Source organism: Sulfobacillus harzensis (assembly GCF_012933365.1).
GTDB lineage: Bacteria > Bacillota > Sulfobacillia > Sulfobacillales > Sulfobacillaceae > Sulfobacillus_B > Sulfobacillus_B harzensis.
Window position 1 is genome coordinate 1 of record NZ_JABBVZ010000001.1, and the last position, 111825, is coordinate 111825.

Consider the following 111825-nt stretch of genomic DNA (forward strand, 5'->3'; position numbering starts at 1 on the left):
CCGACTTGAGCAGGGCCGACTTGAGCGGGGCCGACTTGAGCGTGGCCGACTTGCGCGGGGCCAACTTGAGCGGGGCCGACTTGCGCGGGGCCAACTTGCGCGGGGCCGACTTGAGCGGGGCCGACTTGAGCGTGGCCGACTTGCGCGGGGCCAACTTGAGCGGGGCCGACTTAGGAATGACAAGCATCCTTCAATTAGGTCCTATTGGATCGAGAAAGGATTATCTCATTGTTAAGCGTTTTGAAGATCGCACAAACGAGGTGATGACCGGATGCTTTCGCGGTACATTAGACGAGTTTGAAAAGGCTGTTGAGGTGTCGCATAAGGAACATCCTGAGTCGTTGAGAGAGTATAGATCCGCTATTAGGTTTTGTCGTGAGATTTGGGAGGAGGACCATAACTGTTCTGGATAATGTGTGTAGATGTGATATAATATTGATATGTTACACACATATTCACCTAAACAATTTGGCCAACTCATTGGCAAATCGGTCGCGACGTTACAACGCTGGGACCGGGAGGGCATTTTAACGGCGCATCGATCTCCAACGAATCGGCGGTATTACACGCATGACCAGTATCTGGCGTACATCGGGGTGGTCGCGAAGCCCGCAGGACGTGTGGTGCTGTATGCACGGGTCTCGACCCGTAATCAACGTCCCGATTTACTCAACCAAGTCGCCGCGTTAGAGCAATATTGTCAGCAACACGGAATTATCCCGAGTGACACGATTCAAGACATTGGAAGCGGATTAAACTATCACCGAAAGGGCTTCAATCAACTGTTTGAGGACATAGAAGTCGGGAAAGTGCGCCAAGTCATCGTCGCGCATAAAGATCGACTGGTCCGGTTCGGATTCGAGTGGTTCGCCGAGTTTTGTGCCCGGCACGGGACCGAACTGGTGGTCATGAACCAAGAAACGCTGTCTCCAGAACAAGAAATGGTGAACGATTTGTTATCGATTGTCCATGTCTTTAGCGCCCGGCTGTATGGCTTACGGTCTTATCGAAAGGAGTTGAAGCATGCTCTTAGCGAAAAAGATCCGCATTAACGTCTCTCGCCAAGATGCGAACACGTTGGACTTTATGCAAGCCAAATGCCGTGCTCTCTATAACTGGCATCTGAGCCAACTGAAAGCGGGGGCGCAGTGGTCGCTGTATGACGCGAAGAAGACCCTGCAACAGAGTCGCGCCGTGGACCCCGAGATCAATGCGGTCTATGGAAAACTGTTGCAAGAAGTCTTCTTCCGTCTTGACGACGCCATGAAAGCCTTCTTCCGTCGTGTGAAAGCGGGTGAGACCCCGGGATTTCCGCGTTATCACAGTCGCCACAAATTCTTCACGCTCAAATATCCTGGGATGTATATCCGCATTGAAGGGAAGACCCTCACTCTTCCAACGGGTGGGCGCGGATCATCGAAACCGTTTCCGGATATTCGGGCCATACTCACCGAAACGGTTCCAATACCATTTCGGGAAGTCGCGATTACGAAAGATACGGAAGGCGCCTACTACGCCACGTTTCTCAGGGACGTCAGCGAATCACCGAAGACCGCGGATGATGGAAGCGCCATAGCCTATGACTTAGGGATTAAAACCCTAGCGACGGGGTATAGCACGACCGGACGCTTTGTGCATATTGGGGGCTTTACCACCTACCGGTGGTACAATAAGCAACTCGATCACATTCGGTCCTTGCGGAGCCGATGTCGAAAGGGTTCCCGGCGTTATCGCTACTTGACGCAAGTGTACCACCGGGTGTCGGAGAAGAAACGGCGCAAGCAACGCGATTTCTTGCACAAAGCCTCGACTTTCCTGACACGACAGGCTGAAAGAGCTATCGTGCTCGGCGATCTGTCTCAACAACAGATGGTGCAGAAATCGCGGAAAGCAACAAAACGAACCAAGGGGCTACATCGAAGCGTGCAAAACGAGTGGGGTTTATTCCAATTCGTCGCAATGATTCGTTACAAGGCACAACGCACCGGCAAAGACCTGCACATCATTAGCGAACGGTACACGTCCAAGGATTGTTCAGGCTGTGGCTACCGTCAAGACATGCCGTTGTGGAAACGGACGTATCAGTGTCCACAGTGCGGGTTAGTGATGGATCGGGACGAAAACTCAGCACGCAACATCCTCGCCCGGTTCCTTGCCCGGCTAGGGCCATATTCTGCGCAGATGCAGAACGATGTGCTGAGCGTGAGCTCAGGAATTTGAACATGGTTACCCATGTTTAGAAAGGCAGGAACCCCTATGCGCGAACTAACAAGCGTGACCGGGCTTCCGATTGCTGATGGGGAGGCTTGGAATGCGCTAGTGGACCGCCTGCACACCGTGGAACCGACGCGGGTGTGGGTCCCGTTGACCCCGACAGCCCGCGCTATCGTGGCTGGCCGCACGGCGCAACTCCGCAAGATTCTCCAAGGAAGTGATGCCGATGCCCCGGGGACGCCCGAGTAAACTGACGCCCGAACGCCAGAAGAAGCTGGTCGATGCCATTCGCGCGGGCAATTATTACGAGACCGCCTGTACCTATGCGGGGATTGATTACACGACGTTTCGCCTGTGGATGCAAAAGGGGGAAGCGCGGGAAGCGAAGAAGTATTCCGATTTTTTCGAGGCCATTACGCGCGCGGAAGCGGAAGCCGAGTCGCGGGCCGTGGCGCTCTGGCAAAAGGCCATGCCCGAGGACTGGCGGGCGGCGCAAATGTTCCTCGAACGCCGTCATCCGGATCGGTGGGGCAAGCAAGACAAGCTCAAGACGGAGGTCAGCGGCACCGTCAATTGGGTGGCACTCGCGCAGGCCGCGCAGACGGATGACGAATAAAGAGGCACAGGCGGTCCTTCAGCGGGCACAACGCGATCCCGTCTGGTGGGTGCGCCATATTCTGGGGGCCGATCCGTGGGCCAAGCAGGTGACCATTCTGGAGAGCGTGCGGGACCATCAACGCACGGCAGTACGAAGCGGCCACGGTCTGGGCAAGACGGCCGTGGCCGCCATGACCGCGCTCTGGTGGCTGTTTAGCCATCCCGATAGCATTGTCATTACGACCGCGCCGACGTGGCCGCAGGTGGAGAACCTGCTCTGGCGCGAGATTCGCCAACTCCACACGAACGCGCGCGTACCGTTAGGCGGCAAGCCGCTCAAGACCAGCCTCGAACTCAGCGATAAATGGTACGCGCTGGGCCTGTCCACGAACGAACCCGAACGCTTCCAAGGGTTTCACGCGGAACATTTGTTGCTGATTGTGGACGAGGCCAGCGGTGTCGACCAAGGGATCTTTAATGCGTCGGAGGGATTTCTCACGGGGCCGCATGCGCGGGCGCTGTTGATCGGCAACCCGACGCAGGTGCGGGGCGAGTTCTATGAGGCGTTCAAGAGTCCACTCTATGCCAAGATTCAAATCAGCGGCTTCGATAGTCCGAATGTCACCGAAGGGCCGAATACGCGCCCGTATTTGACGTCGCCCGAATGGATCGACGACAAGCGCATCAAATGGGGCGAAGGCACGCCGCTGTGGCAATCCCGCGTGGTGGGCGAATTCCCGGACCAAGGCGAAGATATGGTCTTCCCGCTGTCGTGGATTGAGCACGCTCAACACCGCTCACCGGTGCGGGAGGGCGCCATCCACTTCGGTGTGGACGTGGCCCGCTTCGGCACGGACGCGAGTGTGTTGGCGGTGCGCCAGGGCCCGGACATCGTGCATCTGGAACAGCATCACCAGTGGGATACGACCGCTGTGGCTGGTTGGATCGCGCAAGCCGCCAAGCAGTGGCATCCGCAAAGCATTCGCGTGGACGCCGATGGCTTGGGCGCGGGGGTATACGACCTCCTCAAGGCCCAAGGCTTACCCGTCGTAGAAATCCATAGTGGGACGGCGGCGAAAGATCCCGAGCAGTTCCTCAATCGCCGCGCCGAGTGGTACTGGGGCCTGCGGGAGCGGTTGGATCCGCAACTCGCGGCGCAGCCGATGGCGTTGCCGACGGACGAGGACCTGCTCGCGCAACTCACCAGTTTGCATTACAAATTCACCGCGCGGGGCCAAGTGCAGATCGAAAGCAAAGATGACCTGCGCAAACAAGGGTTGCCGTCCCCGGACTGCGCCGACGCGGTGTGTTACGCCATGGCGGAGACGCAGGGCCGGAGCGTGGTGATTGGCGCGGCATCGACGACGCAGGTGCCGCAATGGGTCCAAGGTCTCCAAAGCGCGGCGCAAATGGCCGTGGTCGCCGGGCACGGCCAGTTGCCGATGCCGGTGACCGTCAAGCCCCAGAAGAAAGTCGCTGCGTTGGATTGTCCGCAGTGCGGCATGGCGCTGACGCGCCACAACAGCCGGGGCCAATGGTGGTGCCCGGATCATGGATGGCAAGAAAGGAGTTAACGAGACGATGAGGATGAACGCGACACGATATACGCGCCAAGGGGAGCACGAGGTCAACCCGGTATACAACACGCCGGAGGGCACACCGCCAATGAGCAAGCCGGAACTATTAGAGGCGGCGAAAGATGCGGTGTTGTTCGATGTCACGAAGACAGACGCATTCAAGGCCCTTCCCGCGTCGCCCTTTCCCGCGATTCAATCCCTCGGTATCTTCTGTCCGCTGTGCGGGCATGACCAATGGATCCGGGTTCCCATCCCGGCGCTGGTGCAGTACGCCGTCTGCGTCTGCGAAGGCACGCAAGCCGAACCGCAATATACGGCGCAGGCCGCCATTATGGGCCACGGGCGCCAGGGGGCGTGGCACTTGGTGCCTGCGGGCACCCATGTCGTCGTGGAGGAGGCTTAGCTCATGATCACGATTATCGACGCGAGCCTGCACGGCTCAACCTTGTTTATCGCCGCCCAAGATGACGCGGGCCGTGTGAGCCGCTATGCCGTCGATTGGACGACCGCTGCGAGCCAAGGCCAAGAGGCGGTGACGAGCGCCATCACGAGCGCCGGGGCGACGCCGAGTCAAAGCGTGCCTGCGTGGGTGCAACAGTTGGTTGGGCGAACGGTGAGCGTGTCATGACGCCGGTAGCGACGCCGATAGCGGCCACGGTGTTGCTGGAGGCCGCCGCCGTGTTGATTCCCGGTTTGGATACCGTCTCGGTCACAGGCTTTTCGCTAGACTGGACACCCGAGCGCGTGCAGTGGATGTGGAGCGCCGACGATGGCACCACCGATAGTCAGACGATGACGGATCCCGCCCGCGTGGCGCAGTGGGATCGCTTTGTGCGCACGCTCTGCGTGTTGCCGGACGTGCCGATGGATCATATCACGCTCGGGGTACTGGAGTCCGTCAGCTGGGTCAGGGTCGTCTGGACGCCGCCGTTGAACCCGCAATGGCAGAGACGGGATGAGATCCTCGCGGCCGTCGCCCAGTTGCGGGACTAGGGCAAGCGCCCGCGCCAGTTGGTGTAGGTACGGAGGATGCAAAAATAGCGCAGATATGTTACAAGATACCACTGACATTTTACCGCTATGGAGGGGGATGGGATAGTTGGCGAACATTGACACTGCCCTGACCCGCTCGGAACAGGACCGCCCCCATCGGAGGCGGTCCGTTATTGTTGGTCCGGACTGGCGTTTTTCACCGCCGGGCAGCCGTTGGGGCGCGTTTACCATATCTTTCCAGCAACTCCGGGCCGTGGCGAAGAAGTCCCCAACCGTGGCGGCCATCTTGCAACTGCGCATCCAGCAACTCCAACTCTTTGCCCGCATGCCCCGGCACAAAGGGGATCGCGGGTTTGAAATCGTCAACAAAAACCGCCCAGGCAATCCGTCGGCGCAGGATCAACGCGTGGCGGAGGAAGTCCGCGAGTTCTTTTTGAACACCGGCTGGCGGCCGGACTGGCAACGCCCGGACTTCGCGAATTGGGTGGCGGCGATTGCGCGGGATCGCTATATCCTGGATGCGGCCTCCACGGAACTGGTGTACAACCGCATCGGCACCCTGCAAGAGTTCTGGCCGGTGGATGGCGGCACCATTGAGATCCAATGGAGCGATCGCTACATTCCCACGACGCGCTACGGGCGCCAATTGGATCAGCCCGTGGCCTACGTGCAAACGGTCGATGGGCAGGTCGAGACGGAATACGCGCCGGACGAGCTGGCTTATTGGGTGGCGAATCCGATGACGGATGTCAGCCAAGGGGGCTACGGCCTCTCCGAGTTGGAATCCTGCATTGACATTGTGGCGGCGGAAATCCTTGCCATCCAATACAACAGCAATTATTTCGACCACGGGAGCGTGCCGCCGGGCATTCTCGCCGTGATTGGCAACTTTTCCGAAGAAACGCTCCAAGAACTCAACGTCATGTGGGAGACGGACGTCAAAGGGGTTGTCGGGCAGCATAAACCGGTCGCCTTGGCGATGGACGACGGCAAGTCCGTCCAATGGATTCCGATGAAGCAGTCGAACCGCGAGATGGAGATGGGCGACTTTCTCGACAAGCTGCGGACCGGCATCTGCTCGGTCTTTAGCGTCGATCCGGTGGAGATCGGCCAGCGCATGGCATCGAATACAGGCGGCATCAGCAATTCGGACAATACCGAGGCCAAGATTGACCTGTCGCGGGATCGGGGCCTGTTACCCGCCGTGGATTGGCTGGAGCGGAACATCAACCGCTCCATCATGCCGCATATCGCGCCTGGCTATGAGTTCCGCTTCGTGGGCATCAACGCCGAAGATGAACAGCAGAAGGTCGCCTACCTCAACAGCCAACTCCAAGCGGGCGGCATTACGCTCCGCGAGTGGCGGAAGGCCATGGGGTTGGCCGAAGTGCCGCCCGGCGCGGAAGACGGCGCGTGGTTGGATGCGCCGTTGAATCCGCCGGCGTTGCAAGTGTGGATGCAGGAACGCGGCATGAGCGGCCCGGCAGACCTGACGCAGATGAGTGAAGCGCAACGCGGCGCGCTCGCCCAAGGGCCGACGGATCCCACCCCCCAGGAGGTGGCCAAAGCATGGCGCTGGCAGTGGAGTCAGGGCGCGTAGGTCGTTTTCCGCCGTTTACGCCGCCGACCGAGGGACCGTGGGATCTGCCCGCGATGCAGACGCTGGAAGACACGGCGGCGCAATGGGCCTATGCGGCGGCGGACCACGCGCTCACCGATCAGTGGGCGTGGGTGCAACAATATTGGGGCGGCGCGACGTTGCCGCCGATGCCGCCGCCCCGCTGGCAGTGGAGTCCCTGGGCGCTGGCGCTCTTGCTGGTGCTGGGGCCGCGTCTCGTCACCGGCGGGGTGCCGACGGCGACGGTGATGTCCTGGGTGGAAGCCCAACCCGCAGCGACGATCCCGCGCCGGGGTCCGGATGGCACTGCGTGGGGGAAAACCCGTCGCCAACACCTCGAACGCACGGTCGCGGATGTGCACGCGCGGCTGCAGGCGTGGGCGCAGGACGTCACCGACACCGTGACGACCGTGATCACCGGGGCCAAGCGCGCCGGGCTCACACTCACGAAACTCCGCGAAGGATTAGCCCACCATTTCACCGACTGGGGCCAAGACCTCCAGCGACTGGTGCAAACGGAACTGAGTGCCGCCCGCACGGATGCTATTTTGGAGACCGCGACCGAGGCCTGGGCGCTGGTGCGGACGCACCCCAACGCCTGTGCCAGCTGCCATGCGGCGTTTGACGGCAAGACCTTTCGCATTTTGAAGCAAGCCCCGGACCATCCGGCCAAACACGCCGAGACCGCCTTGTGGCCCGGCAAATGGACGCTCAACTGGGATAAGAAACCCGCTGAGCAGTGGCCCGCAGTCCCGCAGCACCCGCGATGCCGCTGTCGGGTTGTGCCGCAAAAGACGAAACCCCAAGGAGATGCCTAACGCATGCCGAGTAAAGCCCCCTTAGAACTCCGCGAATGGTTGCGGCAAGATCAGCAACAGCAAGACCGCCAATGGATCGACTCTCAAAAACGGCAAGACACACAAATGGAAAAGATGGCCACGGCGATTCGCCAGTACGGCGTCTTGATTGATGCGCTGCGCGATGTGATCGGCGTGAGTGATGCCGACTGGGAAGCGGCGGTCAACCGGGCGATAGACCGCGTGCAGTTCACGCAGAAGGAGTGAGGCGCGGTGAGTGTGCTAGGGTTCTCCATCCGCAAAGGCTATCTCACCACGGCGTATGGCGAAGGGCGGGCCCCGAAGAAAACCCCCGATGCCGGGAAAGCCCGGCACCAACTCGCCAGCATCAGCGGTGACACCACCGAAGAAAGTCTCCCGACCATTCGGCTCAACGGGTTCACGCCCAACGTGGCCTGGGCCTTGTTGCGGCGGGCCGGGTATATTCTCCGCATTACGGAGGGACAGGCCATGCTCCCTGGGCAGACGACCATCCGCGTGTCGTCGGAGGGGGTCATTACCCTCCAAGGCCCTAAAGCTGCGACGTATGCGGAATGGTTCAACGCCCAGCTCAAGAACATGGTGGACTGGGCCGGGCAAATCGACGGCAAGCAAGAGGTCAGCAGTATTCGGTCGCATGGCGGCCACTTTAGTTAGGTAGGAGGAAGGATATGCCGACGAGTGATCGCACCCAACGCCGCCTCTCGAAAGAGGCCATCGCCAAGTTGCGCGATGTCATTGAGATCCTGGACGACGACATCACCCATGAGGACGACGAAATCCGCCGGGAGACAAAGAAGGCGTACTCGGCCACGGAGCGCCACGCGGTCAAGCGCGACAAGCATGACCGCTACGGTGATGAGGTCTATGCGGTCCCCAAACTGGACTCGTATCCCTTGACCCAGGACAAGAAGCCCAGCGAAGAGCGCGTCCGGGCGGCGTGGGACTACATCCATGTCGCCAAGAACCGCGAGAAGTTGGGCGAGAAAACCGCCGCCAAAGCCACCGCTCGTATTCGTGCGTTCGCGAAGAAGCACTTCCCCGACATGCACCTCGAAGAGACGACGCACAAGAGCCTCGCGGTGGATGAGGTCTACGTGTTCCCGCTGGAAAGCATCTGGCCGTTAACGGAGAACCGCCAACCCTCCGCCGAACGCGTACAAAAGGCGTGGCAGGAACTCCACTCGGCCCGCATTGAGCATGTCTTGCCCGATGCCGCAATGGCTACGGCTGAACAGCGCATTGCGCTCTTTGCCGCCCAGCACGATCTGCCGCTCCAAACGCGGCGGATGCCTCGGACGGTGGTGCTGTAATGCAGGTCGCCGTCCGCACGATTCGCGTGGTCCGCACGGAGGCCACAGAAAAGGAGTGGGACGCGCTACGCCAACTGGTGGCGGAGGGGCTGACGGTCGTGGAGACGATCACCCCCGCGATGGCCCACGTGGCGGAGTCGTTGGGCTTGCAGGTGCGGGATAATCCGGCGCCCGCACCCGAATCGGCGCCAGCGCCCAAACGTCGGCGCACCAAAGCCGCGTCCCCCGCAGAGGAGGGATAACCGACGGATCCCTTTCACTTCAGCGCCCAGATTGTGAAAGCCGAGGCCCACGACGATGGTACGTACACGTTGGAGGGCCTCGCATCGTTGCCCGGGGAAGATCTCCAAGGCGAAGAGGTGGTGCCCACCGGCTTGGACATTGATTACTTTCTCGGAAAGAGGCTGCCCAAAGGCGCGGGCGGCTATATCAATTACGACCACGATCCCACCCAGATCGTCGGCTATCCCGAGGAAGGGAAAATCGGGCCGCAAGGCTTTTGGATCAAGTGGCGCACGCTAGACACGCCCTTTGTCCATAAAATCATGGAGCAGATGCGGGCGCTCAAAAAGGCGAACTGGCCGCGTCGCTACGGCATGTCCATTGAAGGCGTGGTGCATGAGCGCGATCCCGAGAACCCCCACATTATCCGCCGCGCGTTTATCAAGAACGTGGCACTGACCCCTACCCCGGTCCATCCGGGCACGTTTGTGGACTTCGCCAAGAGCCTGACCACCGCCTCCGAAGTGGGCTTTGACCCGACCTACGGGCGCGCGGCGGCCTTGCGCGGCTGGGTGACGGATGTCGTCGCCATTCAGAAAGGCCTCGTCACGGTGCGTGGCAATCCCTATTTCACCGCGACGGGGCGCTTTCGGCCCGACCAAGACGTGGCGTACTTCCGCGAGGTGTGGGGCCAAGACGCGGCGAGTGCGTTGGACCTGGGGCACTTCGCGGTGAGTCGGCAGGCGGCGTTGCAGAAAGCGCTCGCCGATCAACGGCGGTGGGATGGCTGGCGGCGGCATCTCGTCCGTCAGCGCCGTCGCGATCCCACCGATCCGCATGTGACGGCCGCAGGACAGATTCGGGGCGGCGACCACGCGGTCGCGGCTCATTTTTTGTCCTGTGAAGGACGCACCCGTGCTGAGACGGTGCGGATTGTGCGCGCATTACATGGCTCGCCGGTGGTTCAGCCGGTCCGCCAGAAAGGAGCCCATCATCATGGGTAAGAAAGTGCGAAACGTGTACGACGCGATTGTCGCCGACGCGCTCCAGAAGAGCGTGGTGACCGCGCCGTCCGATCCGAATGGCGGTGCCCGATTGCCCGAGCGGCAGAGCCGCCAACCGCGCAACAAAGACCGCGATGGCGAGAACTACATGGCCATCTTCGACCGGGAAGCGCAGGAATCCGACGACCAGTTGGACGACTGGATGCGCTACACCCAAGCGGTCACCGAGTCGCCGGAGGACTTCGTCAACGATGACGACGACACTCCCGAAGACCCCGATGAGGCCGACGAGGACAGCCGCGGCAACGCCGAATACGATCCGTATTCCGACGATGATGCGGACGATGCGGCGGCAGACCTGACCGACGAGGAATACACCCACGTCAAGGCCCACAAGCGTCGCCGGGTGCGCAAATCCCAGGGCGACCACGACGCCGAGTTCGACGCCTTGTCGGACGATGCGGAGGACGAGGACGATCCCGAGGACAACCTCGAAGAGGACGACGCCGCCGAGCGCCGCGCCAAGAACGTGGCCAAGGCCACCAAGACGCGAAAATCCGTTAAGAAGAGTCGGTCCGACGATGACGATGACTTGGATGAGGACGATGACGATCCCGACCACAACATGGAGGACGAGGACGAGGACGACACGCACGTCGCGGAAAACAAAGCCGAGCGCAAGCGCCTCGAAAAGTCCCGCCGCCGCAGCATGAAGAAGGCGCTGGGCCGCGACGCCCTCGGCATCGTGGACGGCAACGCCTTCGCCAAGGCCTTGGCGGACGCGGTGTGGGATCTCCGCGATGACGTCGTGGCCGAAGTCCGCGCCACCAACCTCAAACTCCACAAGGAAAACCAGGCGCTCGCCCAGCGCGTGCGCGCCGTGGAAGGGCGACTGCACAAAGCGCTCCAAGGCGAGTTGCAGCAAGTCACCAAGAGCCTCGCCAGCGGCTTGGTCAGCATGCAACAGCCTGCGGCCCTGGCCGACGATCCGGCCCAGCCGATTCGCAAGGGCTACGGCGCCCCGGTGGCCACGCGGCCCAAGTATAGTGCGGGCTGGAACCCCGAGCGTGCGCTGGATGCCATGGAAAAGGCGTGGCGCGAGGATCCCGAGAGTGGCATCAAGGACACCGACCTGACCCTCGTGGAAGGCAACCGATCACCCAACGGGCTCAGCGCGGGCGCGATTCGCTTCTTGCGCGCCAACCGCTTGCTGTAATCGGAAAGGAGCCAGTGTATGAACGCAGAACAAATCGCCAACGCCCAGGCGTTGTCCAAATCCCTCCGGATGGACAGCGGCGGCCTGATGATGGGCGACTACGTGACGGGCGGCCTCACCAACGAGACCTTCAACCGCCTGCAAAAGGCCTTGGTCGCGTCCCCGTCCACCCCCGGTGGCCCCGGTGACGGATCGAGCTTAATTCCGCAGTCCTTGGCCCGCACGTTGAAAAACGTCACCTTCAAACTGAACAAGGTCAAGCTCTGGCGCGCCATCGCGAAGCAAGACGCCTACGCGATGGAAGAAGAGTACGACCAGATCACCCAATACGGTGTGCGCGGCGGCATCTTCACCTCCGCCATGGCCACGCCGCAAGGGAACGACTCCACATTCGACCGCTTGCAGGTCCGCATGACCTACATGGCCACCGCCTACGCGACCGACATTGCCATCATGGCGACAGAAGTGATTGGCGGATCGGCCGAAGCGTTGCAGATCAATGACGCGACCCGCTACCTCTTGGGCGGCGTGGAGCGCCAGCTGTTTTACGCGGACTCCACGCTGATTCCGAGTGCGTTTAATGGCGTCAAGAGCATTATCAAGGGCTTCGCGCAGTCGAAGGGCTTCACCAATGTGATCATCAACGCCCAGGCCTCGGGCATTTCCGTGGACCACTTGGAAAATGCGCTCCAGGCCATTCAGGACAACTCCGGGGACCCCGAGAACGGTCTCTATGCCGCCTATATGGCGCCGCGCGTGCAATCGTACTTCACCAAGACGTACGCGCCGGCCCAGCGCACCGAGATCAATCAGACGCAGTTGATTCGCGATGGGCGGTTGTGGGTCGGCACCCCGGTGGACGGCTACAACTCCACCTATGGGCCGCTGGGCATGGTGAACGATATCTTCCTGAACCACGACGTGCCCGTTTCGAACCCGATTCAGGGCGCGCCCGCGACCCCGACCGGTGTCAGCGCCGCTCTGAACACGACGAGCAGTGAAGACCCCAACATCGGCACCTCGATGTGGCAGACGCCGGACAGCGCGCAGGATTACGGAGTGGGCTACAACGGCGGTCCCGTGACGTATGCCATCGAGGCCGTAAACGCCGCTGGGCCTTCGCTCTTGTCCGGGGCGACCACCACGGTCACCGTGGGCGCGGGCGAGAGTGTGACGGTAACCTGGGCCCGCGTCACGAGCCAACCGAGCGCAAACTATTACCAGATCTACCGATCGATGAACGGGGGGGCATGGCAGCCGGTCGCCCGCGTGGCGGACAGCGGCGGATCGAGCCTGACCCAAAGCTGGACGGACGAGAACATCACCGTGGCGGGCGCGTATGATGTGTTCATCATCAACCACGACGCCGAAGAGGGCTTGGTGTTCAAGCAACTGTTGCCGTTCTTCAAGTGGCCGTTGCCGATTCCCACCCTGGCCCGGTACTTCGCGGTGGCCCTGTTGGGCGCCCCGCTGATCTACGTGCCCTCACGGTGCGCCGTGATTGAGAATATCCAGGTGCCCGGCGGCATTGCAGCTCCGGTTCAGTTGTCGTAGCGGCGGGAACCGCCATGAACTGGACCGTCCAGAATGTCTCGCAAGATAGCGTGACGGTCACCGATACCCCGATTCCCGTCAGTTGGACGCCGGGCCAAGTGCAAACGGTGCCCCTGACCTACTTCCTGCATAGCGCCCAACTCAGCCAAGCCGTGCAAAACCAGCAACTCTGCGTCGTGAACTATGGAGCGTTCGCCCCGTTGCCGCCGTTTGCGCCCTTGACCTATACGGTCCTCGGCACGCCAGGCGCGACGGGGCTGACCCCCGTGACGCTGACGCAGAATGGCGCATCACCGCCCGTGACCTTGGGGCCGTACACGGTGGGCACCGTGTTGCTCAACGTGACGGCCTTGGGGGCGAGCGGCGACAGCCTCGCGTTGGGCTTTGAGGCGTGGGACGGGACGGTGTATTATCCCGCCCAGTCCGTCATCGCCGCAGTCAGCTCGGTCGGACCCGTGAGTGCGGCCTTTAATCCGCCCGCGTTGGCGGGGCGCTTTGTGTGGACGGTCTCGGGATCGGTGAGCGTGACCGCGTTGTATCAGTTGTTGCCCGATTAGGAGGATGCGCGATGCGCGTGATTCAACGGCTCATGGGCGTCGAGAATCCGATTACGGATCTCAAAGTCTATGAGCACACCCTGCATTTTCGGAATGGCGTGGCCGTCGTGGAGTCCTTGACGGAGCGCGAAATCAATCGGTTGCGGACATTTGGCTTCCGGGTCGAGCGGGATGCGACGAGTAAGAAAGCGGCAGCGAAGGTGCCAGCGGGCCCTCAACCGGCGGCGGCAACCGCCTCGGCCCGAGAGCCCGTGCCCGAGACCGCCGCCGAGGCGCAGTCGGTGCCTCCACAAACGGAGGCGGCGCCAGTCGCCGAACCTGCGTCGGCCCCGTCGCCCGCGAAGCCCAAGCGCCCGGCCTCGAAGAAGGAGGCATAACATGCCGCAAAAGTATGTGCGTCCGCCCTATGGGCAACGCCTCTCCACGTTCTTGCTGGGCCTGCGCCCGGGCCAAGACAAGTCTCTCGTCATGGATGCGCGGGTGCCGCGCGGCGGCATCAACAGCCGCGACTTGTTTGGCGCCGAAGGCACAGGCACGACCGATGCGACGGTCGGCACGACCACCGCGATTAGCCACAACTTGGGTGTCGTGCCCAAAACCAGTGAGATCATGATCACGCCCACCAGCGATGGCGTGGTCTATCTGGACACCGCGAACCCGCCGACGGCGACCACATTCAATGTGCTCGGATCGGCGGCGAGTCTGACCTTCGCGTGGCAAATCGTCACCTCGTTGGACCACCCGAGCCAGGAGATGGTCTAAATGGGCCAACAGTTCAGCGGCGGCCAGATTTCCGAGGTCATCAAGCAGCAAATGCGGTGGGTGCCGCGGAGCCGGGACGTCAATGGCGGCGGCCCGCAAGGCGGCGCGTTGGTGATGCCCGTCTATGGACAGGATGTCGTGTGGGATGCGCTGGCCATTACGGATACGGCGGCGCATCCCGGCATGACCGCGCAAGCGGGTGTCAAGAACCCGTCCGGTGGCTGGTTCGACCCGGTGTACGCCGTGTATAAGACGCTCCTGGTCGTCTCCACGCTGAACGAAGCCGTCAGCATCCAGCCGACCTGGAGTCTGGACGGCGAGACCTACTATCCCTTCGGCACGGCGACGAGCGTGGATGCCTATAGCGGTAGCGGCAATCCGGCCACAGCCCTGGTGGCGCTGTCCACCCCGAGTCAGTACCTCCCCTATGTGAATGCGATTGCCACCTGTAGTACTGCCCCGACGAGCGGCACGCTGACGGGGACCATCGCCCGCTTGGGCTAAGGAGGAATTTCCATGAGCAATCCGGTTGTGCTGCCCTCGTTTGGCGGCGACAAGAGTGTGGGATCGGTGGCGACCGCCTATCCGTTTCAACCGGGGGTCGATCTGACCAACGTCTTGGGCGCCAGCGATGGCGTGGCCAGCACGGAACTGGTCAAAATCGGCACCTTTTCGGTGACGGGCACCGCCAGCGGATCGGCCGATGATGCGATTACCTTCGCGCACGCGTTCCCGAATGCCACCGATGCGGTCTTGCTGACTTTCACCGCCCTCGGCGGCGCCACCATTAACGGCGCGGCCTATGCGGCGAGTGTGAGTGCCACGGGCTTTACGGCCACCGTGGACATTACCACGGCCGGGACCGGCGACATTACGGGTGTCTACGTCGCCTTCGGCCACTAAGGATAGGGGGGATCGGGCATGAGCCTGTTACAGACGTACTCGTCCTACCAGCCGACCTATCGGCACGATCAACAGTTCGTCCATGGCAACCCGATCCCCACGCTTTGTCCTCCGGCGTTGGTGCTGGACCGCTATCTCGCGGGGTTGCCCCTCAGTGCCAGCATTGGCGGGGAGAACCTGGCGGATATCGTGCAACAGAAGATCGATGCCAGTGTGGGTGAGTTTGAGCAACGGTTGAACATGTTTTTGGTGCCGCGCGTGATTATCGCGTGTGCGATGAACTATACGCCCCAGATCATCGAATCGGTCAGCGGGGAGAACGCCAACGGGTATGGGGTGACCAACAATCCCGCGCAACCGGGCGTGGACTACGACATGTTGGAAGTGCCGTATGACTACACGTCGCGGCGCTTTGAGCGCTGGTCACTCATCAAGGCTCGTCATCGGCCCATTCTTGAAATTCACAATATCGTCTTTGCGCTGCCGCCGAACTTCGGCATCTTGATTGTACCGAAGCCGTGGATCACCGGCGATCCCAACAGCGGGATTGTCCGGATTGTTCCGGTGGAAGGCGCGATGGCCGTGACCAGTCCGGGCGCCGGCATGTGGCTCCCCTTCTTCACCATGGGGCAGATGAACCATGTGCCGCAGTTTACGCAGATGACGTATACGAGCGGCATTTTGCCGATTCCGGATGACATGGTGGATGCGCTCGCCATGCTGGCGGCGGCGAAGACGTTGCAGGTCTATAACCGGGCGTATTATCCCGGGGTCCAGTCGTTTACGCACACCGTCGACGGCTTCAATCAGACCGTGCAACTGCGCGCCAAAGGACCGTTCGCGCAAGACATTGCCGACCTCACGGCGCAGGCGATGAACTATATCGCGATGTATCGCGAGGGCCATAACGGCATTCGCATGGAAAGTTTGGGACGGTAGCCATGCAATACAATCCGGTGGCGCCGGTGCCGTGGCTGTTTGAGGGCCTCTGGCAAGATCAGGCGCAAGGCGGTCAAGCCTATCGGCTCACCGTCTACAAAATGTCGCCGTGTCCGTGTGGCGCAGAACCGGGCAGTTCGCCCAATAGTGCGTGTCAAGCCTGTGGGGGGACCGGCATTCTCTATCCGAGCGCCGCCCGCTCGGTGTTGGGCATCGTGACGAATGTGACGCTGCAAACGGATCTGGTGGCGATGGGCCTCGCCGAGCCGGGCGACCTGCAGGTCTCGACACGTCCCGGGCAACTCCATCTGGATCCCTTTGATCTCTGTTTCGTGCCCTGGTCCATGGGTATCCCTATGACCGGGGAGTTGGTGATGCGCGGAACCGGCCCGACGGACCAACTCAACTACCGGGCGGCCATGGTCGAAGCCGCGTGGACGGTCGATCCGACGACAGGCCAAATCACGCCGTATACGGTGCTGAATGACTTCACGGTCCGTGGGCGTACGGTGACCTGGGTCGGTCGGCAACCGCCGGCCGGGACGCAGTACACTATCCGCTACAGTGGCGATTTCGAGTGGGTGGTCTACAAACCGCCCGATCAGCGCGTGGCCTTTGGCGTGGATCTCGGCGAACGCGCCGTCTTGCGCAAGCGCTACATTCTCCTCAAAAATGCGCCGCCGCTGTCCCTCTTGGAGGGCTAAGTCATGCTCACCTTAGAAGTGACGGGCTTCGACGCCCTGCACACCTTCGTACAGGCGCTCCAAGCCCCGTTTCCGCCAGAAGCGCATGCCGAAGCCGGGGGCGCGGTGCAACAGGTGTGGCAAGCCGCTGCGACCGGCACGGTGCTGCCGCCCATGACACAACCCGTCAACAAGCCGGACTTGGCGCAGAGCGTGCAGGTCACCCTGGACGGCGATGGGGCGACGGTCAGCGCGGACGCGAGCCTGATGCCCAATGGAACTGCGGCGAGAGACATGAAGCCAAGCCTCCTCCATGGCCCCCATTCCCGCATGGGCAAGCACGGTCGCTACAACATCATCCCGATGCATCATGATGCCGCGAGCCTTCCGGCGCATATTGTGAGCCAATTGGAGAACGGGACACCGATCACGTCACTGGAGGGAATCCGCTCCAAGATTCTCAACGGAGGTGCACCCGTCCTCGCGTACCCCGCGGCCAGCGGGCCGTTTCAGGTGGTGAGCCATTACACCTGGCAGACGGGCCTGTACACGGGGATGCGCCTCGGGAGGCACCCGGATTATCCGATGGGTCCGGTGACGTTTCGCACGGTCTCCGAGCGGTCCGATCCGGGCAGCTGGTGGTATCCGGCCAAGCCGGGGCAACCGCTGGTCGCCGCCGTGAGCCAAGCCAGCGTGCCGCTGGTGACGGCGATTTACACGCAATGGTGGGAGGCGCGACTCCATGCCCATTGACATCAGCGAGTGGACTCTGCTGGCGGTGATCCAGAACGGGATTCAGCAGGTGCAGCAGAATGCGGCGACCCTGATTCCCGCCATTTTCCCGCAGATGCCCAGCCCCATCCAGCAACAGATCATCACGGCGCTCACGAGCGGGGGGCTGAAAAGCGTGTCGGTGCAACTGGCGTATCTGCCCAACGCGCAACCGCAACTCCCCGGCGTGTGGCTCTATCAGGTGCCGGGTGGGGAAACGCGCGACCTCGACGTGATCGGGAGCACCTACACCTATGATGTCTCCGATAGCGGGCTCGACACCGATCAGGGCATTGGGAGCCAGAAGAGCTGGCAGGTCACCGTGGGGAGCATCAACGTCACCGACCTGCTCGTGCTCGTGGGTCTCGTCAAGTGGAGCCTCATCGGGGCCCGTGCGAGTCTCGGGGCCGATCCCAACCGCTACATTAAGCAGCAACTCAGTTGGTCCGGCTGGAGTCCCATGGCGAACAGTGCCGGGGACGTGATTTTCCCGTATCAGCAGACGCTCACCTTCACCATCACCACCATTGAAAGCGCCGCGAGCACCAATACCGATCTCATTACGGGCTGGACGGCCGCCACGCTCACTGCATCGGATTAAGGAGGACCCATGGCTAAGAAACCGGCCGCTCCCGAGGGGGAGAGGCCCCTGTTGCATGTGCGCGATTGGCTGAGCCAGCAGATCGATCTGCCCGCCGAAGCCGTCGCTGGTTTTTTGCACCACGTGGCGGCCGATGCGTGGGACACCGCCGACCACTGGCGCCAGCGCTGGGAGGCCTGGCTGCATCACCCGGTAGGCCAATAAAGGAGGAGCGCCATGTCCACCAATTTTAACGGGCAAGTGCTGACCCAACCGCAAGCCCGCACGCAGTTTAATGATAGTGCACTGATTCCGGCCAATCCGGCCCAACCCGCGCCGCACACGCTGGTCCTCATTGGCCCCGCCAACCAAGGCCCCAATGAGCTGGTGACGATCGCCTCGGTGAGCGACATTCAGACGAATTTGGGCATTGACAGCGATTTAGCCAATGCCGCCGCACTCGCCTTGAATCCCTCGCCTGTCACCGGCGGCGCGAATCCCTTGAAAGTGTGGAACGTGAATCCCACCACGCAAGGCACGATCAACCTCACGGACCCATCCGGCAACACCCCGGAGATTGTGCTGACCACCACGCGCTGGGGCCAAGCGGCCAATTACATCAAAGCCGCCGTCAGTGCGGGATCGACGGCCGGATATACCGTCACCATCGCTGACGACTATTCGGGGGGCAGCGTTCAGTTGGCGAATCTGGCGCTGAATGTGCTGTCCGTCTGGTATTCGGGCTCAGGCACGAGTCCGACGGTCACGGCCACCGACAGCGCGGTGACGCTAACGGCGACGAGTACCGATACGGGAGGCACCATTGATCTCACCAGCAATTTGACGGTGAACCAATTGGCGAGCCAAATCAATGCGCTGTCCGGCTGGAACGCGACGGTGCTGGATCCCAATCCGCAAGACGTTGCCGCGGGGCTGTTGGACAACGTGAGCGCGGTCGCCGTAGGCACCACGAGCACCACGGCCACCACGCTGACGGCCAACATCACGGCGGTCGTGCGCGCCTTGAACGGCCCGGCGCAGACCTGGGTGACGGCCGTCCGCCAAGCGGATGCCACCACCTTGGCCACGCCCGGCACCTACACCTATGCGACCGGCGGATCGACCGGGACGGCCACGACCACCAATTGGCAGGCCGCCTATACGGCGTTGCAAGGGGAAACCGATGTGCTCTGGGTGGTGCCCGTGACGAGCGAGTCGACCATCTGGGCCATGAACCAAGCGCATTGCCAACTCATGGACAGCGAGGGCTATGGCCGCTCCGGCGTCGTGGGCGGTGCCAGCGGCACGACGATCAGCCAAGCGCAGACGAATGCCGCGGGACTGGCCTCCCAGTACACCAGCTATCTGGTGAATGGGCTCCAGGGCATCAATCTGCAACAACAGAGCGTGACCTTCCCGCCCTATATTGTCGCCGCGCAAATCGCGGGCCTCATGGCGGGGCAGCCTCTCAACGCGTCACCGACGCTGAAGTCGCTCAATGCTACGGGGTTGGAACAAGCGTTTGCATCGAGTGCCATTGACACCTTGATTCAGGCCGGATGCCTCGTGCTGAAAGTCTACAACGGCCAGTTCGTGGTCGCGAAAGGCCAGACCACAGCGGCTCTGAACCCCAACGCCACAGTCAATCAAGTGCAGATGCAAGCGGTCAACGAAGTCTTCGTGCTGGAATACGGCCTGAACAGCGTGTTGTCGGCCTTTGTCGGCCAGCCCATCACGGCGACGACCGCCGCCGCGGTGAAGGTGGCGGTCTACACCTTTCTGACCCAGCAGGCCGCAGCCCCCTTGCAACTCATTCAAGCCGCGCCCGCATTGCAAGACATTCAAGTGACCATTTCCGGCACGGTCATTTCGGTCGCCGCCCCGGCCAGTCCGACGGTCGTGGCCGACTTTGTGCTGACCACCCTGTCCGCGTCCGTCGATACGGCGCAGGCCGCCTAAGGAGGGCATAACGGATGGCACTCGGGAATCAAAACCTGCTCTCAGGTAACTATGGCGAGATTAAGATCAACGGCAAAGTCATTCTGGGCTTCAAAGCCTGGACCTTGAACTATGGCGTCAATCTCAGCCAAGAGGGGCAATTCGGCACCGGCACCCCGATTCTGGTGCCGGGCCTGAACTCGGTGACCGTCACGGTCTCCAAATTGATGCTGTATGGCTCCTCGTTGGAAGCCGCAGGCATTGAACCCACCAAAACCCTGAACGATATCGCGACGCTCCCCCCCTTTACCACCGACCTCTACGAGACGTTGGAGGGCGGCGTGGTCAAGACCGCGATTAACTGCCTCTTTGACAGCTCCTCGGTGAATGCCAGCGCCAACGCGGCGTTCTTGGAGACGGTGACGCTCATGGGGACGGACGTCGCGTCGAACGCGTACTAAGAAAGCGAGGACCCATGGATCGGATTGATGCCAGTCAAAAACACGTGTTTACCCTCCCCGAGGGCAGCTGGACCTTGAAGCGCCTCGGGATGCTGGATGAACAGCGCGTCGCGGGCCAGGCCACCCTCATGTTAGGCTGTCCCTTTGACGAAGCGCCGCTCCGCTCCCGCGAAATCGCGTGGATGTGGGCGACGATCACCGTGGCGACGGTGGACGAACCCAAGAATTGGGATTGGAACGCCCAGCCGGACACCACGGTCTTGGAAACGCTCTACACCCAATACATCGAATGGGACCGCTCCTTTCGTCGCCCAGTGGATGGAGACGCGGGAGTCACACGCGGAGACGCTGGGGCGGAGCCTCCTCTTTTGGTATCGCCAGCAGTACCAGATTCCGCGGAATGACCCCCGCTTGAATCTGACGCAGGAAGAACTCTGGGAAGAGTGGCGGGCGTGGCAAATCTTCCACACCCCGCCGCCCGAGCCACCCTCCGTGGAAGACGCGTGGCTCGAAGCCGTCGCCGCTGGCCAGTATGCGCCCGACGACTACACGGCCCGGGCCGCGTTTATCGCGCAGTGGAAAGCGGACCATCCCGACGAACCCGAGGATGACTGGGAACCCGTGGACGCGCCGCCGCCGCGGCCCCTGGGAGGTGAGGACCCTGGATCACGAAATTCGCATTAAACCCGCACTCGACGAGGCGGATCTCACGAAATTCGAGAGCCATCTCACCCTCATTGAACAGCACATGAGCCGCATCGTCGGGCCTGTCCAGCAAGATTACCGTCCCGAGTGGGGGTGGGAGCGGGAGCGTCTGACGAGCATTGCCCAGACGGGCCTAGGAGGTTAACCATGGAGGAGCCCCATCCGATTAAAATTAAGCCGACCCTCGTCGGCACCGACCTCGACACGTTCAACAGAAAGCTCGGCGTCGCGGAAGCGCACATGAAGCGCATCATGAACTACGCTAGCAAAATCACCATTCCCGGCGTGAGCGGCGGCGCCGGAGGCGGTGGTGTCGCCCCGGGTGTGCCGGGGGCCGGGGGCGGCGGGACGAATGCCTCGCAGACGGCCTCCCAGTACGCCCAACAGGCGATGCCCCCGCGCGCACGCCGCGTGCATAGGGGTCGCTTCGGGGGCGCGAACGCCACCATGAACTCCGGGCAGTTTCTGACGAATTTCCAATCGGTGATTGAGCCGATTTTGCCGCAGTTGGATCAGATGATGATGCCGGGCGGCGGGGGGAAGTCGGCGGTGTCGAAGGCGATTCAACAGCACTTGGCGCGGCTGAGCGCCGTGGTCCAAAGTGGCGCGCCCGGATCGCAAGCGGAAAGCTTCGCCATCGCCCGCATGAGCCAAGCGACGGGCATCGCGCCCGAGGCGGTGCAAAGCGCCGTCGCGGGCTATCGCGCCTATCAACAGGGGCACGGTGGCACTGGACCGCTCACCCGTGAGGTCAGCCGGGCCTATTTCTCCGCGCAGCAAGCGGCGACCCGCGCGTCGGGTGGCGGGGGCGCGGGCGGCGTGACCAATGTGGTCAAGCGCTTAGCCACCGCCGCCGGTGCCGGCGAAATGGCCGGGCTCTTGGGGGGCGGCCTCACGGCGACCGGCATTGGGGCCGCGGCGCTCGGCGTCGGCTTTGTCGCCAGTCAGGTGAAGCAGGGATGGAGCACGTACCACACGCAAGGGACCGCCTTCTCGGCGCTCTCCAAGACGATCGGCGACCTCGGAGAATCGTTTAACACCTTGCGCAACCGGGTCGATGCCACCAGCGTCGGATTTGCGGAAAGCCTCCCGACCATTACCGCCGCGACGCAAGCGTTGGCCCCGTATGTCGGCAATGTGGGCACGGGCGGCCTCACCCGCTATATGACTGCATCCCAAGGGATGGCGTACAGCATGGGCCTGAATCCGGTCTCCACCGCGCAATCCTTCGGCCAAGCCGCGCAAATGGGCATCCTCGGCACCAATAGCACCAGTGGGCAACTGACGGCCAATCAATTCGCGGCGTTGATTGGGAACGCGGTGAGCGCCGGGAGCATGCAGGGACGCCAAGGGCAAGTACTGTCGGCGATGCTGAGCGTCAGCCAACAGTTGGCCGCACAGTTGGGGCAAGCGCCGAACGCGACGCTCTTGGCGGGGATCATGACCTCCCTCAACAAGAGCGGCAATGCCGTCTTGCAAGGCACGATGGGCGCGCAGGTGCTGTCGTCGATTAACCAAGGCATTCAGTCCCCAGGCCTCGGCCCAGCCGGGGCGCTCGCCACGTATCAAGCCTTGAATCCCACCGGGGCGCTGGGCTATTTCCAGGAGCAATACCTCCAATCGCAAGGCATTAATGGCCGCAACCCGATCACGGGCCAATCGAATTTCTCGGCCATCATGCAGTATTTCCAAAAGATGCTGCCAGGTGGCCGTGTCACCGGTACGACCAAGAATGGGATCTGGATGCCCTCGGAGCAGTCGGCGGCGGTGGGCGCATTGATGGGCCAGGACCTGCACCTGACGCAATCGCAAGCGCTCAACGTCCTGAAAGCCATGCAAGGACGATCCGTCAGCCAAGAGAACGCCACCCAAGCCTTGGCGAACCAACTGGGACCCGGCGCGTTGAATGCCATTATCAAGAAAGGCGGCATCTATGAGCTCGGGGCGATTGCCAATGCGACGGGCGTGGGCGGGAAAAATGGCCTGAACGCCGTCGCGCATCAGATCGTCCATACCTTGCATGGGCATGTGTCGCGCCAATATTACACGGAACTGCACCAATACCAGCAACTGGGCCGCATCCACCCGCGCAATCTGGCGGACGCCCACAGCATTCAGCATCAACGGGCGTTGGATTTGGCCCAGATGAAAACGACGCTGGGGCACAGCCTGCAGACAGGGCCGAAACTCGGCACCTCCCTGGATAACCTGAACAGCACTATCGCGAAAGCGGAAAAGAACTGGGCGAGCATCGCCCGCAACCTCACACCGATTCGCGAACAGTTGTCGAAACTGAATGGGTATCTGAGTGGCGGCTTAGCGCGGACGCTCGGGGGCGCGGGGCACACACCGCCGACGCCCGGGCAGATCATGAATCTGTTCAATACCGGGGGCACGGGCGCCACCATGGCCTACCGCGTCCCCGGCTTGCCGTCAGCCTCCAGCGGCGGGAGTCTCGGCGCGACGCTGGCGAGCTTTGTGCAGGGCAACAACCAGCAGACATACCTCTCGGCACTCATGACGCTCATGCGCAACGGGGGCGGTGCATCGAGTGGGAGTGGCGGCGGTGTCATCCCCGCAGGATATATCACCGGCGGGAGCGCCCCCACGAACTTGCGGCCGTATGTCAGTGCGGCGCAAGCCGCCATGCGGCAGGCCCGGGCGGCACACGCCAACCTGACCCCCGGCGTGAGCGCCTACAATCGCCAAATCTCTAACATTCTGGGGACGATGCCGAACCGAAACCCGCACCTAACGCCCGCGCTCATTGATGCCGTGATGACCCAGCAGGATGCCTCCGGCAATCCGTATGCTTATAACCTCGATAGCAACGGCACGATGGATGCGGGCCTCATGCAGATTAATAGTAGCAACTGGGCCAAGTACGGGCTCACCAGCAATCCCTATAATGTGACGGCCAACCTGACGGCGGGGATTCAGATGCTGAATCAGTTGCTCAACCAGTCCGGCGGCAACATTTATTCCGCCGCCTATCATTATGCGGGATCGGGGCCGCTGGCGACCCAAGAAGCGAACCAACTGATGAGTATTCTCGCCAAAATCGAGAAGAACACGCGGAGCAATCCGTATTACGCCGCCAATCAAGGCATGGCTTAAAGCGTCTCCTGAATCCAGTTCACCACGGCGGTCGGCGCGAGGTACGGCGACGCAACGCCGACGGAGATCCCATTCATCGTCCAGGCGGCGCGCCAGGGCGCGTCCACGTCGCAACTGTTCCAGATTCTCGGATCGTCCGGCTATGCCACGAATCCGCAATACGGGCAACAGTTGACGGACCTCCTGAGCCAGATCCGAGGGCTGCTCGCCAAAGTCGAGAAGAATACGCGGTCGAACGGCTTTCCCGTCGGTGTGGGGGCTTAAACGCGCTTGACCGCCGGCGTCGGCGGCAGATCCCGCTGGCAATGCGGGCACACGGTCGCGCCGTGCCGCACCACTTCTTGGCAGTAGGGGCACGGAAATCCCTGCCGCAGGGCCTCGGCCCGGGCTGCTTCAGACGTCGGCCCCACGAGCGCCATGATGAGGACACCCACCCAGCCGAGAAAGAGTCCCAGCACGATGCCGAGGGGTTGACGCCCTTTCTTATAGCCGATCCATGCGGCGACAAAAAACGCGACGACCCATAAGAGCAACACAATCACAATCACAATCCATCATCCTTTCATTCCGCGTGCGAGGATCGACCGTCCCACGCCCAGGCATGCGCGAGCCACGTGGTGAGCCACGCGTGCCATTGCGCGTTGTCGGGCACCGTGAGTACCAACGGCGGCAGATCAGCAGTATGCATCAAGACGCCATTGGGATGCCCATGGAGGGCCAGAATCCCCTCCCAGCGGCACCAGACGGTCCCCTGCGGCCCGAGCCACTGCCATTGGTCGCCCAGGCACCGCAACTGCCCTGAGCCTTGGTCGGTGAGCCGCCCGGACGGACTGTACCACAGCGTGGCGATCGCCTCGTACCAGCACCCATCCGGTTGCGCAGGCAACGGGATCGGCAGCGGCGGCGGGGCGTGGTCGCTAAAACGGCCCTGCGACCGCCAGAGGCGCGGACGCTGGGTGGCGCGCCAGATAAGAAACGCCAGTCCGAACACGATCAGCCAAATCACGGCGCGGGGGCCGTAAACGGGTCATCCATTTGGCAATAGGGACACCGGCGGGCGTTCTCCGCGATGCGCATGCGGCGGTACTCACACAGTCGTGAGCGGCCGAGCGGCAATGCCAGCATGACCAGTGTGGAAACGAGACCGAAGAAGAGGGCTCCCATGACGGCACCGAACATGGCATGCCGCTGCCGAATGGCGATCTGTGTATTGAGCACCACACTCAAGATGAGACTGCTGAACCAGAGTAGGGCCCACACGGCGTGGCCTCCTTAATTTTCTGACTTTCTGACGATATGCTACCACACCAGCGGACCGTTCGCGAAGCCGCTGAGGCCAATTCGAGGTGAGTCATGGCCATCGTCAAACAGTACCGGGTGCAGGTCGATGTCCAGGCCTGGACTCCCCAAGGCAAATACTACCATCAGGACTTGATGGGCGACCTGAAAACCATCCAAACCTCGAAAACGACGAGTCAGCCTTATGGGACGTTCACGCTGACCTTCACCCTGCGCGAAGACCAAGGCGGCTCGTGGGCCGACAAACTGGTCTATCGCACCTACGTGGAAATCCGCGCGGGGATCGGTTCGGGCAAGCCCCCCATTCTCATGCGCGGCTTCGTGGATGCGCCGGGCCAGCAAATGCAAATGCCGGGATATCCCGCCGGGCCCCAGCGGGAGGTCACGGTGAGCGGGCGCGATATGGGCGCGATTCTGGCGGACTGGCAAATTTTGTATTTGTGGGGCATCGATCCCATGGCGACCTTCTTCGCCGCCAACATCCCCGGAGGGAGCGATGCCCTCATCGCGCAACTGGGACTCAACGTGGCGCAGACGAATCCCAATAAGTTGCTCAGTGCGTTCATTGAGAAGTTGGTCAATGGCCCCACGACCAGCGCCAGCAATCCGGCCCAGGGGGCGGTGACGGGCCTCCGGCAGGTGATTCCGGCGGTGCCGTACTTCATTCCGAAACTGACGATTCCGGACGCGTATCAGATTAATTTCCTCTCCCTGCAACCCTGGCAGGGGGCCTACAGCAATTTTCTCGACTATTTTGCGTCGCCGCCGTGGGGCGAAGACTTCGTGCTGGATGAAGAAGACGGCCCGTGGATCGTGGTGCGGCAAACACCCTATAAGAACTACGAGACGGGCCAATACCCGCTCCGGTACAACGGGACCCCTGAGGAACTGGGCTTCTTCCCAGACATCATCGTGGATGCCGGGGATGTCACCGCGCATGACATCACGATTAACGGGGCCAACCAGTTGTACACGTACTACTCGACGACGCCGGACCTCTCGAGCGTGACGGCGCAGAGTTACGCGCAATTTTTCTATGTGTACCAAGGAAGCAGCACGCAAGCGCAAATCATCACGCCCAGCCAAGCGCAAGCGGACCAAGGCAACGCGAACGATCACGTGTTTGCCGCGACGGGGGGCAGCAGTGCCACGGGGGCACCCCTCCAAACCAATCCCGCGCAGGCGAGCCAACCCGGGAGCAATCCGTATTTCGATCCCCGGGCGAAATACATCGGGATTCGGCCGTTGCAGTTGACGACGCCGTGGGTGTCCACGTTGCAAGCGACGTTTGGCCCGGATGCCCAGAAACAGGTGGCGGATTTGAACACCTGGCTGGTCAATGTGTTCGCGGCGAATGACCGCTTTAGCTCGGGCACCATCACCTGCCACGGGTTTCCGGCGGCGAAAGTGGGACGGTATGTGGTGGTGTCTCCCGGCACCATTACCAGCGATCCGAACCCCTGGGAAGCGTATATACAAAGCGTCTCGCACGAAATCGACCTCTATTCCAACAACGCCACCTGGACGATGGATCTAGGTGTTATCCGAGGGAGGGTGCGATCATGATCGATCACGCCTTAGCGAAGGCACAAATGCCCAACCCCTATCGGAAACAGCCGGGAGCAGTCTTGCTGTGGGGCAAAGTGTCGGCGCGGCATCCGGCCGAAGGCACGGTGGACGTGGTGCTGGACCATGGCAGCATCTTGCCGCATGTACCCGTCGTGCCGCAGTTAGTGGGCACGCTAACCGGATCGAGCTATCTGCCGAAAACCGATCCGGTGCAACCCCAACAAACGCCCCAAGGCCCGTATGGTTTGCCGACGCCGAATCCCGATCCCACGGCCAATGACCTCTATGCCGTGGTGGCATGGCTCGAAGGCTCAGGACGGCAACCCCTCGTGGTGGGCTTCCTGCCGCCCACGACCCCGCCACCGGCATGGCTCCCGCAACAGCCCGGCTGGGCCGTGCGCCGCCATGAGTCAGGCCAATGGGAAGCGATTGACCCGGACGGCAACCTCACGCTGGGCTGGCCGGACGGCTCGACGCTCACCGTCACCACCGGTAGTGGCCCGGCGGTGCCTCCGACGGACATCAACCCCGCCTGGCCCCCGGCCAACGGCTCGGACGTGCAAGTCCACCTGCAGCTCGCCGGGGGCGCCACGATTGACGTGGTGGGCAATACGATCACACTGAACGGCGGGACAGCGGGGATAGCCCGGGTGGGCGACAGCGTACAGGTGGATGTCAATGGCACGACCTACACGGGCAGTATTATCAGCGGCTCGGACACCGTGAAATCCGGCTAACGAGGAGGGATCGCCCATGGCCTATGTGCCGCCCCATGCGCAAGCGGGCAAACTCTGTTGGCTGAACGTGTGGCCCGGACCGCCGACGGAAGATGGCGCGACGGCTCCGGGGCATCACACCATCTACTTCCCGCTGAATCCCGATTATCAGCAGACCCGGGCCATTCGCACGACGGCCACACAGACCATCCGAGACACCTATATCGACGACTTTGGCCTCGGGGTCGGGCAGTTGACGCTCACCGGGCATACCGGCTGGGCGCGGGGCGCGGGGAGTTACAACGGCGTGCCCATTGACGGCTGGGACGCCTATCGCGTCCTCTGGTACGACATCATCGAGTATTACTTTGCGCTCCAGAGTGAACACGCGAGCCAACCGCCGAATGTGACGATGTTTTTCTCCAACGACGTGGACGAGATTTTCTTGCAAGTGGTGCCGACGGCCCAACCGAACCCGCTGACCCTGCTCCGCTCGAAGTCGAAGCCGTATCTCTATCAATTTGCGACGTCCTTTTGGGTGATGAAGGACCTCAATCACCCCGGCGCGGTGTCGCCGATTGCGGACCCGATTGACCCGCTGATTAACGTCAGTCCCGGCATGGCGCTCTCGCAATCAACCGTGCCCGTGGTCAACGTGAGTCCCAGCCCGGTGAGCAAATCCCTCCCCGGGCGCTCACTGAAATATGTGGTAAAAGCGGGGGACACGCTGTCGGGCATCGCCGTGCAGTTTGGCGCCCGCGACTTGATCGCGGCCGAGGACGCGATTGCCCAAGCGAGCCATGTGGCGAACAAAAATCTCATTTTCGTCGGCCAAGTGCTGACCATTCCGCAGCCGTTACCGTAGGAGGGGATGCCATGCTCGCGCATCCGACACCCGCACAAGCCTTTCCGACCCGCGCCCAGCGCCAAGCGGTGTACTTTGCTGCGCATCCCGTGTGGCAGCAGTGGCGCACGACGGGCGGCGTCTTGTGGAACGCGGTGAGCACCTTAGACAGTCCCGGCCTCGTGTTGGCGCGGCAGATTCACAAAGCGGCCGCCTGGGTATTGGACACCGCCTTCAGCCAAGCGCCCGCAGACGTCGGCCTGTGGCTGGTGCTGGGGCCGGTGGTCCGCGCCTCGTGGCACCAATGGCGCATCGTAGCCACGCAACCCGTGACCGCGACCCCGACGCAGACGCTCCAACTGAGTCCCGCCGCGCAAGGGGCGTTGCAGGCGTTGCGCCAGTGGGACCCGGTGTTGAATCAACGCGCCCCGGCCTCGCCCGAAGCCGCGTTGCTGGCGGTCTGCCAAGGCCTGGCGGTGGTGCCCACGCAGAATCCGACGGCCACGACCGCGCCGAGTGTGCGGTTGCACACGCTGACGGATCAGGACACGCTCTTGACGCTGGCGAGTCAGTATCTCGGCAATCCCGAACTCTGGCCGACGATTCGGGCGTTGAACCATCTGCGCTCGCCCTATATTTCCCCGCGCTTGTGGGACCAATATGGTCCCCCGGTCGCGGCGTTTGAATTGACCACGGCGACGAGCGCACAGCCGTTTGTCGCGGCACCGGTCGTGAATGCGGGGGCGACGACGGTGACCCTCCCGGGCGTGCCCGGCCCGTTGGCCCAATCGGGGACCGTGGTGGTGCTGGAACAGTGGACGAGCACGGGACGCCAGCAAGAAGCCCATCCGATCCAGAGCTACAACCCCGACACCTTTGTCGCGACGTTAACGGAGGCGGTCACGGCCAGTTACGGCGTGGGGGCGCTGATGAGCCTGAACCTCAACCCGGCGCAGTTGACGACGCAGGTGCTCGCGCCCGGCCAAAGCATCCAGATTCCGCTGTCGGGGCAACCCACGTCGGCGCAGTTGACGGACCCGCAAGACCCGATGGGGACCGACATCTACGTGGATGAGCAGGGCTTCTTGGCGCGGACCGACACCGGGGATCTGATGACGGCGACGGGCATCCAGAATCTCGCCGGGGCGTTGCGCCGCCGCCTGGACAGTGCGCTGGGCACGGTGCCCTTGCATCCGACGACCTATGGGAGCGGCCTGCCGAGTGTGGTGGGGCAACCGATGCTGGGCACGCACATCATCACCGGCTATGTGCGCACGGCGCTCTTGCAAGACCCCCGCGTGACGAGTGTGCCCACCGTGACGGTCCAACAACACGGCACTGCGTGGATCATCGTGGCGCAGTGCCAAGTCCGGAGTATGCCGTCGCCCATTCCGGTGACGACCACCTTTATCCAAGCGGCCTAGGAGAGCCCACGATGCCCATAGGACTCTACTTTACAGTGAACAAAAGCTGGGTCAAGGAGTACACGCGACATACCAAAACTGGGCGTCTCGTGGTGGTTCGCCGATATTGGCGTGATGACCGACCTTCCCTGGGTCATGGCACGTGGGAGTCAATCGGATTGCCGTCATGGCGTCGGATCTTGGAGGTATGGCATCCCCTCAATGTGCCATTGTGGGAAGAGGACTATTCGTATGATTCCTTGGTGCGGTTCTGGCAGGCACACCGCGCGTTGAAGTGGCATGTCAACAACGTTGGGGTCGCGTTTCAAGATGTGCTGGGCGACGATGTGACCCTTGACGATGAGTTTATGAAGCATCTTCTGGATCGGCGTCGGTGGGATCCCAAGGACAACCGTTGGCGATACCTCGCATGGTTGCCCTTTGCCCTGAAACGGCCGGTAGAAATTTGGCGTCAGCCCGTCTCCCACGAGCAAAAGAGGGGTCGGCTTTACATTGGCTATTTTCAGGACAAACGGCACGGAGATCACCCGCGGACCTTTCTGGTAACAGCCCGTGTTCGTAATGGGGTATTGGTGGCGTGGAACGCACAAGAACGGAAGTTGCGGGAAATCGACAAACGTCGGCAGGGGGATTTGCTCTACAATGAATACTTTCGCCACACGTTTGAGGGAGGCAGGAACCCGCGGCCCTAGTCATCCGGCCTGCCATACCTACGACAGCGTTGCAGACTAGGTGCCCTATCGTAAGCGCATCCCGCGATTCATCGCCATCGTGCGACTGACGGGAGGTTAGGCGTTTCGTGGCACGATCACACGCCGAGCCCCTTGCACTACCAGTATACCACCTTGAACGCTCTCAACCGAGGGCGTTTTTCATGAGGAGGGACGCGCATGGCCGCATTTACCCCGTGGACCGCGCATGGCGTCACGGCGCAGATTATCCAGACCACCCAAGCTGAGAACGTGGGCCTCACCGACTTTACCATCGGGAGCGTACTCCGCTCCGGCATTGCGGAACCGATAGCCATTAGTGCGCAGGATTTGGCCGAACAGATTGTGGCGGCGTCCGACCAGAACATGCAAGTCACGCTCCAAAAGGCCCTGAATCTCACGCCGCAATCCGCCGTGGCCGCCTATGGCGAAGTGACCTTTGCCGTCCCGGTGGCGCCGACTAGTAGCGTGACGCTCCCGAGCGGCTTCACCGTGGCGATTCCCAACAGCACGATTCAGTACACGCTCGGGGCGACGACCATTTGGAGCGCGGGCACCACGAGCCTGAATGCCGTCGTGACGTGCAACCAAAGCGGATCGGTGGGGAATGCCCCTGCGAATACCATCACCCAAATCGTGTCGGCCATCCCGAGCGGCTTGTCGGGCCTCACGGTGACGAACCCCCTGGCGTTCACCACGGGGTCTAACGCGCAGACGCCCTTGGAGGCGACGGCAGAAGTCCCGGCGGCGCTCGCGGCGCTGAAAGCGGCGACGACCGATGCTATTGCGGCCAAAGCCCTGGGGGCCACGGTGCAAAACAGCTCCGGGTATGTGGTGGAGGCCGTGGGCGCGGCGGTGAGTACCAGTGGCGGCTATGTGACGTCCCCCAGTGCCGCACCGGTGCTGACGGCGGTGAGTCCCACGACGGCCACGAATCTGGCCGCAGGCACCTACACCGTGGGGTATACGTGGACGACGGCGGCCGGCGAAACGCCGCTCAGTCCCACGGCCACCGTGACGTTGACCGCAGGGCAGGCCATTCAAGTGGGGGCCTTGACGTTGCCCAATGTCGGCCAGACACCGCCCAGTCCCAATGCGACGGGCATCAACTACTACCTCTCGACGGCGGCCGGCTCCAGTAGTGTGGCCTACGATGCCAACGGTACGGGCGCGGAAACCACCCTCACGGCATTACCCGCGAGTGGCGCGGCGAGTCCGCCGACCGTGAACACCGCCTTCAGCGTGACGCCGGGTTATGCGACCTGCTGGATCGCGAACGACCTGCAAACGGCGCCGTCCGCGACCCTCATCAGCCACGCGCAGCAGTCTGTGGACGGCTACACGGACACGAACGGCAACGCGGTGCCAGGAGCCAAAGCGGCGGGGATTGTGACGACGGTGGTGGCCGCGCAGTTGCAGACGCAGAACTTTGCCGTCAGTATCCTCACGCAACCCGGCTATACATTGGCGATGGTCCAGGATTCGGTCACGCAGGCGATCACGGACTATATGGATGGGCTCGATATCTACAACGGCCAGAATGCCAACGCCGCGAGCATCAACGCGAATGCCATCATCCTGGCGATTACCAGCATTCCCGGCGTGGGCGATTGTCAGTTGACCACCCCGAGCGGGAACGTCGCGGGGATTCTCGGCACGCAGTTCATCGTGGGCACCATCACCGTGTCGCAGATGAGTTAGGGGGGGCGTATGGAACGGCAAGATGGCAAGACGTGGAGGAACTGGCTCCAGCACGACCTCGCAGGGTATTTGAACCGCGATCCCCAAGCGATTCCCGCCATCACGCTCACGCCGCCGAGCGGATCGCCGGGCTTGGTCATGGTGCGGGATCACACCTTGGTCGTGCCCGGCACGGGCCTCTTTGACCTCACGCAGTACGGCATGCAGGCCCTCTGCACGGCGCTGATTGCCCAAGGCTGGGGCGCGGAACTCAGCCCCGGCATTCCGGCGGACTTGGCGGCTACCGCGCTGGTAGACACGGGGTATAGCGCGTTGAGTCCCGTGCCGTTGCAAAACGTCGCGGAGTATCCGGCCCTGGCGATTCCGGGCTCGGTGCTCTGGCAGGTGGTCAGACCCCTCAGCGAGACCTGGGAGTCGATGAAAAGCGACCTCACGAGTCTTCTCCTCGGCATCTTGGAAGGGCCGTGGCTGGACAATTTGGGCACCTATTTGCAAGTCCCGCGGATCGGCGGCGAGCCGGACAGCCTCTATCAAACGCGCTTGTACGGCCTCGCCATTACGGGATCGCCCAACGGGGTCGCGATGGAAGCGTTTCTGGCCGCGTTGGGCTATAGCGTAGCCGTGACCGACACCACGCCGGGCCAATTCACGGCGACCGTCCAATGGCCGACGCAGCCGCCACAAGGCTTCGTGTATGACCAGTCCCAGATCCAAGGCATGATCGACACCCTCAAAGCCGTGGGCGTGATTGCCACAGTGGTCTTCGCCTCGCAGTTGAGCGACACCCTCATGATGAGCGACAGCGTGACGGTCACGGCCACCCCACTGACGGCGCAAGTGTGGGGCGGGACGCTCCCGGATGGCACGGGGGCGGTGCAGGGCTTTACGTGGAATGAGGCGGTGTGGCAATAACGCGCCCCGCGGCGCAACGAAAGGACGGCTAATCGATGGCCCAACTCTATGTGAACCCGACGTTGCTGGGCCTCGGCCCCAGTCAGACGAGTTTTGTGGCCGCCGTGCAGGATGCGAACAATCATGTGGCGGTTGGCATGACCAAGTTTGTGCAGTCGCCCGGAGGACTCTTGCTCCCCGAACTCACCGATGACGCTGGCTACGTGCTGAGTAAGCAAGTCGGACGCAATACCGCCGTGCAAGCGGGGGCCCTCGCGTTTGCCGCGAGTGCCGCATCGGGCAGTACGCAAACGGCTTCCATCAGTCTTCCAAGCATTCTGCAAAAAGATGCACTCTATTTGGTGAGCATTATGAATCCGACGGGCACCCCGCAAGGTCTGACCGCGACGGTCGGCACGAGTGGTAGTGTCGGAAGTTATCTCGCGGCATCGACGACGTATTACTATGCGGTCTCCGCCGTGGGACCGTGGGGCGAAACACTGATTTCCGCCACCCAAGAAGCGACCGAAGGATCGACAGCCTATCCCATTAGCCTCAGTTGGACGAGCCAAGGCGGGGCGACCTCCTACAACGTATACAAAGGGACCACGAGTAGCGTGGATTTGCTCGCGTCGGACATCACGAGTACCAGTTATACGGATAGCGGCAATACGGCCACCTCCAGCACAGCCCCTCCGACCAGCAGTACCCAAGGTCCAGGCACCAGTGTTACGATAACGTTCCAAGATGCCCAAACCTTTGGGACGAGCACGAGCTATTTTGCCGACGTCACGAGTGTGGATGTCGCCGAAGGCACCACCCAAGCCTATCTCGTGCAAGGCTGGCTGATGGGCGACGGGGCGAGTCACATCCAAGTCAGTTTGGATAATGGCGCGAGCGACCAAGCAGGCACCGTGTGGTTCGAGGTGACGCAGGTATGATCCTGACAGGAATACGCCCTGCGGCCATTCAGTCACCTCCTCACGATATCTATAGCATCAAAACCGGAGCGCACGGTATCGCCACTTTCGGGCATACCCTCAATGGATGGGATAACAGTGGGATTGCGGTCACATCTGAGGGGTTTGCGCTACCAGGAAACAGTAGTTACGCATGGCGCGATGATGGACGCATCCTGCGCAGGATACAATGGCAGATGCAATCTAGTGTACTCGGGGACGTTTTCTTCGGATGCAATAACACCGGGGCGGGCATGATGTTTCGTCTGGATACACGCGGGGAGTCCTTTTGGTCCGGGTTTGCACACACAGACAGTTGGAGCGCATGGAATGCACCCGGGACGGGGTTCGTCGCCTTATCCAATACCTGGTATACCATCACCCTCGATCTCACCACAGCCATTGCGAGAGTGGTAGTTATTGGCGAGTCGGGGGGGGGTTACTTTGGCGTCGTCCTACACGCCCCAAGGCACAGCGTTGGGCTTGCAAGGCGATCAGGGTGGCGGCGTGAGCTACGTCCGCCATTTAACCGTGTTCGTCTAGTCCCGGCGGCGGTGATCGCATGATCATCTCGATGCCGCGCAGTCTCCCGACAAATACCTACAGTGGGCAAGTCCTGGTGGATCGTCCCATAGCATACTATCCGTGCCAAGATACCGCAGGGGCCGTTTTAATCGATGTTACGGGCCATGGCTATGACCTTCAAACCTATGGCGGCGTCACAGTCAACCAGTCGGGACCGCATGGATTCCGAAGCGTTGCGTTTGATGGCAGTACGGGTTACGCCCAAGCCGTCCGGACACCCCAACCCGCATGGATAGCACACGGCAGTATGACGCTCGAACTGTGGGGACTGATCACGAATGATTTATCGCATTACGGATTTCTCGCAGGGATTCGACAAAGCAACTCGGGAGAATTCTATATGCTGCAACTCGAAAATACCAACACCTTAGAAACGCGGTTTACGAATTCGAGTGGAACGCACCAAGACTTTGATGGGCAATCCGACATTCCGACATGGGCATCCCATCGATGGCACCACGGCGCACTTGTGTACGATGCCCCAGCTCAAACCTTGACATTTTTTTCCGACGGCCACATCGTGGCGCAATGCAGTGCGACCGGAGGGATTACCGTGACGCCGATGCCGTTCTGGGTGGGGGCACAAGGGGGAGCGGGTGATAATCCTTTTGAAGGGAACTTGGCGCATATCGCCCTCTATGATTACGCCCTCTCGCCCCGACAGGTTTTGCGCCACGTTAACACCGCACGACTTCATACGATCCGTTAGGAGGCTCCCATGCCCAATCTTTTAGTGCCCGACAGCCTGCGGCTCACGGGCCGCGTCCGCATTGTCACGCGCTCCCCGGATGGACGCATGCTGCGGGATAGCGGGTGGATCGCGAATCAGATTTGCAACGGCGGCGCGGCGGCGGTGGTCGCGTGGCTGACCTCCACCCCCAACCGGGGGGCCTCGTCCCAAGCCGTGCCCTATCCCGCGTATATGGAATTGGGCGATGGCACCGGCACCCCGGCGGCGACGGATACCGACCTCTTCAGCCCCAACGTCGCCACCCAAATCCACGTCACGCAGGCGGGGCCCGCCCCCGGGAATCCCCTCGTGGCCCAGTGGGTCGGCGTGTGGGGACCGAGCTACGGGCCGTATAACGCGAGTGAGGCGGGATTACTGAGCGCTGATGGGACCTTGTGGAGTCATATTCTTGCCACGATTGACCTCACCACCACGGCGTCCACGGTGGTCACGTGGCAGTGGGTCCTAAGCGTTTGATCGGAGGCGATCCATGAGCGATCTCTATCTCGTCAGCCCGAATAATCCGGCGAAGGCGCAAGACTTGAACCAAGTCGTCGCGGCCCTGACTGGAGCCAATGACACCCCCTTTATCGCGTATCAGCCCATTGCCAATCCGGGCGCCCCGACCGCGACCGTCAGCAGCGCCACCGGCGTGCTCGATGGGGCCTATGCCTACCTTGTCGTGTTTCGCACGGGCTACGTGGATGGTTTCGACACCATCCACTACAGCGGCAACCAGACGGCGGCCGGGACGGCCTCCACGACCGTCAATCCGGCGGACAACGCCGTGGACCTGACCAACATCCCCCTCGGCCCCACGGGTGTCGTGGCGCGGGATCTGTATCGCACCCAAGCGGGCGGCTCGACGTTTTACTACCTTGACACCATTGAGGACAACGTGACCACGGACTACACCGACAACACGCCGGATAGCGGTCTCGGCACCACGACCGCCCCCACCGTGAACACCACGGGCAGTCCGCCCCAATTGCCCGTGTACCCCGCCGTGCCCGGCTATACCGCGCCCGTGGGGAGTCTGGTGGCCGTGCAAGCGGGCAGTGGCGATCCCGCCGTGATCTATCGGTCCACGGGGTCCGGGTGGATCCAGATCCCAGACCTCGCCACGGCCAACACGTTTACAGCCCAGCAGACCATGCTGGATGTGGCGGTCTCGGGCCTCCCCGGAGCCACGACGCCTTCCCGCTATGTCGGCGGGACCAGCGGCGGAGCGCCCACGAGCGGCACCTTCCAAGCCGGGGATTTCGTCGTCGATGCGGCGAGTCAAACGCTCTGGCTCTGCACCACGGCGGGGTCGCCGGGGACGTGGGTGAAAGCCTCCCCGTCCGCTGCGACGGCGACCGCAGCAGGCATTGTCGAAACCGCCCAAACCGTCAGCGGCACCCCCGCCGTGCCGGTCATCGTGGCACGTCCCGCCGAAACGGAACTCACGACGACCAGCGCGACGACGATCTTCAGCGTGACCCCCGCGGCCACGGGCGGCTTCTTCTGCTATCTCTATGCCCGCGTCGGGACGGCGGCGACGACCGTGACCGCCACCCTGACGTATACCAGCAATAGCGGGGCGCAGACCTACTACGTCTGGAATGCGCAAGACCTCCCCGTGGGCGATAACGCCGCCGTGCCGTTTTTCTTTCAGGCGGTGAGTGGGGATGCGATTACGTTAACGGTTACCGCGGGCACCGCGAATCAAGTGTACATTGACGCGCGGCTGCTGGCGGTATAGGGGGGTAGGACGATGGCTAACCTAATTTTACCTGGTAACGCACAACCTGCTCAGGTCTTGAGCGGCACCACGTTCTCCGCCAACACGAACTACGACACGGCGGGCACCATGCCCAACAACGGGAGCCCCACCCTCCAACCCGGCCAAGCGATCACGCCGGGATACTACAGCGGCGGCCAAGCCGCCCTCCCCGGCAGCGGGAGCCAGTCCTGGACCACGCCCGGCACCTACACCTGGACGGTGCCGAGTGGGGTGACACGGGCACTGGCCGTCCTCATCGGGGGAGGGGGTGGCGGAGCAGGTGGCGGGGAAAACGCTAACGGCGGTGGAGGCGGCGGCGGCGGCTCCACTATTGTCTGGCTCGGCTTGACACCAGGCGAAACCGTGAGTATCACTGTCGGAGCTGGCGGCTTGGGAGGACAGTCTCTGCAGTCGGGAAACTCTGGGGGCAACAGCACGATCACCGTGGGCGGAACGACCTATACGGCCTATGGCGGCAGCGGTGCTGTGGTCAATAATGGTCTAGGCGCTAGCGGCGGCCCGGCTGCAAGCGCACCCACGAGTTACGGCGTGTCTGCTGTTCTAGTGTCGTACGCCGGCGGTAACGGGAGTGTGCCTCTCAGTAATGCAGGCGGAGGAGGGGGTGCAGGAGCCGGGGCAACCGGCCCTGGGGAGTCGGCAAGCACAACCTCCACAGGAGGAACCGGATCAGCCAGTTTTGGATATTGGCCTGGCGGTGGCAATGGAGGTGCGGGTGGCACGAGTGGATCGAGTGGGAGTAACGGAAAAAGCCATGGCGGTGGGGGAGGCGGATCAGACAACAACGCCAGCGGCTATTACGGCGGAAACGGTGCCCCTGGGGCGGTGTATATCTTTTGGTAGACAAAAAGCCGGTCCGAACGTCTCTCAGTCCAACTGCGATAGTCGGTATCTGGCATCACGAACAGTCGGATTCGCCTGCAGGACCTGCGTGAATAGCGTTTTGGCGGTCGTCTTGTCACCAACCTCTTGCGCAAGCACCCCGAGCATGTATAACGCTTTCCAAGTCCCGATTTCGGGATCAAAGTTTGCGGGTCCGCGGTACCGCTGTCCCGTCTCATACGCTCGTAAAAAGACCTCTCGGAGCGCATGGGGATCATACGGAGGTGATTCGTAGGTCAGCAGCCCATAACGAAACCATCCGTCGGGATGATCCGGGGCAAGGTGCATCAGTCGCGCTATGGCTTCCCGAGCATCGTCCCTATGATTCAGGGCCAAGTGAATCTCAGATAAGGCGAGGCAAATCATCGGAAAAAGAGGCGAGTCCGGTTGCTTCTTCTCCAAGGCGTAGGCCTGTTCAAGATACGGGATAGCCTCGTTATATTTGGCGTTGCCCCCCAGTTCACGACCTAAGTGAAACAAAATCGACGGATTGGATGGATCGACAGTGACGGCCTTTCTCAAAATACGAAGATTGCGGTCGCGTTTGGCTTGAACATTGGTGACCTCAGGGTTATAGCCATCATGAAACAAGCGGATCTGGACGACGCGCCACTTTAATTCCGTTTGGTTGACGTGAGATTTGGGAACGACCTGTTCATGGACCGGCAGCTGCCATTCAAAATCGGCAGTCTTAAACATCCGGGCGACCAGCGCCGGGCTGATGGTGTCGCCGAGGTGATTCATTTGCAGCACTTTCACCAAGCTGGGCTTGTGATTCAAAAGACCGGCCACCGTACGGACGGACTCCGTATCTTCTGGATAGAGGATTTCGTCGGAGTCCACATGGATCACCCACTCCGCTGTGACGAGAAATTGGGAATAATTGCGAGCCGCTGCAAAGTCGTCAACCCACGAGAAATGGTGAACCCGCAAACCCATGGACTCCACCATGGAAACGGTGTCGTCTCGCGAACCCGTATCGACTACCACAATCTCGTCGACCGCCTGCTGCAATGGCGCGAGGCACTGACGAATCGTGCGACTACTGTCACGCGTCAACACAACGGCCGCAATCGTCGCAGATGGAACAGCCAAGACATCAAGAACGTGCTGATCGGCGGCCCCTATGGGGACTGAGCGACAGTCGTGTAACGCCTGATCTATCCATGAGGCAAAGGGATCGAGTAAGTTAGCCCGTTGAAAACACAATTCCGCCATATGCCCACGCCGGAGTCCAATCAGGGACTGTCCCAAAAAGACCCATGCCTGAGCGTCCAGGCGGTCCTGATGTAGGCGTTCGAGGGAGGCGCGCCTCGCTTCCTCCCAGCGCCGATGCCGGAGTAAGTCAGCGATTTGTTCGTTTGTGCTCATGCCCGTATTGTAGCATGGGAATGTTCCTAGGAGGTCCCAGCCAATGTACTATTTCCTGTACCAAGCCACATCCGGCCAAATTCTAGCTGCGAACACAACGGGGTTTACGCCAGGTACCGGCGAGGCAGTCTTGGGACCGCTCAGTCCTGCCGACCCCAATGCAGTCATCGCGTACCAGTACCCGCAATGGTTCCTCATCCAGGGAGATCCGCCTGCGCTGGTCATGCAGCCGTATTGGATCCTGGAGGCCACCAGCGGAACGAACAACCAATACACGCTGACCGCGACGCTGAATAACCCGCCCAGCACGCCGCCGACTAGCGCGACGCTGACGGTCCTCGGGAGCACGTATACCGCGATGGTGAGCAACAACACCGCGACGTGGACCATTGACGTGCATCCGAGCTGCGTCCACTTTCCTGTGGCCGCGACCGTCGCCGCGACCGGCACCGTGAGCGGATCAGCCACCTTCGGCGGCACGCAAACGCCGTCCGTGGCGCTCCAATGCGTGCCGCTGACGGGTGGGACGGTGCCGACCGTGACGCCGACAGGACCGGGCAGTAGTGAATTCCTTCAGTCGTTCTATGCCAGCGGGATCAGCGCGGCCCACCAGCCCGGTGATATTGCCACGGCGGACGCGATTGCGTTCGACACGCTCTTCGGGACCGCAGGGATTCTCGCCGTGCTCATCAAGGCGGGCACGTGGACGCCCACCAGCGCCCAGCAAGCCGCGATCACCTGGATTCAAAACAACATCAACACCAACCTGCCCGTGACGCTGGCGGGATCGCTCGACAGCAGTGGCAATCCCATCCAGCCTGTGGCCCAATATGCGCAAGACCTCGCCACAGCGGCGCAAGCATTTCAATCGTTCGCCACCGACATGGCGTCCATACCCGGCCTCGCCTAGTGCAAGACCATAGGAGACCGTTATGCCTTACCAACTCACGGATATCCGTGGTCCGGGGGATGTTCTGCTCATGCTCTCCCCGAAACATGAACCCCTCTGGGACCGCATTCTCGACGACGGCATCGCGATCAGCACCGTCAACCCGTTTACGCATAGTGCCGTGGTGGTGGAACAGCACGGCCAACTCGTCATCGTCGAAGCCCTGTTTCGGGTGACGGTCAGTCCGCTTGACAAGTACAGCACGAATGGCTGGCTGTATCACGTGGATCTGACGCCCGCCCAGCACCAGGCGCTCAGCCAGGCGGCGCTCAGCAAAGTCGGCCAGCTCTACGGGGCGAGCATGGTCTGGCAGGACTTCCTGCGGGATGACTTGCATCTCGATATCCATCCCCGGTTGGATCCGCGCCATCTCGATTGTTCGGGGTTCGTGGCCTGGTGCTTTGCGACCGCGGGGGTGCGTCTGACGTATGCTCCCGCGCCGAGCCCTGCGGACTTGAGTTACAGCCCGCTCCTCCTCGGCCCGCGCCCGTGGGACCGATCCACATCCTAAGCTGCCGCCCCTGGGCGGGTAGGAGGTTTCACTATGCCCGAACCGCAGACTGATCATGACCGACTCGTCCAACTGGAAACCCGCGTCGCCGACTACCGCGACACCCTGACGCGCGTTGATGACCGCACCGCCGCCCATGCCGAACGGCTCGGCACCCTCGATGCCCAAGTCGCGGCGTTGCAAGCGAGCCACACGCGCCTCGAACACGTCATTCAACAGCGCATGGATGGCCTCGAACAGAAGGTGGATGGTCAGCAGGCCCGCACGGAAACGCGCCTCGCCACCTTGGACGACAAACTGGATACGCGACTCGAATCGCTTCAAGGCCATGTGGACGAGGGATTTGCCACCATGCGGCGGGATGTAGCCGACGCCATGGACAAGAAGGAAGCCGCGTTGCCCCGCTGGGCGCAGGTCGGTCTCTATATCCTCTCCGTGGGCGTGGGGATTCTCGTCGGCATTATTACCGCGCTGGGACGGAGCCATCCATGAGGGCTCGCCTCCAACGCTTGAACCGCGGCTTTGTGCAATGGATGGCGACCACATCCGGCCGCAGTCTGACCTTCTGGCTCTTTGTCGGATGGTATTTGAGTTGGATCGCATGGAACACGGTCGCGCCGGGGCCGTGGCGCTTTGATCCCTATCCGTATGCGTTTTTATTGTTTCTCAGCAATACGATCCAACTCTGGTATTTACCCATCATTACCATGCAGAGCGACACCTTTAATGCGCTCTTGCGGCAGTTGTTGGAACAGCTCACGCAAAACGAACAGGTCCAGACCTCGGTTTTGCATGAGGTGCAAGTCCAAAACGAGGCGCTGACGGACGGACTCACCGTCATTCGCGAGGTGGTACGTGAGCACTTTGCCGTCAGCCAACGGGCGACGGCCACCCTCGAACGGGTGGAAGCGATCCTGGCCCGGATCGAGGCGAAGACCACCGAAATCGACGCCGAAGTCGATGCCTTGACGGAACGGGAGGGCATGGGGCATGGCGACTGAGATTCCTGCGCACATGCTCTCCTTGACGGTGCATGTGCCCGAGTGGGTGCCGACCCACGCCCGACGTACCGAATCCGCGACGTTTGCCCACAATCGCCAACGCTTGCTCGACGACGGCTACGGATACTGCTGGGGCTGTTGGCTCGGCGGCATCAAGAACACGACCGATTTGCAACTCCATCATGGCGTCGTGGAATGGGCGACCAACAACGAAGCGAATCCCGCCGCCGCGCTGCGCGTGGCGCAATGGCTCGACTTTTACGGCTATGCGAAAGCGATGGGCGACACGCCCTGGACCGACGCGGATGATATACGGGGCCTCGTGTTCCTGTGCGCCGATTGCCACACAGGGCAACCGGGCATTCAGCATAAGCGCAACGAACGCTGGCTCTCCGGGGGGATTCACTATGCGCCCTTTCCCATTTGGCTCGCCGACCGCATTGCCGCCGGACGCGAAGAAACCGCCGCCCCGGTGTGACCTCTGCACCACCCCTATGCGCTGGCAAGCCGGGGGCTGGTTCTGCCCGCAATGCGGCTGGCATCCCTGTTGAGGCGATCCCACCTGAGCCTTCCGGGGGAGGGCCGCAGTCTCACCGCCGCAAGGCGGCTTTTTGTTGTCCGAAAGGAGTTATCCCATCATGCCGCACTACACCTTGCCTTTGCGTGCCCATCAACCCAATCCCTTTGAACGGCGCTTTGCCGATGTCCACTCCGTGCGCTCCCGTGACGCATTGCCTGCATCCGTGAACCTGGCCGCCGACCTCGGGCCGGTCCGGAATCAAAACGTGCCCGGCCTCGGCGAGTGCTCAGCGGAATCCGGCGCGGGGATCATGGACTGGCTCATGCGGCATGACCGTCATGAAGCCTTCTTCGGCTCCTCGCTCGGCTTGTATGAGATCGAACGGGCCCTCGTGGATCAGCTCACACAAGACGCCGGGGCGCGCTTGCGCCAAACCCAGTACGCCATGCAGACGGTAGGCGTCTGGGCCAACGCGCTCGATCCCGATGTACGGCAAGACTTCGTGGTGCAACCGACCCCGGCGATGCTCGCGAGCGCCGCGCAACACCGTATCCGCGAGGGCCTGTGGTGCCCGACGCTGGATGAAATTCTGAACGCGCTGGCGCACCCGCAAACCCCCACGGTCGTGCAGGTCGGCATCGTCGTGTATCCGAGCTTTGAAGCGCCGGAGACCATGCGCACCGCGCTCGTGCCGTTGCCCGAGCCGGGGATGCACCCCCTCGGCGGCCACGCTGTCATCGCCTTTGGTTACTCGATGCACGATGAACACCTCTACATTCGCAACTCCTGGGGGCCGTGTTATGAGGCGACCATCGGAGACAGTAGCCACGCGAACTTCGCGCTACCGTTTGCCTACTTCGATACCCCGCGCACGTTTCTTTCCGCCCGGGCCTACTACCTTTAGGAGGTCGCTATGGTATCCGTCACGATTCCTGCCGGAACGAAAGCGGTTGATCTGAGTTCGACGGGCCACCCCCTGAGCTGGTACGAAGCGCTGCTCCTGAGTGGGGTGGAGGCCGTCTTTCTGGACAGCCTCTCGCCCGGGGTCGCAACCGACATCGCCAACGCCCTCGCGGCGGGGCTCACCGTCAACCTCTTCCAAGGCTACTACACCCCGGCCTGGGCCATCCCGAGTGAAGCCACCACGCGCGCCCAACAAATTGTGCGTCTGGCCCAACAGGGGGGCCTGCCCGCCAAGGCCACGCCGCCAGTCGTGCTGTGGCTGGATTTGGAGGCGTGCGGCAACGTTCCCGCGTCCGCCATCTTTCCCTGGGTCACCAACTGGGGCCAAGTCGTCCAAAGCGGGGGCTATGACGCAGGCGTCTATGTCGGCGCGGGACAACCACTGACCGGCCGGCAACTCTATGACATCCCCACCATCACGCACTACTGGCGCTCGGCATCGAAAGTTCCCGACGTGGCGACGCGGGGTTATCAAATCCTCCAAGGTGCGTGGAACCAATCATTTGAAGGCGTTCCGGTCGATTACGACACCATCCAAGCGGACCGCCTCGGGAGCTTGCCCGTCGGCGTCGCGCTGTCGGCGGGTCCCACAAATGCTGTCGTGGCGCAACTCCAGCAGCAGGTGACGCAGTTGGCCCAGCAACTCCAAAACGTCCAGAGTGCTCAGAGCCAAGTCCAACACGCCCTCACGACGCTACAACAGCAACTCGCCACCACCCAGCAAGACGTGGCGGCGCTGCAAGCCATGGTTACCGCTATCAAACACGTGTTTGCCAACTAAGGAGGTATCCTCTTGACCTGGGGAACGCTCGCCGCTGACGCGGCGAAAACCGTGCTGCCGTTTGCGGCAACGGCCCTGACCGGGCTGATTGCGAAAGGGTGGCAGTATCTCATTCACCTCGAACGCGATCTCAAGGTAACCAATGACGCGCAAGCCAATGCGCTGATTCAACAGGGCCTTGACTGGGCCACGACGGAGGCCAAGACGGTGGTTGAAGACGCCGTGAACATGGTCAACCAGACGCTCGTCAATGACGCTAAAGCGAAAGGCACCTGGGACGCAAACATGGCCGTCCAAGCCTTCCAGTCCGCGTTGACGGCGGCGGAAACCAACTTGTCGGCGCAGGCGAAGGCGGTTCTCGCGCAACAGTACCCCAACCTGGCGCAGTACCTGGGGCTGCTGATCGACGCGTTTGTGCCGTTGGCGCCGACCAAGACCACAGCCAAGGCAACCGCCGCCGCAACGTCGCCTGCGGCGTCCTAACGAACACGCCCCTCATCTGCGGATGGGGGGCTTTTGGTGTCTCCGCAAAGTTTTCTCGCGAGGGGACTATTTTGTTGCCGGATAGATGGTAATTAGGTTGCATTGATTGAACAAACTTTGTGGTTTTCTATGGTAAGAGGTGGACAACGACCACGTCATTCGCCATGCGGTGGAAAAATTTTTCCACGCGCCGCCGCAACAAACTGGAGTGCCCACGCCCGAGGTGCCGCCCGTGCCGCTGGATCTCTAGGATCCCGTGCGGAGGCCATCCCGCTTAGGATTGCTTCCGCGCAGCTTGCCGCATGCGATCCGGGGTCCAGTGCGCCAAACTCCGTTGGCTGACTTCCAACCGATGCTGCCCCGGGGTCTGCGGTCGTGCCGCCACATCGCCGCGCTGGATCGCCTTATGCAAGCCGGGAACGGTGACGCCTTTGACGATCGCGGCCTCCGACACCGGGAGCCACGTGTCGGTGAACGGATCCTGCAAATCCTCCGTGCCATCGGTCCCGAGCGCGCCCTGCGCAATGCCTAGGCGATACGCCAGGTCCATGAGCGCCTGAAAGACCGGATGCGCCCAGACGGGCGGCGTAATCAGGCCGCCGGTGGGAGCCAGCAACGGGTTCTCCGCGCTGGTTACGCGGCGCGAGACGGTGGCATAATCGGCCTTCGCGCGCCACGCGGCGACGATGGTCTCCCAAAAGGCTTGCAACGCCGCATCCATGGGTTCGTCCCACGTCAGCATCGCGCCGGATAGGGTATGATAATACATGCGGACACCTCCTGAAACGGAGTATAAACCATGTGGTTTATTATGTCAACCCAGCGGGGAGGTAGCCCCGCTGGTCGCTAGCCGGAGAAGATTTCCGGGATCCCGGCCACTTCTCCGTAAATGGCGATTTGACGGTAGCGTTCGCGAATCGCATCCACGAAGGCCAACCAGTCCGGCACCTGCCGCCAACTGTTGAGGGCGATAGTGTAACGGGTCGAGCGGTCGGTATAGGTGACATCCCCCTCGGCCCACTGGCCTTCGACGGTGCCTTCCTGCGTAATGCCCCCGAACCGCGTCAGCGCTTCGCGGAGCAACCAACGCGCATCGGCGGCCGTGAAAGGCTGGCCCTCATTGTCGGCCACGGGCACCAGAATGGTGGTCTTAATCATGCACTCACCTCCTTTCCAAGACAAGTATAAACCAAACTCGGATAGTTGTCCATTATATGGTTTATATTGTGAGGACAGAAATTCGATATAATAGGAAGGAAATCGTCTCGCATCCCCTCTCGTTGTATGCACCCATTCGATCTCTCCGGACGAGGTCATTGTTTCGCATACCAACGAAAGCGAGTATCTGAACTTCGTGGAAAACAAGAAGAACGAGGCACTTCGGGATCGGATGATTTTGGTGCGGGTGCCCTACAACCTAAGAGTGAGCGATGAGATGCAAATTTATCAGAAGCTCATCGGTGAGTCCGGTTTGAAAGATGTGCATTTGGCGCCCCACACCCTCAGAGTGGCCAGTATGTTTGCTGTCCTGTCGCGCTTGAAGGAGTCCAAGAAACAGGGCATGTCGTTGATTAAGAAGATGCGGCTGCTCGACGGCGAGGCTGTGGAGGGCTATACGTCAAAGGACATCCGGGAGTTGCGCGAGGAATTCCCGATGGAGGGGATGGATGGGATCTCGCCGCGCTATGTGATTAACCGGCTCTCGTCAGCTCTGGTTCGGCCTGGTGTGTCTTGCATCAACCCTCTTGACGCGTTGAAGACCTTGAAGGACGGGTTGGAACAGCACACGGGCCTTTCCGACGACGAGCGCGAGCGGCTGCTCAACCTGATTTACGAGACCCGCAAGGAATTTGACGAGATGGCCAAAATTGAGGTGCAAAAAGCCTTTGTCTACTCCTTTGAGGAATCAGCTCAGGCCCTCTTGAACAACTATCTCGACAACGCCGAGGCCTACGTCAACAAGACTAAATTGACCGACCCCATCACGGATGAGGAGATGGAACCTGACGAGAAGCTCATGCGCTCTATTGAGGAGCAAATTGGCATCACCGAAAACGCCAAGCGCGCCTTCCGTGAAGAGATTCTTATTCGCATCTCCACCTTAGCCCGCCATGGACGCAAGTTCGACTATCAGTCGCACAGTGGGCTCAAACAGGCGATTGAGACTAAACTCTTCAATGATCTGAAAAATGTGGTCAAAGTGACCACCTCCACCCGCACGCCCGACCAAGAGCAGCTGCGCAAGCTCAACGACGTCGCCGCTCGCCTCATCGACCATGATGGGTACTGTCCGGAATGCAGCCAAGCGATATTGCAGTATGTCGGAACGTTGTTAAGCCGCTAAGGCGGCGAGAGAGCCTCGGGGAACGATCGTCCCCGGGGCTCTTGTCTTACATCATCGGGGACGGCCCAGTGTCTTTCGGTGCCAGATCGGATATCATAGAAGAATCATGGTTAAAGGGTCGGTGAGCATGCGGTATTTGGCACAGTTTTCGGAGGCTCCGCGAACGGCAAAAGAGGCGTTCTGGGACGATGCGCTCAACACCGAACGTTGGCTGCAGTTAGAGGGCAAGCGAGTTGCCAAGCGCAGTCTCTTGCTGAAGGCGCGTTCGATGCGGGCGCTTCGCCCATGGCTCCCGTTTCAATCCCAACCGCTGGCCATCGACGCTTGGCTTGATCCGATGGAAATTTCTGTGACTTGGAGTTATTTGGTGCGCTTTCTCGCCGAATTGGGTCCGGAGCGAGTCTGGATCCCGGCTGGAGAGGATGCCTGGGTCGGCTGGATGGGTCATCAACTGGTGGTTCGCGCCTCGCGCGAGTCGTGGTTGTGGGCGCTCGTGGAGGATGTTTGGGATCCGGCCAGTTGGAGCAGCGAAGAGGACCTGGAATGGTGGGCCGAAGGCCGGATTCAGCATGCGCGGCGACTGTCGTGGGGCGTGTCTGAGGAGCGATCCTGGCTAACGGGGTGGGAAGAGTGGACCCTTACCGTACCCGAGAACAAAACTAGTAAGGAACTTACCGCGCTCTGGACGGCGCTGGCGGAACGCCTGGGCGCCCGTCCGGTACGGGTTAAGTGGCGGCAAGAGCGCGTCCCGGAGACGGAACGGCTCTTGGGTCTGCCCGCCCGCTTCGCCTCGACTGAGCTTGCCATTCAGGGCACCGACGCGCACTGGCTGGATAGATTGAGAGAAACACCCGAACCGCTGCATATTCGCGCGAGCGCTCTCTGGTCGGTGCCCAATTGGTCACCGGGCTGGGCGACTGCGGTAACTTTGCGCCGGGTGCAGCGCGGAAGCCGGTTGGAGGCGACCTACATGCCGGTGACGCCTCTCAGCACTGCGAATTGGCGCACACTGCAACGCGAACGGCGTCAGATTCCCATTTTGCAGATCCGACCATTGGCGCTCCCATGGGCTTCTAGCGATCCCTGGCAGTCGCTCCGCGAGGAGGCACGCAGTCATCATCATCGCGAGCGATTGACCCACTTTTTGACGGAGTATCCCTGGCCGTTGGCTGACACGGCATCACCGCGACGCCTGCGCTTGGGGCCACAATGGTCGATTTGGCGTTGGGGATCGCAGAGCGGTATTTGGGTGTTCCGCTCCCGCGCCGGGTTGGAAATCCAGGTGGAATGGCCGACCCAGGCCCATCCAGGCCATATTGGGGTATCAGCCTTAGGATCGCCGCCCATTGCGATGAGCGAGTGGATTGGGAAAAGTCGATTCAACCGTTTGGCCCAGGACAATCGATATTGGGCTCAATGGCTAGTGGCGGTTTTGATGCCCGCATTGGTGCGATATCAAGAGGAGGCGGGACTTGAGCCGCACTAGCTGCTGTGCTCGGCGCGTAGCCCGTCCAATAAGGTCCGCATCAAGGAAATTTCCTTGGCGAGACGGCCACGCGTAGAAGGCACTTCGAGAAGCTCCTGTTGGGTGGAGGCGCTCAGCGGAACGTGGGCTGCTATCCAATACGACAGCAGGGGAGCCGTTCTCGGGAGGTTGGCCGGGGGACCGCTGAGGTTAAGCATGGCCCACAGTTCGGACGCTAGCGCCCAAGCTTCTTCCCGAAGCAACGGCGGAATGGACTCCTCCACATCATTGGCGTAGCGAAACTGCCCAATGAGACTATTTCCCTGATGTCGATACGACAGCACCTGGGCCCGTTGGATGCCCGCGACAGTGATTTGCCAGCCTTCGGGCGACTCTTCCATCTCCAGCACGCGGCCGGTGGTGGCAACGGTCGAGGGTTCACGGTCGGGGCGCATCAAGGCGAAAACCAAACTATGGTCTTGCGCTGCTGCCAGTCGTGCGGACGCGCCGGCGGCACGGGGGCGTACCGGCATTTGCGTGATGATGCCGGGAAACACAACCTGTGGAACCGGTAACAGCGGCATGGAGAACGTATCGCGTGTTGGCATCCCGATTGACCCCCTTAAGATATTGTATCATGGAACAGGAAATATAGGCCTGGCTTATTCTAGCCCTGGTGGGCGAGAGGGGAATGTCGGAATGTACGGATTGTCTGACGAACAGCAATTATTCCGGGAGACAGTACGGCGGCTGGCTCAGGAGCGGGTCTTGCCGCGGGCGGCAGATATTGATCGGACGGGCGAGTTTCCATGGGATATCGCCGAGTTGTTTTCCGAATACGGGCTGATTGGGGTGGGCATGCCCGAAGATTTGGGCGGCGGGGGCGCCGATCTGTTGACGTTTTGTCTGGCGGTCGAAGAAGTGGCCCGCGTGTGCGCCACCTCAAGCCTCATTATTGCCGCTCAGCATTTAGGGGCAATGCCCATCTTGGTGGCGGGAAGTCCGGAGCAAAAGCAGCGGTTCATCCCCGACATTGCGAGCGGCAAAAAGCTGTCAGCGTTCGCCCTGACGGAGCCGGAAGCCGGATCTGATGCGGGGGGAACCAAGACCCGGGCCATAAAAGACGGGAGCAAGTACCGCATTTCCGGCACCAAAGTGTTCATCACAAATGGGGGGCTGGCCAAGTCGGTGGTAGTGTTTGCGTCCACGGATCCGAGCCAAGGGGTGCGAGGCATTTCAGCCTTTGTGGTGGATGGCGAGTCCAGCGGCCTGTCCGTGGGGCGCATTGAGGAGAAGATGGGGATTCGCGGCTCCCAGACGGCGCAGCTCAATTTTGATGACGTGGTGGTTCCTCAAGAGAATCTCTTGGGAGGCGAGGGTGAAGGATTCAAAATTGCCATGCGCACCCTCGACCGCACCCGTCCCGGCATTGCCGCTCAGGCCTTAGGAATTGCGCAAGGGGCACTGGATGTGACCATCGAGCATTTGAAACAACGCCGCCAGTTTGGTCGTCCCCTCATTGAGCAGGAAGCCATTCAGTTTATGTTGGCTGATATGGAGACGCAAATCGAGGCCAGTCGCCACCTGCTCTACAAAGCGGCAACGGTTGTCGAAACGGCGGGCTTTGAGGCGGTTTCCTCGCCGGAGGTGACGCGTTATTCGGCCATGGCGAAGCTGATGTGCTCCGATACCGCCATGCGGGTGACCACGGATGCGGTGCAGCTCTTTGGGGGATACGGCTACGTTCGGGATTATCCGGTCGAGCGCATGATGCGCGACGCGAAAATTACACAAATTTATGAGGGGACCAACCAGATCCAGCGGTTGGTGATTTTTCGCAATTTGTTGCAAAAGGAGAACATCTAAGCATGGAGCGCTACGCCATCCGAGAGTTGGCCCACCATATTGGAGAAACCGTGGAATTGAACGGCTGGTTGACCCATCTTCGGTCCTCGGGCAAGATTCACTTCCTCATTTTGCGTGACGGAACCGGTGAGGTGCAGTTGGTCCTCAAAGAGGGGGGCAATGGATTTCAACTCCGTGGAATTGAGCGGCTGGCTGACCTCGAGCAGGAGAGTGCATTGCGCGTGGAGGGACGGGTGCGCGAGGATCGGCGCGCGCCCTCGGGGGTAGAAATTGACGGCGTCGTGGTGGAACGGACGGCGCCGAGTCCCGAATATCCTATCCAACCTAAAGAACACGGGGTCGACTTTTTGATGGAGCACCGCCATTTATGGGTGCGCAGCTCGCGCCAAGCCGCCATCTTGCGGATTCGGGCGCGCATCATCCACGCCTTGCGCAACTTTTTGGACGAGCATGGCTTCATCGTGGCCGATCCGCCCATTATTACTCCGGCAGCAGCCGAAGGAACCACCACCTTGTTTGGCATTGACTACTTTGGCGACCCCGCCTATCTGTCGCAATCCGGCCAACTGTACATGGAGGCGCTGGCCATGGCCCTAGGCCGCGTTTACTCCTTTGGCCCCACGTTTCGAGCGGAAAAGTCCAAAACTCGGCGCCATCTGACCGAATTCTGGATGCTGGAGCCGGAGATGGCGTTTTGCGAATTTGAGGAAAGTCTCGAGTGGCAGGAACAGTTGTTGTCGGCCGTGGTGCAAGATGTTCTGGTTCATTCGGCAGGGGACTTGCGACTGCTGGAACGGGACATTGCCAGCTTAGCACGGGTTCGCGCTCCCTTCCCGCGCATCACCTATGACCAGGCCCTGGAGCGGCTAAGAGAGGTCGGACTCGGTCTCGAGTGGGGTGAAGACTTGGGGGCCCCGCATGAGACAGCCCTGGCCGCAATGTTTGACAAGCCGGTTTTTTTAACACACTTTCCGGCCAAGATTAAGGCCTTTTATATGCAGCCGGACCGTCAGCGGCCGGAGGTGGTGCTGGCCGCCGATTTACTGGCGCCGGAGGGCTACGGAGAGATCATTGGCGGGAGCCAGCGTATTCACGATCTCGACTTACTGCTCCAACGTCTCAAGGAAAACGACATGGATCCGGCGGCTTATAGCTGGTATCTTGATTTACGACGATACGGATCAGTTCCCCATAGTGGTTTTGGGATGGGACTAGAGCGGGTCGTGGCCTGGATTTGCGGGCTCGAGCATGTACGAGAGACCATTCCGTTTGCGCGTACATTGAATCGGGTGTGGCCTTAATGGCTGACCAAGCCAGAGGATGAAGGAGGGAGCGGCGTGGAGTCTGGGGCGTCCATGACCATCGGGGAATATCTGGCCCGATCGCGTCAGGCCCGTGATTTAACTGTGAAGGAGATTAGCCAGGATCTGCACATCCGCGAGGAGTATCTTGAAGCCCTGGAGCAGGATAACTGGGACAAGCTGCCGGGCGAGGTATACGGCCAAGGCTTTCTCCGGAGCTATGCCAAGTACTTGGACCTGGACGCGGAGCAACTGGTGCAATACCGAAAGCGTCTACATGAGAAGTTGGCACAAGCTTCGGGGACGGAGGAGCCGCCCCGCCGCCAAGACCCGCTTCCGAGTCGGCGGCGAACCCGGGTGGCGTCCCCTCCTAGCTCGCCGCAGCGGGTTGGGCGTTCGCGGCCCGAGGTCTCATCGGGACCGATGGAGTCTGGCCGGACGGTGGCGGGCGTGGCGCTGGTCTTAGTGTTGTTGTTCGTGGCGGGCTTTTTTCTGATGAATCGGCACGGGGGACATCCCGTTGCCGTAACCGGACATGCCGCCACGGGATCCAAGACCCCGGCCCGCGGCAAGGGCAAGACCCGGGGCAAGACCAAGACTCCGGCAAAGAGCAATGCCGGGGGCACTAAGAAACAGCACCCGCATGCCAAGACGTCCTCCACAGCGCCTCAGCCGGTCGTTCAGATGACAGCCCATAATGTCGCACAGGGGACGGCGAGCTACCAGGTGTCGGCCTCTCCGGTGACGGTGTCTTTGAGCTTTCAGGGCAAGACGTGGGTTGAAGTATGGCAGAACGGGGCCACGCAAAACCCGTACGGCACCATTTACTATGCTGGCCAAACCCTTAGCGTCACCGGGAGTTCCAGCGTCGCCGTGAAGCTCGGTACGCGCGCTGTCCTGGTCAAGGTGGACAACCAGAGCGTTCCATTGCCGGACGCGCCGACCTATCCGGTAACGCTCACCTTTAGCCATTCTTCATGAGTCGTCGACAACCGGGTCATACTAGTGAGGTCACACGAAGGAGGGACCTTCACTGGTGCGGATGACCCGGTTTCTTTTAGTATTTGGCGCCGTGGGTGGGGCAGCGGTCTATGGCACGCCGGTTCTGGCGAAAACCTCCACTCCTGATCCGTCCACGCCGCCGTCTGTCAGTGCCCGAGCGGCTATTTTGGTGGATGCCCGCACGGGCGCCATTCTCTACGAAAAAAACGCCTTTATGCAGTTAGACCCAGCCTCCACCACGAAGATGATGACTGCGTTGTTGGTGATTGAACATGGTGGGCTTAACCGGGTGGTCACAGTGTCTAAGCGAGCCGACTATACCCCGGGCTCCTCGCTGCACATTCAGAAAGATGAGCAATATACGCGGCTCGACTTGTTGAAAGGGCTCCTGCTCCGTTCAGGCAATGACGCGTCCGTGGCGCTGGCCGAAAGCGAAGCGGGAAGTGTCGAGAAGTTTGTCGCCGAGATGAATGTGAAGGCCCAGCAAATCGGCGCCTTTAACACCGCCTACGAAAATCCCAATGGGTTGACCAAACCCGGTCACTATAGCTCGGCCTACGACTTGGCCCTCATCGCCCGGACGGCGCTTCGCTACCCGCTTTTTCGGGAGATTGTCAAAAGTTCCGAGGCGCAGGTCACAGAGTTGAAGCGCCACCGCTCCCGGACGATTCACAGCACCAACCAGTTGCTGTATGGGTTCCCAGGGGGCGATGGAGTCAAGACCGGGACCACGGACGCAGCGGGCAAATGTCTGGTGGGCTCGGCCACCCGCGATGGTCGCCAACTAATTGCCGTAGTGCTGAATAGTGGCAACCGCTATGGCGATGCCTCGCGGCTTTTAAACTATGGATTTCGGGAATGGTCGTTGGTTGAGGCGGTGCCTGCCAACAAGCGGCTCGCGGAAGCGGAGGTCCGGAGAGGACAGATTCAGACGGTCGGTCTGGAGACTCGGCGTCCGGTGTGGGTGGATGTCCCGGTGGGGGGAACCTACCAAGTGTATCTGGCCGCGCCCCGGGTGTTGTCCGCGCCCGTGGATCGAAAAAAGGCGGCCGGATTTGCCAGCGTGGAGGTGGCGGGGCAGCCGCCAGCCCGCCAGGCGCTCTACCCGCGCCGTACCATCAAGGCTGCGTCCGCTCCGCGTCGGCTGTGGCGACACCTCTTTGGCCGTCGTCACCCGCGATAGTTGGGGGTGCCGTACGTCAAGAGCTTCTTCATGGTCACCAAGGTATACCCTTTTTGGCGCAAGTCCTGAATGATGGTGGGCAAAGCCAAATCCGTCTGTTTGCAGGTATCCGAGGCATGAAGCAGCACGATGTCTCCCGGATGGATTCGTGTCACTACGCGCCGGATGATGGTGCTGACGCCGGGATTCATCCAGTCTAAGGAGTCCGTGCCCCAGGTGACGGTGGTGTAGCCCACCGCTTTGGCGGCGGCGATGGTGCGCGGGCTAAAGTCACCATTAGGCGGGCGGACGAAGGTGGGGCGATGGCCCGTGATTTGCTCGATGGCCTGGTTGGCTTTCATAATGTTTTCTTGAACACCGCTGTTGCTGAGCCCGGTATAGTTCACGTGCGCCCACCCGTGGGACTCGACTTCGTAGCCTTTGTCAGCCATTTCCTTGACGAGCGCGGCATTTTGCTTCGCCCAGGGACCAGAGACAAAGAATGTCGCCGGGACGTGGTCCTTCTCCAGGATGGCAAATACCTTTTGCGGCATTTTTGTCCCCCAGGAGATATCGAAGGTGAGCGCTGCGACTTTCTGATTAGTGACCACATCGCGGAGCGAATACCGATCTTGCGGGGCCACCGATGCCGTGACAGGCATGTTGGGTCCCGGGTTGGAGATGACAACGATCGCCATCACGGTCAGCGCGACCATCACGGCCGTGGTAACCAGGCGTCTCAGCCAAAGATGGGGAACGGTTACGAATCGCACCCTAAGCCCTCCTCGCCATTTGCTGTAGTCTACGTCTAGGTTGTCTCCCCAAGAACTCTTGTCTTCCCGCCATTTATTGGGAAAAGTTCCGGGCCTTGGCCTTTCCTTTCGGCGACGGGTAGGCTATCATAGCGGGCGAGGTGATATACAGGTGGCCGCGAAGGTGGGTATGGTCAGCCTGGGCTGCCCGAAGAATCGGGTGGACTCTGAGGTGATGTTGGGTTTGCTGGAGGACGCGGGATATCAATTGACGCCCGAGGCCGACCAGGCGGAGGTTTTGATTGTCAACACCTGTGGCTTCATTGATGCCGCTAAGCAGGAATCCATCGATACCATTTTGGAAATGAACCAGTATCGCGAGACTGGCCAATTGAAGGCTCTGGTCATGGCCGGCTGTTTGTCGCAGCGATATCAGCAGCACTTATGGGATCAATTGCCCGAAGTGGACGCGATGGTGGGGACGGGAGAATTTCACCGCATCGTCGAAGCCGTCGAAGGGGCCTTGCATGGGAGCCGGCCAGGATTTTGGGGCGAGATGCCGGTTAGCGGTATGGAGCGCCCGCGACGCTTGACCACCCCGTCGTATACGGCCTATCTCAAAATTGCCGAGGGGTGCGATCATTCGTGTGCTTTTTGCGCCATCCCGCAAATGCGTGGCGGCTATCGAAGCCGGCCCTTGGCGGATATTGTTGCTGAAGCGCGCCGGTTGGTTAGCCAAGGGGTACGGGAACTGGTGCTAATCGCCCAAGATTCGACCATTTGGGGTCATGACTTGTATGGCCATCCCCAGTTGCCGCGGCTGCTCTACGCGCTTCAGGAAATTCCGGATTTGCTGTTTGTTCGGCTCATGTACAGCTATCCCACCCAGATTACCCCCGAATTGGTAACGGCCATGCGGGATTTACCGGTGGTGGCGCCTTATTTGGATATGCCGCTTCAGCATGCCCATCCGGATTTGCTCAAGACCATGGGTCGGCCCTTTCGTCGGGAAAAAACCGAACGGGTGCTGAATATGGTGCGCGACGCCATTCCTGATGTGACCCTTCGTACCACCTTTATCGTCGGATTTCCCGGTGAAACCGACGAGCACTTTGCCGCTCTCTTGGACTTTATTGAATCCATGCGCTTTGATCATGTGGGCGTGTTCACGTATTCCCCAGAAGAAGGCACCCGGGCGGAACCGATGGGCGATCCGGTCCCCGATGAGGTGAAGCAAAAGCGCCGTCGGGAGGCCATGCTGTTGCAGCGGCGGCTGGTCAGCTCTGTGCGCGGCCGCCACATAGGCCGGGTGATGCCCATCATTATCGAGGAGACGGGGACGACGGTCAGCGTGGGACGGGGACCGACTGACGCGCCCGGAATTGACGGAGTAACGTACGTACGCGGTCAGTTTCCCGTAGGAACTGTGGTGCCGGCGCGCATTAGTGGAGTAAAGGAGTATGATCTCGTGGCGGAACCGGTGTGATTAAGCTCGCCGACTGGTTTACGTTGTCACGCGTGATCTTTACGCCCCTGGTAGCAGTGATGTGGGCACTGCCGGCCCTGGTGTGGCATTGGTGGGGGCTGGGACTTTTTGTGGTTGCCGGCCTTACGGATTTTGCCGACGGCCGCATTGCCCGCGCCCGGAATGAGACAGGAAAATTTGGAAGCTACGTTGACCCGCTAGCCGACAAGATTTTGGTGTTGGGTACGGCGGCCGTTCTGATTTCGGACCACCGCTTGAGCGTGTGGTGGTTTTTTATCGTATTGATGCGAGAACTCGCTGTCACCACTTTGCGCTCGGTATTAAAACCGGGGGCTTCCATGCCTGCCAGCCGGCTGGCCAAATGGAAGACCATAACGCAGCTTTTCGCCATTGGAGCGTCCAGCGTTTTGACGGGCCCTATCCCCGAGGTGCTGGTGGTGCTCTCCGGCATTTTGACCGTGGTGACAGGATACGAATATATTCGAGGTTATTGGCCCAGCATTGAAATTTAACGTTCCGATTATTGCCAAAGAAGACAACCATTGACGCGGCGGAAGCCGCGTTCTTTATGTTATACTGCCGAACGATTGGTCAGCGTATGCATCCAAAGGAGGCGCCTTATGCAGGTTTCCGCTAAACAATTTTTTACAGCTCTCATTACGATGATTTGTACCCTGGGCGTCCTCTTCGGGGCTCAACGGCTGTATCAAAAGACGATCGTGCAGTCGCCTCTGGTTGCCACCCTCGGCTCCATTGGCGGGGTGCGCTCGGCTCAGATGAAAAATGGCACCGTCACCGTCAAGGTGAAACCCGGGGCCGATCTCATGAGCGTGTACCGTGCGGTCTACGAGGCTGCTGATGCGCGGCTTGGGCATCCTCCGACGGCGATTGTGTTTGCGAGTCATGCCAATTCCCGCCTCAATGCGGTGTCAGAGAGCGCCTCGTTTATGGTCGCGCAGGGGGAAGCCACCGGGCAGTACATTGCTATGGAAAGCAACATCCAGAAATTAGCCGCGTCGCATGGCGCCACGGCTCGGGTGGAGCTTGGGACCCATCATTTGTATTTAACCTTTAGGCAAGGGAGCTCGGTGTTGTACCAGGTGGTGCCGGTAACGATTGGAGGGACAAGCCATGCGTCTTAGAGAAATGGCCATCGGGGCCGCCGTTGCCCTCGTCGTCTTCTTGGGCGTGAACGGTGTCGACGTGTGGCCGCTGGTGCTGCTCGCCGCGCTGGTCGGGGTGGTGTTTGCCACCGGACTCCGCCATCGCCTAAACCTTGGCCAAAGCCGCAAAGTCGAAGTGGGGACGCGGTCGGTGGTGTCGTTCCAGGACATTGGGGGCCAGAACACGGCCAAGAATGAGTTAATGGAGGCCTTGGAATTTGTTTTGCGGCCCGCTGACATGGAACGATTGGGCATCCGTCCATTGAAGGGGATTCTATTAACCGGTCCTCCGGGAACTGGGAAGACGCTTTTGGCTAAAGCGGCAGCCAACTATACCGACTCCATCTTTATGGCGGCATCGGGTTCGGAGTTTGTGGAGATGTATGCCGGCGTGGGAGCTCAGCGTGTGCGCCAATTGTTCCGTGACGCCCGACAAGTGGCGCGTAAGGAGAATCTCTCCTCGGCGATTATCTTTATTGACGAGATTGAAGTGATGGCGGGTCGCCGGGGTCAGCACCAAAGTCACCTGGAGTACGACCAGACACTCAATCAGCTGTTGGTGGAGATGGACGGCATGAGCACTACCGAAGATGTTCGTATTTTGGTGATGGCCGCCACCAACCGCGCCGATTTGATTGACCCGGCCCTTCTTCGTCCGGGACGCTTCGACCGGACGGTACGGGTGGATTTGCCTGACCGTCAAGGTCGGGAGGCCATTTTGATGTTGCATACGCGCAACAAGCCGCTGGCGGCGGGGGTGGATCTCGGTCAGATCGCGCTAGAAACCTTTGGATTTTCCGGGGCACATCTTGAGAGCGTGTGCAACGAAGCGGCGATTTTAGCACTTCGCGAAGAAGCTGAGGCTGTCACCCATCAACACTTTAAGGCGGCCATTGACAAAGTGCTCTTAGGCGAAAAGCTGGATCGCCATCTTGACCGGCAAGAGCTCTATCGCGTCGCGATTCATGAGGGGGGCCACGCCATCGTCGGGGAATTGGTCAACCCCGGATCGGTGGCTTCCATTACCATTGCCCCGCGCGGGATGGCTTTAGGTTTTGTGCGCCAGGCGCCCGATGACGACCGCCTCTTGCAAACGGTCTCGGAACTAAAAAAGGACATCGCGGTGTGTCTCGCTGGGTCCACCGCCGAGCGGCTCCTCTTAGGCGAGCAAAGTACGGGGGCGGCCAACGACTTTGAGAAGGCCTGGGATATCGCCCGTCGCATGGTGACTGCGGGATTGTCCTCCCTGGGTGTGGTGCACGAAGAGGCTCTATCGCCGGAGGCGCTGTATCAGACGGTGCAGGAGATTATCCGGGACAGCCAGGAAGAGGTTGATCACCTGATTTCGAGTCAGGAAGAAGCCATTCGTCGGCTGGCCGACCTGTTGATGGAGAATGAAACCCTTCCCGGCGAGCGCGTTCGGGAATTGGTGGCCTAACCGCAACGGCTGCTCTCGGAAAACCTCCGAGAGCAGCTGTATCAATTGGCGAAGAGATAGGCGGGGGAGGGATGCCGGCTAAAGCCGACGACATGGTAGCCGGCCGCCAACGCATCGCAAAATTGGGAACGCACGGCCCGTTGCCAGCGGGCGGCTTGACCGGGATCTTGGACCTTCAACTGGCCTATGTCGGCCGGTATATAAATTTTGAAGCAGACCCGGGGAGGATATGGACGGGCCATGGGGGCGGGGACAGACCATTCCGCCAGCAGCCGATCGGTTGCCAAGCCCCGGTTGATGACGCTGGACAGGTTTCCGTAATAATCAGGATGATATGCCTGAATGTTGACGCCCAGAATTCCGACGTTAAAGTGGGCATTAAGCGCCCGCAGCGGGTCGAAGGTCCAACGAATGCGCCGGTAGCCGGCCCGTTCCGCCCAGCGATTTTGGTGATATTTCAACAGTCGGCCTATGCCCTGGTGTTGCCAGGGCGGCAGAACGCCGGCTTGGTGGGAGTAGAGATAGGGCCCTTCTTCATCATATCCGCCGATCGAGGCGGTGAAGCCCAGCCATTCGTCTGGCGCCTCTTCGCGATAGGCAATGGAGATCTCGCCGCCCAATGCCACCATCACGCGCAGCATCGAGGTGGGAACGGGATCGTCATTACCCCAGATTGCGCGCTCCAGATGGGGAAGACGGTTTAATTCGGCGGGCTCGGTCAGTGTGCGAATTTTTATCAACGCGTGCACCTCCTTCACCCTGTTCACGGTATGTGGGGGCACACAATGAGGGTCCACCCTGGGGGCACCAATTACTTAAGGGGACGCGCCCATCAGCGCGGCTTGCAGATTTCCAGTTTTTCGGTTAACATAACTTGTTATCGCACCCCGGAACAGGTGATGAAATGCTCGAAAGCGCACAAATCATCGCAGTCGGCGATGAGGTGTTGGCTGGCGAGACAGTCAATACCAACGGCGCATGGATGGCCCAGTTTTTGATGACCTTTGGGATTCGCCCGTCCCTTCAATATATTGTCCCGGACAGTCTGGACGCCATCGAAGCCGCGGTTCGGCGCGGATTGGTGGAGGCCGATTTGGTGATTACGATTGGCGGTCTCGGACCGACCGCTGACGATCGGACCGTTGAGGCTTGCGGGCGGGCCTTGTGTCGGCCCCTGACGGTGGATGAGGTGTTGTTGGAGCGCATCCGCTCCCGCCACAGCCACACTGCCGGATGGGAAGCGTCCGCACGTCGGCAGGCACGGGTGCTTGAGGGGGCGCTCCTATGGCCCAATCCCCGCGGTCAGGCTCCCGGTCAAGCGGTGGCCGAGGGAAGCGGCTGGGTCATTTTATTGCCCGGGCCACCACGGGAGATGCAAGCCATTGCGGAAACTCATATGGGTCCGTGGCTTCGTGAACGCAGTGGGGGGACAATTCACCGCGACGCCTACACAGTGTTTGACCTGGGGGAGTCGGCGGTGGCGACGCATTTAGGGCCGCTCTTGTCTGGACACCATCCGAAAACCGGCATCTACGCGCAACCGGGACGAGTGGATGTCCGCATCGATACCGACGACAGCGCCATGGGGCGGGTGCTTCGGGAGCGAAGCCGCGCATGGGTAATGACCCAGATTCCGGCGCCGGTCTATGAGTTGGCGGGGCAATCACGTGAGGCCTACCTAATTGAGTGGCTGGCGGAGCACGCCATGACCATCGCAGCCATGGAGTCGCTGACGGGAGGGGAAATACTCGCCTCGTTAATTAGCATTCCGGGCGCGTCGCGTGCCGTGGTTGGGGGCGTCGTGGCCTATACGGATGCGGTGAAAGCGCAATTTGGGGTCTCCCAAGCGATTCTATCCAACCAAGGAGCGGTCAGTGCGGCCTGCGCCGAAGCCATGGCCATCGCGATTCGGGAGCGTCTGGGTGTGGACGTGGGCATCAGCTCCACCGGCTATGCCGGTCCCGATGGGGGAGATGAAGAGAATCCGGTTGGCACTTTTTATGTGGCGGCGGCCGGGCCCCACGGCACGGTCGTGCGGCGGCGGCATACCCCCCTTGACCGCCAGGCGGTTCGGCGCGTGGCTGCCCATACCGCCTTGTCCGCCGTATGGGAACTTTTGAAGTTGCCCACGCTATGGCAAAGTCCCCGCGACAGTCAGGATTAACGAAAAATACTTTTTGAGGAGTTACCTATGACCGAGAACGAAACGATGACCACCTTTGAGAGCATGGGCCTTTCGCCCGCCATTCTAAAGGCCTTGCAGAGTATGGGTTTTGAGGAGCCCTCGCCTATCCAAAAGCGCACCATTCCATTGATTTTGGAGGGCCGCGACTTAATCGGCCAGGCACAGACAGGAACCGGAAAAACGGCCGCCTTTGGTGTGCCCATTGTGGAACGGTTGGATCATCGCTCGCGGCGGGTTCAGGCGCTGGTCTTGGCGCCGACTCGTGAATTGGCGATTCAGGTCTCAGAAGAGATTACCAAAATTGGGAAGTTTGCGGGTGTTAAGGTGGTGCCCATCTATGGAGGCCAGTCCTATGACCGGCAAATTCGCGCCCTCGAGCACGGCGCCCAGGTGGTAATTGGCACACCGGGCCGCGTGATGGACCACATCCGCCGCGGCACCCTAAAATTGGATCACGTCAAAATGATGGTGCTGGACGAAGCCGATGAGATGCTCGATATGGGCTTTATTGAGGATGTGGAGTTTATCCTTCAGAATGTTCCTGAAGAGCGGCAAACCATGCTGTTTTCCGCCACGGTGCCGGATCCCATCGCCAAACTGTCGCGCCGCTACCTCACCGATCCGATCCACGTGAACATCAGCCCGGAGCGGCTGACGGTGCCCTTGATTGACCAGGTCTATTATGAAGTGCGGGAATATGAGAAATTGGACGCCTTAACACGCATCCTGGACATGGAAGGCGCCGATCGGACGATTATTTTTTGCCGGACCAAAAAGCGCGTGGATGAACTCACGGAAGGACTGCAAGCTCGCGGCTATACGGCTGAGGCTATTCACGGCGACCTTAACCAGGTACAGCGCAACCGCGTGATGAAGCGCTTCAAAGACGGCGGCAGCGAGATCCTGGTGGCAACTGACGTGGCCGCGCGAGGGCTCGACATTGAACATGTGAGTCACGTGATTAACTACGACCTGCCTCAAGATACGGAAAGCTATGTGCACCGAATTGGCCGGACCGGCCGAGCGGGACGCACGGGGACGGCCATTTCCCTCATTCATCCTAAGGAATTTCGCCAGCTTCGGCAGATGGAGCGAGTGTTGCACACGCGGCTTCAGCGACGCCCGTTGCCGACCATGGCTGATGTTGCCGAAAAGCAGCGCGAGGCGCTTAAGGAGCGGCTGGCGGACGAGATTCAGCGTGGGGTGCTGCCTGCCTATCAGGAGTTGGTGATGCAGTTGGCTGAGGAATATGATTCCGTGGATATTGCCGCTGCGGCTATTCGCCTGATGGTTGACAAGGGGCGGGACACGGCGCAAGATACCGAGTTTGGCGAAACTGGGGCTGAGCCCGGTATGGTGCGGATGTTTTTGAATTTGGGACGGATGGACCGCGTCACGCCCGCCGATATTGTTCGCGGACTGGCGGAAGGTGCGGGCATTCAAGGGAGTGTCATCGGTCTTATCGACATTTACGACCGCTTCACTTTTGTCGAAATGCCGAAGGACGCGGTGAAGAAAGTCTTGCAAAATGTCGGATCGATTGTTATTCGAGGAAAAAGCGTCAATTTGGAGCCGGCGCGCCCGCGCTAGCAGGAGTTCCGCCCTCAAAGGCGAATTTTCTGCCCAGAGGTGAGATGGGGGAGGATAACAATGGGGATGGATCGGGATAAGGCGCTGGACCTAGCACTAGCGCAAATTGAAAAACAGTTTGGCAAGGGCTCGATTATGCGCTTAGGGCAAGAATCGACACGGACCGCTATTGAAGTCATTTCCACGGGATGTTTGACCCTGGACTTGGCCATGGGAGTGGGCGGCCTGCCGCGCGGCCGCGTCGTGGAGATTTATGGTCAGGAGTCCTCGGGGAAGACCACCGTGGCCCTGCATGCCATCGCCGAAGCGCAACGGGCGGGCGGGGTGGCGGCCTTTATCGACGTGGAGCATGCGTTGGACCCGCTGTACGCCTCACGGTTGGGCGTAAACCTCGACAACTTGCTGATTTCGCAACCGGACACGGGCGAGCAGGCGTTAGAAATTGCGGAAGCGCTGGTACGGTCGGGTGCAGTTGACATCATTGTCGTGGACTCGGTCGCGGCGCTGGTGCCTCGGGCGGAAATTGAGGGCGAGATGGGTGATGCCCATGTGGGACTACAGGCCCGGCTGATGTCGCAGGCACTCCGTAAGCTCACAGGGGCCATTTCCAAGTCGCGCTCGGTGGCGGTCTTCATCAACCAGTTGCGGGAGAAAGTCGGCATCATGTTCGGCAACCCGGAAACCACGCCCGGGGGGCGCGCTCTTAAATTTTACTCCTCCATCCGTTTGGAGGTGCGGCGCATTGATTCGCTCAAGCAGGGCAACGAGGTGGTCGGAAACCGGACCCGCGTCAAAGTGGTGAAGAACAAGGTAGCCCCGCCCTTCAAACAGGCGGAGTTTGACATTCTCTATGGGGAAGGCATCTCGCGCGAAGGTTCCATTTTAGACTTGGCCGTGGAGTTCGGCCTGGTGCAAAAGAGCGGTGCTTGGTACGCCTATGGCGATACACGCCTGGGCCAAGGCCGGGAGAATACTCGCGACTACCTGAAGGCCAATCCGGATTTAGCGGAGGAATTGGACCGACGCATCCGGCAGATGGTGCAAGGCAAGCCGGAATCCGCCCCCGAAGAGACTTTGGATGCCGAATGAAGCCAAATCGCTTGCACTCCGCTGGCTGGCCCAGCGGAGTCTGAGCGTTCAAGAACTCATCACACGTTTGGAGTCTCGGGGAATTGATGCCGATGAGGCCCAAGCGGTGGCGGACGATCTTGCGCGGGTGGGATTTCTGGACGACCAGAAGTTGGCTCAAGAGTTGGTGCGGCGGGCATTGGCGCGGCACGAGGGACCACGGCGCATCCTGCAGCGGCTTGTCGGCCGCGGGTTGGACCGTTCCCTGATTTCGGCGGTGATGAACGATCTATCCGCATCCCAGGACTGGCTCGCGATTGCCGAACCGATAGGACAGCGGTACGATAGGGATAACCCTCGCGAGCGGGCGCGACTCATGCGCCGACTAGCCCGCGAAGGATTCCCTGCCGCGGTGATTCATCGCCTCGCCGGTCAGGAAGGGAGGGACGACACCGATGGCGTTGAAGATTATTGATGATTGTATCGCCTGCGGCGCATGTGAGCCAGAGTGCCCCAATAGCGCCATTTCTGAAGGACCCGACATCTATATCATTGATCCCAATCATTGTACCGAGTGTTACGGATTCTACGCCACCCAGCAATGTGCCGATGTCTGCCCGGTGGAATCCTGCGTGAAGGATGACCAATACGTGGAGGCGCCGGAGAATCTTCAGGAAAAATTTCACCACTTGTATCCGGGCCGCATACTGGAGAATACCGATAAATGGCATCCTCCGGCGATATGAGATAACCCGCCTTCCGTAATGCGCGGCATAGGATATGAAGAGCCGCACGGAGCATTCAGAAAGGGGTGGCAGTGATGAACATGCCGTCATTTGGTTGGGGAGGAAGCACGCGTGGTCTGGGCACCTTAATTGCCGTGATCATGCGCTATCCGGAAGTATCCAGCGTTCAGTGCGCCCCCGAAGCGAAGACCATTTCGGTTACCTTCGTGGTGCGGGGAATCGTTGACGATGAGGCTTGGGAGCGGGTGAAGGATGACGTGGTCACGGCGTTGGCGAGCTATCGGCAGATGACCCGTCGGCCTTTAAACTCGATTGACTTGAATCGTGAGCCGGCGGCAGGAGTCACCACGCTGGAGCTGATGCGGGACACGGATACGGTATCGGTGGAAGAAATCGGCATTGCCATCGAGATTCTGCGCGATCAAGCCGATCTCACCGTGCTCTTTGATCCGCATGACCTTCTTGAGGAGGATATGATGGTTCAGGAGGAAACGATTCAAGAACGGTTGTTGGCTCTTATCGAAGAGGGGTCGGGGCGATTGGTGGCTCTCCGCGACGAAGGCCGGGTCCTGATTTTCAACACCTAGATTCGAGGATGGAGGCTTTGCATGCGTGTGTTGATGGTGGGTGACATCGTAGGGAAGACCGGCCGGCGCATGGTGGTTCAGCACGTTCGCGCGCTCCGCGAGGCGGAAGGCATCGACTTCGTGGTAGCCAACGGGGAGAACGCGGCGGGCGGCAATGGCCTCACCCATGACGTGATGGACGAGCTCTTAAGTGCCGGCATCGACGTCATCACCTCGGGCAATCACATCTTCGACAAAAAAGAGGTTTTCCAATTCATCGACGACGTCCCCCAACTGCTGCGGCCCATCAATTTACCGTCGGGAACCCCCGGTCATGGCTATGTGGTTCGAAGTTGCCAAGGAGTGCCGGTAGCGGTTGTCAATGTGTCCGGCCGAGCCTTCATGCCCTTTCAATATGATGATCCCTTCCGGGCTATTGACCACGTGTTGGAATCGTTGTCCGGCGAGGTGACCGTGGTGCTGGTCGACTTTCATGCGGAAACCACCTCCGAAAAGGCCGCCTTTGCCTGGTATCTCGATGGACGGGTTACGGCCGTTGTTGGAACGCATACGCATGTGCCTACCGCAGATGAGCGCATTTTGCCGCAAGGCACGGCGTTTCTCACCGACCTGGGCATGACCGGCCCGATGGATTCGGTAATCGGCGTGAAGACCGACCTGGTGGTGCAACGAATGCTGACCCAGCGGCCAGTGCGGTTTGAGACCGCTGTTGGGCGGGGCCAATTTGGTGCTCTATTAATCGATATTGATGATGGCACAGGAAAGGCGCTTGCCATCAAACGCTTTTTGATACGGGAATAGCGGAGGGGATCGGATGCAGTTTCACGGACAGGATATGCCGGTCGTGGACACCCATGCTGATAGTTTAGGCGCGGTGCTGCGGGGCGAGCGAAACCTCTACGAACGGAGCGAAAAGGGACAGTTAGACTTCCCACGCATGCAAGAGGGCGGACACACGCTCCAATTTTTTTCTTTATGGGTCGAGCCAGAGAATAAGCCAGAACGGGCCATGAGCCGGCTCATGCAATATTTGGATGCCTTCTGGACACAGATTGGTGCTCATTCCGAGTGGATTCGCCCGGTCTTGGATCGGGAGAGCTTGGAGGCCCTGCTTCGGGATGGGGGCATTGGTGGGGTACCCTCCATTGAAGGTGCGGAAGGTGTAGGCACCGATCCCGCGATGGTACGCATTCTGCACCGCCTCGGGGTCCGGCTAATGAGCCTGACGTGGAATGAGCGCAACGCCCTGGCTGACGGGGCAGGCGAGGAGCCCGGGGGCGGCGGGGTTAGCCGGGCGGGCCGCGCCATTATCCAGGAAATGAACCGGGTCAATATTATTGTTGACGTATCTCACATTGCTGAAGCGGGATTTTGGGACGTGCTGGAAATATCGTCCCGTCCCGTGATTGCCTCGCACTCCAATTGCCGAGAACTGCAAAATCATCGGCGCAATCTCAGTGATGCGCAAATTCGGGCGCTCGCGGCCCAAGGCGGTATTCAGGGAATCACGTTTGTTCGGCCATTTTTAGGCGGGAGCGAGGATTTGGAACGGGTCGTCGATCACATACTGCACGCCCTGGCGGTGGTTGGTACAGATCGCCATCTGGGATTGGGTTCGGATTTTGACGGCGTAGACAATCCCGTTGGGGGTCTCGAAGATGTGACGCAATTGCCTCGACTGGCTCAGCGGATGAGTGACCGCGGTCTATCCGACGATAGCATTCGCCGCATCTTGGGGTACAATTACATCGACTTTTTACGAAATACATGGGCATAAGGGGGACATCAACAGCATGGCGACAGTACATATCAGTCAGGGCTCAGGATTCGATCTATCGGTCGACCTTTTGGTGGTAGGCGTCTATCAAGGCGAAGTGCCTGAAGAATTGGATCGCCGATTCAAGGGCGCCATTCGGGAGGCTGTACAGCGGGACGAGGCCTCTTTCAAGTGGTTGAACTCCTGGAGCTCTTATAGCTTTGGTGCCGTTCAGGCGCGGCGTGTCGCGGTTTTGGGTCTTGGTGAAAAAGGGTCTCTGGGCGTGCGAGAGTGGAAACAGGTTGGCGGTCACATCGGCCAGTTGGCCAACGAAGCCAAGGCAAAGAGCCTAGCTGTTATGATGCCGGAGACCAGCCTGGCGCCCGAAGAGACGGCAGAGTTTCTTACCGAAGGGTTGCTGGTGGGATCATGGCACTTCGCCGGATACAAAGCCGACCCCCCGCAACAATCCTGGCAAGAGGCGACGCTGGCGGGATGGCTGGCGTCGGCCGAGGCCGGCGTGCGCCGCGGCGAGATTATTGCCCGTGCGCAGAATTTCACGCGCGACTTAGGCTTCCGACCGTCAAACAAACTTTACCCGGAGCTTTTAGCCCAAGAAGCCGTCAAGGCCGGGCAATCCCATGGCTTTTCGGTCGAAGTGTTTGACGAAAACAAGTTGGCCGAATTAGGCATGGAAGCGCTTCTTGGCGTAGGCGCCGGGAGTGCCCATCCCCCCCGGCTGGTCGTGATGCGCTATCAAGGGGGCGGCTCCCGTACCTTAGCCCTCGTGGGCAAAGGCATTACCTTTGACACGGGAGGCATCAGTCTTAAGCCGCCCCTAGGTATGGAAGAGATGAAGTACGACATGTTGGGGGCCGGCGCTGTATTGGGGGCCATGATGGCCATCGCCGACCTCAAGTTGCCGATTAATGTGGTTGGACTCATGGCGGTGGCGCAGAATATGCCATCCGGTACCGCCTACAAACCCGGAGATGTGGTGAAGGCGTTCAACGGCAAAACCATTGAGGTCACAAATACGGATGCGGAGGGGCGTGTGGCGCTCTCAGACGCGGTGAGTTATGCGGCGCATCTGGGCGTGGACTGGATTGTGGAGACCTCGACGCTAACGGGGGCTGTGGTTGTCGTGCTCGGGCATGAGGCAACCGGCCTGGTAGCCACCGACGATCCGTTGGCCAGCCTCGTGCTGCAAGCATCGGAGGCGTCCGGGGAGCGCGTATGGCGGCTGCCCATTTATCCTGAGTACAAAAAGCTCTATCATTCGGATGTGGCCGACATGAAGAACTCGCCTGGGCGGGATGCCGGCACCATCACCGCTGGGATGATTATCAGCGAGTTCGCCGGCAATGTCCCCTATGCCCATTTAGATATTGCGGGAACCGCCTGGACTCCCAAAGGGCCCCTCAACAATGTCAAGAACGGACCTACCGGGGTGATGGTCCCCACGTTCGTGAAACTCGCTGACATGTTGAGCCGTTAAGGAAACTCGCTGGGCCGGGGCCTGTGCCTCCGGCCCTTTTTGTCTGGGCCCAAGGAATAAATTCCCAGAGGCCGCGGTATACTAGGGCGAGGAGGCGAGACCGTGGCTTGGCGAGAGAATTCCGAACGGGAAGTGGCGCGCCTGAAAATGCGCGTAGCGCAGTTGGAGCGGGAGTTGACTCGACTGCGCGCCAGTCGCCGAGTTCTTTTGGAATTAGTGGCCTTTCAAGACCGGCAGCAACGGTTCCGCATTGGTGCGCTAGAACGCGAGAATCGGCGGTTGCGTCACCGCCGCCCCTTCCAACCTTAACATTCCGAACGCATGAAGCGATAGCCAACATCTCATCCTAATGGAAAGACGGGAGGGATGTGGCCATGACGACCCAGGATTGGCGGGACTGGCTCCGGCAAAATCGCACCCTGGCGCTCATTGTCGGCGGAGTCATTGTTGTGCTCCTAGCGATATGGGCAATCGATGCGGCGTTGAAGCCGCATCGGGCGGCCCCCATGCCGGCTCAGGGCGGCACTCGATTTCAAGTGATTGGTTTTTATGAGAATAAGAAGTCGCGAGGCTCGTTCGATGCTCACAAGAACAAACTCACCACCGTGAGCCCGCTCTGGTTTAGCGTCAACGCTGCCGGAACGGTTAATGACACAGGCTATGACAATAGTCTGGTGGTTCAGGCGCATAAGGCGCGTGTTTCGGTGATGCCGCTTTTCATCAATGCCGGTGGGAACAACACGGTGCTCTTGAGTGCGGCAACCCGCCAAAAAGCGGCCGCGTCCATCGCCCAAGTCGTGAAGGCCGACCATCTTGATGGGGTGGATATTGATTTCGAGTTGTTGGCCCCTTCAAGCCGCGATGCTCTATCGGCCTTTGTGAAGGATGTGGCGGCCAAGCTTCATCCGCTGCACAAGGCGGTGGAGGTTTCAGTTTTTCCCTTAACGGGAATTTCGTCCTCCATAAGCAACGCCTACAACTACACAGCGCTGGCCAAAAGCGCCGATTACCTAGTGGTGATGACCTATGATCACCATTACAGCGGAGGTCCTCCAGGGCCCGTAGCGCCCTACGGCTGGGTGAAAACCAACGTCGAGGCGGCCTTAAAGGCGGCTCCAGCCAAAAAGCTGGTTCTGGCGATTGGCATGTACGGATATGATTGGGTGAATAATGGCGCACCGGGTTCGGCTCCCACCATCCCGGACGTGGAGGCGAAAGCGATGGCCAAGAGCTATGGCGTTCCCATTCGCTACATCGCCGCGGAATCGCAAAACCGGTTCACCTATACCGCCAAAGATGGCACCTCACATGTGGTGTGGTTCATGGGCGACCGGTCCGCCAAAGCCCGGGTCGCGTTGGCGCGCCAATATCACTTAGGCGGCATTTCCTTGTGGGAGCTGGGTCAAGAGGATCCCGCGTTTTGGTCCGCTATCCCCTAGGAGGGGGACCATATGGCAAGCGATTATGGGACGTTGTTGTTGGCGGTGCTGCTGGGATATCAACTGGCGGCGCCGCTTTGGCGCGGCTCGAGGGCCAGCACCTGGGGATTGATGGCGCCCATCGCCAGTCTGGCGGTACTCGCGCTAATCCCCCGCTTGACCTTTACCGGTCTCCGAGTGGGGTGGCTGGTTAGCGGCGCCTTGCTCTGCTATCAGGCGATAGCGCGCATGCGGCGTGCGCGGCCCATGCGCCCGCCCTTGCTGGCGCTCTTCGATGGGGCAAGTGCCTGGGCCGCATTGGTGTTGGCCGGATCCAATCCCATTGCCGTGCTCGCCGGGGCCATGGCCGGGATCGCGCTGGCTGTGGCCATGGGCCCCTGGCCACGGTGGCTCCAGGAAACCTTGGAGCCGGCCGAGTGTGTTTTAATGGGGGCGATTGGGCTCCGCACCTTGATTGCAGCGGGGTTGGGGCCCTGGTGGGAGAGTTGGCCTGTTCTGCTGATGGCCGTTCCCTGGCTTATGCTTTGGGACTTCGCCGGCGAAACCAGGTCAGGACAATCCATACAATGAAGAGCACAATCACTACGGCCAGGAAATAATGGGTTGATTGGCCGAGACTCTTCCAGCGGGGGCCAAGGGCATATCCGAGATACGTAAACAGCACCGTCCAAGGGAGCGCGCCCAAAAAAGTAAAGCCCAGAAACCGCCCCACCGGCATATCGGCCACGCCGGCCGGCAGGGAGATATAGGTACGAATTCCCGGCAGCAGGCGGCCGAAGAAGACAGCACCATCGCCGTGGCGTTGGAACCAGGCGTCGGCGCGATCCATTTCGTGACGACGTAGGCCTACATAGCGGCCATAGCGTTCAACCAGTGGGCGTCCGCCATAGCGGGCAATCCAAAAACCGATGAGGGCACCTACCAGACCGCCGAGAAGGCCTGCAATCATCGCGGCGGGTAGGGACGTGCGCCCCGAATAGGCCAAATATCCCGCGTAAGGAAGAATGATTTCCGACGGCACTGGGATATAGCAACTTTCCAAGAGCATGCCAATAAATACACCGAATACGCCCAATGCCAAGATGCTTTGGGTAGCATGGGTTAACATTGCTGTGCCTCCTCATTGTGATAGAGCGCGTCCATGAAATCGTCCGGCGGAACTGGGTGGGACGCCTGATGGCGTTCACGAAAAGCGCTGAGCTGTGCCAAGGAGACCACGCCCGTGACCAGCCCCTCGCCAACCGGCTGCAACGACTCGGCCAGTACCCCCGAACTATCCGGTGTCAGCTCTTCTGGGAGATAAATGCCGGCCTTGCCCGTCAACCGCATGCCAAACAAGCGTCCGGTGGCGGCGCTGACCACCCCAACCATAGGAACGTCTTGCACGGCCGAAAAACAACCACGCCGAGCTTTCCCCACCGTGTAGCGGGATTCTGGGTCGGCAATCGGAACGGCGATAACACGGGCGCCTTTGTGGGCTAGCATGCGAAAGCTCTCAAAATAGGTGGCATCGTTGCACACCACGCCGGCCAGGCCCCAGGGCTGCATGGGGTTGGACAGCGGTCCGGTGGCGGGTACAACGCCCCAGCGGCGCTCGTCGGGCAGGGGATGCATTTTGGATTGCCTGCCAGCCATCCGTCCTTGGGCGTCCAACCACACGGTTTGATTGTAGAGGCGACCGCGCTCCAACACCAAGCCGGAACCGGCGACCGTCACCAGACCATATTTGCGCGCAAAGGCAGCCATCCACCGCACCCAAAATGTATACAGCGGGCGTGCGGTGCCCTTGAGCACTTCCGCCACCGTCGCGTCGGTCAACGTATGAGCGCCGGCTGTCTCGGGCATTATCAACCCCAGAAGGGACATCGGCAGGTATTCCGGGAATACAACCAGATGGCAGTGGGCGGCGGCGGCCGCACGAAACAGAGCCTCGACCCGTTCCGTCCACTCGTTGGGATTTTTGACGGGCTCCGCGAGCCATTGGACGGCGGCAATTTTAATGCGGTCGACGGGAACCGGGGCTGGGGCGGCCTGCTCGCTTGGCGGGGTTCCAGCCCGTGCAAGCTTAAACCCGAGATAGGCACTCAGCGACAGGCGCGCGACCATGTTCATGACCCCCACCACCGTTCTTGACGGTACAGCGGCGCACGCAGTCCCTGATGGATGGGAAAGAGGCGCCGGGCTTGAGCCAAGTCCTGGAAGTCATAGGAAATCGCATAGCCCCCGCTGACGCGGGTGGGTTGACTCCATCCTTCCTCATTCGGGTCGCTGTCGCATGGCAGGTACCAGAAAGGCTCCGGGGCGACTGTAAGGCCGAAAATCTGGTTGGCCTGGACACTTCGCCACAATGGGTCCTGGTAGGGGGTCGGGGGAGTCTTCGGGTTTTCTGCGATCAACAGATCAACCCCGGCCAGGGCAAGTGCGCGAGCTGTTTCCGGCACCCGGAGAGCGATGCTGTCAAGCCAGGCTAAATAGCGTCCATCAAAGCGCCACACGCGGCCTTGACCCAGACTTAAATCGCTCGAAGGCCACTCTTTGAGATCCCGCGTATAGCCCCATACTCCGGTATGGACACTGCCGGCCAGTAGCGGCGTTTCGGCCCATCCCGCCCAAGACCGAAGCTCCGCCTCTGTGGGTTCCTGGTGCGTGGGCCAAATGGCCAGATCATAGTGAGTCTCGGGAGGCGGCAGTTGATTGTCAACGATAATCCATAGTTTAGCCATGCTGCCATCTCCCTTCGTGAACGCGGCGTCCTTTGGCCCTGGTCCTCGATAGGGAGACGAGCGAGAAGAGAACGACCATCGGTAAAACCAGCCAGGTCCAGTCGTGATGAACCACGGGTGGTAAGGAGGCCACGCGTTGGGTAGCGACAACGGGAACGGTGCCGACCTCTGTCGAGCCCAATGAGATAGACGCCACCCCCACCTTCTGTCCGCGGGTGATGGGTTTGCCGTCCTGGGGATGAAGCGCCGTGAGGCGAACGGTGGGGTGAACCGGTTGCCCATTTGGGACATCATAGGTCAGGGATGCAGCGGCCGCAACCGAAACGTGCCGGCCGCCCACCTGGAGCGAACCCAGACGGGCATGATTCTGCACCAGGGTACGGGTCGTGAAGTGTTGGAAACCCCAGGTTAGGAGATTCTCGGCGTCAGGCCAGAGGCCGCTGGGCGTGTCATGCAGCAACACCTCGATTAAATAGAGTCCGTGGCGTTTGGCCGCTCCCACGATGGTCTCATCCGCCTCAATGGTGTAGCCAATTTTGACGCCAATGGCGCCGGGATATTGGTACAGCAGCAAATTTTGGTTGTAATAAACCCGCGGCTTGGGATCCGGCGGCAAGGTGGACTCTTTGGTCGCCACGATCTTGGCGAAAGTTGGGTTCTCCATGGCGTGGCGGGCAATGATGGCCATTCCCAGGGCGGTTACGACATGCTTCGGATCGGGGAGCCCGTCGGGATTATCAAAATGAATGCCGGGGGCGCCCCAGGCGGCTGCCTGGGCGTTCATCAGGCGAACAAACGCCGGGACCGACCCGGCTACGGTTCGCGCGACCGCGTAGGCGGCATCGTTGCCCGACACCAACATCATGGCGGTAACGACGCGCGGCATGGGCAACTTTTCCCCCGCCCGGAGGTAGGCGCTTGAGCCAATTTGATTTTGAGCCGCTTCGGAGACCACCACGGTGCGATTCCAGCCGTGGGTTATGGCCAAATACGCGGTCATAATCTTGGTGATGGATGCGGGGTAAAACTCGCCCCGGATATCGCGGCCATAAAGAATTTGGCCCGTATTGCCGTCAATCAGTATCGCTGCCTGAGCAGAAAGCGGGGGACCTTTGGGGACGGAGGCCGCCATCACAGGGGCTGAAGCTCCTAAGGGCCAGGCCAACGACAAAGCCGCCAGGGCTGAGAACAACAAGGGACGAATGCGGCGGGTCACTCTGAGTCCTCCTAAATAATAACCATATCTGCCATTTTACCAGAATCGGCGATCCCTGCCTTTGCTATAATGGGGCCAATGATGTCGGTTTATGAAATTTTTGGTCCCGTCGGACCGCGGAGAAACGAGGGAGACCGTGTCGCCCGTGGCTGTCATCAAGATTGGTTCCACCAGCTCCACACTCCTCATGGCCGAGGATCTCGCTCGGCCGATGTTGCGTCGGCAGGCGCTCATGGATCTTTTTAGTTCCCCAGGTTCGCAAGCGTTGTTGGGCGTACTGGAGGAATGGGTTACAGAAACGCATCGGATGGGGGCCCGGCTGGTAGCAGCCGGGGGCGAGGCAGTGCGGCGCAATCGGGCTCTGGAGGACGCGATTAAATGCCGGGTGAGCGGATGGTGGCCGTTAAGTGGGTCGCAGGAGGGGCGGCTGGCATGGCTAGCCGTAAAGGCGGAGCGTCCCGACACCAGCGTGGTTGTCGATGTCGGAGGCGGATCCACCGAAGTGATTGATGCGCTGAGAAGTTGCAGTGTACCCAGTGGGGCGGCCCGGCCCAAGGCGTCGATCGAATGGCCGCGCTTTTCTGGTGGGGAGAGGCCGGTATTTGTTGGGGGGACGGCGGTGGCATTGGCGCGTTGGGCTCAGCGAGACCCGTTGTCTCTCGACGACGTCCGGGCCATGCAGCAAGCAGTGAGGGACGCCGATCCACGATTAGACCCGTTAGGGGCCGTGAGACGTCGGGTGCTGCCGGGAGGATTGGCAATCCTAGAGGCGATTTGCACTGCCAATGGGTGCCATCAGTTCTCGGTAAGTGAACGCGGATTGACAGAGGGGCTCTGGCTTGCAGCCAGTCTCGGACGGGCAGGGGCTCCATGACCACCAACAGAACGATGACCCCCATGCTGGAACAGTATTTTCGACTCAAGGCGGAGCAACCGGAGGCGCTCTTGATGTTCCGCCTAGGGGACTTTTATGAGCTTTTTGATGCGGATGCGCAAGTGGCCGCCCCTCTCTTGGATTTGCAGTTGACCTCGCGGGACGGGCGCATGCCGATGTGTGGCGTGCCGCATCATGCACTTAACCAATATGCGAAGAAACTTCTCGAAAGCGGCTACATGGTCGCCATTGCGGAGCAAATGGAAGATCCGGCTCAAGCCAAGGGGCTAGTGGAGCGGCAAATCGTGCGCGTGCTTACGCCGGGTACGGTCATTCCCGATGATGACGGTCGCTCTCCCCGGCTAGCCGTTCGCTACCGTCACCGTCAGGGCTTGGTTGCGGTGATGGCGGAGCTCTCCACGGGTTCATTGCATATCGCCGAGGTCGGGTTGTCCCGGGCAGAGCGGCAGAGTCTCGCGGACCTCTGGGCTCTCTGGGCCCCGGATGAGTATTTGAGCAACGATTCAGAGGACTTCCCCGAGGTTGGCACGCGGGTGGACGAACCGCTCTATTTCCGTCGACAGGACCGGACGGAAATGGAACGTCTTTTAACGGAGCGGCTAGGGTTGGCGGGTCTCAGGCGTTGGGGACTGGAGGATCGGATTCCCGTTCAGGAAGCTCTCTTGATCCTGTGGCGCTATTTAGAGCGAATGCAGCGGCGGACTCCTGTGCATTTGACCGACGTTCGCATCCACGGGATTGGACAGCGCCTGGCATTGTCGCCACGCGCTGTCCGCCAGCTCGATTTGGTTGACGGTCCGCATTCGCTCTTGGCCCAGTTGGACTACACCATGACCCCGATGGGGGCGCGCCGGCTTGCCGAGTGGGTGCAGCATCCGTTGACCGACAAACAGGCGATCGACCAACGGCAGGCGGCGGTCAGCTGGTGGGTGGCGCACCCGCTCGAGCGGGCCGATCTCCGTGAATGGCTTAGAGGGGTGGGCGATCTTGGCCGGCGTGGAGCCCGCATGGCCATGGGCGTTGGCCGGCCCCGGGATGCGGCGGGAATTGGCCAGGCGCTTCGGGCGTTGCCTAAAATTTGCCGCCTGGTTGAGGAACAAGGGGTCTGGCAACCGCTTGAGGATGTTGTGATGCAAGACTTGGCGACGTTGGGTGAGGCGCTGGATGTGTTTTCGGAGACCGTGCCCGCCCGTTGGGAAGACGGACCCTTGATTCGCGCAGGTGTGTCGGACTCGCTCGATCGCTGCCGGTCGTTATTAGAGGACCAACGCGGTGCGCTTTTGGAACTTGAGCAGAAGGAACGCGAGCGTTCAGGTATTGGGAGCTTGCGGGTGGGGCTCCACCGTACCTTTGGATATTACTTGGAGGTGACGCGCAGTCAGGCCAAGACAGTCCCGAGCGACTGGCATCGGCGGCAAACAACGGCGCATACGGAACGGTTTACCTCGGAGGCACTGAGTGCGTTGGAGCAAGCCATTCGCGAGGCCGAGGCGTCCGTGTCCGCGGAGGAGCGCGCTTGGGCCGAGCGTATCCAGGCATCGGTCCGGGAGTTGGCAGGACCTATTAGCGTGGCGGCTTCGTGGCTGGCGGATGTCGATGCCCTGACGGCCCTGGCGGAAGCCGCTGTCAAGCATGGGTACCACTGCCCCCAGTTTTCTGACGGCCCCCTGTTGATACGCGGCCTCCGCCACCCCGTGCTGGAACGCGTGTTGAGCCACTACGTGACGAGCGATCTCCGGATGAGTTCCATCCATTGCACGCTTATCATCACGGGGCCCAACATGGGCGGCAAATCCACCTTTATGCGGGCGCTGGCCCAGAATGTTATCCTCGCGCAAATGGGCAGTTGGGTTGCTGCTGAAGAGTATCAAGCACCGTTGTTTGATGCGGTGTTGACCCGAATGGGAGCGGATGATGACCTGGTGCGGGGCCAGTCCACCTTTATGGTCGAAATGGAAGAGGTGGCCGCCATATTGCACCAGGCTACGTCGGCTAGTCTAGTGCTTTTGGATGAGTTGGGGCGAGGGACGTCCACCTATGATGGCTTGGCCATCGCCGAGGCGGTGGTGGAGCGGCTGGCGATGCCGGACGGGCCGCTTGCCCTGTTCGCTACGCATTACCATGAATTGACGCAGATGGCGGACGACATGAGTCAGGTAATGAACCTGACCGTTGAGGTCCTGGAGGGACCACAAGGCCCCGTCTTTACCCATCGGGTCATCCCCGGGCAGGCATCCCGCTCCTATGGGATTGAGGTGGCGCGGCTGGCCGGGCTGCCGGCCTCGCTGGTTCGCCGCGCCGAGCACCATTTGCGGCAGTGGGAGGGATCGATGCCCACTGTTGCGACCGAGTCGCCGCAACTGGATTTTTTCCAGCCCGACCCGTTGGCTGGACCAGTTTTGGACGCGTTGCGTGCCTTGACCCCGGACGATCTATCCCCGCGCGAGGCGTGGTTGTGGATAGCCGAGTGGCATCGGCGAATTCAAGGCCAGGAGGATTAATGAGCAAAATTCATCTGTTGGACCCCATTGTGGCCAATCAAATTGCCGCCGGTGAGGTGGTTGAACGTCCCGCCTCGGTGGTCAAGGAACTGGTGGAGAATAGTGTGGATGCGGGATCGGCGCGTATCCACGTGGAGGTCGAGTCGGGCATCGCGCGGGTTCGGGTGCGCGACGATGGCAGCGGCATCGAGCGGGAGGATTTGCCGATGGCGCTAATGCGCCATACGACCTCCAAGATTCGCCGCCTCGAAGATCTCGAAGCCGCAACCACTTTGGGATTCCGGGGAGAGGCACTGGCGGCCATATCCTCGGTGAGTGAACTGCGGCTGGCGTCCCGCCCCTCTGAAGCACCGGTCGGACATCAAATCTGGGTGCGTTACGGCGACGTGGCCCCGGTTGAGCCGGTAGCCATGGGAGTCGGCACCGAGGTGGAAGTGTCCCACATTTTTGCTCAGCACCCAGCGCGACTGAAGGGACTCAAGACGCCGGCACGCGAGTTTGGTGTCATCCAAGAAACAGTCCAACAGTTGGCCTTGTCTCAGCCGGAGATTCAATTCCATCTGATTCACGATGGCCGCACCGTTTTTCAGACGGCAGGCCGCGGGCATCGTCCCGAGGCGATTATGGCGGTGTTTGGCCGCGACGTCGCATCGCAGCTGCTGCCCATCGATTATGAGACGGAATCCGGCATCCGCATCGAGGGATTTGTGGCGCCAGCCCATATCCATCGGGCTAATCGGGTGGGCCAGGGCTTTTATGTCAATGGCCGTTGGGTGAGCCATTGGGGGCTTAGATCCGTGGTTGAGGAAGCCTTTCGACCTAACCTGCCGGACCGTCGATATCCCTATTTCTGGTTTTGGTTGACCATGCCAGCCAATGAGCTGGATCCCAATGCTCACCCCGCAAAAGCCGAGGTGCGCATCTACCGCGAGCAGGCTCTCAAAGCGGTATTATTCCGCCTCGTTCGGGATGCCTTAGTGAAGACCTCGCCCAGCCCGCGGATTGAGCCCAACGCGAGCAGCGCGGAGGCGGTGGTTGGGGCTCCGCAAAGCTGGGCGTTTGACGAATCCCTAACAGGGCCCTCAGTCCTTCACAGCCAATATCGGCAGTTGGTTCCGTTGGGACAATGGCAGGGGAAATATATTCTCGCGCAAGGCGCTGAAGGCCTCTGTCTCATCGATCAGCACGCGGCGCATGAACGCATCTACTTTGAGCGATTCCGGCGATTAGGCCAAGAGGTGCGCCTCGCACAGCCGCTCTTGGTACCCGTGGCGGAAACATTGACTGGTCAAGAGTGGGGCTGGTTTACCACGCATGAAGAGGAGATTCGTACGTGGGGATTTGAGGTGGAGCGGTTAGGCGGCAATACCGTCGCCGTTCGCGCGGTTCCCACGGCGTTCCACGATTTGGCGAGCCATCAGGGGCTGTTTCGGCTAGTGCTGGAGTTGATGGGCGGGAGTGATATGTCACTGCATCCGGTGTCGTGGGCGGAAGAGGCTCACTATGCCATGGCCGCCTGCAAGGCCGCGATTAAGGCTAATAGACCGCTCAGCTATCCGGAAATGGTGGCGTTGCTTGAGGACATGGCCCGCACGGAGGATCCTCGGGGGTGTCCGCATGGACGGCCCACCATGATTGTGTTGACGTTGGAGGAGGTCGATCGCCGCTTTGGACGGAGCGGATGAACGCATTCCTTTATTGGTGATTGCGGGGCCGACGGCGGTCGGCAAGACGGAACTTTCGCTTCGGGTGGCCGAAGCGCTGAACGGGGAGATTGTTTCCGGCGACTCTGCGGCCGTGTATCGGGGGCTCGACATCGGGTCGGCGAAGCCGTCCCGTGAGGACCGAGAACGTATCCCCCATCATTTGGTTGATGTCGTAGGTGCCGATGAGGCCTTCTCGGTCGCCGACTATCAACGCCTGGCTCAAGCAGCCGTCCAGGACATTTGGGCCCGTGGGCGACGGCCGATTGTGGTCGGCGGAACGGGGCTCTGGATTCGGGCTTTGGTGCGACACTTCAACCTGCCCCAAGACGCGGGTGAGACCGCCCTGCGCCAACAATTAACAGCCATTGGCGAGCGCGATGGTTTTGAAAGTCTGCGTCGGCAATTACGCGTCGTTGATCCTGAGAGTTATCGGGCCATTCAACCCAATGATCATCGACGTATTGTGAGGGCGTTGGAGGTGTTTCAGACGACAGGGCGTCGCTTGGTGCGTGCGGCTCCCCAACACTCCCCTTATAACACCTGCTATTGGGTTTTGACCCGCTCTGTTTCTGACCTGCGTCAACGCATCCAGGATCGCGTCGAAGCCATGTTGGCTAAGGGGCTGGTCGATGAAGTGATTCACCTTCTCCAACAAGGTGTAAGTCCCCAGTCGCAGTCCTTGTCCGCCATCGGATACAAAGAAACGCTTGACTGGTACTACGGCCGCCTGACGGCTGACGAGCGTGATCGATTGATTGTGCGTCATACCCAGCTGTTTGCCAAACGTCAGCTGACCTGGTTTCGATCGGAAAAGGACGCCCGCTGGCTGGACTTAAGCGCGTGGCCGCTGGACCGCGCTGTTGAAAAAATATTGGAGGTCTACCGGCAAAACACCTGATTGCCGATGACGGCCGCGACCGGCTGACCTTCGAGCCAATTATCATTTGTCATGGATGGATTATAGAAGTAGAGCGCCCCATCCGTCGGATCCCACCCCGAGGCTGCCGCCCTGGCCGCTGCGAGCGCCTGTTTCGATGGTGCCTGCCAAAACGTTCCGTTGGCAACCGTTTCGAATTGCCCGGGCTGAAACAAGACGCCGTCCAATGTTTTCGGATACCCTGGGGTTTTGAGACGGTTCAACGCGACCGCTGCGACGGCCACCTGCCCCAAAAAGGGTTGATTGCCGGCTTCCGCCTGCACCAAATGCGCCAGCATTAAAATGTCCTCCGGGCTTAAGTTGGCCGCCAGCGACACCCCGCCGCGATTATTCAAGGCGGGCGCCGCGCGCATCTCGGGGGCACTGAACTCCGCCTTGGGAATGCGGCCGGTGTACGGGATAAGTAGTGTTTGGCCCGGTTGAAGCTTATCCCGGGTCAGCCGGTTTTCGTGCCATAACAACACTAGTGGTACGTTGAATGCGCGCGCTACCGCGGCCAGAGTGTCGCCCGGCTTCACATGGTACACCTCGGGAATGACGAGATAGGAGCCGGCCTCAATGTCCGGATTAGACAGGTGGTTGGCCACTTCCAGGGAAGCCACCGAGACATGAAAGCGTTGCGCGAGACTCCAGAGTGTATCGCCCCAGGCAATGTGGTAGATGCGGCCTGCGGGTGGAGGTGACGGAGCCCGCTTTAAGGTGATACGAACGCGCCGGGCGATGGTCCATTGCTCCAGGGCTGGAGGGGGGCTTGTCCGAACGGTTTCCACATTTGTTTCCGGGGGAGGGGGTGAATCGGAAGTCTGGGGCATTCGCGGGGTCGCGTGAGTCATCGTGAGGCCTAAAATGGCAGCGCCAACGGCCGTGACAACGGGTTCCATCCAACGGGAGCGGGCGCGGCGCGAAATACTCGGCAGAACAGACATGGACACACTCCTCTCGGGTTTGTCCTATGGTTATTCGACATAATGGCAGAATTGGCCTGCTAAAAATTGGCAAATCCGAAAAAGAGTTTTGATGGCTTAGCGGGACAGATTTTCCCTTCCCATTCGCATAGTGTTATGTGAGCGAGGAGGGGATACGGTGTCTGAGGTTGTTTCGCCCGAATTGAATCCAGGGTCGGAGGAAGAGGTTTTTCACTGGATTGAAGCGGGCCGTTTGGCGCCTGACCGGGCGGTGCAGCTGTTGGCCCGCTTTCAGTCCGCTCCCGGCACATTGCCAGCGACCGTTCGTCGCGAGCGTCAAGAACCCGATCGGGAAACACCTGACGAAGTGCTGGCGGATTTGGATCGCTTAGTCGGGCTGCAGGAAATAAAGCGTGTGGTCCACGACATTCGTGCCTTTGTTGAAATTCAAAGGCTGCGCATCGAGGTTGGCCTTACCCGCAATCATCAGTCGTTTCACATGGTGTTTTCTGGGGCTCCCGGGACCGGCAAAACAACCGTAGCCCGGATGGTGGGGCGCCTCTTTAAGTCGCTCGAGGTGTTGTCCAAGGGACACTTAGTGGAGGTGGAGCGGGCCGACTTGGTCGGCGAATACATTGGACATACCGCCCAGAAAACCCGCGACGTGATTAAGCGGGCAATGGGAGGCGTCTTGTTCGTCGATGAGGCCTATAGTCTCGCACGCGGAGGCGAGAAGGACTTCGGCAAAGAGGCCATCGACACCCTGGTGGCGGGGATGGAAAATTACCGCGACGATCTCCTTGTCATATTAGCGGGATATCCAGATGAGATGGCCTGGTTCATGGGCAGCAACCCGGGGCTTTTATCGCGTTTTCCTATTCGGCTGGCCTTTCCTGACTACAACGCGGAAGATTTGGTTCGCATTGCCCGGCGCATGGTGCAAGAACGAGACTATCGATTGTCCCAAGATGCCGAGGCGGGGCTTCTTCGCCTACTTTCCGACAATGAGGGTTATTGGCATAAAAATGCGGGGAACGCCCGCATGGTGCGAAACCTTCTGGAGCACGCCATTCGCCGTCAGGCGGTGCGGCTCAATGCCCGGCGCACGCCGTTGACGCGACACGACTTGATGCATCTTTGTTGGCAGGACTTTGAGGGAGGTCTGTCTTAGTGGAGCTCTGCGTCATTGGCAAGCCCAACGTAGGAAAGACGCTCCTGTTAATTAACTTTGCCGCCTATTTAGGCCTTCGGGAGATTCATCTTGAGGTGGAGGATGAGGGCGGGGCGCAGCGCGTGCAGCGATTGGGGTTGGATCGGGCCCGTCGCGATTTAGTGTCGTTGTATGCCCCCAAAACTACCCGCGTGCAGTGCCTTCACCTGGAACTGCCGCTTGGGCGTCAACGGCCCGAAATTACCGCGGTTGATACGCCGGGCATACCCGAAGGCATTGCCGATGATCCCGATCGCCGTCATCAGGTGGCCCTGGCCATTGAACGGGCAATGCGGGCGGAATTGGTTGTTCACGTGTTGGATGCCGGAGCGGCTGGCACCCGACGGCCCGAAGCGCCAGGGTTGTTTGATGCCGCTCTGGTGGAATGGGGCCGGACCCGGCCCGGCTATTTACTGGTCGCCAATAAGATGGATAAGCCGGGAAGCCAAGATGGTTTGCGTCTCATTAAGGAGCGATTCCGCGGCGGCGCCTTAATTCCGGCCTCGGCCATTACCCGCCGGGGATTTCGCGATTTGAAAGGCTGGACCCAGCGCATGTTGGTGTAATTGCCCGCCAGTTTCGCGATCGTGTATGATCGCGAAGATAAAGGGAGGGCTTCACACGAACGACAAACGCTGGACGCCGATCGAACAAGAGTGGCGCGGGATTGAGAACGTGATACAACAGAACACCTATCGAGTGGTGGAGGCCTTTCGCACCAGCGGTCTCAGTACTCCTGATCTCATGGGAACCACGGGCTATGGGTACGACGATCGAGGACGGGCCTTGTTGGACGGTATCGTGGCCCGTATTTTTGGCACCGAGGCCGGGTTAATTCGTCCGCAGTGGGCTTCGGGTACGCACGCCCTGGCCACGGCCCTGAAGGCGGTCACGCATCCGGGAGGCCGCTTGGTAATGGTTAGCGGCATCCCCTATGACACGTTGGGCCCCACCTTAAAGAAATTAGCGGAGCAGGGGGTGAGACTGGACATCACGGCGCTTGAGGAGGCCGGCGGTTTAAAGCCTGGGGACGTGGTCTATGTTCAGCGGTCGCGGGGATATAGCGGGCGGCCGTCTTGGGGAAGGGACGCGATTGTTGAGGCTGCTGAATATGCCCACCAATTTGGCGCATTGTTGGTCGTAGACAATTGTTATGGGGAGTTTACCCGTCCCGAAGAGCCCGGCCACTGGGGAGCGGATTTAGTGATTGGGAGTCTCATGAAAAACCCTGGCGGCACCCTGGCGCCCACGGGAGCGTATGCGGCGGGGCGGAGCTCGGTCATCGAGCAGGTGGCGGAGGAATTGTTCGCGCCTGGTATTGGCGGGGAGGTTGGCGCCACGGCTCCTTATCTTCGTCTTATGGCCCAGGGCCTCTTTTTAGCGCCTCAACTAGTGGGCGAGGCTCTTATGGGTGGGGTCTACGCCAGCTGGCGGGCTGCGTCCCTCGGGATTCCGGCCGATCCTCCTTGGGCTGCCGAGGAGCGCAACGATATTGTGGTGGCTCTCGAATTGGGGTCCCCCGACCGGGTGGTAGCCTTCTGCCAGGCCATTCAGGCGTGGTCGCCAGTTGATGCCCAGGCAAAACCCGAGCCATGGCAGATGCCAGGCTATGATCATCCGGTGATCATGGCAGCGGGTGGATTTGTCTCCGGTGGTTCGCTGGAGTTGTCGGCCGATGCGCCGATTCGCCCGCCCTATCGCGTTTACTTGCAGGGCGGCGTCAATCGTTGGCACACGATGCTGGCAGTCGATTCAGCGTTCCAGTCCATCGGATTCTAGAGCGAGCGTACCAACCCGATTACGCGCCCGATCACCCGGATGTCCGGCGCGATGATGGGCTCGTAGCGGGGATTGGCGGGTAATAGACGAATACGCCCTCCACGACGCTCCAAGTATTTGACAGTGGATTCTTCACCGATGAGGGCAATGACGATTTGTCCGTTGTCGGCGGTGTCTGTCGACTCAACCGCGACTAAGTCTCCGTCATAGATTCCGGCTTCAATCATTGAGTCGCCTCGAACCCGGAGAAAATAATCGGGTACCCGGGAAAAAAGGCGAGGGGATAGGCGGAATCGTTCTTCCTGATTTTCGACCGCCAGAATTGGTTGGCCGGCCGTGATACGACCGACTAAGGGTGCTTCGATGGCCGAGGGGCGGTCTTCGATGCGCCAAGCGCGCCGTTTGGCAGGTGGATGGGTAATTTTTCCGCTGGATTCCAACGCCTTGAGATAGCGAAAAACGCTGGCGGTGGACTTAAGTCCCACGGCGGCCCCGATTTCTCGTACTGACGGCGGGAAGCCGTTTTGGTCAATGAAGGATTGAATGAACGTTAGGATATCGGACTGGCGGTCAACACCGCGCTGCTTAGGCATGAGAACCCCCGTTTTTGTGGGATATTATACCATGGGAAGGATTGTTGGTGAACATTTATGCGATTCGCGATGCGCAGCGCGCTTGCCCTCATAGGACTAGGGTTGGCTTTGGGTGCCGAACAAGGCATTCCCCATGCCTCAAGCAGTTTTGCGCTGATGTGGGCGCTCATCGCAATTTTTGGCTTTGCCCTTTCGGGTTATGTCTTGCGTCTACCGGTCGTGAGCGGGGTGGCTGGCGGTCTCCTCACCTTTGCCGCGACAGCCGCCATGGGACGCATTCATCCACTTGGGGTCATATTCACGGCACTTGTGTCCGCGCTTGTCGGGCTGTGGGCTCGCCAACGGTTGGAATGGCCACTTCGTCCAGTGGATGCGCTGTTTGGGATTGCCCTACTGGTCATGGTCTCCCTGACTTTGTCGTCGTTAATCGGTTTGCGGCTTGAGCGGCCTTCAACGAACACGGTGGGCGATTTGGTTGTGCTGTATCTCTCCACTCCTCCTTGGGAATGGGGCGTGGTTCTCACAGCCTTGCTGCAGGCCCGTTATTTGGGCGTGTTTGTGCGAACCCGCTATCGATTCAGCTGGCGCTACGTCGGTGCCGGCTTTGTAACCGGGGTGGGTCTCATTGTGCTCACAGCCCTCTTGGTAGCTGTTGAAAGTCGGGGCTTTCACATTCGGGTCATCGCCAACAACCCGTTCGTGACCACGCCGGGGCTGACACGGGGTGGGTGGGGACCAGCCATCGCCATCGCCCTCGGGGTCATTGTGCTGGCGCCCTTGGCCGAGGAAGCGCTTTTTCGAGGAATCTTGTTCGGGTCTTTGAGCCAAGCTTGGGGCTACGCGCTTGGCACCATCGTCTCCGCCGTAGTCTTTGGGCTGGCCCATCTCAACGCCACGCTTTTTTTGCCCTTGGCGTTGGCCGGTTTGGCGCTGAATGCCTTGTACCGTTCCACGGATTCACTGGTGGCGTCGACCACTGCCCACATGACGCTGAATGCGATCTCCGTGCTGAGCGCCCTGGGGGTTCTCCGCTAGATGCTCGCGGGCGTCTTCAACTATGTCGGCGCCTACTGAGAGCCCAGTTGTCTCTCCCATGGCCAAAAGGGCGGCAGTTAATCTTCGGGCATGGGGGCTTTTGGCAAAAATTGGCCGCTGGGGTGGTTTTTGATTATGTTGGCGTCGTGTACGCATTGTCTCCCTCCGACAATAACTTTTTCCCAAAGTTAGGCTTGTATTCGGGAGGGATCTCTTTTCATACAAAATTTGTCGTGGTAAAATAATGCTTGATGCAGGTATTCGGAAGGAGAGGACAGGATGGACTTTTCGCTCACTCCCGAGCTGGAAGAATTGCGCGAATGGGCGCACGGGTTCGCAGAAAAAGAGATTCGACCGGTCGCGCAGGAATACGACGAGCGTGAAGAAATGCCGTGGGAAGTCCTGCAGAAGGCAGCCAAAATCGGACTTTTGGCCTATGCCATTCCCGAAGAATACGGGGGCAGCGGGGTGTCTAGCCTCATGGCCAGTCTGGTGATTTCCGAAGAGCTGTTCTGGGGTTGCGCCGGCATCGCCACGGCCATGGGCGGCATTGGATTGGCCAGTCTGCCGATTCTAGAGATGGGCAGCGACGAACAGAAGAAGAAGTGGCTGCCACTATTTACTGATCCGGACCATGTGCGTCTTGGGGCCATGTGCCTCACTGAGCCCAATGCGGGGTCCGACGTCGTCAATATGTCGACCCGAGCGGTGAAAGATGGTGACAGCTATGTCATCAACGGAACTAAGACGTTCATCACCAACGGCGGCATTGCCGACGTTTACGTGGTATTTGCGAAAACCGATCCTGAGGCGGGCTATGCCGGTGTGTCGGCGTTCATTGTCGACGGCAAGACTCCTGGCCTTAGCGGCGGCAAAAAGTTCAAGAAGCTCGGATTGCGTGCCAGCCACACCGCCGAAGTCCATTTTGACAACGTCCGCGTGCCGGAGGAAAATCGGTTGGGTCCGGAGGGCATGGCGTTTCTTGGCGCCATGAAGATGTTAGAGCATTCTCGACCGACGGTCGCTATCGCCGGCGTCGGGGTGGCGCGCGCCGCATATGAGTATGCCCTGGGATACGCCAAGGAGCGGGTGCAGTTCAATAAGCCCATCATTGCGAATCAGGGGATTTCCTTCCCGTTGGCGGAAATGCGCACCAAAATTGACGCTGGCCGCCTGTTAGCGTATCGTGCTGCTTGGCTTGCCGATCACCAGCAGTCGTGCAACTTGGAAGGTTCCATGGCCAAAGCCTTCTGCGGCGACATGGCCATGGAAGTGACCACCCAGGCTGTTCAGACATTAGGTGGATACGGCTATATGCGTGACTTCCCGGTCGAAAAATGGTTCCGCGATGCCAAGATTATGTCCATCTATGAAGGCACCAGCCAAATTCAAAAACGGGTCATGGCCCGGTTGCTTTAGGCCCACCAGAGAGAAAGGGAGGATGTTTCATGACGACGGCAGAGGTATTTAGCGAACTCAAGACGCGGTTGGAAGCCAAGGGTGCGCAGCAACTGGCCAATTCACGCGGCGTGTATCAGTTCAACCTGACAGGAAACGACGCCGCCAGCTACTATGTTTCGGTGAGTGACCAGGGAGCGGAGGTCACCGAAGGTCAAGCGGCCAACGCCGGGGTCACCATTACCATGACAGCCGACGACTTCAAAGCCTTGGCCCAAGGAAGCCTAAACCCGATGAGCGCTTTCATGAGCGGAAAACTGTCGGTGGCCGGCGACATGAGCATGGCGTTGAAGCTTCAGACTCTCATTTCCTAACATCCTATTTCAGGGAGGCGGGGCGTCCCCGCCTCCTTTGACGTCAAGGAGGGCGTTGTGATGCGGGAAGCCTATATTGTAGACGGTGTGCGCACGCCGTTTGGACGGCGGAACGGTGGACTCTCGCGTGTGCGTCCGGACGATTTAGCCGCGCATACATTGAAGGCGTTGGTGGCCAAAACGGGAATCGAAAGCGGCGCCGTTGAGGACGTACGGATGGGCTGTGTTACCGAAGTTGGAGAGCAAGGATTTAACATTGGGCGGTTGGCACCCTTGATCGCCGGATTTCCTGTGGAGGTCCCGGGCATGAGCATTAACCGCATGTGCGCATCAAGTTTGGAGGCGGTTAACCAGGCTGCCCAAGCCATTCGGGCAGATGTTCACGACCTGGTAATTGCAGCGGGTGTCGAATCGATGTCACGGGTACCCATGGGGTCGGATGGATCGACGTTCAGCGACGAATTGCTGCGTCGGTATAACATTGTACCCCAGGGGATGTCGGCGGAAATGATTGCCGAACAGTGGAATCTGAGTCGGGAATCTTTGGATCAATACTCGTACCAGAGCCATCAGCGCGCCTTAAAGGCCATCGAGAGCGGCCGGCTGGCGCAAGAAGTGATTGCGGTAGACACGGTGGACGCCGAGGGGAATCCTGTCACCATTCGTCAAGATGAAGGGCCCCGGGCGGACACTTCGCTGGAAAAGATGGGTTCCCTGCGGCCGGTGTTCAAGCCAGATGGGCGGGTAACAGCCGCTAACTCCAGTCAGATTACAGATGGCAGCGCAGCCTTGCTTCTGGCCTCGGACGAGGGATTAAAGCGCCACGGCCTCAAGCCTCGGGCTCGGGTGGTGGCCATGTCGGTGGTCGGGGTAGACCCGGTGATTATGTTGACGGGTCCCATCCCTGCCACGGCAAAAGTATTGGAGCGGGCGGGCTTGCGCTTCGACGATATGGACGTCATCGAGATTAACGAAGCCTTCGCCTCTGTAGTCCTCGCCTGGGGCGAGGAATATCATCCCGACTGGGAGCGGGTGAATCCCAATGGCGGTGCTATCGCCTTGGGCCACCCGTTGGGTGCCTCCGGCGGTCGACTGGTACTGACCGCGCTTCATGAGTTGGAACGCCGTCAGGGACGCTATGCGCTTATTACCATGTGCATAGGCTGGGGAATGGCGGTCGCCACCATTATCGAGCGGGTATAAAAATACTGACTCTCTCGTCAACAAGCCACGGGGGGCTGCTTGCCCCCCGTGGCTTGTTACCTGATTCACCTTGAAAAGACGCCTGTTTCGTTCCCGCAGATGAGAGAGCTACGGTTTGGTCTGTAGGGTAGCCGGGCGCGCCAGCAACGCCTTTGTCCCGCTTTTCGCCTTGAGCGCCGTTTTGACAGCTGCCGCGAACTGGTGGGGGGGCTCATACACAATCCACCAGCCTGACGGATAGCTGGCCGTGATCTGTTGATTGCCAATACTCCCTAACGGTGATGGCGCTTGACCGCTGCCGTCCAGTCCGGGGGGCGGATTGATGACCAGCCAGACTTTGGACTGACCAACCCATTGATAGATGCTGCCGCCGGGCGCGCCGTAGAGAAGGTCCCCGTTGGGGCTGGCGGCCAACTGGCCGAGACCCTCCGCGTTTGACGTTGCCGGCACCGGCACAATGGACCACTGGCCCGTCGATTGCGCGTAGTACACAATCGTGGGTCCGTTGGCGTTAATGAGAGCGGCAATATCCCCGTTCGCCGTCATCACCATGGTCGTCGGTGCCGCGCCGATTGCAGGGAAATGGGGCACCTCTTGCCAGCTTTGACCACCGTTCTGAGATTCAAGCACCGGCCCCACGCCATCCCCACTGATGGGGATCAGTGCCACCGCCATAACATTGGGATTGGCGGGGTCTAGAGCAAATGATTCAACCTGCCACTTCTTGATATTTAAGTTGAGCACTGAATTCCATTGTCTGCCATTCGCGCTCCATGCCAAGGTGCCGTTGAGTATCGCCCAAAAGCGATCCTTCATCGCAATCAGATTGGAGACGGTCTGTGCGCCGAGACCCCAGCCGACCCAGGTCCTCCCGCCGTTGTGGGTGATGAAGCCGTCGCTTAATCCGGAGGGCTTCTCCTCAGTCAAAAGCGCCTGGTCGGGTGACGAGGGCAAGGCGGCAATGCTATCCACCGTATTGGGGCGGGGGTTGGCGGGTGAGGTCACCCAGTCTTGAAGCTGACTTCCCGTAATGTCCGCCCAGAGATTGTTATGGGTGACATAGGTGTGGTTGCCCGCCACCGATGCCGTGTTAATGCCTACATTGTCTTGCTGCAACCATTCCCCTTGAATGGGGGTGGCGGGAGAGGGCGAAGCCACGGCAGTGCCGTCTTCCATGGATGATCCGGTAAAGCTGTAGGTCGGGGTTCCCTGATTGAACAGCATGCCGCCCATCAGCTTCATCTTGTTGTTCAACAGCAGCGATAGGGTATCGCCACGGCTGCCGTTAATGGAAAAACTCCCGGTCAGGGTTAAGTCGTGGCCGGTAGGATTGGCCACCGGGTACGTGCCGTACACCGGCATCATGCTACTGACACTAAACGCACCGTGGCTAATTTGGCTCACGTTATGACTCAGCCCGGAAGGAAGGTGGACTGAGGACAAATTCAGGTTCGAAACCGCTCCATGGCCCTCCGGCAGACGGACCGTCAGTGGCAACGCCAACATTCCCGCTGCGGCAACACCTACACTCGCAAGTGCAATCCGTTTGACGCGCGAGCGCCGCCGAGCTGCCCGATATTTAGGGTGCCACGCAGGCTGATAATAGAGCCCCAGCTTCTCTCCTAAGGCCTCATCGAGCAGTTGGCCCAAATCTTGGTCCAGATCACGACTCATAAGCTCTCTCCTTCCAAACCGGTTCAAGCATCGGCTTGAGGTGTTGGCGGGCCCGGTACAGCCGGGTCTTGACGACTTGCTCACTGACGCCGAGCGCTTGGGCGGTCTCCTTGAGACTTCGGTCCATGTAATAAAACAAAAGAATACATTGGCGCTCTGGCGCGTTCAGTTTCATGACGGCCTCAAGGACTAAGGCGCTGTCCGTTAAGAGCGGGGTGTCGTCAACCTCGCCTTGCGTGACCTCAATCAAATCGGTTGGATCTTCGGGGTGGCGCTTCAAATGGCGCATGCGGTCCCGGCATAAATTGGTGACGGTATGAAACAGCAATGCGGGGGACAAGGTTTCCGCCCCGCGGCGCCCAGCATGACGCCACATACGGATAAACGCCTCTTGGGCTACATCCTCGGCGTCAGGCCGGGAGTGCAGCGTCACATAAGCGTAGCGAACCGCCTTATCGCCAAATTGATCCATAAAATCGTCGAAAACTTTTTGATCATGCGCGTTCGTCGTCAAAACCTCCTATGAGGCATCCTCTATACTAACGCCAACGGATGATGGGAGGTTACAGCCCCACGCCAAGCTGTCCCAAACCAATTGCAACGCCAATCGCACCAAACAACAGGGCGGCTCCGCGTTCAATCCAACTGCCGGGAATGTATCGAAGAATGACCCGCCCGAAGCCAATCACGGTGGCGTTAGCGGACAACAGCGCGACGGCCGCCATGACGCCGATGGCCAGCGACTGTTGGGGGTGATGGGCGGAAAAGGCGATGGTGGCCATTTGGGTTAGATCGAGGAATTCGGCCGCGAAGACAAATAAAAAGATGCGCCCCACCGTAGAGCCACGGCCCTTGACCGTCTGGTCTTCGGGCGCCTCGTCAGGTTTTCCTGCCGATCGCCACAACCAGACGGCAAAGGCCAAAAATAAGAGCGTTTCAATCCAGTTGAGTAGATTGCGGGGAACCAACGCCAACAAGCGCCCGGCACCGACGGCAATGACGGTTTGAGCAACTAAAGCTAGTCCAGCGCCCATCCATACCCAAAGAGGGTTGTGGCGCCGCAGAAGGGCGAGCGTCGCCAGCGAGGTCTTATCCGGCAATTCCGCTAAATAGAGACTGGCAAACATCAGGGTCCAGGTCACAGGCTTGCCTCCGATTCTCCCTTTTAAGGCTAGTCCAGGGAGCCTCGTAATGCAACCATGATCGCAGCAGAGCTATTTGCCCAGCACATAAACGGTAACCGGTTGAATACCAAAGTTGGAGATGGTCTGGGCGTTGTCGTTCATGAAGATGTCGATACGCATCCCTTGAATGGCACCGCCGGTATCCATAGCGTGACCTAAGAAGCCTCCTGTGGGCAGGTTTGCATCGTGATATCCGGCTACATAAACGCTTGACCTAAGGGGAATCACACTAGGGTCAACCGCAATCATTCCAGGTTGCAAAGGCTGACCAAATGCGTCCGTGGGACCATAGGGATAGTTGTCTTGTAAGCTCGGTCCATAGGCCGTCGCAATCATGTGGTAGACATGGAGAATAGGCCGGCCGTCAATCGTTTTGGCGTTCGCTGCGGGTACTGCCTGGCTGGCCGACACGACCTGGTTCGAAACCGGGGGCGTAATCCCGTAGCCGGCAAGAAGGTCCTGCCAGGTGGCTCCATTGGCGATTCCCGTGACGGGAAGATGGTGAAGCTGCTGAAAGTGCTTAACTCCCGTCTCGGTCTTAGGGCCAAAAACGCCATCGACGGGTCCTGCCACCACGCCCAAACCGTTCAGGTCCGCCTGCAGGGTCATCACCCAATGCCCCCGGTCGCCGTATTGCAGGCGCTGTTGCAGGGCAGGATGCTGGGCTGCGATGGTGGTCGTGCTGACAACTCCGGTCGTGCTCTTGGTGGCCGCCCACGAGGGGGCCGAGATGCCCAGGGTTGACAGCATGGCTGCGCCGATAAGAGCGCCTTTTATCATCATGATAAACCCTCCTTGTATGCCTCCGGAGTTCACTCACACGGACGGGGATCGTCTCTTGTCCAAGCTGACAGAGAATCCGGTTCCCCGGTTCACATGTGAAATGAGGCGTTGTCCGCACCTAGTTTAAAGAGGGTTGCAATGCGTGTCAGTTGGTGCGCTCCTCCGTAAGCCAGACTGGCGCAGGACGTTCTACGGGCTCCGTCGGATTCCGCCCGAGAGCGCATTGCAGCACCCTTAACCCAGACGTTGGCCGATGCGGTCGCAAATGGGTCTCTTAACTTTTTTGGGAAAAATGTTGGAAAATGGCGCTCTGTGCACTCGCGCGGCTTGGCAGGGTATCATCGACTTCGGCTTGCTATGGAAAATTGAGCTGTTTTTTCACCAAAAAATTGGTATCCGCAAGCAGGTCGCGGAGGCGTTGTTTTTCCCCAGTCGTTGGGATTTCTGGTATGATAGGAATGAACACCGCATGACCGAAAGAGCTGTGCCTGGTGCGGTTTTCCCGAAGTCAAGACCGACCGCGCGGCCCGTTCCGGATGCGTCTTTTGATGTGTAATTGCGAAGAACCATCTGGTGCTTCGGACGGGAGGGAATCATGTTGCCACAACATACGGAACCGAAAAGTGTGCTTGACCTTTTTGCGGGTCCCAATATTGGTTATGTTGTTGAAGCGTACGAACAGTATCAAAGGGACCCGGAGTCTTTCGATCCCGCGACCCGCGAGATTTTAAGCCAGTTGTCACCAGCCGCTATCGCCGCGCTTTCCCAAGGTCAGCCAGCTCTATCCGCGACGGCAGCCTTGCCCGAGATTCCTCTGGAAAAATTGGTCAAGGCCGTTCAATTGTCCCGAAATATCCGGGAATATGGCCACTTGCAGGCGTCTTTTGACCCGCTCGGGGTATCGCCCCGAACGGTGGTGGATGACCCCGAGGTAATGGGCATCAGCGACGAGGATTTGCGGCGTATGCCAAGTACCGTGGTGTGGCCAAACGGGCTTCGAACCACGCCTAACGCCTTAGATGCAATTAACCTCATGCGGCAATTCTACTCGGGCCCGCTGGGCTATGATTTCAGCCACGTCCATAACATTGAGGAGCGCGATTGGCTGCGTCGCCAAGTGGAAGGTCCGGAGCGGGAGCAACCGCTCACGCGGGACGAGAAGCGGGCGGTGCTGAAGCGCTTGACCGAGGTAGAAGCCTTCGAGCGATTCTTGCACACAGCTTTCCCTGGCCAAAAGCGATTCTCAATTGAAGGAACGGACGTTCTCGTGCCCATGTTGGACGTGTTAGTCGCGGATGGAGTCAAAGCCGGGGCGCACGAAGTCGTTATCGGGATGGCGCACCGCGGTCGTCTGAATGTGCTAGCCCATGTCCTGGGCAAGCCGTACCTCAAAATTTTTTCTGAGTTTCATACCACCGTCAACAAGGAGCTGGTGCCCTCGGAAGGCTCTATGGGCATCAACGCAGGGTGGACGGGCGACGTAAAGTATCATTTGGGTGCCCATAAGTTGGTCCGCGATGGCGAGGCTGCTGGGGTCCGCATCACCTTGGCCAACAACCCTAGTCATCTGGAGTTTGTCAATCCGGTCATCCAGGGCATCACGCGCGCCGCGCAAGAAGACGTGGATCAGCCGGGTGCACCACGGCAGGACGTAGACCGGGCATTGTCCATCGCCATCCACGGGGATGCCGCCTTCCCAGGAGAAGGTGTGGTCGCTGAGACGCTCAATCTATCCCGCTTACGCGGCTATCAAACAGGCGGCACGGTACACATCATCATGAACAACGGGCTGGGATTCACCACCGAGCCCAATGACGGCCGCTCTACGCTCTATGCCAGCGATTTGGCTAAGGGCTTTGAAATTCCCGTTGTGCACGTCAACGCCGATGATCCGGAAGCCTGTCTGAAAGCAGCCCGGCTCGCATTCCTATACCGCCAAAAGTTCCATAAGGACTTTTTGATTGACTTGGTAGGATATCGGCGTTGGGGCCACAACGAAGGCGACGAGCCTATGTATACGCAACCGTTGCTGTACCAAAAGATTTCCCAGCATCCGACCGTGCGGGCGCTCTTCGCCGAGCGATTGGTGGAAGCGGGAGTAGTCGACGCCCAGGAAGCCCAGCACTGGCTTGAGGCGGTCCAAGCCGACTTGAAGCGGGCCAAAGACGAGCTCGGCGATACGGCCGCACCGGACGAGCCGGAAGCGAGTTCCTGGAGTGATGCCTTGGTTGCGCTTGCCGAGAGCACAGAGGTCTCGGAGCAGAAGTTGGCCGATTTGGCCCAGGAGTTGCATCAACTGCCCGAGGGATTTCATCCCAATCCCAAGTTGGAGCGGCAATTGAAGCGGCGCTTGGAGAATCTTCGCCAACCGGGTGGGATCGACTGGGGATTCGCGGAGAGCTTGGCGTTCGCATCGGTCCTGGCGGATGGGACGGCCATCCGGCTTACGGGTCAGGATTCGGAACGCGGAACCTTCAGTCACCGGCACGCGGTTTTGCATGACGTGAACAACGGACAGACGTACGTGCCCTTGCAACATCTGCGGAGCGCCAGAGCGTCGTTTGCGATCTACAATAGTCCCTTGTCAGAGACCGCCGTGATGGGCTTTGAGTACGGCTACAGTGTGGAGTCACCGCGGATGCTGACGTTATGGGAGGCCCAATTCGGCGACTTTGCCAACGCGGGTCAGGTGATTATTGATCAGTTCGTGGCTGCTGCGCGATCGAAGTGGAAGGAACAATCCGGACTGGTACTGCTCCTACCGCACGGCTACGAGGGCCAAGGACCCGAACATTCCAGCGCTCGTCTGGAACGGTATTTGCAGCTTGCCGGAGACAATAACCTGCGCGTCGTGAACTGCACCACGGCGGCTCAATACTTCCATCTTTTGCGGCAACAGGCCAATTTGGTGCACCGTGACCCCCGGCCGCTGGTGGTCATGACGCCGAAGAGTCTTTTGCGCCATCCGTTAGCAGCTTCATCGTTGGCCGATCTAGCGGAGGGCCGCTTCCGACCCGTTATCGACGACCAGACGGCGCCGAGCGACGGGGTGAGGCGGCTCATTATGCTGTCCGGCAAGGTGGTCGTCGATTTGAAAGCGGCCATGGAGTCCGAGCCGCACGACCACGTGAGCGTTGTCCGGATCGAGCAATTATACCCGTTCCCACAGTCGGAACTGGCGGCCGTACTAGCACGCTACCCGCACATTGAAGAGGTGGTGTGGCTGCAAGAGGAACCTCAAAACATGGGGGCTTGGCGCTACATCCAGTCGCGCCTGGCCAAAGAACTGCCCGAAGGGGTCGTGCTTCGCTATGTGGGACGGCCTGAGCGAGCGGCCACCGCGGAAGGGTTTCCGGAGATGCACAACGAGGAACAAACCCGGATTACACGCGAGGCATTGAAGCCAATGGGAGTATCTACACGGGGAGGGCAACAATAAGTGGCTGAATTGAAGGTGCCGGAACTCGGCGAGTCAGTAGTGGAAGCAACAGTGGGCCGGTGGTTGAAGCAGGCGGGTGAGGCGGTCAAAGCCGGCGAAGCGGTGGTTGAACTGGAGACGGACAAGGTTAATTTAGAAGTCGCGGCCGAAGAGGATGGCGTGTTAAAGGAAATTGTGGCGCCGGAGGGTGCCAACGTGGCAGTCGGGGCGGCTCTGGCGGTTATCGAAGCCGGTTCCGCCCCCACCGAGCCCCCAGCATCACAGGCCCCGAAAGAAGAGAGCACGCCAGCGATGGCTTCGGAAGACAGCGCAGCCAGCAGGGCCACGCCAGAAGTGCGTCGCCTAGCCCGGGAGGAGGGCGTCGACATCAACGCCGTTCAGGGTAGTGGTCCTCGGGGACGGGTTCTTCGTGACGACGTTCTAAAGGCCAAGCCCGAGCCGGCACCCAGTGTGCCGACGCCAACCACGGCACCGTCCGTGCCCAGCGTGGTGGCGACGCCGGATGAGAGCGGCCGTGAAGAGCGGGTACCGATGTCCGCTCGCCGACAGACGATTGCTCGGCGGCTGGTGGAGGCTCAACACACCGCGGCGATGTTAACCACCTTCAATGAAATTGATATGACCAACGTTTTGGCCGTGCGAGCGCGGCGCAAGGAGGCCTTTCGTGATCGCTATGGAGTCGGTTTAGGTTTCATGTCGTTTTTCACCAAGGCCGCCGTTGGAGCGTTAAAGAAGTTTCCGCGCCTTAATGCAGAAATCCGCGGCACGGACATGATCCTTAAGCACTACTACGACATTGGCATCGCTGTGTCCACAGATACTGGACTTGTCGTGCCTGTGGTCCGCGACGCCGATCGGTTAACCTTCGCGGAAATAGAAAAGCAAGTGGCCGACTTGGCCCGTCGGGCGCGCGACAACAAGCTGAGTCTGAAGGAATTGAGCGGCGGCACATTCACCATTACCAACGGGGGCACCTTCGGGTCGCTGTTGTCCACGCCAATTTTAAATGCGCCTCAGGTTGGCATTTTGGGAATGCACAAGATCGAGGAGCGGCCCATCGCGCTCAATGGCTCGGTGGTGATTCGACCCATGATGTATGTGGCGTTGTCCTATGACCACCGCATCGTGGATGGCGCGGAGGCTGTGCGCTTCCTCGTGGCCATTAAAGAATTCATTGAGGATCCGGAAACACTGCTGCTGGAGGGTTAAGTGGCTCGACGGAAGTGGGTGGCACGCGGGTTCGTCAGCCTGGTCGTCGTGGTCGCGTCGGTGGCCACGCTGGTTATTCGAGCACATCCAAGCGCTCTGGGATGCCCGGGTGCCGCGCTTTCTTCCGTGATTGATTGTCAATCGGTGGTGTCCAGTCCCTTCGGTGTGGTATTGGGATTACCGCTGGGCGACTGGTCCCTGGTTTGGCTGATCGGATGGTGGGGGTCGCGGGTGTGGCGTCGAGCTGCCCCTGTGGCCCCTTTTTGGTCCGCGGTTGGGCTGATGGGGGTTGCCTATGCGATCGGCACCGAAGCACGCATCGGACATCTTTGTGCTTGGTGCACACTCAATCAAGTGGCGATCGTGGTGTTGGCCGCGGTGCTCGGCCGGCGCGGAGTTCCGAAACGGGGGATGGGGCATGACGCATGAGGAGGCGTTGGGGGATCTCGAATTAGCGGTTCTCCGATGTCAGAATTGTCGGCTGGGCAATATCCGTCGTCAGGCTGTGTTTGGGGAGGGGAATCCGGAGGCGCGCCTGGTATTCATTGGAGAAGGTCCGGGGGCCGAAGAGGACCGACAGGGACGGCCATTTGTCGGTGCGGCGGGTCAATTGCTGGATAAAATGCTCAGTGCGATGGGCATGCACCGATTTCAGCAGGTGTATATCTTGAATGCGGTGAAATGCCGGCCACCCAACAACCGCACGCCATTGCCCGATGAAGTGGAGGCTTGCCGTCCTCACTTCGATCGTCAGCTCGCCATCTTGGATCCAGCCATCGTTGTGTTACTAGGCTCCACAGCGCTTAAAGCCGTGATGGGATCGGAGTGGCGTATTACGCGCGCACGCGGGCAGTGGATTGAGCAAGACGGCCGGTGGTGGATGCCAACCTATCATCCCGCCGCCCTTCTTCGCAACCCCGCTTGGAAACGAGATGTGTGGTTGGATTTAAAGCGTGTCATTGACAAATACCGAGAACTTGTTGACCCGAACCACGATACCCCGCATTATCCCCGGCCCTAATTTTATCCGAGAATGTCCACGCGTTAGGAAATTTCACCGTCGGAATTGCCCAATCATGTAAATTCGAGTATGGTTAACATAAATTCACCATTCTTTAGGGAGGGGACTTTCATGGGCTACGTGGCAAGTGTGTTTTTTTCCGTGGTTCCGCTTTTCATTATCACGGTTATCGTATTGGCTCACTACCTCTTGCAGGACTACGATTTTCAGAGTTAGTTAGTCGTCGTCGCGGGCATGGCCTTCCCGACGTTCTCCAATATAGATGAAGATGGTCAGGCCAACCGCGACGACAAAAACAATGGCAGAAACCAACAAAAATGATGCCATAATGTTTTCCCTCCCAGTGCATTGTAACTGTTTTAGCGGCGCTGGGAAGGGATGCGCTAGAATATTGTCGAAAAGAAGGATCTGCAATGAGTCGCGCGCTAATCATTACTTATTTTGCTCTCCTGGTCACCGCAGCCACGGGGGCGTTCGTATTTTTTGGCTTCGCTCTATTCGGTCCCCCAAAGCCGCGCAAGCGGGGGGCGACGGTTTCCATGCCCCGTCGTACTCTTCCACTTAACTGGGTGGTTTTGCATATTTTTTTTGCCTGCGTCACCCTAATTCTCTTTACGTTCGCCGTATTTGATCCGGCGGCGCTGGCGTTTTAGAAGGGGGATGCAGCGATGATTTGGATTGATGTCAGCTATGTTCTGTACGTTGTTACATTTCTTACCGGAATGCTGTTTTTCGTTCGCTTTGACGCCCGTCGGCGTCCGTTACGGCGGCGATTGATTGGCATGCACCTCATTATGGCCGTCGCAACGTTCATTATGATCACGTCGATTATGGCGGTCAACGCATTTCCGTCACACGCGCTGCCTCCGCCGGTGAATCCGAAAAATTCCACCATGTGGGACTACGTGTTTCAACATCGCAGTGAATTAAGTCGCCATCACCATGGACAGGGCGTACTGCCTTAGCGGAACGGAAGGGGATGAGAAAGTGAATGCCAAGTGGCAGGTAAGTTGGACGCGGGCTTGGGATTACTGGAGGGACGAATGGCGCCGGTGGATTCCTGTGCTGGCGGCATCAACCCTTTGGATTTGGATTATTCTCCTGGCTGTTCCGCAGGTGGTTCCGTTTGCCTTTATGGAATTTCAACCCATCAACGACAAAGTGGTAGTTCAAACCTACCATCGCCAGGTGACCGCCCTTATCCATCACATGCCCGAACTCCTTATTGTCGGAGCGGTGATAACGGTGCTGGGCTTGGTGGTCGTGCCGAGGCTTTTTCCGACCAAGCGCGGCGCGACGTCCACCGTTCTGTGGTCAGGGATGGGGTTGGTTCTGTCCTATGCTGGAATGGCCGCCATGCGGGTTCCGATTTCGGGGCCGGACCATCCGCCCGCCTTGGTCGCCATCCGGGCGTTGGTCGTCGCAGGGCTCTTTATCGTGGTAGTTCCTTGGACGATGTGGAAAAGTGCGCTCGGTATCCATGGCGGAGAGCGCTTTTGGCATCTCCTGCGCACGCAATGGCGCGAAACGCTTTTTTTGCCGTGGACGTGGCTCGCCGTACTCGTCATGGTTCAGATGCTCGCCGCGTCATTTGCCTGGACCACCACCGTCAACGCGGTGGGGAGCTTCGTAGTGGCCCTTTTGACGGTAGTCGCGGGAATGGTGTGCATGTCGGTTGCATACTTGTATAGCCAACCTCAACCAGGTCCGGCTCAACTTCAAAAAAGCTCCTGAGCCCCCGATTGGGGAGCGGGGTGGGGCGTGTTCCCCGCCTTGTTTTGCTTTTTGGCGCAGAGAAAAAATCCCACCAAAAATCTACATGACTTAGCAGGAATTTCCGCCGCATTGTAGAACTCTTCGCTGGAGGTAGGATGGACGAGTGGCGTCCTGCTTCACGCGAATACAGCCGTGGTAGATCGTCCGAACTAATACCGGACTGCCAGGCTGTTTGCACGCGTTACGAGGTTTCTCAAAGGAGGCAAGATAAATTGGGAACTACGCCGGAATATGGCCCGTCCGGTTCCCCAGAAGCTCCTCCCGAGCTTAAGTGGAGTCGGCGCCAATTTATCTGGGGTACCGCCGGAGCGGCGGTGGCCGGCGTTGTGGCTCTGTTTGGCCACGGCGTCATTGCGAACGCGGCTCGCGGTGTGTTTGGTTCTCCGGTATCGACCGGGCTCATCCATGTCTACCAAGAGGACTTTTATTTTGTCCCCAACTACATGACCTGGCGTGTCGGAGACAAGATGACGATGCGCCTGCACAACATGAGTCTGACGCGGTACCACGAGATGCAGATTGGCCGCGATGTCAGCACCGAGAATACGGTGTTTGGAACCTTAACAGCTGATGGGTTCCTCAAGGACTTTTGGGAAGGCGTCCATGTGACCATGTCCAATGTCTATCTGATGGACAACTTCGTGCCCAACAAGGCGATTGTCACCTACGTGGGGCCAAAGAGCGCCTACCAGATTGCGTCGGGGGGTGGGTTCAGCCCCACGTTGAAGCCCGGTGGCCATGTGGATATCACCTTCACGGTTCCTGACAAGCCCGGCATTTGGCACTACGGGTGATTTGTGCAAAACGCCGAACATTGGCGTTTCGGGATGCGTGGCGTCCTTAACGTAGTGCGGGCCTAACGGAGTCCTTCAAATGAACAAACAGGGAAGGAGGCCCGATTTCTAGATGGCTAACGTGGTTTTGTTTGGGATTCTGTGGATCGTGCTCTCCATTCTGGGAGAGTTTGGCGCTAGCGCCTGGATTCACTCGGCTCCCAACGGGGCGGGCCCTTATTGGGGTACGATGTCCAACCTCGGTGTGATTACCGCGGGGGCATTCGATTTTATCCTAATCATCGCCGTGCCGATTTTCGCCTTCGTTGTGCTGATGCTGGTTTTCAGCATGATTCGGTTCGGAGTGCGGAAAAACTCTCCGGACAAGGGCGAGGCCAAGGATCAAACTCGGGCTAACAAGGCCTTTATTGGCATTTGGATTGTGGTCAGTATTCTCCTGAACGTCTTCATCTGGTTGCACCCCAACGCCAGTGGATTGGAGCAGGTGTTCGCGGCGCAAAAGGTTACGGCTAAGGAGCATCCCCTCATCGTGGATGTGACCGCACGGCAATGGGAATGGATTTTCAGCTACCCGCAGTACGGCATCAGTCAGTCTGTCAACGCGTCAGGCCAGGATGTGTTGTACCTGCCGGTCAATCGGCCCGTCAAGTTTGTGATGCGGTCTTATGACCCGTTTCACACCTATGACTCGACGATTGACGTGATTCACAGCTTCTGGGTGCCGGCGTTTGGTGTCAAGATGGACGTCGTGCCCGGAGAAACGCGAACCTTGGTGCTGACGCCCACGCAATTGGCCTCAACTGAAAGCGATCCGATGCTTCGTGTGCAGTGCGCTGAGGTTTGCGGACCGGGACACCCATACATGGAGGCGAACGTGCACATCGTTTCTGGGAGTGCCTTCGCTAGCTGGGCCAAGTCCCAGGCCTCGGGGTCGTAACAATGCGAACTGAGCACGGGAGTTTAGGAGAAAGGGGTTGAGGTAAATGGCGCAAAGAGCCATGGTTGAGGACCAGCAGCCAACGCCAGAAGTTCCCGATCGGCGCATTATGCCGCCCGTTTTACGGGGGTTGCTATGGGCGCTTATCGGCTTCTTGGTGCTGGACGCCTTGACCGTATTGTTTGACTACAGCCCCAACTCCCCCTACATCAGTCAGGTAGGGGCGGTGGCGGGCTGGTTTGGTGCCCTAGTGGGCTGGCTGTTGGGTGTCGGTGGTTATGAGCACATCATCAAGCCGATGCTTGGCCACCCCGATCCGGGATACCGCCAAACGGGATGGCGGCGGTATTTCCAATTAGCGGACGATCACAAAGTTATTGGCATTCAGTATCTGACCTTCTCGACGGGGACCTTTCTGATTGCGGGACTTATCGCGATGGCCATGCGGTTTCAGTTAATGAACTATCGGCCAACGCTTTTCCAGTACCCCCAGAGCTATTTAAACGCCGTCGGTATTCACGGAACGCTAATGATGTTTACCGTGGCTACGGTGGCGATGTTTGGCGGACTGGGCAACTACATGGTCCCGTTGATGATTGGTGCGCGAGAAACGGTGTTTTCGAAGGCTTCCGGGATCGGCGTATGGCTTGTTCCTGCCGGTGTGTTGACGGTGGCATTTAGTCCGCTTTTGGGCGCTTGGACGACTGGATGGCGTGGATATGAGCCGCTCGCAGCATCAGACGGCGTCGGGATGTTTTACTACTATCTCGGCGTGTTTGCGCTGACCATGTCGTCTTTGATTGTGGCGCTCAACTTGGTCACCACCATCATTTTCAAGCGTACCAAGGGGCTCACCTGGAATCGTCTCCCCTTGTTTGTGTGGGGGATGTTGACCGTGGGACTTCTAACCATTATTTGGTTCCCGGAAATTCAAACCACCTTCTTGTTGGCTACCATCGATAAAATGGTGCCGATGAACATGTTCAACGCGTTGGGTCATGCCTTGGGATTCTCCGAGTTCTTCTGGTTGTTCGGTCACCCGGAAGTGTACATTGTAGTGGTGCCGGCCTTAGCCATGTGGAACGAGATTATTCCCGTGATGACGCGCAAGTCCCTGTTCGCTCGGCCTATTGCGGTGTTGGGGTTGGTGTTCGTGATGATGCTGTCCGGCATGGTCTGGGCTCACCACATGTTTACCAACATGCGCTACAGTGAAATGTTGCCATTCTCGTTCTTCACTGAGATGATCTCCATTCCCACTGGGTTCGCGTATCTGGCAGCTATCGGAACGATGTGGAACTCGCGGATGCGCATCACCACACCGATGCTCTTCGTCCTGATGAGCATGTACAACTTCTTCATCGGCGGCATTACGGGACTCTTTGTCGCTGACGTCCCGGCCAACCTGCAGTTGCACAATACCTTCTGGGTCGTGGGCCACTTCCACTTCACTATTATCGGCGGTATGGTGTTTACCTGGTTGGCGGCCATGTACTACTGGCTGCCGAAGTTCTCCGGCCGGACCTACAATGAGTTCTGGGGCAAGTTGGGGGCCATCTGGGTATTCGTGGCGTTCAATGCGACCTTCATGAACTTCTTCGTGTTGGGTCTCCGGGGTATGAACCGGTGGGTCGGCGTGTATCCCCCCTACCTGCAAACCGAAAACTTCTGGACTTCGATTGCCGCGTTCTTCTTGGGCGCCGGCTTCGGCGTCAACCTGGTCCACATTGTGTGGGCATGGGTGAAGGGCCCGAAAGTTCAGGAGAACCCGTGGCAGGCCAAGACACTGGAGTGGCAGACGTCCTCGCCGCCGCCGCGGTACAACTTTGAGGAACTTCCTGTGGTAGTGGCAGGATTCTACAACTACGGTGAGGGAGCGCCAGAACCGGTTGTCGCCGCCAAGGCGGGCTCGCAGGGCTAGCTGTGGGCCAACGTTCTGCTGAAGGGAAGGAAGGAGGGAATCGTATGGCCATGCAACAAAAGAGCAACGGAGACCTCCGTGCAATTCGGGCGGGATTCGGTATTTTCCTGATCAGCGAGAGCGTCATTCTGGTGACGCTGATCGCCGCCCGCTATCTGACAGCCGGCGGCAACGTCGGCCCGTACAGCCAGTGGCTAGGGGCCATCACCACGCTGTTCATACTGATTAGCGGCTTCGCTGCACGCGCGGGACGCACCGCCATTGTGCGGGGCAACAATGCTGTCATGCAGCGGCGTTTGGGAACCGCCTTCTGGTTTGGAGTGCTCTCGTTTGCCTCGGTGTTGTTGCAATGGATCCTGTTGGCACATAACAACGTGCCGCCGACTTTGCCCACGGCTGAAGCGTACTACGTGATTACCGGTATCTGGATGCTTATCGCGTTGGTATCGGGATTCGTTTTGTACGCGGCACCGGTTCGCGGGCGTCGGATTGGCGGGTACACGGTAGACGACCATTGGGACGTGGACGCCGCGACCTATTTCTGGTCGTTTACCGCCATTGCTTGGATTGTGTTCTACGTGGTGCTGTACTTCTTGTAGTCTGGCGTTGCTTGGGAAAGGAGGAGCGAAATGGGCAATTATTTTTGGCCCCATTTCCCGTATTTTATCCCTGGCAGTCCCGGCATGCCGCATTGGTGGGACATCTTCTGGTGGTGCTTCCAGTTGGTGATCATGGGCGGGGTGCTGTTGACACTCAGGCATCTGGCGATCCGGGTCGACCGGGATCGGGACGCCGCCGAATTTGGCGCCAAGGCGTCTCGGCCGGGTGCTCCCCAGGTTCCGCCGGACGGACCGGGAATTCCGGGATAATGAAGGCCGGCGGTGGGCTTGCCTGCCGCCGGATCTTCTATGTAACCTCATTTATTTCATGACAAAGGTGTGGTTGCCCCATGCTTAAGAAAGTTCAAGAGACGGGCCGCGCCTATCTAGAATTGACCAAGCCGGGCATCGTCGTCTGGCTTCTCATTACCGCCTATTGCGCCATGATTGTTGGGCATCGCGGGATCCCCCCATTGGCTGAAACGGTTTATACGCTGGTTGGGTTGGGAATGTCAGCGGGTGGGGCCCACGCTGTGAACATGTGGTATGACCGTGACATTGATCAAGTCATGCGTCGCACCCGTCGGCGTCCGGTCGTAACCGGTCGGGTGAGCCCCACGCAGGCGTTGACTTTCGGCATTGTGCTGGGCGCGGTGGCATTTGTCGGGATGGGGACGTTGGTCAACTGGTTGGCGGCAAGCGCCTCCCTAGGGGGATATCTTTTTTACGTTTTCGTATACACGATGTGGCTCAAGCGGCGCTCGCCACAGAACATTGTCATAGGCGGTGCTGCAGGGGCTTTTCCGCCCATTGTCGGATGGGCTGGCGCCACCGGGCACTTGGGCTTGGCATCAGGTCTCATGTTTCTTCTCATTTTTATGTGGACTCCGCCGCATTTCTGGTCGCTGGCTTTATATAAACAGGATGACTATCGCAATGCCAAGATACCCATGATGCCGATTGTCCGCGGGCCGCGGTCCACCAAGATTCAGAGCTTGGTTTACGCGCTTTTGTCGATGGCGGTCTCCATCGCGCTGTACTTGACCCATACCGTGGGTCGTGTCTACTTAGGCGCAGCCGTAGTTTTGGGTATCGCCTTTGTGGTTTATAACATTCGTCTTCTTCGAGAGCCTCCCGGAGAATTGGCTTGGGCGAAAAAGACCTTTCGCTTTTCTCTCATTTATATTGCCGCCCTGTTTGTGGCTATGGTGGTGTAGACTTAGCGTCAAGAGCTCCCTTGGCTCGTCCAGGGAGCTTTTCTTGTGTTCAACGGGATTCGGTAAAATATGGCGTGGAGGGAGATGGATTCATGGCGCATCAGCGATTTCTCGTCAATTTGACCCGTAGCCCGAAAGAGGACCCAGACCGCGTCACAGTGGCCTTTGTTATGGCCAACGCCGCGCTGGGTCTGGATAAAGAAGCGGTAGTCCTGTTATCCACCGAGGGCGTGTGGGCCGGGGTTCCCAAGGAATATCAGCGCGTGCATGAAGATCAGTTTGCGCCCCTGGGTGACCTCATCGAAGGGTTTTTGGACGGGGGCGGGGAGATCTGGGCTTGCACGCCCTGTGTAGAGAAACGCGGACTGTCCGATTCCCTGGACTCCCGCATTAAGCGGGTGGGGGCGGTGAGCGCCATCGCTTGGGTTTCCGAGGAGGGTGTGAGCTTCTCCTTTTAAGCGCTAGAGGGAGTTGAAGTAGGCGACCAGCTGCTTTGCTGCCGCCTTGGAGACCGGGTTGCCTGGCGGCATCCGGGTCGAAATAAAGTTTTCCATGCCGGATGCACCCATGGAGGACACCAAGGAGTGGGTGAAGGGAGGGGTCGGGCCGTGGCACCGGGAGCAGGTGCTGGCATAAAGCGCGCGACCGGCGGCGACGTTGCCGCTGTTGGTGGCCGGGGTAACAGGCGGCTTGTTCTTTGCGCTGGATACCAGGTTGGGGGCGGGAGCAGTTGCCACACCGAGCCCATGGTCATAGACCATGCTTCCTCCCACCACCCCGGTCGCAGAAATCATAATGAGGCCAAGCGCGTATGCTCCGAGTGCCGGATACCAGGGCTTAATAGCGCGGGACCAAGACAGCCGCTCGTTCCCTTTGGCGGTCGTGCGCCAGATGGCGTGGGTGCGCATACGCAGGATGACCACCACGGCAATGAGAGCTCCCGTAATTAGGCCATCCCGGCGATGGGCGGCCAATATGGGACGGACGGTCGGCGGGACCAATATCTTGGTTTCGGCGTACAACCCAGCGGCGATGGCAAAGACCACGGAAATGAGCGTCAACCACAAAAGGACCATGGCCGCCTGAGCCCAATCGCGATCCTGTCGCCAAATAGCGATCAGGTCGAGAAGAAAGGCAGTAAATAAGAGGGCGATAGGAAAGTGGACAATCATCGGATGAACCGTGGCTGGAATCATTGCCCCGCCTCCTGAACTGACGGAGCCCCAGGGGGCTCCGTCCCTTGGTGGGTCATGACCCGCAAGCGCAATCGTTGCAATTGCATTTCCCCGCGCACGCACAGGTATCAGCGCAGTGCCCCGGGGCGCAACTGGCGCAACAGCACGAACCGACGACGGAATCTTCCATTTTGGGGCCTCCTTGCCAAAATCTCTACCGGTAGCGTGCCGGGCTTACGAGCAATTTATGCGTTATATGAAAAAACCAGCCGTCTTGGCTGGTTTTTTCACCGGCACGTTTAGGCTTATGAGTGGTTCCAAGCATCTAGAACCGAGGCCATCTGAGCCAGATTGGGGGTTCCGAGGCCGGTAACCGCATTCCAGCCGGCACCGGCTGAATAATACCAGTTGTCGCCCTGGGTCACGGGATTGAAGGCGGAAGAGCCCTCATTCGCATAGAGGGCCTTGTTCAACAGTCCTTGAGGCCCGCCAAGGTCCTGATCCAGCAAGGCCACCATGCCGGCAATCTGAGGTGCGGCAAATGAGGTCCCGCCCCACCCGTTGGTCCAACCCGCAGTGGGTGTGGTATAAGCGGAATTGGTGTCATAGATGGCATATCCGGTAAAGGGGTCGGCGTTCAGGGATAGGTCGGGAACCCCTCGGGATGAGTTTCCGGTGCCCGACTGCCACCAGCTGTAGAGGCTCGATCCGGTCCCGGGACTTGTGGTCGTCCACAAGTCACTGAAGCCCCCGGTCGATCCCACGGGATAGATGTCTTTCTTCCAGCGGGTTTCCGTTGTGAGTCCAAAGTTTTGATAGTAGGGAAGCAAATAGTCCCAACCCCATCCATGCTCGCCCGTCATGGTGATAGCCGTGCCGGGGATTGGGATGTATCCGGTCTGGTTACTTCCCGGCTGAATCGGGGCCGCATTGGGGTTGGTGGGGGAACTCAGCGGCAAGGTTGTACCGCCGGCCGCCAGAATATCAGGGCTCGATGCTGGGGAATCGACGGCCAGGTTCTTGTCCGTGGGATAGCCGTCATAGGCGCCGTCATCCCCGGATGCGGCAATCATGGTCATACCCTCGGCTGCGCCCTGCATGAAGGCTTGATTGAGGAGATAGGCGTAGGAGAAGGGCTCGAAGAACTCGGCCTCGCCCCAACTGGTGGTCATAACCTGGGCCTGGTCGGCCGTCGCCACTGCGTCGTACAAGTCAATGAACCCGGGATTGGTATTCGGCGCCTCGTAGACGATGATATTCGCCCCCGGGGCCATGGCTCCCGATCGCTCGACATCCAGGGAGGTCTCCGACCCGCCGATGCCGTAGCCGGATGCCGTGGTGGACTGTCCGTCCACACCCACCTCGCTCAGCGTCCCCTTGCGCTTGATGCCGTAATAACTCCAGAAGTATTTGGCGTCGCTCGGCTTAAACGGCGCCAGCGTCGCCACGGCAATGGTTTCGCCGGAACCTGTGACATGCTGGTTATAGAGCGGATTGACCCCATAGGCATGAGAAATCTGCTGCGGAGAGTAGCCCACGGCTTGATTTTGATCGGCCAGACCGGACACGCCTTGCAGTTGCACCGCGTTGTCCGTCAAGCCATTGTAGGTTGTCATGCCGGCGATGCCCGACACCAGAGCGGCGAGATTATAGCTGTTGCCCTGATAACTATAGGTCGTCGGAAGGGTCGGGGCATTAGAGTTGGCAATGAAGGAGCGGCCTTTGGATAGGTAGTTGTTAATGGACACGCCGAAGGCCTTTTCCACATTGCCCACGGTACCACTCACATTAATCCCCAGCGCATATTGCACGGTCTGTCCGTTGAGGGTGACGGGCGTGATGTTGTACTGCGCGAGATAGTTCAAGAGCGCTTGGACTTGCGACGACGATGGAGCATACTCCTTCGCAAATTGCTTCTCGCTCAAAAAGTGGTGGAAGTATCGGTTTCCCGGTGTCACGGTGTCCTGAATAAACTGGTTGAGACTCGGCATGTTGGATGGGCTTTGGAAGTTGAAGCCAATGAAAAGAGTAATGTGAGCCGACGTTGAGGCAGACCCCTGTTCGTAGATGAGGCTAATAGATTGTGGGCCACGTTGCCTTTCAGTTGGCCATATTTGGCAGCCGAGGCGGATCCTGAGGCCAGCATCATTAAGGGCACGGCCATAAGGGCCGCGGAGCTCATGAGAGCCCAGGAACGTTTCATCATCGAATTCCCTCCTTGGACGAATGTGGAAAAAATGGTGCCCGGAGGAAAATTCGCGATGTGCAAGAAAATTCCTGCTAAGTTATGGGATAAGACGCCCCTTCCCAAAGCGAACCGGTCGGTACCCCGGACAGCCAAAATCGCTTCCGGGTCCTTCCGTTCGGCTGCTATTCGATCGGGCAGTCATGCGCCGAATGAGAAGTGTCGATAATCTGCTGCACCTAACGGTACTGAATGCGGGGATCGACTAAGGTGTAGGCAAGGTCTGCCAACAGGCTGCCCGTAATGGTAACCGCAGCCAAGACTAGTGCCACGGTGGTGGCCTGGGCAAAGAAAAATCCATTCAAGGCCCCCAGGAGTGCGGTCCCTGCACCGGGAATGCCGTAGATCACCTCTACCGCAATAATCGTGTTAATCATGGTCGGGAACGACAAGCCGAGTTGGGTAATGAACGGCAATAACGCTTTTCGCACAACGTGCCTTGAGACCACGCGCCGCTCCGGTACGCCCTTGGCTCGCGCCGTACGGATGAATTCTTCATGTAGCAACTCGGCGGCCGAACTCCTGAGTTGCCGGCTCCAAGGGCCAATAACCGACAATGCCAGCGTCACCACTGGAAGGACCTCATGCCAGGCCCAATTAGCCAGCGAGGCATGGGGCGGTGCAAGGCCACTAGCTGGAAAAAGGATAATCTGGACGCTGAAGACAAACAACAACACAAAGCCCAGGAAAAAGCTTGGGATGGCACTGAGGATTCCCACCAGTGCGCTCACGGCCCCATCGAACAGAGTACCTGCATGACGTGTCTGAGCGAGTGCCAAAAGCACAGAAAAGACCGCTCCAATCAGCATACCTAGCCCTAGGATCTCCAATGTTGGCGGAAGAGCCCGGGTAATGATTGATCCCACCCCGCCAACTGACAGTAATCCCTTCATCCACAGCATAAATTGGACGGGAACCGGATGGTTCAGTCCCAGCCGGGCGTTTAGAGCGGCTCCTTTTGCGGGGGTCCAAGTCTTACCCAGTATCGCGCGAGCAGGGCTGGCCGTGTCAATGTGCAACAAGAAAAAGATAATCACCGCGATGCCAAAGAGAGCTAAGATGTCTTGCCCGAGACGGCGCGCCAGGAAGGGTATCACGAGGCACCTCCTTGACGGGCCAGGACGTCGTGGGTGGCATCAGCGACCAAGTTGGCCGATAGTTCGACAAGCACCAGGGCCAAACCGGGAAAAATCATTAGCCACCAATAACCGTCAAATACGGCGTTGGAACTGTAGGCGATCATGGTGGCCCAGTTGGGGGCCGGGGGAGGGAGGCTAAACCCAAAGAAGCTGGCGGTCGCCACCACCAAGACGGTAGCACCGAGACAGTTGCTAAGCGCGACCAGCAACGTGCCCCCCATGTTCGGAAGGACGTGGCGGCCTGCTAAGCCCAGTGGGCCCGCTCCCAAAGACTGTGCCGCTTCAATATAGGGCCGCTCTTTAATCGACAGCGTTTGCGCTCGAACAATCCGTGCCACAAGAGGCCAACTGGTGAGTCCCACCACGGCAATCAGGGCCTGGGTGTTCAACCGATAGAGGTTCATAATCAGCAAAATGGGCACCAATTGGGGAACGCTCAGCACAATGTCCGTTACCCAGGTGCCCAATGCGTCAGCCCAGCGCCCGCCCAAAGCCGACGCCCACCCCACGGCCAGCCCAATCAGCGTGGCGCCTACGGTGGAAGCCAAGCTGACGATTAAAATCATCTGCCCGCCCCACATAACCCGGGCCAATTCGCTGCGTCCGAGATTATCGGTGCCGAGAGGGAAGCTTAGCGACGGGGGCTGGTCCATGAGGTTGACATGGATCAAAAGAGGGTTCTGGCGATAGATTAAGGGTCCCAAATAGGTAAAGGCCAGCATGAACATGAAGATACCTACGCCTGTCCAAAAGCGCCAGTCGCGGGTGAGCCGTGGACGATGGCGCCTCGAGCGCGGACGCGGTTCGCTCATGTTATCACTTGTCATCGAGTTGGCTTGCATTATGCCTCGTCCCAATCATTGTCATATTTAGATATTAATAACGCCATTATAGCCCATTTAAGTCACGGGGTTGCGGACGGTAAGAAGGAGGGGGGCCGTGCCCGACCAGAACCACTTCATCTTGGCGAACGCGACCGGTGTGTTGGGGGGGATGTCCAGTCGTCGACCTTCGGTCAGCGGGGGGAGATGCTCCCGGTACCGAGGCGCGCTAACCGGTGTTGAGCGACGCTCCTCATCCACCGCGGTAATCCCCGACAAGGTGCCGCCGGGAAGGTGTATCTCCAGCGGCGTTGTCGAGTCCTCAAAGCGGAGTAGCGACAGGGATCGGGACACCGTTTGAGCCCCTTCGGCAGTCGCCAGCGTGTCGACGAAGCCCAGCGTGTCGCCATCGGCGTCCGGCATGCCCTCACTTAAGGGAAGCCACACGTCCCGCCGCCAAAAGAGGGCCGGGAATCCCAGTGGAGCGTCCACACGAGCCGGTCCCGGGCCACTAAAGACTTTGCCAGTCCACCAGTGAACCCAGGTCCCGGAGGGCAGGTAAACGGTCTGACGTTCCTGACGGGGACGGATAATCGGCGCCATGAGGAGGCTGGTGCCGAGGAGAAACTGGCCATGCCCATCGCCCTTCGCTTGGGGATATTCCAGCCACACTGGGCGAATGAGAGGAAGACCCGCCGTTGTGGCTTCGACTGCCAGGGTATAGAAAACCGGGAAGAGAGCTGCGTGCAGTCGGGCCATTCGTGCATAGGCCGCCTGTGTTTGGGCGTCGCGCGACCAATGATGGTTTCGGGGACGGGCCGTCCCGTGATGTGTCCGCATCAATGGCATCAGAGCAGCCACCTCGGTCCACCGGATATAAAGTTCACGGGTCGAAGGGCGGGTTAGGCCGAACGTCATGTACCCCGCGATGTCCGTTCCCCAAAACACGTTGCCGCTTAAGCCCGCCGAGAGCGCCTGGGGCACCACCGTGGGCAGGCCGTCCGCTCGATCCCAATCTGTGTCGGAGTCGCCACCCCACATGGCGGGAGCCAGCGATGGGGTTTCAAGGCCGGCAGACCGGACAAAAAAAGAGTAGTCTCCGTTGGGGCGTTGCGCTTCCCAAAATTCTCGGTTTAGCGATTGCCAGAGCAGCGGCCAGCGGTTGTGGCTCTGCCATCCGTCGCTTCCATCCGCGAGCTGGCTGCCCACGGGAAGATGCTCACCGAAGTCCGCCATCCAGCCATCAAACCCCATCTCCACGGCCGGCGAGAAAACGCGGGACTTGACCCATTCCCGTGTCTCCGGCCGGGTGAGGTCTAACTCACCGTGATGCTTT

General features: G+C 59.8%; 124 protein-coding genes and 1 pseudogene (1 of these 125 only partly in view). 101 read left to right on the forward strand and 24 right to left on the reverse strand.

The features are described 5' to 3' along the window. Positions 1–41: 41 nt before the first annotated feature. The 33 genes from HIJ39_RS24850 to HIJ39_RS00165 all read left to right on the forward strand — a co-directional run bounded on the left by HIJ39_RS24850 (position 42) and on the right by HIJ39_RS00165 (position 24560). The gene (locus tag HIJ39_RS24850; RefSeq protein ID WP_338055029.1) at positions 42–413 is read left to right on the forward strand and encodes a pentapeptide repeat-containing protein; all 372 of its coding nucleotides are present in this window, start codon (positions 42–44) and stop codon (positions 411–413) included. A 27-nt stretch (positions 414–440) separates the two neighbouring features. After that, complete coding sequence (locus HIJ39_RS00010) at positions 441–1052, forward strand: IS607 family transposase (protein WP_169095402.1); 612 nt, start codon at positions 441–443, stop codon at positions 1050–1052. Continuing rightward, positions 1024–2220, forward strand: coding sequence for an RNA-guided endonuclease InsQ/TnpB family protein (locus tag HIJ39_RS00015; RefSeq protein WP_169095404.1), 1197 nt, complete (start codon positions 1024–1026; stop codon positions 2218–2220). The genes HIJ39_RS00010 and HIJ39_RS00015 overlap by 29 nt, the downstream gene beginning before the upstream one ends. 36 nt (positions 2221–2256) lie before the next feature. Beyond that, positions 2257–2463: a hypothetical protein gene (locus HIJ39_RS00020; RefSeq protein WP_169095406.1), complete on the forward strand. Its 207-nt coding sequence runs from the start codon at positions 2257–2259 to the stop codon at positions 2461–2463. Further along, on the forward strand, positions 2441–2830 hold the full coding sequence (locus HIJ39_RS00025; RefSeq protein ID WP_169095407.1) for a hypothetical protein: 390 nt from the start codon (positions 2441–2443) through the stop codon (positions 2828–2830). Before HIJ39_RS00020 ends, HIJ39_RS00025 begins: the two co-directional genes overlap by 23 nt. Continuing rightward, positions 2820–4385, forward strand: coding sequence for a hypothetical protein (locus HIJ39_RS00030; protein WP_207711378.1), 1566 nt, complete (start codon positions 2820–2822; stop codon positions 4383–4385). The genes HIJ39_RS00025 and HIJ39_RS00030 overlap by 11 nt, the downstream gene beginning before the upstream one ends. A 13-nt stretch (positions 4386–4398) precedes the next feature. Continuing rightward, complete coding sequence (locus tag HIJ39_RS00035) at positions 4399–4791, forward strand: hypothetical protein (RefSeq protein WP_169095409.1); 393 nt, start codon at positions 4399–4401, stop codon at positions 4789–4791. 3 nt (positions 4792–4794) lie between these two features. Further along, the gene (locus HIJ39_RS00040; RefSeq protein WP_169095411.1) at positions 4795–5016 is read left to right on the forward strand and encodes a hypothetical protein; all 222 of its coding nucleotides are present in this window, start codon (positions 4795–4797) and stop codon (positions 5014–5016) included. Continuing rightward, positions 5013–5381: a hypothetical protein gene (locus HIJ39_RS00045; RefSeq protein ID WP_169095413.1), complete on the forward strand. Its 369-nt coding sequence runs from the start codon at positions 5013–5015 to the stop codon at positions 5379–5381. Before HIJ39_RS00040 ends, HIJ39_RS00045 begins: the two co-directional genes overlap by 4 nt. Positions 5382–5487: 106 nt before the next feature. Beyond that, a complete protein-coding gene (locus HIJ39_RS00050) occupies positions 5488–6981 on the forward strand; it encodes a phage portal protein (protein ID WP_169095415.1) in 1494 nt (497 codons plus the stop codon). Further along, positions 6951–7817, forward strand: a complete 867-nt coding sequence (locus HIJ39_RS00055) for a hypothetical protein (RefSeq protein WP_169095418.1) — start codon at positions 6951–6953, stop codon at positions 7815–7817. The genes HIJ39_RS00050 and HIJ39_RS00055 overlap by 31 nt, the downstream gene beginning before the upstream one ends. A gap of 3 nt (positions 7818–7820) precedes the next feature. Next, complete coding sequence (locus tag HIJ39_RS00060) at positions 7821–8063, forward strand: hypothetical protein (RefSeq protein WP_169095419.1); 243 nt, start codon at positions 7821–7823, stop codon at positions 8061–8063. A gap of 6 nt (positions 8064–8069) precedes the next feature. Further along, the gene (locus HIJ39_RS00065) at positions 8070–8492 is read left to right on the forward strand and encodes a hypothetical protein (RefSeq protein ID WP_169095421.1); all 423 of its coding nucleotides are present in this window, start codon (positions 8070–8072) and stop codon (positions 8490–8492) included. A 14-nt stretch (positions 8493–8506) separates the two neighbouring features. Continuing rightward, entirely contained in the window at positions 8507–9148 is a 642-nt protein-coding gene (locus HIJ39_RS00070; RefSeq protein ID WP_169095423.1) for a DUF6582 domain-containing protein, read from the forward strand. Beyond that, the gene (locus tag HIJ39_RS00075) at positions 9148–9390 is read left to right on the forward strand and encodes a hypothetical protein (RefSeq protein ID WP_169095425.1); all 243 of its coding nucleotides are present in this window, start codon (positions 9148–9150) and stop codon (positions 9388–9390) included. Before HIJ39_RS00070 ends, HIJ39_RS00075 begins: the two co-directional genes overlap by 1 nt. Before the next feature lie 87 nt (positions 9391–9477). Further along, entirely contained in the window at positions 9478–10374 is an 897-nt protein-coding gene (locus HIJ39_RS00080) for a hypothetical protein (protein ID WP_169095427.1), read from the forward strand. Continuing rightward, entirely contained in the window at positions 10367–11590 is a 1224-nt protein-coding gene (locus HIJ39_RS00085) for a hypothetical protein (RefSeq protein ID WP_169095429.1), read from the forward strand. The genes HIJ39_RS00080 and HIJ39_RS00085 overlap by 8 nt, the downstream gene beginning before the upstream one ends. A gap of 18 nt (positions 11591–11608) precedes the next feature. Beyond that, complete coding sequence (locus HIJ39_RS00090; protein WP_169095431.1) at positions 11609–13144, forward strand: fibronectin type III domain-containing protein; 1536 nt, start codon at positions 11609–11611, stop codon at positions 13142–13144. A gap of 14 nt (positions 13145–13158) precedes the next feature. Further along, on the forward strand, positions 13159–13701 hold the full coding sequence (locus HIJ39_RS00095) for a hypothetical protein (protein ID WP_169095433.1): 543 nt from the start codon (positions 13159–13161) through the stop codon (positions 13699–13701). A gap of 11 nt (positions 13702–13712) precedes the next feature. Next, positions 13713–14078: a hypothetical protein gene (locus HIJ39_RS00100; protein ID WP_169095435.1), complete on the forward strand. Its 366-nt coding sequence runs from the start codon at positions 13713–13715 to the stop codon at positions 14076–14078. A 1-nt stretch (position 14079) separates the two neighbouring features. Further along, positions 14080–14463, forward strand: a complete 384-nt coding sequence (locus HIJ39_RS00105) for a hypothetical protein (RefSeq protein WP_169095437.1) — start codon at positions 14080–14082, stop codon at positions 14461–14463. Next, on the forward strand, positions 14464–14967 hold the full coding sequence (locus HIJ39_RS00110) for a hypothetical protein (protein WP_169095439.1): 504 nt from the start codon (positions 14464–14466) through the stop codon (positions 14965–14967). Between the two features lie 12 nt (positions 14968–14979). Beyond that, positions 14980–15366 (forward strand): hypothetical protein, encoded by a 387-nt coding sequence (locus tag HIJ39_RS00115; RefSeq protein WP_169095441.1) that lies wholly within the window; start codon positions 14980–14982, stop codon positions 15364–15366. Between the two features lie 18 nt (positions 15367–15384). Further along, entirely contained in the window at positions 15385–16305 is a 921-nt protein-coding gene (locus HIJ39_RS00120) for a hypothetical protein (protein WP_169095443.1), read from the forward strand. A gap of 2 nt (positions 16306–16307) precedes the next feature. Next, positions 16308–17009 (forward strand): hypothetical protein, encoded by a 702-nt coding sequence (locus tag HIJ39_RS00125; RefSeq protein ID WP_169095445.1) that lies wholly within the window; start codon positions 16308–16310, stop codon positions 17007–17009. Between the two features lie 3 nt (positions 17010–17012). Further along, positions 17013–17741 carry a hypothetical protein gene (locus HIJ39_RS23625; protein WP_207711379.1) on the forward strand — a complete coding sequence of 243 codons (729 nt, stop codon included), beginning with the start codon at positions 17013–17015 and terminating at the stop codon, positions 17739–17741. Beyond that, positions 17731–18360 (forward strand): hypothetical protein, encoded by a 630-nt coding sequence (locus HIJ39_RS00135; RefSeq protein ID WP_169095447.1) that lies wholly within the window; start codon positions 17731–17733, stop codon positions 18358–18360. The genes HIJ39_RS23625 and HIJ39_RS00135 overlap by 11 nt, the downstream gene beginning before the upstream one ends. A gap of 9 nt (positions 18361–18369) precedes the next feature. Continuing rightward, positions 18370–18564, forward strand: a complete 195-nt coding sequence (locus HIJ39_RS00140) for a hypothetical protein (RefSeq protein WP_169095449.1) — start codon at positions 18370–18372, stop codon at positions 18562–18564. 12 nt (positions 18565–18576) lie between these two features. Beyond that, positions 18577–20298 carry a hypothetical protein gene (locus HIJ39_RS00145; RefSeq protein WP_169095451.1) on the forward strand — a complete coding sequence of 574 codons (1722 nt, stop codon included), beginning with the start codon at positions 18577–18579 and terminating at the stop codon, positions 20296–20298. 14 nt (positions 20299–20312) lie between these two features. Beyond that, on the forward strand, positions 20313–20738 hold the full coding sequence (locus HIJ39_RS00150) for a hypothetical protein (RefSeq protein WP_169095453.1): 426 nt from the start codon (positions 20313–20315) through the stop codon (positions 20736–20738). 14 nt (positions 20739–20752) lie between these two features. Then, positions 20753–21142 carry a hypothetical protein gene (locus HIJ39_RS00155; protein WP_169095455.1) on the forward strand — a complete coding sequence of 130 codons (390 nt, stop codon included), beginning with the start codon at positions 20753–20755 and terminating at the stop codon, positions 21140–21142. 7 nt (positions 21143–21149) lie between these two features. Further along, positions 21150–21422: a hypothetical protein gene (locus HIJ39_RS00160; protein WP_169095457.1), complete on the forward strand. Its 273-nt coding sequence runs from the start codon at positions 21150–21152 to the stop codon at positions 21420–21422. Positions 21423–21590: 168 nt separating this feature from the next. Then, a complete protein-coding gene (locus HIJ39_RS00165; protein ID WP_169095466.1) occupies positions 21591–24560 on the forward strand; it encodes a transglycosylase SLT domain-containing protein in 2970 nt (989 codons plus the stop codon). A 260-nt stretch (positions 24561–24820) separates the two neighbouring features. Here the strand turns inward: HIJ39_RS00165 and HIJ39_RS00170 are convergent, their stop codons facing one another. The 3 genes from HIJ39_RS00170 to HIJ39_RS00180 are packed head-to-tail and all read right to left on the reverse strand — an operon-like array spanning position 24821 to position 25820. After that, positions 24821–25108, reverse strand: coding sequence for a zinc ribbon domain-containing protein (locus HIJ39_RS00170; protein WP_169095468.1), 288 nt, complete (start codon positions 25106–25108; stop codon positions 24821–24823). A 14-nt stretch (positions 25109–25122) separates the two neighbouring features. Next, positions 25123–25566 (reverse strand): hypothetical protein, encoded by a 444-nt coding sequence (locus HIJ39_RS00175; RefSeq protein ID WP_169095470.1) that lies wholly within the window; start codon positions 25564–25566, stop codon positions 25123–25125. Continuing rightward, a complete protein-coding gene (locus HIJ39_RS00180) occupies positions 25563–25820 on the reverse strand; it encodes a hypothetical protein (RefSeq protein WP_169095472.1) in 258 nt (85 codons plus the stop codon). The genes HIJ39_RS00175 and HIJ39_RS00180 overlap by 4 nt, the downstream gene beginning before the upstream one ends. Positions 25821–25913: 93 nt before the next feature. Between HIJ39_RS00180 and HIJ39_RS00185 the strand changes: the two genes are divergently transcribed. The 12 genes from HIJ39_RS00185 (at position 25914) to HIJ39_RS00240 (ending at position 38614) form a co-directional block, all read left to right on the forward strand. Next, entirely contained in the window at positions 25914–27425 is a 1512-nt protein-coding gene (locus HIJ39_RS00185) for a hypothetical protein (protein WP_169095474.1), read from the forward strand. Then, positions 27422–28165 (forward strand): hypothetical protein, encoded by a 744-nt coding sequence (locus HIJ39_RS00190; protein ID WP_169095476.1) that lies wholly within the window; start codon positions 27422–27424, stop codon positions 28163–28165. Before HIJ39_RS00185 ends, HIJ39_RS00190 begins: the two co-directional genes overlap by 4 nt. Before the next feature lie 16 nt (positions 28166–28181). Next, positions 28182–29009, forward strand: coding sequence for a LysM peptidoglycan-binding domain-containing protein (locus HIJ39_RS23630; RefSeq protein ID WP_207711380.1), 828 nt, complete (start codon positions 28182–28184; stop codon positions 29007–29009). 11 nt (positions 29010–29020) lie between these two features. After that, a complete protein-coding gene (locus tag HIJ39_RS00200) occupies positions 29021–30412 on the forward strand; it encodes a hypothetical protein (protein WP_169095478.1) in 1392 nt (463 codons plus the stop codon). Positions 30413–30423: 11 nt separating this feature from the next. Continuing rightward, entirely contained in the window at positions 30424–31104 is a 681-nt protein-coding gene (locus tag HIJ39_RS00205; protein WP_169095480.1) for a PBECR2 nuclease fold domain-containing protein, read from the forward strand. Between the two features lie 198 nt (positions 31105–31302). Continuing rightward, on the forward strand, positions 31303–32823 hold the full coding sequence (locus tag HIJ39_RS00210; RefSeq protein ID WP_169095482.1) for a baseplate J/gp47 family protein: 1521 nt from the start codon (positions 31303–31305) through the stop codon (positions 32821–32823). 9 nt (positions 32824–32832) lie between these two features. Beyond that, positions 32833–33735 (forward strand): hypothetical protein, encoded by a 903-nt coding sequence (locus tag HIJ39_RS00215; RefSeq protein WP_169095484.1) that lies wholly within the window; start codon positions 32833–32835, stop codon positions 33733–33735. A gap of 35 nt (positions 33736–33770) precedes the next feature. Beyond that, positions 33771–34655: a hypothetical protein gene (locus HIJ39_RS00220; protein ID WP_169095486.1), complete on the forward strand. Its 885-nt coding sequence runs from the start codon at positions 33771–33773 to the stop codon at positions 34653–34655. Positions 34656–35235: 580 nt separating this feature from the next. Beyond that, positions 35236–35967 (forward strand): LamG domain-containing protein, encoded by a 732-nt coding sequence (locus tag HIJ39_RS00225; RefSeq protein WP_169095488.1) that lies wholly within the window; start codon positions 35236–35238, stop codon positions 35965–35967. A gap of 9 nt (positions 35968–35976) precedes the next feature. Continuing rightward, the gene (locus tag HIJ39_RS00230) at positions 35977–36465 is read left to right on the forward strand and encodes a hypothetical protein (protein ID WP_169095396.1); all 489 of its coding nucleotides are present in this window, start codon (positions 35977–35979) and stop codon (positions 36463–36465) included. A 13-nt stretch (positions 36466–36478) separates the two neighbouring features. Then, positions 36479–37732: a hypothetical protein gene (locus tag HIJ39_RS00235; RefSeq protein WP_169095489.1), complete on the forward strand. Its 1254-nt coding sequence runs from the start codon at positions 36479–36481 to the stop codon at positions 37730–37732. Between the two features lie 12 nt (positions 37733–37744). After that, positions 37745–38614, forward strand: a complete 870-nt coding sequence (locus HIJ39_RS00240) for a glycine-rich domain-containing protein (RefSeq protein WP_169095491.1) — start codon at positions 37745–37747, stop codon at positions 38612–38614. 24 nt (positions 38615–38638) lie between these two features. Here HIJ39_RS00240 and HIJ39_RS00245 read toward each other — a convergent pair whose 3' ends face one another. Beyond that, positions 38639–40024, reverse strand: a complete 1386-nt coding sequence (locus HIJ39_RS00245) for a tetratricopeptide repeat protein (RefSeq protein ID WP_169095493.1) — start codon at positions 40022–40024, stop codon at positions 38639–38641. A 43-nt stretch (positions 40025–40067) separates the two neighbouring features. Here HIJ39_RS00245 and HIJ39_RS00250 point away from each other — a divergent pair, with 43 nt between their 5' ends. The 8 genes from HIJ39_RS00250 to HIJ39_RS00285 all read left to right on the forward strand — a co-directional run bounded on the left by HIJ39_RS00250 (position 40068) and on the right by HIJ39_RS00285 (position 45232). Continuing rightward, the gene (locus HIJ39_RS00250; RefSeq protein WP_169095495.1) at positions 40068–40934 is read left to right on the forward strand and encodes a hypothetical protein; all 867 of its coding nucleotides are present in this window, start codon (positions 40068–40070) and stop codon (positions 40932–40934) included. 22 nt (positions 40935–40956) lie between these two features. Beyond that, the gene (locus tag HIJ39_RS00255) at positions 40957–41484 is read left to right on the forward strand and encodes a C40 family peptidase (protein ID WP_169095497.1); all 528 of its coding nucleotides are present in this window, start codon (positions 40957–40959) and stop codon (positions 41482–41484) included. Positions 41485–41517: 33 nt separating this feature from the next. Next, a complete protein-coding gene (locus tag HIJ39_RS00260; RefSeq protein WP_169095499.1) occupies positions 41518–41976 on the forward strand; it encodes a hypothetical protein in 459 nt (152 codons plus the stop codon). Continuing rightward, the gene (locus HIJ39_RS00265; protein WP_169095501.1) at positions 41973–42485 is read left to right on the forward strand and encodes a DUF1003 domain-containing protein; all 513 of its coding nucleotides are present in this window, start codon (positions 41973–41975) and stop codon (positions 42483–42485) included. Before HIJ39_RS00260 ends, HIJ39_RS00265 begins: the two co-directional genes overlap by 4 nt. Next, on the forward strand, positions 42475–42963 hold the full coding sequence (locus HIJ39_RS00270) for a hypothetical protein (RefSeq protein ID WP_169095503.1): 489 nt from the start codon (positions 42475–42477) through the stop codon (positions 42961–42963). Before HIJ39_RS00265 ends, HIJ39_RS00270 begins: the two co-directional genes overlap by 11 nt. Positions 42964–43123: 160 nt before the next feature. Beyond that, complete coding sequence (locus HIJ39_RS00275) at positions 43124–43909, forward strand: C1 family peptidase (protein ID WP_169095505.1); 786 nt, start codon at positions 43124–43126, stop codon at positions 43907–43909. Positions 43910–43918: 9 nt separating this feature from the next. After that, positions 43919–44749, forward strand: a complete 831-nt coding sequence (locus HIJ39_RS00280; RefSeq protein WP_169095507.1) for a glycoside hydrolase domain-containing protein — start codon at positions 43919–43921, stop codon at positions 44747–44749. Positions 44750–44761: 12 nt separating this feature from the next. Next, entirely contained in the window at positions 44762–45232 is a 471-nt protein-coding gene (locus HIJ39_RS00285) for a hypothetical protein (RefSeq protein WP_169095509.1), read from the forward strand. Between the two features lie 274 nt (positions 45233–45506). Here the strand turns inward: HIJ39_RS00285 and HIJ39_RS00290 are convergent, their stop codons facing one another. Together HIJ39_RS00290 and HIJ39_RS00295 are read right to left on the reverse strand one after the other, a co-directional pair. Then, the gene (locus tag HIJ39_RS00290) at positions 45507–46001 is read right to left on the reverse strand and encodes a hypothetical protein (RefSeq protein WP_169095510.1); all 495 of its coding nucleotides are present in this window, start codon (positions 45999–46001) and stop codon (positions 45507–45509) included. A gap of 77 nt (positions 46002–46078) precedes the next feature. Next, positions 46079–46390 (reverse strand): hypothetical protein, encoded by a 312-nt coding sequence (locus tag HIJ39_RS00295; protein WP_169095512.1) that lies wholly within the window; start codon positions 46388–46390, stop codon positions 46079–46081. Positions 46391–46529: 139 nt separating this feature from the next. Here HIJ39_RS00295 and HIJ39_RS00300 point away from each other — a divergent pair. After that, positions 46530–47576, forward strand: a pseudogene (locus tag HIJ39_RS00300) (protein prkA); the annotation flags it as partial. Positions 47577–47703: 127 nt separating this feature from the next. Continuing rightward, positions 47704–49062: a hypothetical protein gene (locus tag HIJ39_RS00305; RefSeq protein ID WP_169095514.1), complete on the forward strand. Its 1359-nt coding sequence runs from the start codon at positions 47704–47706 to the stop codon at positions 49060–49062. Here HIJ39_RS00305 and HIJ39_RS00310 read toward each other — a convergent pair. Further along, positions 49059–49649, reverse strand: a complete 591-nt coding sequence (locus HIJ39_RS00310; RefSeq protein WP_169095516.1) for an LON peptidase substrate-binding domain-containing protein — start codon at positions 49647–49649, stop codon at positions 49059–49061. The genes HIJ39_RS00305 and HIJ39_RS00310 overlap by 4 nt on opposite strands. Positions 49650–49740: 91 nt before the next feature. Here HIJ39_RS00310 and HIJ39_RS00315 point away from each other — a divergent pair, with 91 nt between their 5' ends. From HIJ39_RS00315 to HIJ39_RS00330, 4 genes are all read left to right on the forward strand, one after another. Beyond that, on the forward strand, positions 49741–50907 hold the full coding sequence (locus HIJ39_RS00315) for an acyl-CoA dehydrogenase family protein (RefSeq protein WP_169095518.1): 1167 nt from the start codon (positions 49741–49743) through the stop codon (positions 50905–50907). Between the two features lie 2 nt (positions 50908–50909). Further along, complete coding sequence (asnS, locus tag HIJ39_RS00320) at positions 50910–52208, forward strand: asparagine--tRNA ligase (RefSeq protein WP_169095520.1); 1299 nt, start codon at positions 50910–50912, stop codon at positions 52206–52208. Positions 52209–52244: 36 nt separating this feature from the next. After that, on the forward strand, positions 52245–53189 hold the full coding sequence (locus HIJ39_RS00325) for a helix-turn-helix domain-containing protein (RefSeq protein WP_338055025.1): 945 nt from the start codon (positions 52245–52247) through the stop codon (positions 53187–53189). A 61-nt stretch (positions 53190–53250) separates the two neighbouring features. Then, positions 53251–54393, forward strand: coding sequence for a D-alanyl-D-alanine carboxypeptidase family protein (locus tag HIJ39_RS00330; RefSeq protein ID WP_169095642.1), 1143 nt, complete (start codon positions 53251–53253; stop codon positions 54391–54393). Here HIJ39_RS00330 and HIJ39_RS00335 read toward each other — a convergent pair. Next, positions 54381–55145, reverse strand: coding sequence for a polysaccharide deacetylase family protein (locus tag HIJ39_RS00335; protein ID WP_169095522.1), 765 nt, complete (start codon positions 55143–55145; stop codon positions 54381–54383). The two genes, HIJ39_RS00330 and HIJ39_RS00335, sit on opposite strands and share 13 nt — an antisense overlap. Before the next feature lie 151 nt (positions 55146–55296). On the opposite strand from HIJ39_RS00335, the gene rimO reads away from it, so the two are divergent. From rimO to HIJ39_RS00355, 4 genes are all read left to right on the forward strand, one after another. Next, on the forward strand, positions 55297–56610 hold the full coding sequence (rimO, locus tag HIJ39_RS00340; protein ID WP_338055026.1) for a 30S ribosomal protein S12 methylthiotransferase RimO: 1314 nt from the start codon (positions 55297–55299) through the stop codon (positions 56608–56610). Further along, positions 56607–57122, forward strand: a complete 516-nt coding sequence (locus HIJ39_RS00345) for a CDP-alcohol phosphatidyltransferase family protein (RefSeq protein WP_169095524.1) — start codon at positions 56607–56609, stop codon at positions 57120–57122. Before rimO ends, HIJ39_RS00345 begins: the two co-directional genes overlap by 4 nt. A gap of 108 nt (positions 57123–57230) precedes the next feature. After that, positions 57231–57752 (forward strand): hypothetical protein, encoded by a 522-nt coding sequence (locus HIJ39_RS00350; protein WP_169095526.1) that lies wholly within the window; start codon positions 57231–57233, stop codon positions 57750–57752. Next, entirely contained in the window at positions 57742–59211 is a 1470-nt protein-coding gene (locus tag HIJ39_RS00355) for an AAA family ATPase (protein ID WP_169095528.1), read from the forward strand. The genes HIJ39_RS00350 and HIJ39_RS00355 overlap by 11 nt, the downstream gene beginning before the upstream one ends. Before the next feature lie 41 nt (positions 59212–59252). Here the strand turns inward: HIJ39_RS00355 and HIJ39_RS00360 are convergent, their stop codons facing one another. Continuing rightward, a complete protein-coding gene (locus tag HIJ39_RS00360; RefSeq protein ID WP_169095529.1) occupies positions 59253–59951 on the reverse strand; it encodes a GNAT family N-acetyltransferase in 699 nt (232 codons plus the stop codon). A gap of 164 nt (positions 59952–60115) precedes the next feature. Here HIJ39_RS00360 and HIJ39_RS00365 point away from each other — a divergent pair, with 164 nt between their 5' ends. The 12 genes from HIJ39_RS00365 (at position 60116) to HIJ39_RS00420 (ending at position 70650) form a co-directional block, all read left to right on the forward strand. Further along, complete coding sequence (locus HIJ39_RS00365; protein WP_169095531.1) at positions 60116–61375, forward strand: nicotinamide-nucleotide amidohydrolase family protein; 1260 nt, start codon at positions 60116–60118, stop codon at positions 61373–61375. A 27-nt stretch (positions 61376–61402) separates the two neighbouring features. Beyond that, positions 61403–62986: a DEAD/DEAH box helicase gene (locus HIJ39_RS00370; protein ID WP_243239229.1), complete on the forward strand. Its 1584-nt coding sequence runs from the start codon at positions 61403–61405 to the stop codon at positions 62984–62986. Positions 62987–63046: 60 nt separating this feature from the next. Beyond that, the gene (gene recA, locus HIJ39_RS00375; RefSeq protein WP_169095533.1) at positions 63047–64075 is read left to right on the forward strand and encodes a recombinase RecA; all 1029 of its coding nucleotides are present in this window, start codon (positions 63047–63049) and stop codon (positions 64073–64075) included. Further along, entirely contained in the window at positions 64065–64529 is a 465-nt protein-coding gene (locus HIJ39_RS00380; RefSeq protein ID WP_169095535.1) for a regulatory protein RecX, read from the forward strand. The genes recA and HIJ39_RS00380 overlap by 11 nt, the downstream gene beginning before the upstream one ends. Beyond that, a complete protein-coding gene (locus tag HIJ39_RS00385) occupies positions 64510–64800 on the forward strand; it encodes a YfhL family 4Fe-4S dicluster ferredoxin (protein WP_169095538.1) in 291 nt (96 codons plus the stop codon). The genes HIJ39_RS00380 and HIJ39_RS00385 overlap by 20 nt, the downstream gene beginning before the upstream one ends. Positions 64801–64874: 74 nt before the next feature. Continuing rightward, positions 64875–65387: a hypothetical protein gene (locus HIJ39_RS00390; protein WP_169095540.1), complete on the forward strand. Its 513-nt coding sequence runs from the start codon at positions 64875–64877 to the stop codon at positions 65385–65387. Positions 65388–65408: 21 nt separating this feature from the next. Next, on the forward strand, positions 65409–66188 hold the full coding sequence (locus HIJ39_RS00395; protein ID WP_169095542.1) for a TIGR00282 family metallophosphoesterase: 780 nt from the start codon (positions 65409–65411) through the stop codon (positions 66186–66188). Between the two features lie 13 nt (positions 66189–66201). Continuing rightward, positions 66202–67164: a dipeptidase gene (locus HIJ39_RS00400; RefSeq protein WP_169095544.1), complete on the forward strand. Its 963-nt coding sequence runs from the start codon at positions 66202–66204 to the stop codon at positions 67162–67164. A gap of 16 nt (positions 67165–67180) precedes the next feature. Beyond that, the gene (locus HIJ39_RS00405) at positions 67181–68641 is read left to right on the forward strand and encodes a leucyl aminopeptidase (RefSeq protein ID WP_169095546.1); all 1461 of its coding nucleotides are present in this window, start codon (positions 67181–67183) and stop codon (positions 68639–68641) included. 102 nt (positions 68642–68743) lie between these two features. Next, positions 68744–68950, forward strand: coding sequence for a hypothetical protein (locus HIJ39_RS00410; protein ID WP_169095548.1), 207 nt, complete (start codon positions 68744–68746; stop codon positions 68948–68950). A gap of 65 nt (positions 68951–69015) precedes the next feature. After that, a complete protein-coding gene (locus tag HIJ39_RS00415; protein WP_169095550.1) occupies positions 69016–70080 on the forward strand; it encodes a glycosyl hydrolase family 18 protein in 1065 nt (354 codons plus the stop codon). Positions 70081–70092: 12 nt separating this feature from the next. Next, the gene (locus HIJ39_RS00420; protein WP_169095553.1) at positions 70093–70650 is read left to right on the forward strand and encodes a hypothetical protein; all 558 of its coding nucleotides are present in this window, start codon (positions 70093–70095) and stop codon (positions 70648–70650) included. Here HIJ39_RS00420 and HIJ39_RS00425 read toward each other — a convergent pair. The 4 genes from HIJ39_RS00425 to HIJ39_RS00440 are packed head-to-tail and all read right to left on the reverse strand — an operon-like array spanning position 70598 to position 74019. Next, a complete protein-coding gene (locus HIJ39_RS00425) occupies positions 70598–71188 on the reverse strand; it encodes a DedA family protein (RefSeq protein WP_169095555.1) in 591 nt (196 codons plus the stop codon). The genes HIJ39_RS00420 and HIJ39_RS00425 overlap by 53 nt on opposite strands. Next, positions 71182–72186, reverse strand: a complete 1005-nt coding sequence (locus HIJ39_RS00430; RefSeq protein WP_169095557.1) for a nitrilase-related carbon-nitrogen hydrolase — start codon at positions 72184–72186, stop codon at positions 71182–71184. The genes HIJ39_RS00425 and HIJ39_RS00430 overlap by 7 nt, the downstream gene beginning before the upstream one ends. A 2-nt stretch (positions 72187–72188) precedes the next feature. Then, the gene (locus tag HIJ39_RS00435; protein ID WP_169095559.1) at positions 72189–72803 is read right to left on the reverse strand and encodes a carbon-nitrogen hydrolase family protein; all 615 of its coding nucleotides are present in this window, start codon (positions 72801–72803) and stop codon (positions 72189–72191) included. Beyond that, on the reverse strand, positions 72796–74019 hold the full coding sequence (locus tag HIJ39_RS00440; protein WP_338055027.1) for a D-alanyl-D-alanine carboxypeptidase family protein: 1224 nt from the start codon (positions 74017–74019) through the stop codon (positions 72796–72798). Before HIJ39_RS00440 ends, HIJ39_RS00435 begins: the two co-directional genes overlap by 8 nt. A 91-nt stretch (positions 74020–74110) precedes the next feature. Here HIJ39_RS00440 and HIJ39_RS00445 point away from each other — a divergent pair, with 91 nt between their 5' ends. The 4 genes from HIJ39_RS00445 to miaA are packed head-to-tail and all read left to right on the forward strand — an operon-like array spanning position 74111 to position 80019. Continuing rightward, on the forward strand, positions 74111–74893 hold the full coding sequence (locus HIJ39_RS00445; protein ID WP_169095560.1) for a hypothetical protein: 783 nt from the start codon (positions 74111–74113) through the stop codon (positions 74891–74893). Continuing rightward, positions 74890–77415 (forward strand): DNA mismatch repair protein MutS, encoded by a 2526-nt coding sequence (gene mutS / locus HIJ39_RS00450; RefSeq protein ID WP_169095562.1) that lies wholly within the window; start codon positions 74890–74892, stop codon positions 77413–77415. The genes HIJ39_RS00445 and mutS overlap by 4 nt, the downstream gene beginning before the upstream one ends. Beyond that, complete coding sequence (gene mutL / locus HIJ39_RS00455; protein WP_169095564.1) at positions 77415–79100, forward strand: DNA mismatch repair endonuclease MutL; 1686 nt, start codon at positions 77415–77417, stop codon at positions 79098–79100. The genes mutS and mutL overlap by 1 nt, the downstream gene beginning before the upstream one ends. Next, entirely contained in the window at positions 79084–80019 is a 936-nt protein-coding gene (gene miaA, locus HIJ39_RS00460; RefSeq protein WP_169095566.1) for a tRNA (adenosine(37)-N6)-dimethylallyltransferase MiaA, read from the forward strand. Before mutL ends, miaA begins: the two co-directional genes overlap by 17 nt. Here miaA and HIJ39_RS00465 read toward each other — a convergent pair. Further along, positions 80001–80984, reverse strand: coding sequence for a cell wall hydrolase (locus HIJ39_RS00465; protein WP_169095569.1), 984 nt, complete (start codon positions 80982–80984; stop codon positions 80001–80003). The genes miaA and HIJ39_RS00465 overlap by 19 nt on opposite strands. A 157-nt stretch (positions 80985–81141) precedes the next feature. On the opposite strand from HIJ39_RS00465, the gene HIJ39_RS00470 reads away from it, so the two are divergent. The 3 genes from HIJ39_RS00470 (at position 81142) to HIJ39_RS00480 (ending at position 83952) form a co-directional block, all read left to right on the forward strand. Then, positions 81142–82134, forward strand: coding sequence for an AAA family ATPase (locus tag HIJ39_RS00470; protein ID WP_169095572.1), 993 nt, complete (start codon positions 81142–81144; stop codon positions 82132–82134). Next, complete coding sequence (locus HIJ39_RS00475; protein ID WP_169095574.1) at positions 82134–82739, forward strand: GTPase; 606 nt, start codon at positions 82134–82136, stop codon at positions 82737–82739. The genes HIJ39_RS00470 and HIJ39_RS00475 overlap by 1 nt, the downstream gene beginning before the upstream one ends. Before the next feature lie 109 nt (positions 82740–82848). Further along, positions 82849–83952 carry a methionine gamma-lyase family protein gene (locus HIJ39_RS00480; RefSeq protein ID WP_420824552.1) on the forward strand — a complete coding sequence of 368 codons (1104 nt, stop codon included), beginning with the start codon at positions 82849–82851 and terminating at the stop codon, positions 83950–83952. Here HIJ39_RS00480 and lexA read toward each other — a convergent pair. After that, complete coding sequence (gene lexA / locus HIJ39_RS00485; protein WP_169095578.1) at positions 83949–84545, reverse strand: transcriptional repressor LexA; 597 nt, start codon at positions 84543–84545, stop codon at positions 83949–83951. The two genes, HIJ39_RS00480 and lexA, sit on opposite strands and share 4 nt — an antisense overlap. Before the next feature lie 57 nt (positions 84546–84602). On the opposite strand from lexA, the gene HIJ39_RS00490 reads away from it, so the two are divergent. The 4 genes from HIJ39_RS00490 (at position 84603) to HIJ39_RS00505 (ending at position 88555) form a co-directional block, all read left to right on the forward strand. Further along, complete coding sequence (locus HIJ39_RS00490; RefSeq protein WP_169095580.1) at positions 84603–85580, forward strand: CPBP family intramembrane glutamic endopeptidase; 978 nt, start codon at positions 84603–84605, stop codon at positions 85578–85580. A gap of 279 nt (positions 85581–85859) precedes the next feature. Then, entirely contained in the window at positions 85860–86999 is a 1140-nt protein-coding gene (locus HIJ39_RS00495; RefSeq protein WP_169095582.1) for an acyl-CoA dehydrogenase family protein, read from the forward strand. Between the two features lie 29 nt (positions 87000–87028). Continuing rightward, positions 87029–87352: an SCP2 sterol-binding domain-containing protein gene (locus HIJ39_RS00500; protein WP_169095584.1), complete on the forward strand. Its 324-nt coding sequence runs from the start codon at positions 87029–87031 to the stop codon at positions 87350–87352. A gap of 60 nt (positions 87353–87412) precedes the next feature. After that, positions 87413–88555: a thiolase family protein gene (locus HIJ39_RS00505; protein WP_169095586.1), complete on the forward strand. Its 1143-nt coding sequence runs from the start codon at positions 87413–87415 to the stop codon at positions 88553–88555. Positions 88556–88663: 108 nt separating this feature from the next. Here HIJ39_RS00505 and HIJ39_RS00510 read toward each other — a convergent pair whose 3' ends face one another. The 4 genes from HIJ39_RS00510 to HIJ39_RS00525 all read right to left on the reverse strand — a co-directional run bounded on the left by HIJ39_RS00510 (position 88664) and on the right by HIJ39_RS00525 (position 92196). Further along, complete coding sequence (locus HIJ39_RS00510) at positions 88664–90229, reverse strand: hypothetical protein (RefSeq protein WP_169095588.1); 1566 nt, start codon at positions 90227–90229, stop codon at positions 88664–88666. After that, the gene (locus HIJ39_RS00515; protein ID WP_243239230.1) at positions 90219–90743 is read right to left on the reverse strand and encodes an RNA polymerase sigma factor; all 525 of its coding nucleotides are present in this window, start codon (positions 90741–90743) and stop codon (positions 90219–90221) included. The genes HIJ39_RS00510 and HIJ39_RS00515 overlap by 11 nt, the downstream gene beginning before the upstream one ends. Positions 90744–90792: 49 nt before the next feature. Then, positions 90793–91371 (reverse strand): TMEM165/GDT1 family protein, encoded by a 579-nt coding sequence (locus HIJ39_RS00520; RefSeq protein ID WP_169095590.1) that lies wholly within the window; start codon positions 91369–91371, stop codon positions 90793–90795. A gap of 72 nt (positions 91372–91443) precedes the next feature. Further along, positions 91444–92196, reverse strand: coding sequence for a peptidoglycan-binding protein (locus HIJ39_RS00525; protein WP_169095592.1), 753 nt, complete (start codon positions 92194–92196; stop codon positions 91444–91446). Between the two features lie 265 nt (positions 92197–92461). On the opposite strand from HIJ39_RS00525, the gene HIJ39_RS00530 reads away from it, so the two are divergent. The 15 genes from HIJ39_RS00530 to HIJ39_RS00600 all read left to right on the forward strand — a co-directional run bounded on the left by HIJ39_RS00530 (position 92462) and on the right by HIJ39_RS00600 (position 105567). Beyond that, complete coding sequence (locus tag HIJ39_RS00530; protein WP_169095594.1) at positions 92462–92752, forward strand: hypothetical protein; 291 nt, start codon at positions 92462–92464, stop codon at positions 92750–92752. A 39-nt stretch (positions 92753–92791) separates the two neighbouring features. Next, entirely contained in the window at positions 92792–95635 is a 2844-nt protein-coding gene (locus HIJ39_RS00535; RefSeq protein WP_169095596.1) for a 2-oxoglutarate dehydrogenase E1 component, read from the forward strand. Continuing rightward, positions 95636–96844 carry a 2-oxoglutarate dehydrogenase complex dihydrolipoyllysine-residue succinyltransferase gene (gene odhB / locus HIJ39_RS00540; protein ID WP_169095598.1) on the forward strand — a complete coding sequence of 403 codons (1209 nt, stop codon included), beginning with the start codon at positions 95636–95638 and terminating at the stop codon, positions 96842–96844. Next, positions 96845–97273 (forward strand): vitamin K epoxide reductase family protein, encoded by a 429-nt coding sequence (locus HIJ39_RS00545; protein ID WP_169095600.1) that lies wholly within the window; start codon positions 96845–96847, stop codon positions 97271–97273. It abuts the gene before it with no gap. Continuing rightward, the gene (locus tag HIJ39_RS00550) at positions 97263–97865 is read left to right on the forward strand and encodes a uracil-DNA glycosylase (protein ID WP_169095602.1); all 603 of its coding nucleotides are present in this window, start codon (positions 97263–97265) and stop codon (positions 97863–97865) included. The genes HIJ39_RS00545 and HIJ39_RS00550 overlap by 11 nt, the downstream gene beginning before the upstream one ends. 413 nt (positions 97866–98278) lie before the next feature. After that, positions 98279–98518, forward strand: a complete 240-nt coding sequence (locus HIJ39_RS00555; RefSeq protein WP_169095604.1) for a hypothetical protein — start codon at positions 98279–98281, stop codon at positions 98516–98518. Positions 98519–98533: 15 nt separating this feature from the next. Further along, on the forward strand, positions 98534–98830 hold the full coding sequence (locus HIJ39_RS23970; protein WP_243239231.1) for a hypothetical protein: 297 nt from the start codon (positions 98534–98536) through the stop codon (positions 98828–98830). A 22-nt stretch (positions 98831–98852) separates the two neighbouring features. Next, entirely contained in the window at positions 98853–99599 is a 747-nt protein-coding gene (locus HIJ39_RS00565; protein ID WP_169095606.1) for a hypothetical protein, read from the forward strand. A gap of 254 nt (positions 99600–99853) precedes the next feature. Beyond that, positions 99854–100435 carry a cupredoxin domain-containing protein gene (locus tag HIJ39_RS00570; protein WP_243239232.1) on the forward strand — a complete coding sequence of 194 codons (582 nt, stop codon included), beginning with the start codon at positions 99854–99856 and terminating at the stop codon, positions 100433–100435. A 112-nt stretch (positions 100436–100547) separates the two neighbouring features. Next, positions 100548–101372, forward strand: coding sequence for a cytochrome c oxidase subunit II (locus tag HIJ39_RS00575; RefSeq protein WP_169095607.1), 825 nt, complete (start codon positions 100548–100550; stop codon positions 101370–101372). A gap of 46 nt (positions 101373–101418) precedes the next feature. Beyond that, positions 101419–103293 carry a cytochrome c oxidase subunit I gene (locus HIJ39_RS00580; RefSeq protein WP_169095609.1) on the forward strand — a complete coding sequence of 625 codons (1875 nt, stop codon included), beginning with the start codon at positions 101419–101421 and terminating at the stop codon, positions 103291–103293. Positions 103294–103337: 44 nt separating this feature from the next. Continuing rightward, positions 103338–103892 carry a hypothetical protein gene (locus HIJ39_RS00585; protein WP_169095611.1) on the forward strand — a complete coding sequence of 185 codons (555 nt, stop codon included), beginning with the start codon at positions 103338–103340 and terminating at the stop codon, positions 103890–103892. A gap of 30 nt (positions 103893–103922) precedes the next feature. Continuing rightward, entirely contained in the window at positions 103923–104162 is a 240-nt protein-coding gene (locus HIJ39_RS00590; RefSeq protein ID WP_169095398.1) for a hypothetical protein, read from the forward strand. A gap of 80 nt (positions 104163–104242) precedes the next feature. Then, complete coding sequence (locus tag HIJ39_RS00595; protein ID WP_169095613.1) at positions 104243–105109, forward strand: heme o synthase; 867 nt, start codon at positions 104243–104245, stop codon at positions 105107–105109. Between the two features lie 92 nt (positions 105110–105201). After that, positions 105202–105567 (forward strand): DsrE family protein, encoded by a 366-nt coding sequence (locus HIJ39_RS00600; protein ID WP_169095615.1) that lies wholly within the window; start codon positions 105202–105204, stop codon positions 105565–105567. Positions 105568–105570: 3 nt separating this feature from the next. Here the strand turns inward: HIJ39_RS00600 and HIJ39_RS00605 are convergent, their stop codons facing one another. From HIJ39_RS00605 to HIJ39_RS00625, 5 genes are all read right to left on the reverse strand, one after another. Then, the gene (locus HIJ39_RS00605; RefSeq protein ID WP_169095617.1) at positions 105571–106305 is read right to left on the reverse strand and encodes a DUF2231 domain-containing protein; all 735 of its coding nucleotides are present in this window, start codon (positions 106303–106305) and stop codon (positions 105571–105573) included. A gap of 284 nt (positions 106306–106589) precedes the next feature. Then, on the reverse strand, positions 106590–108512 hold the full coding sequence (locus HIJ39_RS00610) for a S53 family peptidase (protein ID WP_338055030.1): 1923 nt from the start codon (positions 108510–108512) through the stop codon (positions 106590–106592). A gap of 196 nt (positions 108513–108708) precedes the next feature. After that, a complete protein-coding gene (locus HIJ39_RS00615; RefSeq protein WP_169095619.1) occupies positions 108709–109626 on the reverse strand; it encodes an ABC transporter permease subunit in 918 nt (305 codons plus the stop codon). Continuing rightward, positions 109623–110480, reverse strand: coding sequence for an ABC transporter permease (locus HIJ39_RS00620; protein ID WP_169095621.1), 858 nt, complete (start codon positions 110478–110480; stop codon positions 109623–109625). The genes HIJ39_RS00615 and HIJ39_RS00620 overlap by 4 nt, the downstream gene beginning before the upstream one ends. 87 nt (positions 110481–110567) lie before the next feature. Continuing rightward, on the reverse strand, positions 110568–111825 hold the 3' portion of the coding sequence (locus HIJ39_RS00625) for a TIM-barrel domain-containing protein (RefSeq protein ID WP_169095623.1). It continues 1064 nt past the right edge of the window; the window shows 1258 of its 2322 coding nt (coding positions 1065–2322); the start codon falls outside the window, past its right edge — the gene reads right to left on this strand; its stop codon occupies positions 110568–110570.

What these genes read in the sequence shown, in the direction of transcription:
- HIJ39_RS00010 (WP_169095402.1), top strand. Translation starts at nt 441, where the DNA reads ATGTTACACACATATTCACCTAAACAATTTGGCCAACTCATTGGCAAA.
- HIJ39_RS00015 (WP_169095404.1), top strand. Translation starts at nt 1,024, where the DNA reads ATGCTCTTAGCGAAAAAGATCCGCATTAACGTCTCTCGCCAAGATGCG.
- HIJ39_RS00020 (WP_169095406.1), top strand. Translation starts at nt 2,257, where the DNA reads ATGCGCGAACTAACAAGCGTGACCGGGCTTCCGATTGCTGATGGGGAG.
- HIJ39_RS00025 (WP_169095407.1), top strand. Translation starts at nt 2,441, where the DNA reads ATGCCCCGGGGACGCCCGAGTAAACTGACGCCCGAACGCCAGAAGAAG.
- HIJ39_RS00030 (WP_207711378.1), top strand. Translation starts at nt 2,820, where the DNA reads ATGACGAATAAAGAGGCACAGGCGGTCCTTCAGCGGGCACAACGCGAT.
- HIJ39_RS00035 (WP_169095409.1), top strand. Translation starts at nt 4,399, where the DNA reads ATGAACGCGACACGATATACGCGCCAAGGGGAGCACGAGGTCAACCCG.
- HIJ39_RS00040 (WP_169095411.1), top strand. Translation starts at nt 4,795, where the DNA reads ATGATCACGATTATCGACGCGAGCCTGCACGGCTCAACCTTGTTTATC.
- HIJ39_RS00045 (WP_169095413.1), top strand. Translation starts at nt 5,013, where the DNA reads ATGACGCCGGTAGCGACGCCGATAGCGGCCACGGTGTTGCTGGAGGCC.
- HIJ39_RS00055 (WP_169095418.1), top strand. Translation starts at nt 6,951, where the DNA reads ATGGCGCTGGCAGTGGAGTCAGGGCGCGTAGGTCGTTTTCCGCCGTTT.
- HIJ39_RS00060 (WP_169095419.1), top strand. Translation starts at nt 7,821, where the DNA reads ATGCCGAGTAAAGCCCCCTTAGAACTCCGCGAATGGTTGCGGCAAGAT.
- HIJ39_RS00070 (WP_169095423.1), top strand. Translation starts at nt 8,507, where the DNA reads ATGCCGACGAGTGATCGCACCCAACGCCGCCTCTCGAAAGAGGCCATC.
- HIJ39_RS00075 (WP_169095425.1), top strand. Translation starts at nt 9,148, where the DNA reads ATGCAGGTCGCCGTCCGCACGATTCGCGTGGTCCGCACGGAGGCCACA.
- HIJ39_RS00085 (WP_169095429.1), top strand. Translation starts at nt 10,367, where the DNA reads ATGGGTAAGAAAGTGCGAAACGTGTACGACGCGATTGTCGCCGACGCG.
- HIJ39_RS00090 (WP_169095431.1), top strand. Translation starts at nt 11,609, where the DNA reads ATGAACGCAGAACAAATCGCCAACGCCCAGGCGTTGTCCAAATCCCTC.
- HIJ39_RS00095 (WP_169095433.1), top strand. Translation starts at nt 13,159, where the DNA reads ATGAACTGGACCGTCCAGAATGTCTCGCAAGATAGCGTGACGGTCACC.
- HIJ39_RS00100 (WP_169095435.1), top strand. Translation starts at nt 13,713, where the DNA reads ATGCGCGTGATTCAACGGCTCATGGGCGTCGAGAATCCGATTACGGAT.
- HIJ39_RS00105 (WP_169095437.1), top strand. Translation starts at nt 14,080, where the DNA reads ATGCCGCAAAAGTATGTGCGTCCGCCCTATGGGCAACGCCTCTCCACG.
- HIJ39_RS00110 (WP_169095439.1), top strand. Translation starts at nt 14,464, where the DNA reads ATGGGCCAACAGTTCAGCGGCGGCCAGATTTCCGAGGTCATCAAGCAG.
- HIJ39_RS00115 (WP_169095441.1), top strand. Translation starts at nt 14,980, where the DNA reads ATGAGCAATCCGGTTGTGCTGCCCTCGTTTGGCGGCGACAAGAGTGTG.
- HIJ39_RS00120 (WP_169095443.1), top strand. Translation starts at nt 15,385, where the DNA reads ATGAGCCTGTTACAGACGTACTCGTCCTACCAGCCGACCTATCGGCAC.
- HIJ39_RS00125 (WP_169095445.1), top strand. Translation starts at nt 16,308, where the DNA reads ATGCAATACAATCCGGTGGCGCCGGTGCCGTGGCTGTTTGAGGGCCTC.
- HIJ39_RS23625 (WP_207711379.1), top strand. Translation starts at nt 17,013, where the DNA reads ATGCTCACCTTAGAAGTGACGGGCTTCGACGCCCTGCACACCTTCGTA.
- HIJ39_RS00135 (WP_169095447.1), top strand. Translation starts at nt 17,731, where the DNA reads ATGCCCATTGACATCAGCGAGTGGACTCTGCTGGCGGTGATCCAGAAC.
- HIJ39_RS00140 (WP_169095449.1), top strand. Translation starts at nt 18,370, where the DNA reads ATGGCTAAGAAACCGGCCGCTCCCGAGGGGGAGAGGCCCCTGTTGCAT.
- HIJ39_RS00145 (WP_169095451.1), top strand. Translation starts at nt 18,577, where the DNA reads ATGTCCACCAATTTTAACGGGCAAGTGCTGACCCAACCGCAAGCCCGC.
- HIJ39_RS00150 (WP_169095453.1), top strand. Translation starts at nt 20,313, where the DNA reads ATGGCACTCGGGAATCAAAACCTGCTCTCAGGTAACTATGGCGAGATT.
- HIJ39_RS00155 (WP_169095455.1), top strand. Translation starts at nt 20,753, where the DNA reads ATGGATCGGATTGATGCCAGTCAAAAACACGTGTTTACCCTCCCCGAG.
- HIJ39_RS00165 (WP_169095466.1), top strand. Translation starts at nt 21,591, where the DNA reads ATGGAGGAGCCCCATCCGATTAAAATTAAGCCGACCCTCGTCGGCACC.
- HIJ39_RS00185 (WP_169095474.1), top strand. Translation starts at nt 25,914, where the DNA reads ATGGCCATCGTCAAACAGTACCGGGTGCAGGTCGATGTCCAGGCCTGG.
- HIJ39_RS00190 (WP_169095476.1), top strand. Translation starts at nt 27,422, where the DNA reads ATGATCGATCACGCCTTAGCGAAGGCACAAATGCCCAACCCCTATCGG.
- HIJ39_RS23630 (WP_207711380.1), top strand. Translation starts at nt 28,182, where the DNA reads ATGGCCTATGTGCCGCCCCATGCGCAAGCGGGCAAACTCTGTTGGCTG.
- HIJ39_RS00200 (WP_169095478.1), top strand. Translation starts at nt 29,021, where the DNA reads ATGCTCGCGCATCCGACACCCGCACAAGCCTTTCCGACCCGCGCCCAG.
- HIJ39_RS00205 (WP_169095480.1), top strand. Translation starts at nt 30,424, where the DNA reads ATGCCCATAGGACTCTACTTTACAGTGAACAAAAGCTGGGTCAAGGAG.
- HIJ39_RS00210 (WP_169095482.1), top strand. Translation starts at nt 31,303, where the DNA reads ATGGCCGCATTTACCCCGTGGACCGCGCATGGCGTCACGGCGCAGATT.
- HIJ39_RS00215 (WP_169095484.1), top strand. Translation starts at nt 32,833, where the DNA reads ATGGAACGGCAAGATGGCAAGACGTGGAGGAACTGGCTCCAGCACGAC.
- HIJ39_RS00220 (WP_169095486.1), top strand. Translation starts at nt 33,771, where the DNA reads ATGGCCCAACTCTATGTGAACCCGACGTTGCTGGGCCTCGGCCCCAGT.
- HIJ39_RS00225 (WP_169095488.1), top strand. Translation starts at nt 35,236, where the DNA reads ATGATCATCTCGATGCCGCGCAGTCTCCCGACAAATACCTACAGTGGG.
- HIJ39_RS00230 (WP_169095396.1), top strand. Translation starts at nt 35,977, where the DNA reads ATGCCCAATCTTTTAGTGCCCGACAGCCTGCGGCTCACGGGCCGCGTC.
- HIJ39_RS00235 (WP_169095489.1), top strand. Translation starts at nt 36,479, where the DNA reads ATGAGCGATCTCTATCTCGTCAGCCCGAATAATCCGGCGAAGGCGCAA.
- HIJ39_RS00240 (WP_169095491.1), top strand. Translation starts at nt 37,745, where the DNA reads ATGGCTAACCTAATTTTACCTGGTAACGCACAACCTGCTCAGGTCTTG.
- HIJ39_RS00245 (WP_169095493.1), bottom strand. Translation starts at nt 40,024, where the DNA reads ATGAGCACAAACGAACAAATCGCTGACTTACTCCGGCATCGGCGCTGG.
- HIJ39_RS00250 (WP_169095495.1), top strand. Translation starts at nt 40,068, where the DNA reads ATGTACTATTTCCTGTACCAAGCCACATCCGGCCAAATTCTAGCTGCG.
- HIJ39_RS00255 (WP_169095497.1), top strand. Translation starts at nt 40,957, where the DNA reads ATGCCTTACCAACTCACGGATATCCGTGGTCCGGGGGATGTTCTGCTC.
- HIJ39_RS00260 (WP_169095499.1), top strand. Translation starts at nt 41,518, where the DNA reads ATGCCCGAACCGCAGACTGATCATGACCGACTCGTCCAACTGGAAACC.
- HIJ39_RS00265 (WP_169095501.1), top strand. Translation starts at nt 41,973, where the DNA reads ATGAGGGCTCGCCTCCAACGCTTGAACCGCGGCTTTGTGCAATGGATG.
- HIJ39_RS00270 (WP_169095503.1), top strand. Translation starts at nt 42,475, where the DNA reads ATGGCGACTGAGATTCCTGCGCACATGCTCTCCTTGACGGTGCATGTG.
- HIJ39_RS00275 (WP_169095505.1), top strand. Translation starts at nt 43,124, where the DNA reads ATGCCGCACTACACCTTGCCTTTGCGTGCCCATCAACCCAATCCCTTT.
- HIJ39_RS00280 (WP_169095507.1), top strand. Translation starts at nt 43,919, where the DNA reads ATGGTATCCGTCACGATTCCTGCCGGAACGAAAGCGGTTGATCTGAGT.
- HIJ39_RS00290 (WP_169095510.1), bottom strand. Translation starts at nt 46,001, where the DNA reads ATGTATTATCATACCCTATCCGGCGCGATGCTGACGTGGGACGAACCC.
- HIJ39_RS00295 (WP_169095512.1), bottom strand. Translation starts at nt 46,390, where the DNA reads ATGATTAAGACCACCATTCTGGTGCCCGTGGCCGACAATGAGGGCCAG.
- HIJ39_RS00305 (WP_169095514.1), top strand. Translation starts at nt 47,704, where the DNA reads ATGCGGTATTTGGCACAGTTTTCGGAGGCTCCGCGAACGGCAAAAGAG.
- HIJ39_RS00310 (WP_169095516.1), bottom strand. Translation starts at nt 49,649, where the DNA reads ATGCCAACACGCGATACGTTCTCCATGCCGCTGTTACCGGTTCCACAG.
- HIJ39_RS00315 (WP_169095518.1), top strand. Translation starts at nt 49,741, where the DNA reads ATGTACGGATTGTCTGACGAACAGCAATTATTCCGGGAGACAGTACGG.
- asnS (WP_169095520.1), top strand. Translation starts at nt 50,910, where the DNA reads ATGGAGCGCTACGCCATCCGAGAGTTGGCCCACCATATTGGAGAAACC.
- HIJ39_RS00330 (WP_169095642.1), top strand. Translation starts at nt 53,251, where the DNA reads ATGACCCGGTTTCTTTTAGTATTTGGCGCCGTGGGTGGGGCAGCGGTC.
- HIJ39_RS00350 (WP_169095526.1), top strand. Translation starts at nt 57,231, where the DNA reads ATGCAGGTTTCCGCTAAACAATTTTTTACAGCTCTCATTACGATGATT.
- HIJ39_RS00355 (WP_169095528.1), top strand. Translation starts at nt 57,742, where the DNA reads ATGCGTCTTAGAGAAATGGCCATCGGGGCCGCCGTTGCCCTCGTCGTC.
- HIJ39_RS00365 (WP_169095531.1), top strand. Translation starts at nt 60,116, where the DNA reads ATGCTCGAAAGCGCACAAATCATCGCAGTCGGCGATGAGGTGTTGGCT.
- HIJ39_RS00370 (WP_243239229.1), top strand. Translation starts at nt 61,403, where the DNA reads ATGACCGAGAACGAAACGATGACCACCTTTGAGAGCATGGGCCTTTCG.
- recA (WP_169095533.1), top strand. Translation starts at nt 63,047, where the DNA reads ATGGGGATGGATCGGGATAAGGCGCTGGACCTAGCACTAGCGCAAATT.
- HIJ39_RS00380 (WP_169095535.1), top strand. Translation starts at nt 64,065, where the DNA reads ATGCCGAATGAAGCCAAATCGCTTGCACTCCGCTGGCTGGCCCAGCGG.
- HIJ39_RS00385 (WP_169095538.1), top strand. Translation starts at nt 64,510, where the DNA reads ATGGCGTTGAAGATTATTGATGATTGTATCGCCTGCGGCGCATGTGAG.
- HIJ39_RS00390 (WP_169095540.1), top strand. Translation starts at nt 64,875, where the DNA reads ATGAACATGCCGTCATTTGGTTGGGGAGGAAGCACGCGTGGTCTGGGC.
- HIJ39_RS00395 (WP_169095542.1), top strand. Translation starts at nt 65,409, where the DNA reads ATGCGTGTGTTGATGGTGGGTGACATCGTAGGGAAGACCGGCCGGCGC.
- HIJ39_RS00400 (WP_169095544.1), top strand. Translation starts at nt 66,202, where the DNA reads ATGCAGTTTCACGGACAGGATATGCCGGTCGTGGACACCCATGCTGAT.
- HIJ39_RS00405 (WP_169095546.1), top strand. Translation starts at nt 67,181, where the DNA reads ATGGCGACAGTACATATCAGTCAGGGCTCAGGATTCGATCTATCGGTC.
- HIJ39_RS00415 (WP_169095550.1), top strand. Translation starts at nt 69,016, where the DNA reads ATGACGACCCAGGATTGGCGGGACTGGCTCCGGCAAAATCGCACCCTG.
- HIJ39_RS00420 (WP_169095553.1), top strand. Translation starts at nt 70,093, where the DNA reads ATGGCAAGCGATTATGGGACGTTGTTGTTGGCGGTGCTGCTGGGATAT.
- HIJ39_RS00425 (WP_169095555.1), bottom strand. Translation starts at nt 71,188, where the DNA reads ATGTTAACCCATGCTACCCAAAGCATCTTGGCATTGGGCGTATTCGGT.
- HIJ39_RS00430 (WP_169095557.1), bottom strand. Translation starts at nt 72,186, where the DNA reads ATGGTCGCGCGCCTGTCGCTGAGTGCCTATCTCGGGTTTAAGCTTGCA.
- HIJ39_RS00435 (WP_169095559.1), bottom strand. Translation starts at nt 72,803, where the DNA reads ATGGCTAAACTATGGATTATCGTTGACAATCAACTGCCGCCTCCCGAG.
- HIJ39_RS00445 (WP_169095560.1), top strand. Translation starts at nt 74,111, where the DNA reads ATGAAATTTTTGGTCCCGTCGGACCGCGGAGAAACGAGGGAGACCGTG.
- mutS (WP_169095562.1), top strand. Translation starts at nt 74,890, where the DNA reads ATGACCACCAACAGAACGATGACCCCCATGCTGGAACAGTATTTTCGA.
- mutL (WP_169095564.1), top strand. Translation starts at nt 77,415, where the DNA reads ATGAGCAAAATTCATCTGTTGGACCCCATTGTGGCCAATCAAATTGCC.
- HIJ39_RS00465 (WP_169095569.1), bottom strand. Translation starts at nt 80,984, where the DNA reads ATGTCTGTTCTGCCGAGTATTTCGCGCCGCGCCCGCTCCCGTTGGATG.
- lexA (WP_169095578.1), bottom strand. Translation starts at nt 84,545, where the DNA reads ATGCCTAAGCAGCGCGGTGTTGACCGCCAGTCCGATATCCTAACGTTC.
- HIJ39_RS00490 (WP_169095580.1), top strand. Translation starts at nt 84,603, where the DNA reads ATGCGATTCGCGATGCGCAGCGCGCTTGCCCTCATAGGACTAGGGTTG.
- HIJ39_RS00495 (WP_169095582.1), top strand. Translation starts at nt 85,860, where the DNA reads ATGGACTTTTCGCTCACTCCCGAGCTGGAAGAATTGCGCGAATGGGCG.
- HIJ39_RS00500 (WP_169095584.1), top strand. Translation starts at nt 87,029, where the DNA reads ATGACGACGGCAGAGGTATTTAGCGAACTCAAGACGCGGTTGGAAGCC.
- HIJ39_RS00505 (WP_169095586.1), top strand. Translation starts at nt 87,413, where the DNA reads ATGCGGGAAGCCTATATTGTAGACGGTGTGCGCACGCCGTTTGGACGG.
- HIJ39_RS00510 (WP_169095588.1), bottom strand. Translation starts at nt 90,229, where the DNA reads ATGAGTCGTGATCTGGACCAAGATTTGGGCCAACTGCTCGATGAGGCC.
- HIJ39_RS00525 (WP_169095592.1), bottom strand. Translation starts at nt 92,196, where the DNA reads ATGATGATAAAAGGCGCTCTTATCGGCGCAGCCATGCTGTCAACCCTG.
- HIJ39_RS00530 (WP_169095594.1), top strand. Translation starts at nt 92,462, where the DNA reads ATGGGTCTCTTAACTTTTTTGGGAAAAATGTTGGAAAATGGCGCTCTG.
- HIJ39_RS00535 (WP_169095596.1), top strand. Translation starts at nt 92,792, where the DNA reads ATGTTGCCACAACATACGGAACCGAAAAGTGTGCTTGACCTTTTTGCG.
- HIJ39_RS00550 (WP_169095602.1), top strand. Translation starts at nt 97,263, where the DNA reads ATGACGCATGAGGAGGCGTTGGGGGATCTCGAATTAGCGGTTCTCCGA.
- HIJ39_RS00555 (WP_169095604.1), top strand. Translation starts at nt 98,279, where the DNA reads ATGAGTCGCGCGCTAATCATTACTTATTTTGCTCTCCTGGTCACCGCA.
- HIJ39_RS23970 (WP_243239231.1), top strand. Translation starts at nt 98,534, where the DNA reads ATGATTTGGATTGATGTCAGCTATGTTCTGTACGTTGTTACATTTCTT.
- HIJ39_RS00575 (WP_169095607.1), top strand. Translation starts at nt 100,548, where the DNA reads ATGGCTAACGTGGTTTTGTTTGGGATTCTGTGGATCGTGCTCTCCATT.
- HIJ39_RS00580 (WP_169095609.1), top strand. Translation starts at nt 101,419, where the DNA reads ATGGCGCAAAGAGCCATGGTTGAGGACCAGCAGCCAACGCCAGAAGTT.
- HIJ39_RS00585 (WP_169095611.1), top strand. Translation starts at nt 103,338, where the DNA reads ATGGCCATGCAACAAAAGAGCAACGGAGACCTCCGTGCAATTCGGGCG.
- HIJ39_RS00590 (WP_169095398.1), top strand. Translation starts at nt 103,923, where the DNA reads ATGGGCAATTATTTTTGGCCCCATTTCCCGTATTTTATCCCTGGCAGT.
- HIJ39_RS00595 (WP_169095613.1), top strand. Translation starts at nt 104,243, where the DNA reads ATGCTTAAGAAAGTTCAAGAGACGGGCCGCGCCTATCTAGAATTGACC.
- HIJ39_RS00600 (WP_169095615.1), top strand. Translation starts at nt 105,202, where the DNA reads ATGGCGCATCAGCGATTTCTCGTCAATTTGACCCGTAGCCCGAAAGAG.
- HIJ39_RS00605 (WP_169095617.1), bottom strand. Translation starts at nt 106,305, where the DNA reads ATGATTCCAGCCACGGTTCATCCGATGATTGTCCACTTTCCTATCGCC.
- HIJ39_RS00620 (WP_169095621.1), bottom strand. Translation starts at nt 110,480, where the DNA reads ATGAGCGAACCGCGTCCGCGCTCGAGGCGCCATCGTCCACGGCTCACC.